The organism is Streptomyces sp. NBRC 110035 (assembly GCF_000829695.1).
GTDB lineage: Bacteria > Actinomycetota > Actinomycetes > Streptomycetales > Streptomycetaceae > Streptomyces.
Map to the genome: position 1 here is coordinate 256,597 of NZ_BBNN01000027.1, position 97,820 is coordinate 354,416.

Here is a 97,820-nt window from a genome sequence, read left to right on the forward strand (position 1 = left end):
CTCGTACACCGCGCCGAGCTGGTTGATGCCGAGCTGGGCGTACGAGATGAAGCCGCCGCGCTCGCCCCGCTTCCCCCGGGTGATCATCAGGCTGTGCAGCACCTGGTACAGCGTGGCGTTGCGCAGCCGGGTGTCGAGGTAGCGCACGGACTCGCCCCTGGCCAGGGCCTCGTCGGAGTCGAAGCGCGGGTCGGGGAGGCTGCCGTTGCCGATCAGCCGGATGGCGTCCCGCTCGAACAGCTTGCTGTGCAGCGGTTCGAAGCGCAGGCCGATGTCCTCGCTGGTCCTGGCGTCTATGCCGTCGACCGTCGTCTCCACGCCGTGGGTGCGGCGCGGGCGGTAGCCGTCCTGGACCTTGCCGAAGAGCAGGTCCAGGGACTCGTAGAGGTAGAAGCCGTTGCGGGCGGTGTCGCTGATGGGCTCGCGGTCGGCGATCAGCTCGGCGAGCCGGCCGAGGCCGTACCCCTGCTGGTACTCGGGGTAGTCGGCCGGCAGGATGCCCAGCTCGGGGCGGGCCTCCGCGTAGAGGAGGAACAGGATCCGGTAGAGGTAGCGCAGCGACTCGCGCGTCAACTGGCGTCCCAAGTCCGTGAGTTCGCCGACGTCCTCGGGGTGCAGGCCCTGATCGCGCAGTCGTTCCAGTACTTCGTTCGCGATGAGTTCGACGCTCTTGCGCAGGCCGTCGCGCAGCTCGCTGGAGACCCCCACCGCGTGCTTCGCGGACTTCCCGACGAGTTCGGAGAGGGGGTTCTCGCCGCCCTCCTCCGGCGTGCGCAGCGAGTCCGCGCCGAACAGCGCGGCCACCGTGTCGAGTTCGCCGCCCGCCCTGGTGTCGTTGCGCTGGAGCGCGATGTCGAGGGAGACGCCGAGGGAGCGTCCCTCGCCCCACACCACCCGGTCCGCGAGGACGATCACCCCGCCGCACAGCAGCAGCACGTACCGGGGAGGTTCCTCGCAGGCGAACAGGAACCTGGCCAGCTTGTCGCCGGTCGCCAGCGAAGGAAGACCGTCGAGGGGCACAGGCTCCAGCAGCCGGCCCCGGCCGTTCTTGTCGAGGGCGGCATCCGGTTCGGCAGCCCAGCCGCAGTCCACTGCGACCAGGCCCTTCTCGGCGTGGGCGACCGGGATCTCACGGGTCTGCCCGGCGCGCACCACGGTGAGCGTGCGCGGCTTGGCGTCGTAGCCGAGGGCACGCAACACCTCGGCGTTGAGCGCCCGTACCCGCTCCCGCCACTCCGAGTCGCCGTAAGTCGCCTTCTCCTCGTCACCCTCCCGGACCACGGGGATGCCGTCCTTGTCCTTGGGGACGGCGAAGAAGGACCGGGCCCGGAAGTAGTCGCGGCGCAGCGCCCGCAACCCCGCGCGGGGGGTGACCGGCAGCTCGTCGGCGCCGGGCGTCGACGCGTCGAGCGCATCGGCCTCCGCGGTGGTGCCTCCGGCGGGCGGCTTCGCCGCCTCCTCGCGGTCCTTCCACGCCTGCAACAGGCCCGACTTGAGGTCCTTCGGGAGTACCTCGGCCAGATAGTGGGCCGAGAAGTAGTCGCCGCGGTTGACCAGGGAGTCGTACGTCATGGCAGTGCTTCTCTCAGAACCGGGACGGGGACGTGGCCGGGGCGGCGAGGAAGACGAGCGGCGGGCCGTCGTCGCCGTCCCTGCGGTCCGGGTCCGGCACGAGCACCGCGAGGACCCGCAGCAGCGGCCGGCCCGTCGTCAGCAGGGAGTCGGCGAGATCGGCGAGGCGCTCCTTCGTGCGCTCCCCGGCGAGGGTGGGCTGCCGCCAGGTGCCGAGCCGCCGCTTGTACTGCTCGATGGGCTCGCGCAGCGGTTCGTCCCAGGCGTCGCGGTGCGTGTTGAGGAACGCCTCGGCCGTGTCCAGGACGTGGGGGAGGGCCTCGCGCAGGGGCGTGGGATCGCGGTAGCGCCGCTTGTTCGCCATCGTGGGACCGACACCGCAGCGGCGCAGCAGCGACACCATGTCGTCGTCGACCAGGCCTTCCCCGCTTGCCTTCCGCCAGGTGACGCCCATCCACTTCACGACCGTGGGCCTGCCCAGCTTGTTCGAGTACACGCCCTGGACGAGATAGACGGGCTCCGCCACGTTCGCCGTGATCATGGGGGCCTCCTGGCGGCCCATCCCGACCAGGACCTTGTCGGTGAGCCACTCGACGACCGGGTGCAGGTCCGTGAGGAGGGAGATCTCCGGCCAGCTCGACGTGGACGACTCCCGGGCGCGCTGGAGGGAGTGTTCGGCGAGGCGGCGGTTGAACGTCACCAGCATGCGCTCGCGCAGCCGCTGCTCGCGCAGGTAGTCGCTCGGGAGCGCCTTGAGGCGGTGGACGAGTTCCGTCGGCGGGCGGAACGAGAGCAGCCCGGACTGCTGGTCGCGGTCCAGTTCCAGCAAGGTACGGGCGTCCGGGTACACCTCGCGCAGCGCGTCGTCCAGGAACTGCGCGGTCGAGTCGAAGAGCCGGGGGAGCACGGGGCTCGCGGCGCCCCGGCCGCCCGGCGACTCCGTACCAGGAGCGGGAGCGGAGCCGTCGACTTCTGTGGGTTCCGCCGGTGGCGCCTCCTCGCCCACCGGGCCGAAGAAGTCCGCGAGGAAGTCGTCCAGCCCCGCGTCCTGATCGTCCGCGCCGGAGCGGCGGGCGTCCAGGGACTCGTCCACCGTCCGGCCGCGCAGCAGGTCCTGGATGAGGGACTTCTCCTCCGCCTCCGCCCGGTACAGACCGGTCACCGCCTCCGCCGTGCCCAGGGAACGGTGGGCCTGGTCCTCACGTTCCAGCAGCCGCTCGGCGACCACCGTGTCGTCCTTGGCGCCCTCGGCCTCACTGGTCAGGATCAGCGCACGGAACTCCGGGGGCCTGGCCTGCCCGTAGCGGTCGATACGGCCGTTGCGCTGCTCGATCCGGATCAGCGACCACGGCACGTCGTAGTGCACCAACTGATGACACTGGCGGTGCAGGTTGACACCCTCGGAGGCCACGTCACCGGTCACCAGGACCCGTACGGGCGTGTCGGCCAGGCCGAACTCCTCGACGCAGGCCATCTGCTGCTCGTCGGAGAGACCGCCGTGCATGATCCGGACGCAGTCACGGGCGGCCCGGCCCTTGAAGCCCAGTGCCGTGGGCAGCACCTCGGCCAGCCACTCCAGGGTCTGCACGCGCTCGGAGAACACCACGACCCGCTCGTCGGAACCGGGCCCGACACCGATCTCCTCGCGGAGCTGACGCACGAGGGCGGCGAACTTCGCCGAATCCGCCTCCGTCAGGTCGGCGGCCAGTTCCGACAGCCGGTAGAGGGCCGCCAGTTCGGCCGCGGTGCCCTGCGGGTCGTCCTTCTTCTCCAGGGTCTTGATCCGCGCGGAGACCGTGGCCCGCAGCGCCGCGTGGGACGACAGGAACGACTTCAGCAGCGTGTACGGGAAGAGGGGCACCGAACTCACCGAGGTGCCGCCGTCACCGGGCAGCCAGACGGCCGCCAGCTCCTCGAAGACCTTCTCCTCGGCGGGGGTGGCCGGGCAGTGCACGGAGTGGGAGGGGCCGCGGTCCGCCCACTGGCCCTTCATCTGATCCCGCACCTCGGGGCTGATCTTCGTCCGGCGGATGAAGAGGTGCTCGATGTCGGCCGCGCGGTAGCTCTCCGGGTCCCGGATCGCCACCGGGTCCAGCAGGCCGATCAGCTCCGCGAACGACTTCGCGTCGCCGTTGTGCGGGGTCGCCGACGCGAGGATCAGGGCGTCGGTGCGGGGGGCGAGGGTGCGCGCGAGCTGGTTGCGCAGGGAGCCGCGGTTGATCAGGTTGTGCGACTCGTCGATGACGACCGCGTCCCAGCGGATCTGCTCCAGATGGTGCCGGTACTGGTCGGTGTTCTTCAGGGTGTCGATGGAGACGATGACCCGCTTGAACGAGGTGAAAGGGTTGCGGCCGGCCGGGATCTCCCGCTGGATCCGCTCGATGCCGACCGAGTCCAGCCGCACCAGCGGGATCGCGAACCGCGTCCACAGCTCGTGCTGGAACTGCTCCAGCACGTGCTGAGGAGTGACGACCAGGATGCGTTCGCCCCGGCCGCGCCGGATCAGCTCGGCCAGCGTCAGACCGATCTCCAGGGTCTTGCCGAGACCCACCACGTCCGCGATCAGCAGCCGCGGGCGGAGGTTGGCGCCGGACAGAGCCAGCTCGGCGGGGCGCCGCTGGTACGGCAGCGGGTCCATCAGGAACGAGTCGGCCAGGGCGAGCCGACGCTCCGACTGGGGGAGCGCGGTGCGTCGCAGGACCGCCTCCAGGAACAGCCGGGAGCGCCGGTAGTTCGGGGAGTCGTCCATGACGAGCGTCGTCTCACGAGGGTCGAGCAGCTCGATGCGGTCCAGGCCGGAGAAGAACACGGCCTCCTGGTCACGGACGAACTCCGACACCCCGACGACCTCGATCCGGGTACCGTCGTCCTCCGTCGGCATCGAGCTCCTGACCAGCCACTCCTCGTCCCGCACGACCACCTGGGCTCCGGCCGGGTACTGATCCTGGCCGGTCGTGACGCCGCTCTGCTCCGCACTTGTCTGGACGGCGGTCACCCGTGGCCTCCTGAGGCGGTTCGGTCGTACATGGTCAGGCCCCCCCATCAGGGCCCGCCCATTATCGCGGGTCGCAGGGGCGTACGGGTCAGAAGGGGGTACTGGCCGCGTATGCCTCACGCAACCGCTGCGCGGTGATCCGGGCCTGGGCGGAATGCCGCAGGGAACGCCGTCGGACGCTGCTGTCATCGCCGCCCGGGGTGCCCCGGCCCGCCGGGCGGAGCGAGGGCCGCGCGCTGTCCCGCTCCGCCGTTCTGTCTGCCGGCGGCTGTCCTGCTGCCGGGGAGGCGGGCGCGCCGTCGGCCGGCGGGGGCGCGGGGGTGTCGCCGCGGGCGAAGAGCAGTCGCGGATCCGTGGGCGGCGGCACCCGGGCCGGCGGCTTCGGCGGCGTGGGCGGGAGCACCTCGGGATCCTGGCGGCTGGGCCGGAACCCGCTCGGCTCCTGCCGGGCCGGCCCAGGCGTTGCCATGCCCGGTTCCTGCCGAGGGGGTGGAGCGTCGACCGGGCCGTCCGACGTATGCGCTCGCGCCCGGGTCGCCGACCCCTCCGTATTCGGGCGGCTCACGGCGAGCAGGTCGTCGAGGACGTGAGCCGGAGCGGCCGTGTAGTTCGTGAGCCTGCGCCGCGCCTGGGCGATCTTGAGCCCGTGCGCCTCGATCAGGGCCCGGCACCGCCGTACGGCATCGTCGAGCGCGGGCCGGTCCTCCGGACGGTGGGCCAGCATCTCCGTCAGCAGCGGCGCGAGCTCCTCCGGTGCCCCCGAGAGGTCCGGCGCGATCGTGGGATCGACGACCTGGTGGAACAGCAGATGGATGGTGTCGGCCCGGTAGGGAGCATGCCCCGAGCAGGCGAACAGCAGCACGGCACCCAGCGCGTACACGTCGACCGCGGGAGTGAGGGGCCTGTCACCGTTCGCCTGCTCGGGCGGCATGCAGGAGGGAGTGCCGACCACCGTGTTGGCCGCGGTCAGGGACACGCTGGACTCCGCGAACACCGCGAGGCCGAAGTCGATCACCTTCGGTCCGTTGGGGCCGAGGAGCACGTTGGCCGGCTTGAGATCGCGGTGCAGCAGCCCCTGCTTGTGCACCGTCGCCAGTGCCTCCGCGAGCGTCGCGCCCAGCGAGGCGGTGAGCAGGGCGTCCAGCGGTCCGTGACCGGCCACGTGCCTGCTGAGGTCCAGCCCTTCGACGTACTCGGTCGCCAGCCACGGCGGGTCCGCCTCCGGGTCGGCGTCCAGGAGGGCGGCGATCCGGGCGCCCCACACCGTCTTGAGGATCTCCACCTCCTGCGCGAACCTCAGCCGGGTCTCGGAGTCCACGACGGACGGCTTGATGACCTTCACGGCGGCCGGTTCCCCACCCGGCGACTCCCCGAGATACACCTGGCCCATGCCGCCCTGCCCGATCCGTCCGAGCAGCTCGTATCCGCCCAGCTCGGCAGGGTCGTCGGGGCTGAGGGGGGCGATGTGCACGAGGGTCCTCACAATCGGGACGGCTGCCGGGGCAGGTGTTCATCGGCACGTTAGACCACTTCGTGCCGTGGAGGTCGGGTCTCTCAGACCGGATACGCCGTATGGATATGGCCGTCGCGGACGACGACTTCGACGTCTCTTGTCTCCCGCCCGCTGCCGTTGATGCCCACGGGCTCGCCGTGTTCGAAGCGGTGCAGGTGGCTGTCCTGTCCGGCCCTGGCACGGGGCCTTCCGCCGTTCGGCAAAGTGATCCACCGGGGACGGTCGGAGGCGTCGTGCTCGCAGGTGGTGACCGTGCCGTCGGGGCGGACCACGGAGATGAGGTTGCCACGCACGTCGTAGCTGAAACGGGACGTGTGGCCGAGCGGATTCGTGCGTGAGAGCAGCCGGTTGTACGGGTCCCACTCGGCGTGGGTGGTGTTGCCGAGCGGGTCGGTCTGGGCGACGACCTGTCGGCGCTCGTTGTACCGGTAGGGGGTGTGTCAATTTAACGGCTGCAGCATAGGCGTGGGCGGTGCCGACGGAGGTGTCGAAGCCGAAAGCGAGTTGGAGGTCATCTCATTTGGCGAGCCTGCGGTAGCAGATGAGGGTGCAGGCGATGCTGGTGAAGGCGAGGAAGTGGCCGGCCTTGCGTTCGTAGCGTCGGTGGAGGCGGCGGCAGCCGCCGAGCCAGGCACATGGTGCGTTCCACGGTCCAGCGGTGGCGGCCCAGCCGTTGCGAGGACTCGACTCCCTTGCGGGCGATGCGGTGGGTGATGCCGCGTTCGCGCAACCATCGCCGCAGGTGGGCGTAGTCGTAGCCCTCTTCGCGCGCGGCATTCCGCCGATCCGGTCCCGCCGAGCCGCGTGCGAAGAGGGCTGCGACTGGGACCGTCTGCGCCGGTGACCGCGTGCCTGTGCCTGTGCCTGTGTCCCCTCCGTCCGGGGGCCGGAGGGCTCCGGGGTGGAACCGGTCGCCGCCGTGTGGTCGGTGAAGCGGTGGCGGTAGGACGTCGGTGTGGTCGCGTAGTGCGCGGTGAAGTTCTGCCGGAAGGTCACGGCGCTGGCGAACCCGCATGCCGCGGAGACGCGGGTTCGCCAGGTGGTCGTCTCCAGGAGTCTGCTGCTGGTCGGCGCCGTCCCGGTCGGTGTACTGGACGACGTTGCCGCCGTCGATGGTGCGATTGACCAGGGCGTTCCCGGCATCGGTGTCCACCGTCGCCGCCTCGGCGGGCGCCGGAGTCACCGCGGCGAACATGCCGGCCCCGGGTCGCCACCACCACGGCGGCGACCCGGGACCGTCAACGATGTCCTCCCGGAGGTGCGGGGGAAGCCGCACCGTAGGCCGTCATCGATTCGCCCTTTCGTTTGTGGCAGGTCCCCTCAGGTGTGGGTCCAGCGTTGGTTGTCGGCGTTCGAGCAGGAGTAGAGCTGGATCAGGGTGCCGTTGGCGGTGCCGGCTCCGACAGCGTCGAGGCAGAGGCCGGACTGGGCGCCGACGATGGATCCGTCGGAGTTGAGGACCCATTTCTGGTTGTCGCCGCCCCAGCAGCTGTAGATCTGGACTTTGGAGCCGTTTCTGGTGCCGGCGGCGTCCAGGCACTTGTTGCCGTAGACCCTGAGCTCGCCGGCGTCGGTGTACGTCCACCGCTGGTTGCTGTTGCTGTGACAGTCCCACAGCTGGAGCTGGGTGCCGTCGGTGGTGCTGGCGCTGGGCACGTCCAGGCAGCGGCCCGAGCCGACGCCCTTGATCTGTCCGTCGTCGGTCGGAGGAGGCGTGGTGGTGCCGCCGTTGAGCGCGTTGAGGACGGCGGTGTAGGCGGGCTTCTTGCTGCCGTCGTTGTTGAACAGCAGCGGCGTGTGCTCCGATCGCCAGGAGTCGCTGTCGCGCACGCCCCAGACGGTGACGCCGAGGCAGCGCTCGACGGCCAGGCAGTCGTTGACCACGTTGGCGTAGGTCGTGGGTGAGGCGCCCTGGATGTCGAGCTCGGTGACGGCCACGTCGACGCCGAGGGCGGCGAAGTTCTGCAGGGTGGTGCGGAAGTTGCTGTTGTAGGGGCTGCCGCTGTTGAAGTGCGACTGGAAGCCGACGCAGTCGATCGGCACACCACGCTGCTTGAAGTCCCGGACCATGGAGTACATGGCCTGGGTCTTGGCCCACGTCCAGTTCTCGACGTTGTAGTCGTTGTAGCAGAGCTTGGCGGACGGGTCGGCGGCGCGCGCGGTGCGGAAGGCGAGCTCGATCCAGTCGTTGCCGCTGCGCTGCAGGTTGGAATCGCGTCGGGCTCCCGAACTGCCGTCGGCGAAGGCCTCGTTCACGACGTCCCACTGAGCGATCTTGCCCTTGTAGTGGGCCATCACGCCGTTGATGTGGCCGACCATCGCCTGGCGCAGACCGTTGCCGCTGAGACTCTGCATCCAGCCGGGCTGCTGGGAGTGCCAGGCCAGCGTGTGGCCGCGCACCTCCTTGCCGTTCTGCACCGCCCAGTTGTAGACGCGGTCGGCGGCGGTGAAGTTGAACTGGCCCCGCTGCGGCTCGGTGGCGTCGATCTTCATCTCGTTCTCGGCCGTCACCGAGTTGAACTCACGGTTCGCGATCGTCGCGTACGTCGAGTCGCCCAGCCTGCCCGAGGCGACGGCGACGCCGAAGTAGCGGCCGCTCTGCGCCGCCGCGGCGCCGAGCGTGCTCTCGGCGGCGTGTGCGGTCGGCGGCGCGACCAGTGCGGTGGCCGTACCGAGGACGCCGACGATCAGCGCCAACAGCAGACCGCGGATCTTCCGGCGGACAATGGGTCTGGGAAGGGCATACGAGCCCATGACTGTGCCTCCAAGGTAGAGATCACGGAAGGACCGAAGCGCAGGGGATTGCGTGGTCCGCTCCATTCGGCAGACGGGCGGACGGACGGGGCGGGCCGGATCCCGGGCAGCACGGGATCACCGGACACCGCGGGCATGGGACGGGGCGATCTTCGACACAGGCACGGGGGGTACTCCATCGCGGCTCAGCCGGGGGACCGCCACGCGGCGTCGTGGACCTCTCCCACTGCGTGAAGAGCCAGGATGCACTGGTGCGGACCCCACCGGAACGAAACGGGTGGCGCAGGTGCTTTGGTGCGCGGATCTGTGGTGCGGTTGTGCGTGGATCTGCCGTGCGGCACGGATCGCCCAAGGCCGATGTGGTTCGAAATATCGATCTGGGGCCGGTTTCCCAGACGGGAATGATCGAGGTATTGATGAGGGGTCGTCAATACTCTCCGCAGAAAAAGTTTCTGATTCTCGTTCGAAACTTTCGGAATCCCGGTGGGTCGGACGGCGAACCCCGACGCCGTCGGTGGATGCGGCAGGGCAGGGGTCGGGGTCGGGGCGGGCGCGCGGACGCTTCTTGCTCGACTTCCCTTCTCCGTGCGAACCGTTGGACCGGCGGGCTGTCTCGCGAACCTCCGGAGTGCTTCCGGGTCCTGGTCCCGAAGGGTGGTGGATCCCGCTGGGTCTGCGCGGCGCGGCCGGTGCCCCGGCAAGGTCACCGCGTCGGCCGTCGGCCAGTGGATCCATGATGCCGCGCCGACTGGGCGGTTTTCGTGGACGCGGGCAAGGCGGCGGTGCGGTGGCGCGGTGTCGAAGGTCTGCTCGCCGGTCCACCGCTTCGGCGCCGGCGTGAACCCTTGGGTGTGCGGGCCGCGCCGGACCGCCTCCGCTCCGGCGTCAAGTGTGGGGCGACTCGGCCATCCGTCGGTGTGGCGTGCGACGTTTCCCGCACAGGGTCCCCCGAATGTTTCGGCTCCAATGGCGACGCATGTGAGAGGTATTGACGTCGTTCATCGGTTCCCTGCCGAGTGAGCTGCTCGATACTCCGGCCGTTGTTCGCTATTACGAACATTCCGGGTCGCTCCGTCGCACGGCAGGGCACCTCCTGGCCGCGACGCCCTGTCGCCTCGCCACCCGGATACCAGTCAGGTGTCATCCCTGCGTGGCGATGACACTCCGACTCCCCGAGGACCTCGACACGAAGCTCACCGAGCGGGCTCGTCGCGAGGGCCGCAGCAAGCAGGAACTCGCCATCGAGGCCATCCGTGACGCCCGGAACCGGGCCGAGCTCGAGGTCGACGACGTCCTGGCCGAGTTCATGGACGGCGATGCGGAGATTCTGGAGTACCCGAAGTGACCGACGTGCGCCACCTCCGGATCGACGAGATCCTGGCCATCGCCCGTGCGGTCGACGGTACCGAGCACAGCGTGCGCGACACGGGTCTCCTGGTGTCTGCGATCGAACGGCCCCGGACGAACGTGGCGGAGGCGGAGGCGGGGGCGGAGGCGGAGGGAGAGGGAGAGGAGAGGCCGCTGGTGTTGGCAGGGGCTTCCTCCCGGCCGCGTGTGCGCATCTCCTCCACCGACGCACGCACGCGACGACACCCCGCAGCCCGGCACCTGGGAACGGTGGGACGTGGGTTCCCCCTTGAAGGACGGGCGGTCGGATCAGGTGGGGGAGAACGGCGCCCAGTGGGTCAGCTCGAAGCCGGAACCCCGGCGGCGCATTTCGAAGGCACCGTGCCCGGGCAGGTGCGCCGGGAACACGAGGGCGTTGTTGTCCGCGGCGTGCGCGAACATGCGTGCACGGCTGGCGCGAGCGCCGTCCTCGTCCTCTTCGAAGCAGCTGTTGCTGTGCGGCTCGTGCACCTGGATCGCGCCGTGCAGGAGGTCGCCGGCGAAGATCGCGCGGTCGCCCCCGGACTCCAGGTGGATGATCGAGGCGCCGGGGGTGTGGCCGGGTGCCAGTTCGAGGCGGAGGTGGGAGTCGATGGTGTACGACTTGTCCCAGGTCTCCACCGGACCGGCCTCGACGACCGGGTCGACGCTGTCCTCGTAGACGTTCTGGTTGCCCCGTCCGAACACCGTGTCGGGGAGGTTCTCGGGCCTCCGGTACTCGACGTCACGCTGCGGCATGCGGTAGGTCGCGCGGGGGAAGGCGGGGACCCGGTCGCGGCCTTCGAGCCGGGTGTCCCGGCCGACGTGGTCGTCGTGCAGGTGGGTGTTGACGACGATGTCGACGTCTTCGGGCCGCACGCCGACAGCGGCGAGATTCGCCAGGTGGCCGGTGTTCGGATAGGACCAGATCGGTTGCAGCGGGCGGTACTTGCCGTTACCCGCGCCGGTGTCGATCAGGATGGTCCTGCCCTCGCTGCGCAGCACCCAGGACTGGGTGGCGGCACGGGTGAGACCGGTGTCCGGCTCCCAGTGGTGGGGCACCAGCATCCCGGTGTGCCGCTGCCACTCCTCGGGCCGGCGCGGAGCGTGGCCGGGGTGTCGGCCACGGGCGCCGGGTTCTCGGTGGCCACGTCGAGGTCCCGGCTGGGGCGGTTCACGAGGCGGTGCGCCCGGACGGCACAGCCGCCGGTGAGGGCCAGGGGGTACGGGAGCCGAGGCGTCCGTCAGGGCGAGGCCGGCGGATGCGGGGGGCCGCGCGCGGCACCGCACCTCGACGTGGGCGGCGGTCGCGGATCTCGCCGCGTCGTACGAGGCGACCCGGGCCAGGCCGTTCGCGCGCAGTCGTTCCCGGTGGGGCTGCCGCAGTCGCGTCCACATCCGTCCGAAAGTTTCGAACGTCGCGCACGTGCTTGCGTTGCGTCTCTTCCCCATTTCATCCCATCCCTTGCGGCTGTTCGCGTGAGAGGTGGCTTGAACAGGGAAGATGTACTCGCTGAGACCTCTTCTGGTGAAGGGAACGTTTCCGAAAGACTGCCGAAAGCGTTGACAGGTTCATTGCGCTTTCCGAAAACTATGGCCACCGAACGACAGGAGACCGTCGTTCCCCTCACGTCATGTGACCGGGGAGGGCGGTCGGTCGGTGCGGCACGACGACGGGCGACCCCCGCCGTGTTCCATGCAAGGCCGCGGGCAGCAGGAGCCGCCCGCCCCCACCAGCCTTCATCGGGAGGACGCATGCAACAGGACGGCACACAGCAGGACCAGATCCAGCAGCACCCCGCTCCCTCCGGCGGCTTGAGCCGACGAGGCTTCCTCGGCGGCGCCGGCACCGTCGCGCTCGCCACCGCGTCCGGACTGCTGCTGCCCGGCACCGCCCACGCCGCCACCACCATCACCACCAACCAGACCGGCTACGACGGCATGTACTACTCGTTCTGGACCGACGGCGGCGGCTCCGTCTCCATGACGCTCAACGGCGGCGGCAACTACAGCACCCGGTGGACCAACTGCGGCAACTTCGTCGCCGGCAAGGGCTGGAACACCGGCGGGCGCAGGACGGTCCGCTACACCGGCTACTTCAACCCGTCGGGCAACGGCTACGGCTGCCTCTACGGCTGGACGTCGAACCCGCTGGTGGAGTACTACATCGTCGACAACTGGGGCAGCTACCGGCCCACCGGCGAGTACAGGGGCACCGTCCACAGCGACGGCGGCACGTACGACATCTACAAGACGACGCGGTACAACGCCCCCTCCGTCGAGGGCACCCGCACCTTCGACCAGTACTGGAGCGTCCGGCGGTCGAAGGTCACCAGCGGCTCCGGCACCATCACCACCGGCAACCACTTCGACGCCTGGGCGCGTGCGGGCATGAACATGGGCCAGTTCAGGTACTACATGATCATGGCCACCGAGGGCTACCAGAGCAGCGGAAGCTCGACCATCACGGTCAGCGGCTGACCTCTGTCCGGCGGACAACCGGCTTCGGGCTCCGGCCTCGCGGCGGATCCCGCAGCCGTGGCGGACTCGCCACCGCGGTGGGAGCGCCCCCGGCCGAAGGCCGGGGGAGGCCGACCGGTTCGACAACCAGCACCTCCGCACAGCGATCGGCGACATCCCACCCCACGGGCACGACGGCGCTGCCCGAACGGCGCCTCTCCGCGCGGGCAGCGCGCCGCCTCGGGGAACCGGGCAGGCGATTCGTCGGTGTGCGGCAGCCTGACGAACCAGTAGGCACGAAGGTCGGCTCCACCGGGCCCACGTCGGTCAGCAGGTCGTGGAGCGTTTGCCGTCGCGGGAGTCGCCGCCGTGCTTGCCTGCCGCATCGTGCTCGTCCTGGCCGGGGTGGCCGGTGATCCCGCCCTCCGGCGCGAGCTCCAGCAGCCCGGGGCAAGCGCCACATCCAGGCCGTCCTGATCCGGGCCCGCCGTCGCGTCAACGTCCACCGGGCCCTCCTGCGAGCCGGACGGCCGTACGAGGCCGTACCTCCCACTGTCCCGGCAGCTTGACAGCCGAGCCGCGTGCGAAGAGGGCTGCGACTGCGACCGTCTGCGCCGGTGACCGCGTGCCTGTGCCTGTGCCTGTGCCTGTGTTCCCTCCGTCCGGGGGCCGGAGGGCTCCGGGGTGGAACCGGTCGCCGCCGTGTGGTCGGTGAAGCGGTGGCGGTAGGACGTCGGTGTGGTCGCGTAGTGCGCGGTGAAGTTCTGCCGGAAGGTCACGGCGCTGGCGAACCCGCATGCCGCGGAGACGCGGGTGATGCTCCAGGTGGTCGTCTCCAGGAGTCTGCGGGCCTCGTCGAGCCTGCGGGTGAGGATCCACTTGGCCGGGCTCATGCCGGTCGTCCCGTGGAAGCGGCGGGAGAAGTTGCGTGTGCTCAAGCTGATCGTCCACCACGCCCAGGAGGGCACCCGGACCGCGGACGCGCTGCGCCTGCTCGGGTCGCTGGCGGCGAGCACCCACCCCGAACCCGGGACGACGCGTCGAGGCGGGCCACGTGAGAGCCCGCCTCCTCGGAACCGCGGCCGGCGGCACATGCGTCGCCGTCCTCGTCGCCGGAGGTCTTGCCGCGTGCTCCGCCGGGCCGGACAGCGGGAGCCTCCCGGGCCCCGACGACGCCGCGCAGCGCGGCCGGCACCAGTCTCCGTCACCCGCGACGGCGACGGCGGCCCCACCGTCCGCATCGGCACCGGGGGGCGGGCCCGGCCGGAGTCACAGACGCCCCGCCGCACCCGTACGTCGGGATGTGGGTGACGGCCGACGGGCACATCCGTCAGGAGCTGCTCGCGAACGGCCGCTACGACGAGGCCCGCGGAGACCGGGAGAGCGCCTACACGGGTTCCCACCAGGTCTCCGGGACCCGGATCGAGTACGTCGACGACACCGGGTTCAGCGCGGACGGGACTTTCGACGGAGACGTACTGCACCACGGGGGCCACCTCTTCTACCGCGAGGGCAGCGAAGCACACCAACAGCACAGGGAACGGCGCTGACGGACGACACCCCGGGGCGGAGGCGGCGCACCTTCGTGACGGCGGGGACCACGGGCGGGCCGACGGAGCCCACCGGCACCGCAACCGCTTCGGCGGGACCTCGTGAGGACGCGGCTGCGTCGCCCTCCGGCCGACCGGCTCGGGAACGTCACAGGCCGTACGAAAGCGGACTGATCCGCCCGTCGGGGATGTCGACTGGCTGAGAGGCCCGTGCCGCGTCCGGATACCGCCTGGGCCGGATCGGTGTCCGTCCCGCCCGGCGCACGACGGTGCCGGTCGGGACGTCGAGCCGGGCCCGACCGGCATGACGACCCCGAAGCGGGGCGACTGCCCGGGGAGCCGGCGCGCGGGCGGGGCCACCGGCGTCGGTCTGCCCTGGTTCGGGCGGTTGCGTCCTGACCCTGAATCCGTGGGGCGCACGGTTTTCCTCCCTCTCCGCCCCGGTGCGCACCCGCTGTGCACGAGGTCCCCCGTCGAGGCGGGCGGGCGCCGGGTGGCGCCGGGCGGCTTCCGCGCCGTCAGCTTCGGCGCGTCCCGTCATCGGAACCAGGCCGCCCTGCCCCCAGGTCCGCCCCACCCACGGTGAGTGCCGCCCGGTGCGGCGGCGAGCGGGGACCGGCCCCGAACGACCTGCTCAGGAGGCGGGGCGGTGATCACGACCCCCCCGTGGACGGTGGGGGCGCGGCACCCGGGAAGCCCGCACCCGGGGGGACGGTGGCCTGGTTGCTTCCCGGCGCGGGGCCGAGGTTGGAGCCATGACCAGCAACGAAAAGCCCCGCGATCCACATGCGTACGTCGGGATGTGGGTGACCGCAGACGGCTTCATCCGCCAGGAACTGCTGCCGAACGGCCGCTACGACGAGGCCCGGGGCAACCGCCGGAGCGCCTGCACCGGCCGCTACACCGTCACCGGCAGCCACCTCGACTACGTCGACGACACCGGCTTCACCGCCACCGGCGACGTCCGTGACGGCGTTCTCCTCCATGAGCACCTCGTGCTCTACCGCGAGGGCGACCCGCGCGCCCGGCAGGGAACCCGACCGTGACCGGGGTCCAGCTGCGGGCGACCTGAGCCGCCACCCCGAGCTCGCGAACGCCCGCCGTCCGGCGGCGGCACAGCCGTCGACCGGCCCGCCGGGGTCGACGTCGGCGAGACCATCGTCCGCCCACCGCCGGCCAAGCCTGAACCGACCACCTGCCCCGCCCTCACCGCCCACGGTGAGGGCGGGGCAGCGCCGTCCCCACCGCGTCCGCACGGTCCGGGGACCGGTGGTTCCTCGTCGCCGGGTACGTCCGGCGGCGCCGACCCGCACGGCAGCCAGGGTCTGGAACCGCTCGTGCGAGGCGTCCTGCCCCCGGCTCCTGCCCCCGGCTCCCGACGCTGACCCCGCTGCGGAAGCCGGCGAGGCCACGCGCGGGCCAGGTCCGTCGGAGCCGGTCCGGGCACACGGAGGACCGCCTACCGCGGCTCGGCCGCGATCTGGACAAGGCTGCCGCGCTGCCCTCGAAGACGGCGGTGGTGACGGGGGCCACCTCCGGGATCTTCGGGGCCCCTCAGTGTGGGCCGCCCGGCCCCCGCGGTCACCCGGCCCCCGCCAGGGTTCATGCCGCGGTGGCACCGAAGGCGAACCAGGGCGCCTGCCGGTGGTGCGCTCCAGGACGCCCGCCGACGCCCGGACGTCGCAGGGGCTGCGGGACGGCTCATGCCGAGCGCCTGTGAGGGCCGCGGCCTCGATCGCCCACGCGCCGCGGCTGGCGCAGGACGGGTGGCGGCGCGGCCGCCAGGAGCCTGGCGCCGGCGACCGCGGCGACGGCGCGGCCACCGGGGCCGTCCGGCCGCGTGTCGCCCCGCCGCCGCCGGCGTGGTGACGAGCCGGGAGAGGACCGGGACCACGGTGTCGGTGGCCTCTGCTGCGCGCGCCGGCTGCATCTGCGACCGCGAGGTGAGGATGGGGCACGCCGCGCCGGGAGTGTTCCTGCCGCAATGGGCGGAGCAGAAGAGTGTAATATTCACCGACTGTCGTGGCGTGCTACCGTCGATTTCAGCTGCAGACTTGGTTCCCGAACCTCAAGCGCCTCGAACGGAATTTTCAGTCGTTGGAAGCGCTTTTTATTTCCGGTCATTCCGGGAGGGGTGTCATTGCGGCGGACCGGCATCCGCGTACCGCGGGTCCGGGCGCGCGTACTGCCCCAAAGGAGATATGGCATGGCGTCTGGCACCGTGAAGTGGCTCAACGCGGCAAGAGGTTTCGGCTTCAAGGCCGCCTTCGGCGTCGCGCCGGGCCGGAAGGGCCCGACGGCCCAGGACATCGCTCCCGCCTGATGCCGACGCGCACCCTGCAGCGAGGGCCCGCGTCTCCCGGGGTGCGGGCGCTCCGCTGCGGGTGTTCCCCGTCCCGGGCTCACGCGTGGGGCCGCCCTCGCCCGCATCCGTACCGGATGTGCCGCACACCAGATTTTTTTCGCGTTCCCTCCGGCTCGTTCTCGTGATCCCCGCACCGCTCTTGCGCGGCGGGAATTCCTTGATGCAGGCCGTATCAAGGAAGGTTCTGAATGAACCCCGCATCCACGGACATCCGCCGCAGGAACAACGTCACCGTCACCGGCCGTGCGGACGGGCCGCTGCTCCTGCTGGCGCACGGGTTCGGCTGTGACCAGAACATGTGGCGCCTGGTGGTCCCCCTGCTCGCCGAGGACTTCCGGTTGGTGCTCTTCGACTACGTGGGCTCCGGACGCTCGGACCCCGCGGCCTGGAGCGAGCAGCGCTACGACTCGTTGGAGGGCTACGCCTCGGACGTCCTGGACGTCTGTGAGGAGCTCGACCTGCGGGACGTGGTCTTCGTGGGGCACTCGGTCAGCGCCATGGTCGGGGTCCTCGCAGCGGCCGAGGCGCCCCAGCGGTTCTCCCGTCTGGTGATGGTGGCCCCGTCACCCCGCTACATCGACGAGGACGGGTACCGGGGCGGGTTCAGCGCGGACGACATCGGTGAGCTGCTGGAGTCGCTGGAGTCGAACTACCTGGGCTGGTCGGCGGCGATGGCCCCGGTGATCATGGGCAACGCGGACCGGCCCGAACTCGGCCAGGAGCTGACCACCTCGTTCTGCGCGACCGACCCGGACATGGCGCGGGTCTTCGCCCGCACGACGTTCCTGTCCGACAGCCGCCAGGAGCTCAAGACGGTCGAGGTGCCGACGCTGGTGCTGGAGTGCAGGCAGGACGCGATCGCCCCCCGCGAGGTCGGTGCCTACGTCCACGACGCGATACCGGGCAGCCGCCTGGTCACGCTGGAGGCGACGGGGCACTGCCCGCAACTGAGCGCACCCCAGGCCACCGCGGCGGCGATCACCGACTTCATGAAGGAGGCCCGCTGATGGGCCGCAGCAGTCACTGTCCCGGTCACCGCCCCGACGCGGAGCAAGCCGTGGAGGCAACCGACGTGGCCTTCACCGTCCTGCTGGAGGACAGCGCGGAGGAACTGTACGAGCAGGCGCCCTGCGGCTACCTGTCCACGCTGATGGACGGCACCATCGCGAAGATCAACATCACTCTTCTGGAGTGGTTGGGCCTCTCGCGGCAGGAAGTGGTGGGCCGGATGCGGTTCAGCGATCTGCTCACCGTGGGCGGCAAGCTCTACCACGAGACGCACTTCGCCCCGCTGTTGCAGATGAACGGCGAGGTCAGCGGCGTCGCCCTGGACATCAGAGCCACGGACGGGCAGCGGATGCCGGTGCTCGTCACCTCGAAGGTGAAGACCAGCGACGACGGCGGGCCGATGCTCGTCCGCACCACGGTCTTCGACGCCCGCGACCGCCGCGCCTACGAGACCGAGCTGCTGCGCGGACGCCGGGAAGCCGAAGAAGCGCGCCGACAGGCCGAGGTCGACCGCGAACGACTCCAGGAAGCCCTCGCCGTCCTGCAGCAGAGCCTGCTGCCCGCCGGACTGCCCACGGTCCCGGGCCTGGAAGCCGGCTCCTATTACCACACCGCCTCTCCGGATCTCCTCGGCGGAGACTTCTACGACCTGTTCTCCCTCGGCGCGGACCGGTGGGCGTTCTTCCTCGGCGACGTGTGCGGCAAGGGCCCCCAGGCCGCCGCGGTCACCTCACTGGTCCGCCACACGCTGCGGGCGGCGGCCCTGCACGACCAGGACCCCGTCACCGTACTGACCACCCTGAACACGGTGCTGCACGAGCGGTACACCAGAGGCGACCCCCGGTACTGCACCGCCGTCTTCGGCACCCTGCACCCGGGCGGCGACCACGTCGGCGTGCACCTGGCCTCCGGCGGTCACCCCTCCGCACTGATCCAGCGCGCCGACGGCACCGCGCACTACCTCCCCACCCCCGACGGCATGCTCATCGGCGCCCTGCCGCAGGCACAGTTCACCTCCGCCCGCACCCGGCTGTCCCCCGGTGACACCCTGCTGCTCTACACCGACGGCCTGACCGAAGCCCGCACCGGGCCCAAGCGTGAGCTCTACGGCGACGACGCCCTGCGCGCCTTCGTCTCCGAACAGCCCGCCAAGGGCCCCCAGGCCCTTGTCACCGCTCTGGTCGGGCTCCTCGCCGGCTTCGACGACGGCCTCGACGACGACACGGCGCTGCTCGCCCTCGGCGTGCCCGCCCCGCTCCCCACCCTCGCGAGTGATGACCTGACATGAGCCCTCTGACGATCACTGCCCGGGACGCGGCCACCGGTCCCGTACTGGAAATCACCGGCGACCTCGACTACACGACGGCACCCGAACTCCGCCAGACCCTGGACCGCCTCGTCCTGGCCGAGGGACAACTGCTGGTCCTGGACCTGGACGGCCTGGAGTTCTGCGACTCCAGCGGCATCACCGCTTTGCTGGTGGCACGCAACCTGGCCACGGAACACAGGGGCGGCATGGCCCTGGCCGCGGTCCCCGCCAACACCGCCCGGATCCTGCGCATCGCCGGCCTGGACCGGGTCTTCACCCTCCACCCCGACACGGCGACAGCCACCGGGCACGGTTCCACAGCCCGCTGATCACCTCGGCCCTCGTCCCGGAGGAACGCCGCGTGTTCGACCTGCCGAACCCGTTCTCGACCCAGGGGCGCGACCGCTTCAGGACGGTCAGCCGGGGACTGCGCTATCAGTGCTCGCCCTTGGAGAGGGGGTAGCGCGCAGGCACGTACCGGCAAGGGCCCCAGTCGGCCGACGACGGGTCGCCGCGCCGTGAGGTGGAGGCATCGCCTCCACCTCCGGTCCCGGCCCTCGGCTCTGCGGATCCATGGAACGCAGCAGTTCGAGCAGCCCCTGCGCCGACAACAGCCGGCCGTCGGTGACCGGCTCCCGGCCTGACGTGTCGGCGTGGTGCGGTGCGGCCTGCCGGCCCGACGCAACGGTGGTGCCCGCAGCGGGGCGCCCTCCACCGGCACGGGCCGCCGGAAGGACCGACGGGACGACCCGCCGCGAAGGGCCGGGAGGAGGCGTCGGCCTCCGTTCCGAAATGCGAAAATCGGCCGGCGGCATCCCTGAGTGCTTCGGGGGTACAAGCTCCCTGCTCGCAGTCCGGTGGTCGGCAGCATCCGGCCAGGTCCGAAGGGCGGCAGGCCGCCTCACGGCTGTCGGCCTCCGGAGTGCCGGGACGGCCGAACCCGGCCGCCCCCTCGTCCTTTGTCTACACAGGTGGAACAGAACATGTCTGGCGTCACGGAAGTACCCGAAGACACGCAACTGGACGACCGCGCGGATCTGGACACGAAAGTCCGCGACACCCGCTCAATGCGGCTGAGACGCAGGCTGGAACGGCTGATCGGTATCGCGGCCACCGAGGGCAACGCGCTGGTCCCGCTCCGCAACGGCGACGAGATCTTCGGTGCGATGCTCGACGCCATCCGGGGTGCCGAGCACACCGTGGACATGATGACCTTCGTCTACTGGCGGGGTGACATCGCGCACCAGTTCGCCGAGGCGCTGGCCGAGCGCGCCCGGGCCGGAGTCCGGGTGCGGCTCATGCTCGACGGCTTCGGCAGCCGGCCCATAGAGAAGGACCAGCTCGACCTCATGGACGAGGCCGGAGTGGACGTGGCCTGGTTCCGCCAGCCGCTCTACCTCTCGCCCTTCAAGCAGAACCACCGCTGCCACCGCAAGGTCCTCGTCGTCGACGAGGCGACCGCCTTCACCGGTGGCGTCGGGATAGCCGAGGAGTGGTGCGGCGACGCGCGCAACGAGAACGAGTGGCGCGACACCCACGTGCAGGTCCGCGGCCCCGCGGTCGACGGTCTCGCCGCCGCCTTCGCCCAGAACTGGGCCGAGTGCCACGACGACCTCTTCGACGACCGCGACCGGTTCGTCGGCACCGAACCCCAGGGCGACGCCGTCGTCCAGGTCGTGCGCGGTTCCGCCTCCTTCGGCTGGCAGGACATGCAGACCCTGATGCGCGTCGTCCTCGAGTCCGCCGAGGAACGCGTCCGTCTCACCACCGCCTACTTCGCCCCCGACGCCTACTTCACCGAGCTGCTCTGCGCCGCCGCCCGGCGCGGGGTGGAGGTCGAGATCCTGCTGCCGGGCCCGCACACCGACAAGCGGGTCTGCCAGCTCGCCGGACAGCGCTACTACGAAGACCTCACCGCCTGCGGCGTGAAGATCTACCAGTACCAGCCGACGATGATGCACGCCAAGGTCGTCACCATCGACCGGATCGCCTCCCTGGTCGGCTCGACCAACTTCAACCGGCGCTCCCTCTCCCACGACGAGGAGGTCATGCTCGCGGTCATGGACCCCGAGTTCACCGCGGCACTGGACGGGCACTTCGACGAGGACCGGGAGAAGAGCGTGCTGATCGAGCGCGGCCGGTGGAAGCGCCGCGACCTCCTCCAGCGGGCCCGGGAAGCGGCTGTGGTGCCGATCCGCCGCTACCTCTGAGCGCACCGGTCCAACCCGACGTCCCGGGCTCCGGCCCGACGGACAAGAGGCCGCCGCCACCCCGGGAACGCCCAGAACGCCGGGACACTCCCGGGAACGCAGGGAACGCAGGGAACGTAGGGAACGCAGGGAACGCAGGGAACGCCGGGACCCTCGGGAACGGTCCGTCGCATCGCGGCACATCCCTGCCCGCGGCATTCCCGCCCGCGCCCGGCTCACCGCGGCCGACGGGGGCGCGTCCGACGGCCACCGAGCCGGTGGTCCGGGGCCCCACGGACGGGGCGTGTGGCTCAGGCGGTTTCCTGGTGCCCGAAGGGCCGGGCGGGTTCGCCGATCGCGTCGCACAGGGCGCCGAGTCCGGTGGCGAGGGCGTGCTGGGCGTCGGGAGTCATGCGGCTCATGGCCTGACGGAGTGCCTCTTCCCGGCGCTGCCTGAGGCCGTGCAGGTGGGCGATGCCCGCGTCGGTGAGGTCCAGCTGCATTTCGCGACGGTCCTGGGGGCGCGGGGTCCGGCGGAGGAATCCGGCGGCCTGGAGGCGGTCGCAGAGGCGGGTGACGGACGGTGCTGCTGCGGAAAGGCGGCGGCCCAGCGTGCTCAGGTTGATGCCCGGCTCGCGTTCGATGGTGAACATCACACGTGTCTGGGCGGCGGAGAGCGGCGCGGTACCGAGCACGCCGCGGCCACGCTCCCAGGCGATCTCCAGGAGCTCCAGGACCTGGCCGACTTCGGGCACGGCGGGGGAGTCGTGCGGGTGGAGGGAGGTGAGGGCCTCGCGCATGTGACACTCCCGAGTGGGCCGTCTGCGCCCGTTCCGGCTGGTCGATGTGGGCAGTCGCACCATGAAGATAGGCGAAGGAAAGAAGGACCGGTACCAGTGGACAGACCCAGCGCGGTCGAACGCTCTCTGCGCGAGGCCGCGCCCCACGAGATCTTCGACGTGATCCGCTCCCTGATCGAGCGCCGTCATCATGCCCGGTCGGTGGAGCTGCTCATGGCCGACTATGCCATGAAAAGGCTGCAGCCCGTCGGGGTGCTGCCGCACACCCGCCCCCCGGTGTCGGTGCACGGGAGTGCCGCGGGGCGTGCCTTCGGCGCCCAGGAACCGCACTGGGTGTACGACGACTCGGCAGCCACGGTGACGGTGCACCTGCCGGTCAGCGTCCGGGGGGACAGGCTGGGGGTCCTGAGCGTCACCTTGCGGACCGGCGAGGACGGGCCGGCCGCGGACGTGGTGGAGGAGCTTCAGGAGTGCGCCGACGCGCTGGCGCACGAGGTGGTCGTCGCAGGACGGGACACCGATCTGTTCCTGCAGGCGCGCCGGGCGGAACGGCTGACGCTGGCCGCCGAGATGCAGTGGCAGTTGCTCCCCGGCGGTTCCTGTGCCCGGCCCGAGTACAGCCTGGGTGCCCAGCTGGAGCCCGCGTACGCCATCTTCGGCGACAGCTTCGACTGGTCGGCCTCGGCCGACCACCTGTACGTGACCGTCAGCAACGGCATGGGCGAGGGGATCGACGCCGCGTTGCTGACCAGCCTTGCGATCAACGCCCTGCGCAATGCCCGCCGGGCCGGCCTGGACCTGAGTGACCAGGCCTATCTGGCCGATCAGGCCGTTCACGGGCAGTACCAGGGAAGCCGCTACCTGTCGACGCTGCTGTTCCGGTTCCACCTCCCGACCGGGGACGTGGAGATCATCGACGCCGGTTCACCGCGCGTGTGGCGGGTGCGCAAGGGGGTGGTCGAGGCGATCGAACTGGAGGCGCAGATGCCCCTGGGCATGTTCGAGGACACCGTCTACGTTCCACAGCACCTCAAGGTCGAACCCGGAGACCGCCTGCTCTTCATCAGTGACGGCGTCTACGACGCGTTGTCACCGAGCGGTGAGAGGTACAGCCTCCGGGCACTGGCCGCGTCGATCACCGGCACGCGGCTGCTGCCCGCCTCGCAGGTGCCCAGAGCGATACTGCAGGAACTGCTCGGGTACCGCGGCTCCCACCCGGCTGCGGACGACTCCCTGGTGATGTGCCTGGACTGGCACGGCCGTCCCGCCCCGGGCCGGGACGGCCAGGACCTGCCCCGGACCACGGGCGTGTGACCTTTCCGTGGAGTTTTCGGGTTCGTGCCGTGAGGGGCGCGGGCGGCGTCCCCGCCTCGGGAGGCGGCGCGCGCGGAGGGTGGGTTGCCATCGAGGACGCGCCTGGGTAATGCTTGCCGCGAGCTAAGTATTTTTCGTCCACCGGGAAGGGTGGTGCGGTTCGCCCCGGGCGGGCCCTTTTCATGGCCTCAACCGAGGGAGTCCCCGTGTCGATACCCGAGCAGCGCTCCGCGTCCGGCTTGTGGACTCTTGCCCCCTACCCCATGATCGTGGCCGACGAGGTCGGCACCGTCGTGGAGACGAACCCCGCGGCCACCCTCCTCCTGGAAGGCGCGGTGCCCGGGGCGAACATGCTGGACGCGGTCCCGGACTGGCTGGCCCGGGCCCACCTGGAAGCGGTCGTGGACGGGCGGCGTCCTGCCCCGGAGCACCCGGAGCACCGGGATGCCGGGGACCCGCCTTCGGTGTCGGGGTGGATCGCGGCCCACAGCTTCGAGGCGCACCCCACCCGGAGCCGGGACGGGAAGGTGGTGTGGTGGCTGGTCGACGACACCGACCTCCGCCTCGCCGAAGAGACGCTCGCCACCGAGCGCGAACGCACCAGGTTCCTTGCGGAGGCGTTCAGCACCCTGCTGGCCTCGTTGAACCCCGACAGATGCATGGCCGCCACCGCGCAGATGGCCACCGAGTTCCTCGCGGACGTGGCGGTCGTCGTCGCCCCGCCGTCCGGCAGCAGGCTGCCCGTCGCGCACGGCGTCGCGGGTCAGGAAGTCACCCGTACCGTGGTCACGGCCGATCCGTCCGGGCTGCCGGGTCTCAGCGAGGCGCTGCAGGGGTTCCCGCCCGTCCCCTCACGCTGGATCGACCCTGCGGCACTGCCCGACTGGGTCGTCCCGCAGGGCTTCGACGGGACGGTCCGGTCGGTCGTCGTGACCCCCCTGCCCGGCCACGGCGTGCCCGCCGGAGCCCTGGTCCTGCTGCGCAGCACGGATCATGCGCAGTTCAGCGAGAACGAGGAGATCTTCGCCCGGCTGTTCGCCGCCCGGGCCGGCGCCGCCCTGTCCGCCTCCCGCCTCTACAGCGAGCAGAGCGCCATCACCCAGACCCTGATGCGTGACCTGCTTCCTCCTCGACTGGAACGGCTCAACGGGGTGGAGATCGCCGGCGGCTACCGGACCGCCGGGGCCAGCGAGCGGGTGGGCGGCGACTTCTACGACGTCCACCCCGGCAGCACCACGGCCGACGCGTCGCTGGTGGTCCTGGGCGACGTGTGCGGCAAGGGCCTGGACGCGGCCGTCCTGACCGGCAAGATCCGCAACACCCTGCAGGCGCTGGTGCCCATGGCCGACGACCACGAGCGGGTGCTGCAGCTTCTCAACGGAGCGCTCCTGACCTCTCACCACACCCGCTTCGCGACCCTGGTGATGGCCTCGGTGCAGCGCGCGGAGAACCAGGTGCGGCTGCGCCTCACCTCGGCCGGCCACCCCGCGCCCCTGGTGGTCCGTACGGACGGCAGCGTCGAGGAGGTTCCCACGCGCGGCTCCCTGATCGGGGCCCTTCCGACGATCGAGGCCCGCTCGGTCGAGACGGTGCTGCAACCCGGCGAGACGTGCCTGCTCTACACCGACGGATTCACCGAGGCCCGCGGTGGGCCGCTCGGCGACGAACTGTTCGGCGAAGAGCGTCTGAAGAAAGCCCTGTCGGAGTGCGCCGGCATGCCGGGGGAGGCCGTCGTCGAGCGGATCCAGATGCTCGCCTCGCAGTGGCTGCGCGACGGCAGCCACGACGACATGGCCGTCGTCGTCATCAGTGCTCCGCACACGACCCGCCTGAGCGCGGTGAACGGCCACACTCGGGGCAGGTGCACCGCATGAACGCGAGAAACGACTCCGGTCCCGACGGCCTCCAGGCCCTTCGGGACCGGTTGTGGACGGCGCTGACCGGCCGCGACGAACACCGTGCCGCAGAGATCGTCCTCACCGCCCTGGAGGACGGTGTGGGCGCGGAGACGGTTCTGCTGGATCTCGTCGCCCCGGTGCAGGCGAAGGTCGGCACCGAGTGGGCGGCCAACCGTCTGAGCGTCGCGCAGGAACATGCCGCCAGCGCCATCACCGAGCGCATCATCGCCGTCCTCGCCCACCACCCCGCCGCCCGCACCGCTCCTGCTCTGGGCCGTGTCACCGTGGCGTGCGTGGACCAGGAATGGCACGTCCTGCCGGCCCGTCTCCTCGCCGAAGTCCTCACCCTGCGTGGCTGGCAGGTCGACTTCCTGGGCGCCCAGGTGCCCACCCCCCACCTCATCGACCACCTCCACCACAACGCCGTGGACGCGGTCGCGCTCTCCTCCTCGATCCCCACCCGGCTGCCCGTCGCCCACGCGGCGATCACCGCCTGCCAGGCCGTCGGAGTCCCCGTCCTCGTCGGCGGAGCGGCCTTCGGCCCCGACGGCCGCTTCGCCCGTCTGCTCGGAGCCGACGCCTGGGCCCCCGACGCACGCGCCGCGGCCCGCCGGCTCGCCGACGGAATCCCCGCGTCCGGCCTCGCCACCGGGCGGCAGCGGATCGATGACCTGCCCCACCTCGCCGACCAGGAATACACGCTCGTCGCCCGCTCGCAGGGGCAGCTCGTCAAGGAGGTCTTCGCACGGATGGACGACCGCTTCCCCGCGGTGGCCGCCTACACCGCTCCCCAGCGGGAGCGCACCGCCGAGGACATCGCGCACATCGTCGAGTTCCTGGCCGTGGCCCTCTACACCGATGACGACGAGCTGTTCACCACGTTCATCACCTGGACGGCCGGCATCCTCAGCGCACGCCGCGTGCCCGCCCGGTCCCTGCAGCCCGCACTGGACATCCTGGCCACCGAACTCAAGGACTTCCCCCGATCCACCCGGCTGCTCGACCGGGCGCGTTCCGCCCTGGACGGCGCGCCCGTACCAGCCGGAGCACACCCCGGAGCTCCCGCATGATCCCCCAGCCCCACCGCCCCTTCACCCTCACCGTGGAAGCCGGGCAGGGCACCGCACACCTCCGTCTCGCCGGCGACCTGGACTACGACACCTGCGACGAACTGGTGGAGCAGGCCGAACAGTGCCTCACCACCCACCCCGACCTGCAGGACCTGCGCCTGGACTGCGCAGAACTCCGGTTCTGCGACTCCATGGGCATCTCCGTCCTTCTGATGATCCACCGCAAGACCAGCGCGCGGAACATACGGCTGAACCTGGACGACCCGCCCCCGTTCCTGGAACGCATCCTGGACACCACCGGAGTCCGGCATCTCTTCTCCCAGGCGCACCCGCCCCAGCAGACCGGGCAGGCCACCCCCGGCCAGAGCACCTCCCCCCGCACCCCGCCGCTCCCCGCCCCACGGCCTCCCGAACCGGGAAGCCCCGAGGACCCCGGACCGGACCCCGGGAAGGTCCTCCTGTAAGGACATCGGAGGGGAAGCCCGCAAGGACATCGGGGGGGGAAGCCCGCAAGGACATCGGGGAAAGCGGGTGGCGCGTCCCGGTCCGTACCCGCCTACAGTCCGCGAGGCATGAATCCCGGGACGCCCCGCACACGGGCGCGTCGGAGTGGTGCGCAGGTGTGGCCGCACCGAGGCGCCGGACGGCGCGGTACGGCTGCCCGCTGCCGCGGAGAAGGCCGCGTCGAAGGTCCGGGAGGCGGTCCGCCCGGGACACGGGATCCCCGGTGCCCGTGGAGCCGGGTCGCCCAGGACGGCGCGCACCTCACACCGCTCGGGACGCACGCCTGTACGAGTCCGCCTGGCCGCTTCCCGCAAGGCCCCGGTGCTGCTGGTCGCCGTGCTGCCCGCACAGCGGCAGCTCCCGGCCACGGCGGCCCGCGCGGACGCCTCCACCGTCCGGATGTTCCCGGCCCGGGTGCTGCCCCGGCTGCGGCACGCCGGGGTGGGCTACATCCCCGTCGCCCACCGCGCCCCGGCCGCCGCGGAGGAGCCGCCGGGGCTACGGGCCGCGGGCGGGGTGCTGGACCTGGCCGCGCGGCACCACTCGCCGCTGGTGGTGGCCTCCAGCCGGGGGCCGGCCGGCCTGGACGCGCACGGCCTGACCGAAGCCTCCGCCGTGCGCGGCGGACCGTTCGTCTACGCCGTCGACCCCGCCGCCCGCTCGGTGACGCCCCTCGCCGGCGCCGTCCTCGGACCGGCCGGCCCGCCACCCACCGCGGTACGCACCGTGTGGGCACTGGCCGACCGGCGCCCGTCGGCGGCGGCCGCCCCGCCGAAGGAGACGTGATGGACGGCCCGACCGCGCCGGCGCGCCGTGGTGGCTGCTCGCACCGGTCGTGCTGCTCGTACTGGTCGACCTGGTCGTCGGCGCCCTGTGCGCCGCCTTCGCGACACGGCCGCGCCGCCGCAGGCCGCCGCCCGGCGACCCGCACGACCAGGGAGGTGGGCGCCCCGGTGGACCGGCGGCCCGTGCCCGGCTCCCCTCCGTGACCCGCCAGGGCACGGCCGCCGCCCTCGACCGCCCTCCCGATCCGTCAGAGGAAGCCGATGCACCATGAATGACCTGTCGTTCACCGTCCCGCTGTGGGTGTGGGCCGCCGTCACCCTCGTGATCGCCGTCATGCTCGCCGTCGACCTCGTCGCCCACCGCGACCACCACGTGATCGGCTTCAGGGAAGCGGCCCTCTGGTCCGGGGTGTGGATCGCCATCGGTCTCGCCTTCGGCCTGGTCCTCCTCGTCTGGCAGGGCAGCGAGGTGTCCACCACCTACTACGCCGGCTACCTGATCGAGAAGGCACTGTCCATCGACAACGTCTTCGTCTTCGCGCTGGTCTTCTCCTTCTTCGCCGTCCCCGACGCCTACCAGCACAAAGTCCTGTTCTGGGGCGTCGTCGGAGCGCTGGTCTTCCGGCTGGTGTTCATCTTCGTCGGCGCCGAACTGCTCCAGCTGTTCTTCTGGACCGCCTACCTCTTCGGTGCGTTCCTGATCTGGACCGGCTACAAGATGGCCGTCTCCAAGAACGAGGAGATCCACCCCGACCGCAACATCATCGTCCGCCTGGTCAAGAAGGTCGTCCCCACCGACCCGAGGTTCCACGGCGGCCGCTTCTTCACGAAGACCAACGGCCGGCGGGTGGCCACCCTGCTGTTCGTGGCGCTGGTCGCGATCGAGGCCACCGACCTGATCTTCGCCGTCGACTCCGTCGCCGCGATCCTCGCGATCACCACCAACACCTTCCTGGTGTGGACCGCCAACGCCTTCGCCGTGCTCGGCCTGCGCAGCCTGTACTTCTGCCTGGCCGGACTGCTGCGCCGCTTCGCCTACCTCCACTACGGCCTCGCGGTCCTGCTCGCCTTCGCCGGCGTCAAGCTCATCCTGTCCGAGACCCCCGTCGGCAAGCTGCCCATCCCCCTCACCCTCGGCGTCATCGTCGCCACCATCACCGTCTCCATCGCCTGGTCCCTCATCGCCACCCGAGGCCAGAACGGAGACACCGACGGAGACTCCGACGGCCACATTCCGGCCGGGACCGACAAGACCGCGAACGCCGGACCCGCATCCGGCGGCCCCGGCCCGCACCGCCCGGAAGCACCGTCATGACCACCCCGAGCCCCGGCCCGCACCTCCCCTTCACCGCACCGACCCGGTGCCCGCCGACACGCTCACCGGGCATCCGGCCGGCAGCGGCGTCCCGGCCCTCGTCACCGGCACCCGCGCCGTCCGCGCCGCCCGCGAGGGGACCGCCCAAGCCGGGCTGCCCGCCGCCCACGCCGGCGCGACCCCGACCGCCGCGGCCGCCTTGCGCTTCGTCGGCTTCAGCCTCCAAGGCCCTGCTCCGCACCGCCCGCGCACGACGACGCCCCGCCCACCAGGCCGACGCCGTCCTCTCCCCCACCGATACCCTCACCGAGGCGCTCACTGCAGCCGGGCGCCGCCGCCGTGCCGTCCGGACCCGCTCAGACCGTGCGGGGAGGCAGTGGACGCAGGGCCGGACCCTGGAGCACTTCGCCGTCGACCCCGAACCGCGAGCCGTGGCAGGGGCACTCCCAGGCGGTCTCCGCCTCGTTGAAGGCGACCAGGCAGCCGAGGTGTGTGCAGCGCGCCGACACGGCGTGGGTGGCTCCGCCCTCGTCGCGGTAGACGGCGCAGCGGCGCCCTCCGACCCGGACGATCGCACCCGAACCGGGGGTGATCTCGGCGACGGAGTCGACGTGGGTGGTTTTCAGACGGTCACCCACGAAGTGCCGGGCGACCTCGGCCTGTTGTTTCAGGAGGGTCGCGCCCTCCCGGACCGTGCTCCACAGACGGCGTGGGTCGTACAGGCCCGCCCACTCGGGTTCCGTGCCGGTGAGCGTGGACGCCAGCAGCTGTCCGGCCATGGCGCCCCCGCTCATGCCCCAGCCGCCGAAGCCGGTCGCCACGTACACGTGGCGTGCGCCCGGATGGAAGGGGCCGACCAGGGGCACGCCGTCGCTCACGTCGTTGTCCTGGGCGGCCCACCGGTAGGCCGTGTCGCCGACTGCGAAGTGCTCGTGCATCCAGGCGTCCAGCCGCAGGAAGCGCTCGTGGCCGTCCCCCGTACCGGGGGTGAAACTCTCGCCCGTGACGATGAGCAGCCGCCGGCCGTCGTCGAGCGGAGCGGTCCGCACGGACCGCTTGCCCATGTCGTCCGTGATGTACATGTGCTTCGGCGCCCCGGAGGCAGGCAGGGGTGCGGCGACGACCAGTTCGCGGTGCGGTGACAGGCGCGCGAAGTGGAGCGCCCGGTCGAAGACCGGGTAGTGCGTGGCGACGACGACGTCCCCGGCCGTGACCGTCGCGCCCCGCTCCGTCGTCAGCCTGCACGGTCTGCCCTCGGACAGGCCGGTCACCCGGGTGCGTTCGTGGATGACACCGCCCCGTGCGGTGATGTCGTCCGCGAGGGCCAGAAGGTACTTGCGGGGGTGGAACTGCGCCTGGTCCGCCACGAGCACGGCTGCGGCCACGGGGAAGGGCAGGTCCGTGTCCGTCACGAGGCGGGCGTCCAGCCCCGCTTCCGCGGCGGCCTCGGCCTCGGCCTCGAACGAGGGACGTTCCCGCGGGGCAGTGGTGAAGGTCAGTGCCGACGACCGCTCGAGGTCGCAGTCGACCCCCAGTTCCGCCGCCACCGAGGCGACCCGTTCCACCGCTGCCTGCTGGGAGCGGGCGTAGTGGCGTGCGCCCTCCCTCCCGCGCGTGCGGCGCAGCCGCCCGTACACGAGCGAGTGAGCCGCGGTGAGCTTCGCCGTCGTGTAGCCGGTCACCCCGGCGGCCACGCGGTCCGCCTCCAGCACGACCACCTTCCGTCCGGCCCGGGTCAGTTCCCAGGCGGTACTCAGGCCTGCCATGCCCGCCCCGATCACGGCGACGTCCGCCGTCGCGTCGGTGTCCAGTGCCGGCCGCCGGACACCGGGCGCCGTGTCCATCCAGTACGACTCGGCCATGCCGGGGAGCTCAGATCGCGTCGTCATGCACCCACGGGTTCCCCCCGGCGGCCGAAAGGAGACGCGGTGAGCGGATCCTTCCCCCGAGCGGCCCTGGACTTCGTAGCCGTCCGGTGGCATCCGCCGCGCCCGCGGCCCGCGCGGTTCATCCGGCGGGAAAGGCCGGAAGGCCGGAAAGGCCGGAAAGGAACGCCGTCCGGCCCGGCGGCGAGGGCGGCGAGGGCGTCCTGGAGGACGTACTGCACGGCCGCGAGCCGGGCGCGATCGTGCAGGCCTCGGTAGGAGGTCAGAGGCGCCGCACCGCCGGCTTCCCCGCGATGGAGCCGGAGGAGGCTCTGCCTCTGCCGGGTGGCACCGGCGTGTCAGGGTTTCGGGAGCTCGGGGCCGTCCCCGCGGCTGCCCTCCCTGCCCCGTCGGTCCAGGACGCCGCGTGCGGGGCCGAGCAGGGCGGCTCGGGTCCGGCCGCGCAGCGCGGCGCGGGCCGCGTTGGCGCCGGGGGCCCCGTGGACGCCGCCGCCGGGGTGAGCGGCGGCCGAGGCGAGGTACAGCCCTTTCACCGGTGTCTCCGGCCGGCCGGTGCCGGGGGTGGGGCGGAACACCAGCTGCTGGTGCATCGCGGTGGTGCCGTTGTTGATCGCCCCGCCGTACAGGTTCGCGTCGAGGGCCTGGAGCGCGGGCGGCGGGAGAAGACGGCGGGACCTGATGCGGGAACGGAACCCCGGTGCCCAGCGCTCCACCTCGCTCTCCACGCGGTCGGCCATGGCTTCCTGTTCCCGCCGGTCCCAGGCTCCGGTCAGACCGTCCTCGCCCGCGTCGCCCTTGATCCGGTGCGGGACATGGGTGTACGCCCACGCCGATTCGGTACCGGCCGGGGAGCGGGTGCCGTCGGCCGTGGTCATCTGCCCGAAGAGGAGGAAGGGACGGCCGGGCACGCGGCCGGTCGCGATCTGCGCGGCGAAGCGGGTGAGGCCGTCGACGCCGTCGGCCAGATGGACCGTGCCCGCCGTCGAGGCCTCCTGCGCGGTCCAGGGCACGGGCCCGCCGAGTGCCCAGTCGATTTTGAAGGTGGCGAAGTCCCACTGGAACCGGACGAGATCGTCCAGCAGCCGGCCGGGCAGGTGCCGGGCGTCGACCGGCCCGCCGTACAACGCGGGCGCGGAGACGTCGGCGAGCACGGCACGGGACGCCGGTACGGACTCGCCCCCCGCCGTGCGGACGCCGACGGCACGGCCGCCCCGCACCACCACCTCGCTCACCCGCTCGCCGCAGCGGACCACGCCGCCGCGCCGCTCCAGCCGCCGGACCAGGGACGTCGTGAGCGCACTGGATCCACCGACCGGGACGGGAAAACCGTAGGCCTGGCCGAGCATGGACTTCAGCCAGCCGAAGCCGCCGCTGCCCGCCGACTCGGGTGCCAGGTCCGCGTGCAGCGCGTTGCCCGCGATCAGCAGCCTGCCCGCCTCGCCGCGGAACTCCTCCCCTCCCAGCCGCCGGGCGGGCAGCAGCAGGGTCCTGGCCAGGCGCAGGCCCCCGGAGGCGCGGAGCCGCACGGCGAGGCGCGCCGCGGACCGCACCGGCGGGAAGGGGGTGAACAGCGCGCCGAGAAGGTCGGGGCCCATCCGGTTCCAGGTCTCGCACAGGGCCAGCCAGGCTGCCCCGTCGCCCGCGCCGAACGCGTCCAGGCCCGCGGCCGTGTCCTCGCTCCGGCGTTCCAGGACCGCGCACCGGCCGTCCGGCAGGGGATGCGCCAGGACGCGGGCGGCATGGCTCCAGCCGAGCCCCTCCTCGTGGAGCCGCAGGTCCGCCAGCACCGGGGAGGCGGCGGCGAGCGGATAGGAGGAGCTGAACACGTCACTGACGTAGTCGGGGTGTACGCCGCGGTCGCTGCGGACGGCGCCGCCGGGCTCCGGCTGCTCCTCCAGGACCTCGACGCTCCATCCGGCGTCGGCGAGGAGATTCGCCGCGACGAGACCGTTGGGCCCGGCTCCGACGACCACCGCGTCCGGCATCGCTGCCTCCTGTTCGTCGCCCGCCGGCGCTTCGCCGAGGAACTGCGGACGCTACGGGCCGCAAGCGGGACGAGCCTGCGGGCCCCCGGCGAACGACTGGGCTGGGACTGGTCCCTGTTCGGTAAGATGGAAAAGGGCGGGACGATCGGCCAGCGGAGTCGCGGAAGTTCATCCTGCGAAGGTTGGAGGACGTCACGTGCGACCGGTAGACCTGACTGCCGTGTCCTGGCGCAGGAGCAGCTACAGCAACCAGGACGGCGGAGCGTGCGTCGAGGTCTGCGACGACTTCGCCGCCGTCGTTCCCGTGCGGGACAGCAAGGTGCCGCACGGCCCGGTGCCGGTGTTCCGGGCCGGTGGACGGGCCTCCTTCGTGTCGGCAGTCGGAGAACGGCGGCCGTGACGGCCCCGGGCAGGGCGGCCGGGAATCTGGCGGAGCTCGCTCGTACCGCGCTGGCCGTCGCGTCCGGGTGCGCGCAGGACGTCCGTGCGATGCGTACCGCGCTCGCCGGCCTGCGCAGCACGACGGGGGCCGTCGTCGCCGACACGTGTCTGCGTGGCGATCTCGGGTTCGTGCTGCTCCTCCACCCGCGCAAGGACGGCTGCTTCGCCGAGGAGCTCTACTTCTCGGCCCGGCCGGGCGACGGGTCCTGGGCGGCGGCGGAGCACCTCTCCGGAGGTGTCACGGGGGTCGACCCGACCGGTGACCGGGACGTCGCCCGCATGCTGAACGGCAGGCCGCTGGCGTCGTTCGGCGAGTCGGAGACTGCGCTGTTCACCGGTCGACCGCAGTCCGACGACGGATACGAGTCGCTGCGCTTCCACGAGGTGCTCGTACACGCGGGAACCGACCACCTCGACGTCGAGGACCTCTCGCCAGGAGCCGACCCCGCGCGTCGCCGACGCACCGGCAAACCGCTCGTGTCCCGGGTCGCGCTGTTCGCCCTCTTCCCCGGCGAACGCCTCACCGTTCGCGCGATGGTGCGGGAAGGGACCGGCTCGCACCCTCTCGGCGAGCCGCTCGGTCTGACCGGTCCCGACGCCGGTCAGACCGGATAGGCGTGGGTCTGGGTCGCCTTGACCGTGGCCCAGACGTCCGCGCCCGGGTGGAGGCCGAGTTCGGCGGCGGCGACCGTGGTGAGGTCGGCGGCCAGGGGGAGGCCGCCGGTGAGGTCCACGCGGATCTGGTCGCCGTGGGTCTCCATCCCGCCCACCTCGCAGTGCCAGAGGTTGCGCGCGCTGGAACCGGTGGGGCGGCTGCTGTGCAGGGTCACGGCACCGGGCGGGAACGCGACGAAGACCCGGCCGGTCAGGTCCTCGGTGGTGGTGACCGTCGGGCCGCCGTCCAGCCGTACGGTGTGGCCCTCGGCCCGGCCGGTGTAGAGGTTCAGGCCGACCAACCGGGCGATGTAGTCGGTGCGCGGGTGACGGGCGATGTCCCGGGGCGTCCCCTCCTGGACGACCCTGCCGTGCTCCACGACCACCAGACGGTCGGCCAGCACCATCGCGTCGAGCGGATCGTGCGTCACCAGGACGGCGACGGCCTCGAACGCGGCGAGACGGCGGCGGAGTCGGGCGCGTACCTCCAGGCGGGTACGGGCGTCCAGGGCGGCGAGGGGCTCGTCGAGGAGGAGCAGCCGGGGGCTGGTGGCCAGGGCGCGGGCGAGGGCCACGCGTTGGGCCTGGCCGCCGGAGAGACGGCGGGGCTTGGACCCGGCGTGGTCCGCCAGGCCCATGCGGTCCAGCAGCACGGCGGCCGTCGCCCGCGCCCGGGCCTTCGTGGCGCCCCGGCAGCGGGGGCCGAAGGCCACGTTGTCCAGGGCGGTGAGGTGGGGGAAGAGCAGGTAGTCCTGGAAGACGACACCCACGGGACGGGAATCGGGCGGAAGACGGTCCAGCTCCCTCCCGTCCAGGCGGAGGTGCCCGGTGGTGAGGGGCGTGAGACCGGCCAGGGCGCGCAGCGCCGTACTCTTGCCGGCACCGTTCGGGCCGAGCAGGGCGACGACCTCACCCGGCGCGGCGGTCAGCGCGATGTCCAGGCGGAAGGTGCCGCGGTCGACGACGAGGCGGGCGTCGAGACCGTCGGGGCCCTTGCCGAGTGCGGAGGCGGCCCCGGCGGGGCCGTCGTGCTCGCGCCTTCCGGTGCCGGTCATGACGTGGTCAGCCAGCGGTCGCGCAGGCCGGCCAGCACCGCGATCGAGACGGCGAGCAGGACCAGGCTGAGGGCGACGGCCGCCTCCGGGGCGCTCTGCAGGGCGAGGTAGACCGCCAGGGGCATGGTCTGGGTCCGGTCGGGGAAGTTGCCGGCGAAGGTGATCGTCGCCCCGAACTCGCCCAGCGCCCGCGCCCAGGCCAGCACCGAGCCCGCCGCGACGCCCGGCGCGATCAGCGGCAGCGTGACCCGGCGGAACGCGGTGAAGCGCGACGCGCCCAGCGTGGCCGCGGCCTCCTCGTACCGGCGGTCGGCGGCCCGCAGCGTGCCCTCGACGCTGATGACCAGGAACGGCATCGCCACGAACGCCTCCGCGACCACCACCCCGGCCGTCGTGAACGGCAGGGTGACGCCGAACCACTGGTCCAGCCACTGCCCGACGATGCCGTTGCGGCCGAGCGCCATGAGCAGGGCGACACCGCCCACCACCGGCGGCAGCACCAGCGGCAGCGTCACCAGCGCCCGCACCAGGCCCCGGCCGGGGAATTCCGTACGGGCCAGCAGCCAGGCCAGCGGTACACCGAGGACCAGGCTCACCGCCGTCGCCGCGGTGGCGCACACCAGGGAGAGCCGCAGCGCCTGCCACACCGCGGGGCTGGTCAGCTGCTCGGGCATGCTCTGCCACGGGGCCCGGACCAGCAGCGCGAGCAGCGGCACGAGCAGGAACGCCAGCGCGAGCAGCGCGGGCAGCAGCAGGGGCAGCGGTACGCCCTGCCCGCCCACCGCCCCCGTGCGCCGCCGCCGCGGACCGGCGCCCTCACGGCGGTCTCCGCGGAGGCCCTCACGGGTGCCGGCCCCCGTGCCGGAGGTGTCCGCCGGGGTCACGACGTCAGGAACCCGGCGTCCGCCAGCACCCGCTGACCCTCCTCGGACCGCACGTACGCGATGAACGCCTCGGCCGCCTCGGCGTTCGGGGCGTCCTCGAGCAGGGCGATCGGGTAGTCGTTGACGGCCTCTGCGGCCTCGGGGAAGTCCACGCCCTCCACCTTGTCACCCGCCGCGCGCACGTCGGTCCTGTACACGAGGGCGGCGTCGGCCTCCTTCAGCCCGACCTTCGTCAACGCGCTCTTGACGTCCTGCTCGTACGACACCGGGGTGAGTCCGAGGCCGCCGGCGTCCAGCGCCGTCTGCGCCGCGGACCCGCACGGCACCTCCCTGTCGCACAGGACGACCTTCAGTTTCGGGTCGGTCAGGTCCTCCAGCGAGGAGACGCCCTCCGGGTTGCCCGGCAGGGTGGCGATCTCCAGCCGGTTGCGGACGAAGGTGGCCGGGGTGCCGGCGGCGTCCCCCGCGTCCGAGACGATCTTCATCGTCCCGGGGCTGGCGGAGGCGAAGACGTCGGCGGGGGCACCGCTGGTGATACCGGCGGCGAGGCTGTCGCTGCCGCCGAAGCTGAACGTGACCCCGGTACCGGGGTTCGCCTTCTCGAAGCGCTCGCCCAGCGTCGTGAAGCTCTCCGTGAGGGACGCGGCGGCGAACACGGTCACCGTGCCCGACAGCTCGCCCGACGCGCGCGCGTCCCCGCGTCCCGGCGAGGAACCGCGGTCGGAGGACGGGGAGCAGGCGGTCGCGGCCCCCGGAACGAGCAGCAGGGCAGCGACGGCACAGGCCACCCGCGTCATCGGCATCCGGCGACCCGAGCGGGACGGACGGCCCGAGCGGGACGGACGGGTCCGGTGTGCGGGGCGGGTCGTCACAGGGCTGCTCCCTCTGCCTGCTGCTTCTCACGATCCGATCGGGCGGTCGTGCATGCGCCGATCATACTGCCGCAGGTGCAAGCTGAAAATTCTCTTTCGTCTTGCATCAGCTGCTCTGTCAGAGCGAAAGGCCCGCATGTGCGTTTGTCCGGACCGTAGTCCGGATGCCTTCGGCCGGGAGGCGGTGGCCCATGGCCCGGCCTCTTGTCGCAGACGTCGCCGGTCCGGTCGCCGGTCTCGTCCTGGCCGAGCCCGCCGCGGCGCCGCGTGAGGGGCGGCCCGGACGGGTTTCCTCCGAACTCCCCCCTCCCCGACGCCGGATGAGTGTGAACAGCATCTGGTGTATGAGATACGAAAGAGCGCACTCATGGCGTCCGGAGCCTTGCCAGGCTGGTCCGGACCGCCCTATTCTCCCGGTGAGAAAGCGCTTTCCCCGGTTGTCGGTTCAGGGCCAGTGGAGCGAAGTCGCCTCGTTCGCCGGTGGCTTCGCGCAGGAGCCGCCACTGGTCCGGCGCGGGAGCACGGTCGCGGTGATCCCGCGGCCGGCGTCGGCCGACATGTCCGCCGGGCCCTCATGGCAGCGGTCGGTCCGGTCGCACCGAAGCCGAGCAAGAGCCGAGCAAGAGCCGAAGAACCGCCTCGGAGAACAGCACCCGCAGCAGGGCGGGGCCGGGGCGCCCGCAGGGCGTGATCACGGTACGGCCGAGTGCGGCCGGAGCCGTCCGGAGAGACGTCCGGCGGATCCGACCGCGCTCTATATGACATGCCCATGACCATGCTCGCGAGGGTGAAGTCGGTCGTCGCGGTCGCCCCGGTCCATCCATGCAGTCCGCCCCCGGCACGTGCAGACGAACAGGGAGAGACACGGATGAAGAGATCAGCAGCAGTGCGCCTCGGCGCGACACTGGCCACGGCGGCCCTCGCGGCCGCGACCGGGCTGGTGGTGTCGACGTCCTCGGCGTCGGCGGCCGTCACCGGCAGCGCCACCGGCTACGCCACGCGGAACGGCGGTACCACCGGCGGCGCCGGCGGGCAGACGGTACGCGCCACCACGGGCACCGCGATCCACGCGGCCCTGTGCAACCGGGCCAGCAGCAGCACCCCGATCATCATCGAGGTGCAGGGGACCATCAACCACGGCAACACCACCAAGGTGTCCGGCGGCAGCTGCAACACGGCCGCCGACAAGATCGAGCTGAAGCAGATCAGCAACGTCTCGATCGTCGGTGTCGGCAGCGGTGCCGTCTTCGACCAGCTGGGCATCCACATCAGGGAGGCCAGCAACATCATCATCCAGAACGTGACCGTCCGGAACGTCAAGAAGTCCGGCTCGCCCACCTCCAACGGCGGTGACGCCATCGGCATGGAGAGCGGTGTCCGCAACGTCTGGGTCGACCACGCCACGCTGGAGGCGTCCGGCGGCGAGTCGGAGGGCTACGACGGCCTCTTCGACATGAAGAACGACACCCAGTACGTGACCCTGTCGTACAGCATCCTGCGCAACTCCGGCCGCGGTGGCCTCATCGGGTCCAGCGAGAGCGACCGCTCCAACGGCTACGTCACGTTCCACCACAACAAGTACGAGAACATCGACTCCCGTACCCCGCTGCTGCGCGGCGGCATCTCGCACATCTACAACAACCACTACGTCGACCTGCACGAGTCCGGCATCAACTCCCGGGCCGGGGCGCGCGCGAAGGTGGACAACAACTACTTCGAGGACTCCAAGGACGTCCTCGGCACCTTCTACACCAGCGAGGCCGGCTACTGGCAGGTCGGCGGCAACATCTTCGACAACGTGACCTGGTCCAGCCGCAGCGGCGACAAGCAGCCCGCCGGTCCGAACCCGACGTCCAACACCTCGGTCACCATCCCCTACTCCCACCGCCTCGACAACGCGAACTGCGTACCGGACGTGGTGAACCGGACGGCCGGCGCCAACAAGGGCAACCGGGTCTCGGACGGCAACTGCACCCCGCAGAACCCGGGCCCGACCGACCCGCCCACCGACCCGACCGACCCGCCCACCGACCCCACTGATCCCCCCACCGGGACCAACCTCAGCCTCGGCGCCGGCGCCGACGGCTCCAGCAAGGCCAGTGGTACGAGCTACGGCAACGTGATCGACGGCAACACGGGCAGTTACTGGTCGCCGAGCGGTTCGACCGGTTCCGTCTCGGTCAAGTGGCCGTCCGCCACCTCGGTGTCGAAGATCAACATCCGGGAGGCGGCGGGCTCCGAGGGGGCCATCCGGAACTGGAGGGTCCTCAACCACGACACCGGAGCCGTCCTGACCTCCGGCAGCGGAGCGGGCGTCATCTCCTTCCCGCAGACCTCACTGCGCAAGGTCACCTTCGAGATCACCAGCTCCGACGGCACTCCGAGGGTCGCCGAGTTCGAGACCTACAACGGCTAGGAACGCCCCGAAGGGCTCACGCGCCCGGCTCCGGTCCCGTCCGGGACCCGGGGCCGGGCGTCGGCCGTACCGCCGGAAAAGGGAGTGTACGTTCGTACGCTCTGCGGATAGGGTCCGGCGTATGACCACTGACGTACTGCGCCGGCCGGGCGCGGCCGAGCGGCAGGCCCGTACGGCCGTCGCCGTGCTCTTCTTCACCAACGGCGCCCTGTTCGCGAACCTTCTGCCGCGCTATCCGCAGATCAAGGCGGATCTCGGGATCGGCAACGCCGCCTACGGGCTGGCCGTCGCCGCGTTCCCGGCGGGGGCCGTCGTGGCCGGGCTGGGGGCGGGGGTCGTCGTCCGCCGGCTGGGCTCGGCGCGTGCCGCGGTGGCGAGCACCCTGCTGACCGCGGCCGGGATCCTCGTCGCCGGACTGGCGCAGTCGGTGACGCTGTTCGCGGTCGCGCTGTTCCTGGCCGGCGCGATGGACGCGTTCACCGACGTCGCGCAGAACGCCCACGGGCTGCGGGTGCAGCGCCGCTACGGGCGCTCCATCATCAACTCCTTCCACGCCGTCTGGTCCATCGGGGCCGTCACCGGCGGAGCCATGGCCGCCGGCGCCCTCGCGCTCGGTCTCCCGCTCGGGACGCACCTGCTGATCTCGGGTCTGGTCTTCGGCGCCGCCGCCTGTCTCGCCCTGCGGTTCTGCCTGCCGGGGCCCGACACCGGGCCGGCCGAGGAGGCGGAGGCGAAGGGAGGGCTCCGGGAGAAGGAACCCGCAGGGGGAGGCCGTCCCGGGCTGACCTCGCGCACGCGGTACGTACTGGCCGCGCTCGTCCTCATCGCCACCGCCGGCACCCTCGTCGAGGACGCGGGCAACTCCTGGGCCGCGCTCTACCTCTCCGACTCGCTGAACGCGTCGGCGGCGCTGGCGGCGTCCGGCTTCATCGCCCTGGTCGGGGCCCAGTTCATCGGCCGGATCCTCGGCGACCGGCTCGTCGACCGGTTCGGCCGGCGCGCCGTCGCCCGCGCCGGAGGCTTCGTCGCCGCGGCCGGCATGGGCCTGGCGCTGGCCGTGCCCACGGTGCCCGGCACCGTCCTCGGCTTCGCCGCGGCCGGGTTCGGCGTGGCGACCCTCGTACCCGCCGCGATGCACGAGGCCGACGAACTGCCCGGCCTCAAGGCCGGATCGGGCCTGACGATCGTCTCCTGGCTGATGCGGCTCGGCTTCCTGCTCTCCCCGCCGGTCGTCGGGCTCGTCGCCGACGAGGCCGGCCTGCGTCTCGGCCTGCTGATGGTGCCCCTCGCGGGCGCGCTCGTGGTCGTCCTCGCCGGGGTGCTGGGGTCCCCGAAGCGCCAACCGGCAGACGGCGAAAGGTAGAAGAGCGCCGCAGCATCGGCCGGGTGTACGGAGTGTACGGTCGTACGCTCCACGGTGTACCGTCACCCCATGGCGACGGACCACTTCGCACAGGACCCCCGTACGAACCTGGAACGGATGCGGGCGGGCGACCCCTGCATCGCCGACGATCCCGAGATCGCCCGCCGGCAGCAGGAGGCCGTACGCCTGGCCGCCCGCTTCCAGGCAGCCTTCGTCGAGGACGCCGTCGCGGCGCAGTCGGTCCTCGCCGAACTGCTCGGCTCCGTCGGCGAGGGGGCACATGTGCGCCCGCCCCTGTACGTCGACTACGGCAGCAACATCACCATCGGGGCCCGCACCTTCGTCAACTACAACCTGACCGCGCTCGACGTCGCGGCCATCGTCATCGGCGAGGACTGCCAGATCGGCCCGGGCGTCCAACTCCTCACCCCCACACACCCCGTGGAACCCGGGCCCCGGCGCGACAAGCTGGAGGCCGCGCAGCCGATCACCATCGGCGACAACGTCTGGATCGGCGGCGGCGCCATCGTCCTGGCCGGGGTGGGAGTCGGGGACAACTCCGTGATCGGCGCCGGTGCGGTCGTCACCAAGGACGTACCGGCGAACGTGGTCGCCGTCGGCAGCCCCGCCCGCCCGGTCCGCGGCATCTGAGGCTCCCGTGGCCACCGGACACACCGACCCGCGGCGCCGCGAACGCATCATCGCCGCCACCCTCGACCTCATCGCCGAGGAAGGGCTCGCGGCGGTCTCGCACCGCAAGATCGCCCGGCGCGCCGGGGTGCCGCTGGGGTCGATGACGTACCACTTCGGCGGGATGGACGAGCTGCTCAGGGAGGCGTTCAGCGAGTTCACCGGCCATGTGGTCGCGATCTTCGACACCCATCTCGCGACACCGTCCGGCCCCGAGGAGGCCCGGGAGGCCGTGGCCGACCTCATCCGCGCCCTGTCCGAGGACAGCACGCGCGACCTCGTGCTCACCCAGGAGCTGTACGCCCTCGCCGCCCGCCGGCCCGCCTACCGGGAACTCACCCACGAGTGGATGCGCCGCAGCCGGGTCCACCTCGAGAAGTACTTCGACCCGGACACCGCCCGCCAGCTCGACGCCCTCATCGAAGGGCTGACCCTCCACCTCGCCCTCTCCAGGGAACCCCACGACCGCCCCCTGACCCTCGAGGCGATCGCCCGCATCACGGCACCCGGCGGCGCACCGCCCCGGGAGCCCTGACCGGGCCACCGCCGGGGGTGTGTCAAGGGAAGTCCGGACGTGAGGACGCCGGGGGACCGGACCGGGATCCTCGGACGGTGGGGGGTGTGAGGGTCGCCGTGAACCGGTAGCGCGAACCCCGGTACACCGCGCGGACCCACTCGACCGGTTTTCCCCGCTCGTCCCGTGAGTGGCGGGACAGCCGCAGCATCGGCATGCCCACGTCCGTATGGAGGAGTCCGGCCTCCCGCGGGGTGGCGGGGGAGGTCTCGATGGTCTCGTCGGCCTCCGCCAGGCGTACGCCGTAGACCTCGGTGAGCGTGGTGTAGAGCGAGGCGCGGCGGGCCAGGTGCCGGCGCAGGCCGGGAAAGCGGCGCGCCGACAGGTGGGTCGCCTCGATCGCCATCGGATCGCCCCCGGCCAGTCGCAGCCGCTCGAGGCGCAGCACCTTCTCGCCGGGCTCCACCTCGAGCAGCGCCGCCAGCTCCTCGCCGGCCGCCGTGCAGTCGATGTCCAGGACCCGGGAGGCGGGGGTGAGCCCCTGGTTGCGCATGTCCTCGGTGTACGAGGTCAGCTGGAGGGTGCGGTAGATCCTGGGGTGGGCGACGAAGGTGCCCTTGCCCTGGATGCGGACCAGCCGGCCCTCGCTCACCAGCTCCTGGAGGGCCTTGCGCACGGTGGTGCGCGAGGTGCGGAACTCGAGGGCGAGGAAGCGCTCGGCCGGCATCGGCGAGCCCGGTGGGCGCGCCTCGGTCATCCCCAGTAAGCGCTGCTTGATGCGGTAGTACTTCGGGACGCGGCCGGTGGGGCCCGGTGCCTGTGTCTCGGCCTGGGCGCTGCTGAGGTCCGTGCTCATGACCTGCCTTCCGGGTGCGGGGTCCGGCGGCGCGGACGGCAGGGGCCGGCCGCGGTGCACGTCGGCGGACGGCCGGGTTCGGCGCCGCACGCTCGGCGGTCCCGTTATAACCGCACGCCTTCTTTTGGTCTAGTCCAACGGTCGGCGCGGCCCTGTTCGCGGGGGGTTCCGAGCTCCGTGAGAGGTGCCGACAGCGGCCTTGGGGATCGGGTGCGCGACCCTTGACAGGGCCATAGGTCTAGGCCAAGCTCCCCTTGCTGGTCTAAACCATTTACGGAAGCCGGGTCCCAGCCCGCCGAGTGCTGCGCCGCTGCGAGGGTCACCGCCGAGGGCGTGGGTGTGGAAGGCATTCCTGAGGAGGGGTGGCGCGTGAAGCGCAAGCTGATAGCCGCGATCGGGGTCGCGGGCATGGTGTTCTCCGCCGCTGCGTGCGGGGGAGGCGACGGCGACGGGAAGAACACCGGGGCGGACGGCTTCGAGGGGCAGACGCTCACCGTGTGGGTGATGGACGGCTCCTCGCCCGGCGCGTGGCAGAAGGACCTCGCCAAGGAGTTCGAGACCAGGACCAAGGCGAAGGTCGCCTTCGAGGTGCAGCAGTGGAACGGCATCCAGCAGAAGCTGACCACCGCCCTGTCCGAGGAGAATCCGCCCGACGTCTTCGAGATCGGCAACACGCAGACCCCGGCGTACGCCAAGACCGGTGGCCTCGCCGACCTCACCGGTCTGAAGTCGGAGATCGGCGCGGACTGGACCGAGTCCCTCAACGAGTCGTCCGTCTTCGACGGCAAGCAGTACGCGGCGCCCTGGTACTTCGCCAACCGCGTGGTCCTCTACAACAAGAAGGTCTGGGCCGACGCGGGCATCGAGGACACGCCCAAGACCCGCGACGAGTTCTACGACGCGCTCAAGACGATCGGTGACAAGACCGACGCGGAGCCGATCTACCTGCCCGGCCAGAACTGGTACCACTTCGTCGGCCTGGTGATCGGTGAGGGCGGCGAACTCGTCAGGAAGGACGGCGACAAACACGTCTCCAACCTCGACGACCCGAAGGTCGCCGCCGCCATGGAGACGTACAAGAAGTTCCAGGCGCTGTCCAAGGCGCCCAAGGACAAGGACGAGGCCACCCCGCAGCAGGGTGAGGTCTTCGCCAAGGGCGACGTCGGCGCGTTCATCGGCATGGGCTGGGAAGCCGGCATCGCCATCGAGGCCAACCCCGAGATCGAGAAGGACATCGGCTACTTCACCATCCCGGGCACCGCGGCCGGGCAGCCCGAGGGTGTCTTCCTCGGCGGCTCCAACCTCGCCGTCGCCGCGGGCAGCGAGAAGCAGGAACTCGCCCAGGAGTTCCTGAAGCTGGCCCTCTCCGACAAGTACGAGGGACAACTGGCCAAGCTCAACGGCGTCATCCCCAACAAGGAGTCGCTGCAGAGCAACCTGAAGGGCAACGCACCCGCCGAGGCCGCCGCGCCGGCCGCCGCCGTCGGCGGCACCACCCCGCTGATCCCGGAGTGGGCCGCGGTCGAGAACGCACCCAACCCGATCAAGACGTACATGACGGCCGTCCTGAACGGCAAGTCCCCGGCCGAGGCCGCGAAGCAGGTCGAGGACGAGTTCAACAAGCGCCTGGCGCAGCAGCAGTAGAAGCGCGGGCGCTCCCACCGGAGCGGGGGCCGGCCGTACGGACGGCCCCCGCCCCCGGCGTTGAACAGGCCGAGAAGAGAGATCGCGAGCATGACCGTGCAGACCGAACGGCCGCCCTCCGGCCCGGCGGACGCCCGCAAGGCGGACCACGGGGGGACCGGCAGGCCCTCACCGAGAGCCGCGTCGCGTGCCGGCGCGCTCGCCCCGTACCTGCTGCTGCTGCCCGCCTGCGCGGCCACCGTGCTGCTGCTCGGCTGGCCGCTGCTGAAGGACGTCCTGCTGTCCTTCCAGAACCTCAACATGGGGCAGCTGATCCAGCACGTCACCGAGTGGAACGGGCTCGACAACTACAAGGAGACCCTCACCAGCGAGGACTTCTGGCGGGTCACCCTCCGCTCGGTCCTCTTCACGGCGGTCAACGTCGTCCTCGTCATGGTCCTGGGCACTCTGGTCGGCCTGCTGCTCGCCCGCCTCGGCAGGAAGATGCGGTTCACCCTGCTGATCGGCCTGGTGCTGGCCTGGGCCATGCCGATCGTGGCCGCCACCACCGTCTACCAGTGGCTGTTCGCCCAGCGCTTCGGCGTCGTCAACTGGGTCCTGGACAAACTCGGCTGGCACTCCATGGCCGACTACAGCTGGACCAGCAGCCAGATGTCGACGTTCTTCGTCGTCACCGTGCTGATCGTGTGGATGTCCATCCCGTTCGTCGCGATCAACCTCTACGCGGCGACCACGACCATCCCGGGCGAGCTCTACGAGGCCGCTTCCCTCGACGGCGCCGGCGCATGGCGGAGCTTCGCCACGGTCACCGTGCCGTTTCTGCGGCCGTTCCTCTACGCGACGACCTTCCTGGAGATCATCTGGGTGTTCAAGGCGTTCGTCCAGGTCTTCCTCTTCAACGGCGGAGGCCCCGACCGGCTCACCGAGATCCTGCCCGTTTACGCCTACGTCGAGGGCATGGGCAACCAGCACTACGGCATGGGCGCGGCGATCGCCGTCCTGACCATCCTGATCCTGCTCGGCCTGACCGCCTACCACCTCAGGATCGTGCTCAAGCAAGAGGAGGACGAGCTGTGAGACGCTCGCTCCTGGCCCGTCTGTGGCCCAATGTCACGGCCGTCGTCCTGTTCATCGGCTTCGTCTTTCCCGTGTACTGGATGTTCGCCACGGCCTTCAAGCCCACCGGCGACATCATCTCGGAGAACCCGGTCTGGTTCCCGACCGACGTCACCTTTCAGCACTTCAGGACCGCGACCGGCGTCGACCACTTCTGGACCTACGTCCGCAACTCGCTGACCGTCACCGTCCTGGCCGTCCTCTTCTCGCTGATCATCGCACTGGCAGGCTCCTTCGCCCTGGCGCGGATGCGGTTCAAGGGGCGGCGCGGCTTCGTCATCGGTTTCATGCTGGCCCAGATGGCGCCGTGGGAAGTCATGATCATCGCGATGTACATGATCGTGCGGGATGCGTCGATGCTGAACAGCCTCGTTCCGCTGACGCTCTTCTACATGATGATGATCCTCCCCTTCACCCTCCTGACGCTGCGCGGCTTCGTCGCCGCCGTGCCGAAGGAGCTGGAGGAGTCCGCGATGGTCGACGGCTGCACCCGCGCCCAGGCGTTCCGCCGGGTCATCCTGCCGCTCCTCGCGCCGGGCCTGATGTCCACATCGCTGTTCGGCTTCATCACCGCGTGGAACGAGTTCGCGCTGGTCCTGGTGCTCAACAAGGACGTCGAAGCACAGACCCTGCCCCTGTGGCTCTCCAGCTTCCAGACCCAGTTCGGCAACGACTGGGGCGCGACCATGGCCGCCTCGTCGCTCTTCGCCGTCCCCATCCTGATCCTCTTCGTCTTCCTGCAACGCAGGGCCGTCAGCGGCCTGACCGCGGGCGCAGTGAAGGGATAACGCCACCCGATGACGACATCCACCACCGGCACCCTCACCCGCGACGCCCTCGCCGTGCTCCAACCGGGCTTCGCCGGCACCACCGCGCCCGACTGGGTGCGCCGCCGGCTGTCCGAAGGGCTCGCCTCCGTCGCCCTCTTCGGACGCAACGTCGCCACCGCCGAGCAGGTCGCCGCCCTCACCGCCCAGTTGCGGGCCGAACGGGACGACCTCCTCGTCGCCATCGACGAGGAGAGCGGCGACGTCACCCGGCTCGAGGTCCGCACCGGATCCTCCTTCCCCGGCAACCACGCCCTCGGCGCCGTCGACGACACCGCTCTCACCCGCGGCGTCGCCCGCGAACTGGGCCGCCGGCTCGCCGAGTGCGGTGTCAACTTCAACTGGGCGCCCTCCGCCGACGTCAACGCCAACCCCGACAACCCGGTCATCGGCGTCCGCTCCTTCGGCAGCGAGACCGACCTGGTCGCCCGGCACACCGCCGCCTGGGTCGAGGGCCTGCAGTCCACCGGCGTCGCCGCCTGCACCAAGCACTTCCCCGGCCACGGCGACACCAGCGTCGACTCCCACCACGCCGTCCCGCACATCGACCTCGACACCACCACGCTCCACGAACGCGAACTCCAGCCGTTCCGGGCCGCGATCGAGGCCGGCACCCGCGCCGTCATGAGCGCCCACATCCGCGTCCCCGTCCTCGACCCGGACCGCCCCGCCACCCTCTCCCGCCGCATCCTCACCGACCTGCTGCGCGGCGAACTCGGCTACCAGGGCCTGATCGTCACCGACGGCATGGAGATGCGCGCCGTCTCCGGCACCTACGGCCTCGAACACGGGGTCGTCCTGGCCATCGCGGCCGGCGCCGACGCGATCTGCGTGGGCGGCGGGCTGTGCGACGAGGGCACGGTGCAGAGCCTGACGGACGCGCTCGTCGCCGCCGTCCGTTCGGGCGAACTCCCCGAGGAGCGGCTCGTCGACGCCGCCGCCCGGGTCCGCGCCCTGGCCGACTGGACCGCCGGGGCGCGGCGCTCCCCGGGCCCCGGGGACGGCCGCGAGCCGGAGATCGGGCTCACGGCGGCCCGCCGCGCGGTGACCGTCACCCGCACCGGGCCCGCCGCACCACCGGTCACCGGACCGGTGTACGTGGCGACCTTCCACCCCGCCGCCAACATCGCCGTCGGCGACGAGACCCCCTGGGGCGTCGGCCCGGAACTGGAGCGGCTGCTCCCGGGCACCGCCACCGGCTCCTTCACCGGCCCCGACGCCGGAGCGCGGGCGCTCGAGGCCGCGGCCGGCCGGCGCGTGGTCGCCGTGGTCCGCGACGAGCACCGGCACGCGTGGATGCGTACGGCCCTGGACACCCTGCTCGCGGCCGGGCCGGACACCGTGGTCGTGGAGATGGGCGTGCCGCAGTCCGCACCGCGTGGCGCGCTGTACGTCGCCACGCACGGGGCGGCGCGCGTGTGCGGGGTCGCGGCCGCCGAGGTGGTCGTCGCGGGCTGACCCGCGGGGAGGCTTCCGTCACGTGATCCCCCACCCGGGGGTTCACACAGTTCCCCGGGTGCTGCCGCGGTTCAGCGGTCGACGGACCACGCAGCACGAGGCGGCGGGGCACCCGTGGTCAGGATGTGCTGGACGACCTGGAGTGCCTTTGCCAGGGGCAGCGTGTCCTCGTCGGGATACTCGTCGTGTTGCCCGTTCGCCAGGACGAAGCCCTTGCCGGAGCCGCTCGCACCCGGATCCACCGCGTGTTCGCCGGGGTCGTCCTCGCCGTCCGGCAGTACGACCATGGCCCGCTCGGTGTTGCTGATGAAGGCCGGCGACCGGCCGGACGAACTGGTCAGCCATGCATCGAGTCGCCCGGCGCTGATCCGTTCCCGCAGCGCCTCGACCGCCGCTGCCGGTGAGGTCGGCCCGGTGCCGTCGCAGAGGGCCCAGGACTCGATCACGCGCTCGACCTTCTCACACCGGAGCGGGGCCTCGGGGCACGGCCCGAGACCTCCGGCATCGTCGCCGCGGGACTCCGTGAGCGGCCGGCCGGTTCACGGACTGACGACGGCCCCGGACGAAGGCCGGCCGGCCCGCAGCGCGCGGACCGGCCGGCCTTCGTCGTCCCCGTGGTGCCGGCGGGTCAGCCCCCGGCCGGCAGCATCAGCCGGGCCAGCAGGTCGTCCAGCGTGACCATGCCGGTCAGCCGGCCCGAGTCGTCCCGCACGACCGCCAGTGTGCCCCGGCGGCGGCGCAGCACGTCGATCGCGTCGGCGACCGTCGTGGTGTCCGTCAGTTCGGGCACCGGGCGGGCCAGCTCGCGGGCGCTCGTGGCCCGGCCCCGGGCGCGGGCGACCAGCACGTCCCGCGCGTGGACGGCGCCGAGGACGGTGCCGCCGTCACGGACGAGCAGCCGGGTCCGGTCGTACGCGGTGGCCACCCGCAGCACCTCGTCGACGCCCGCGTCACCCTGCACCGAGTCGATCTCCTCGGCCGGGATCCGCAGGGCACCGACCGGGGTGTCGGGCTCGGTCAGCGAACGGGTCAGCAGCTGCGAGTCCGTCTTGCTGATCAGGCCGAGCCGCTCCGACTCCACCACCAGGTGGGTGAGCTGCTCACGGTCGTGGACCGACGCCAGCTCGTCGCGCGGGCTCACCCGGCACATCCGTACCAGCGCGTTGCTCACCACGTTCAGCACGTGGATCAGCGGCCGGACGACCTTCACCACCGCCCGGAACGACGGGGCGAGCAGCATCGCGGAACGCTCCGGGTGGGCGATCGCCCACGACTTGGGCGCCATCTCGCCCACCACCATGTGCAGGAACACCACCAGCATCATCGCGACGGCGAACGCCACCCCGTAGCTGACCGCGCTGGGCAGACCCAGGGCGTGCAGCAGCGGGTCCAGCTCGTGCGAGATCGCGGGCTTGGACACCGAGCCCAGGCCCAGCGTGCACACCGTGATGCCCAGCTGGGCACCGGCCAGCATGAGCGACAGCTCGCGCATGCCGGCCAGCGCGGCACCGGCGCCGCGCCGCCCCTCGGACGCCGCCTTCTCCATGCGGTGCCGTTTGGCGGCGACCAGCGCGAACTCGGCCGCCACGAAGAACCCGCTGCCGACCAGCAGCAGCACGGTCACGAAGAGAGCCATCGGGAAACTCATGCGGGCTCCTCCGTCTTCTCCAGGTCGTCCTGCACCGGCGGCGCGATCCGGGTGACCCGCACCCGCTCGGCGACATGCCGGTCCAGGGTGCGTACGTCGATCACCGCGCGGCCGTCCCCGGGCAGCTCGACGGTGACCCGGTCACCCACGGTGGGGAAACGGCCCAGCCGGTCCACCACCAGGCCGGCCACCGTCTCGTAGTCGTCCCCCTCGGGCAGCTGGACGCCGGTGGCCCCGGCCACCTCGTCCAGCCGGCGGCCCGCGTCCACGAGCCAGCCGTCGCCGTCGGCGACCGCCAGTTCGGAGACCTTGTCGGACTCGTCGGCGATGTCACCGACCAGTTCCTCGGCGATGTCCTCGTAGGTGACGATGCCGGCCACACCGCCGTGCTCGTCGAGGACGACCGCGAACTCGTCCTCCTGCTCGCGCATCCGTGCGACCGCGTCCGGCAGCGGAAGCGTGTCCGGCAGCAGCAGGGGTTGCCTGGCCATCCGGCCGGCGGTGAGACCGGCCATCCGGTCGGCGGGCACCGCCATCAGTTCGCGCACGCCCAGTACCCCCGCGACGTCGTCGGGGTGATCGCCGAGCACGGGGTAGTTGGAGTGGCCGTGTGCCGCGATCAGACCGACCGCCTCGCCGGCGCTCGCCTCCCCGCGGACGAAGACGGCGTCCGCGCGCGGCACCATCACCGCGTGCAGGGTCCGCTCGGAGAACTCCAGCGCGTGGTCCAGCAGGGTGGCTCTGTCCTCGGGCAGCGTCCCGTTCTCGTGGGACTCGCCGATCAGATGACCGAGCTCCTCCAGCGTGGCACCGTGGTGCAGCTCCTCGACCGGCTCGATGCCGATGCGGCGCAGCAGGTGGGACGCGGCGTTGTCGAAGATCCGCACCAGCGGTCCGACGACCTTCAGGTACGCCAGGGTCGAGCCGGCCAGCGCCTTCGCCAGCCGTTCGGGCACCGCGATGGCGAGGTTCTTCGGGGCCAGCTCACCGAGCACCATCTGGACGATCGTGGCCAGCACGAACGCGAGCACCACCGAGGTGCCGCTCACGGCCGCGTCCGGCAGTCCGAGGCCGGACAGCGCCGGTCTGAGCAGCGCGGACACCGACGGCTCGGCGATGAAACCGACGACCAGACCGGTCACGGTGATGCCGAGCTGGGCGCCCGACAGCATGAAGGACAGCCGCTCCAGCACCTTCAGCGCGCGGGCGGCCCTGCGGTCCCCGGCCTCGGCCTCACGCGCGAGCGCGAGCCGGTCCACAGAGACGTAGGCGAACTCCTGGGCCACGAAGTAACCGGTGCCGGCGGTGAGCACGAACACGGCGAGCAGGCCCAGGAAGGCCTCTACGGCACTCATCGAACACCACCCCGCCGGGTGCCGGTCTCAACAGGTGCGTGACGGGATGGTCGGGGACTGTGCCCCGGGGGGTCCGTCGATCTGGCGGACACGTGCATGACTCCTCGTGGATGTACCGGGTGGCCGGTGCGCCGGCCGGCCGGACTGGATCTGTCTGCGATCCAACGATTCGGACAGGGGACATGTTCCCGGACCGGGCCGGACCGCACCCCTGCGGGTGCGGTCCGGCCCGCGGCTCGGCGGTGCGGTGCGCCGGTGCGTCTCAGAGGTCGAACTCGTGCGGCGGCAGCCCCAGGGCGAAACACGCCTCCCGGACGACCGCCTGCTCGTTCTGGTCGAAGTCGCCGTCCGCTCCGCCGATCACGATGCCGATCTGGATCACGGCCCGTGCCTCGGCAGGCTTCTTCTTCGCCTTGGCGATCTCCTGCAACACGCTCACCTTGCCGAAGGCGAAGTCCGCGACCAGCCTGTCGAGGTTCTCCTCGAAGCGGCGGCGCAGATCGTCCGCGGGAAAGTTCCGCAGGACGTCGTTGGTGGAGATGAGCTGGGCCACCCGCTGCCGCTCGGAGGGGTCGACGGACCCGTCGGCGGCGGCGACCAGGGCGCACATGGCCATGCTCGCGTCACGGAAGGCGCCGCTCCTGAGATCGTTCTTCTTCGTTTCGAGCTGGGTCTGCATCTGCGACGCGGACTCCTTGATGCGGTCCCACAGGGCCATGCGTACTCCAGGTGTTCGGATCGGGTGCGCGTGTGCACAACCAGTATCTACAGCAGCGTAGAAGTTAGCGGACCCGGCCCCGGGGCAGAAGTGCCGGACTCGGGCGTTCCGAGTTGGCGGAGGGTGTCGCTGTTGGGCCGAACGGGTGACCATGCGTAAGAATTGCCCGATGCAGACAGTCAGCACCACCCAGGACGGAGCATGCCGGTGAACAGCCACGATGTCACCGACGAACAGTGGGAAGGACTCGCCCAGGTCGTTCCGCTGCGGGGCCACGACGCCTGGCCGTCCTCGGTGGGCCACCGTTCCGTCCCCGAGGCCGAGGCCGAGGCGCGACGCCGCCTCGTGGTCCTGAGGGTGAACGTGTTCGCGGACGCCCGCGACGTCGCGGAGACGCTGATGTCCGGGATACCGGTCCTCCTCGACCTCACCAGTGCGGAGGGCGACGTCGCCAAGCGGATACTGGACTTCAGCACCGGTGTCGTCTTCGGCCTGGGCAGCGGCATGCACCGCGTCGACCGCAACGTCTTCCTGCTGACCCCGGCCGACACCGAAGTGACCGGTCTGATGCAGGGGATGGGGATCCCCGGGAACGGTTAGCCGGGCCGGCACGGGGGAGTGAACGGGCGGGACGGGCGTTTCGCCCGATCGTGGGAAGCGCGCACAAGCGGAACGGTTCACCCCGCTCCGGAGCTCTAGCGTCCCGCACATGACCCTGCCTCACCGGTCGCCGCCGGCCCTGTCCTCCCCGTCTCCCGCCTCCCTGTTCTCCCCCCTGCCCGGTGTCCCGTCCCCCGGAGCCTCCTCCGGGGAGGGAGGCGCCCGGGGGCGCCGGTGCCCCGACCGGCCGCACATCACCGAGCTGCTGCTGTCCGCCTTCGCCGGGCACCGCAACACCGGGCTTCCGCTCGGGCCCCTCACCCTGCTGGCCGGGGCCAGCGGCAGCGGCAAGACCAGCGCCCTGCGGGCCTACGAGGCACTCGCCCGGCTCGGTGGCGGGGCCGAGCTCGGCGAGGCGTTCCCCGCACCGGACGCGTGCGTGCCGGAACGGGCCCGCGCCGACGCACAGGGCCGCCGGGGTTTCCGCATCGGCTGCACCGCCGACGGCCCCGAGGGTCCGGTCCGGCTCGAGGTCGCCGTGCAGGCCGAACCCACGCTGCGGATCGCGGGGGAGCGGCTGACGGCGGACGGGACGGTCCTGCTGGAGTCCGCGCTGCGCGACCCCCGGGGCCGCACCGTGCAAGCCGCGTGGCACACTGCCGGGACCGCCCCGGTCACCCGCGGTCCGCTGCCCGACGACCGGCTGGGCACCGCGCTGCTGCCACTGCGCGTCGCAGGCCGGACGCCCGGCGAGCGCAGGGTGCTGGCCGCCGCCGAGCAGATGGTGGTCGCCCTGCGCTCGGTCTTCGCCTGCGACCCCCGGCCCGACGGCATGCGCGACGCCGTGCCGACCGGCACCGGGCGGCTGCTCGGCGACTGTGGCAACGTCGCCGACGTGCTGTGGCGCACCCACACCGAGTGCGCGATCCGGTACGGGCTCCTGGTGTCCGCCGTACGCGCCGGATGCGCCGGGCCGGTCACCGGCCTGCTCGCCGAGCCGTGCGGCGACGGCCTGGTCCGCGCCCTGCTCGACCGGGGCGACGGAACCCGTACCGCGCTCGGACGCCTGGGCGAGGGCGAGCTGCGGTACGTCGCGCTCGCGCTGGTGCTGCTCACGGGGCCCGGCGTGCTGGAGGTCGACGCGTCCGGCGAGGTCCCGGCCGCGCTGCAGACCCTCACCGTGCTCGCCGACGGGCTCGACCGGGGCATGGACCCGCTCCAGCGCGCGGAACTGCTGCGGCTGGCGGCGCGGATGTGCGAGCGGGGGCACATCCGGCTGGTCGGGGCGGTGAGTGACGCGTCCTGGGCCGCGGGAGTGGACGGCGTGACGGTGGTACACCTGAACCGTGACTGACACGCCCGACCCGACGCGCCCCACCGCCCCGGCCGCCCCCGCCGCCCCGCTCGCCCCGCTCGACGTGGCCGGACTCCAGCGCAGACTCGCCGAGTTCGCCGCGGCACGGAACTGGCAGTCCTACCACACCCCGAAGAACCTCGTCACCGCGCTCAGTGTGGAGGCCTCCGAACTGGTGGAGATCTTCCAGTGGCTGACGCCGGAGGAGTCGGCCCGCGTCATGGACGACCCGGACACCGCACACCGCGTCGGCGACGAGGTGGCCGATGTGCTCGCGTACCTCCTCCAGTTGTGCGAGGTGCTCGGCGTCGACCCCCTGGCCGCCCTGAGCGCCAAGATCGACCGCAACGAGCACCGCTTTCCGGTCTGAACGGGGTGCTCCGCGGAGCGCCCCTCCCCGGAGTGGACTTCTCCGTCATCACTCTCCGTATTCAACATGCCGACCGTTTTCGAATTGTTGTCCCCAGATCTCCGCCTTCTGTTCGATGTTCTGTCTCAAACTGTCTCACTCTGGGTAGTGAACAGGGGAGTTGGGCGGACGCGCGGGCAGCGCGTCGGACAGACAGGGGCGGCGCATGGACGCTGTGCGGCTCATAGGGACGAGCAGACGGGCCCTCACCACTGCCGGCGGTATGCCGGAGCTCTCGGCGGAGGTGTGGCAGGCGCAGGCACTCGCGCAGGCGGTAGGCAGCCGCCTCGCGGTCGCCGGCCCGCCCGAACTGCGCGGCGAGGCACTGGGCCTGACCGAGCTGGCGGGACGCGGCTGCGGGGTGCTGGACACCCCGCGGCTCGGTCCGGGCGAGTCGCGCGCCGCCCTGCTCACCGAGCTGGGCGACGCCCGGCAGGCCCTGCTGCACCTGGGCGGACTTCTCGGCGAGGTCGGCATCGCGCTGGTCGGCATGGCCTCCTCGGCGGTCGACGAGTCCTCGTACTGGCAGTGCGTGGAGGCCATCGACGCGGCGGACGAGTCCCGCGACCGCGTGCTGGAGATGCTCCGCAAACTGGCGGACCGGGACCAGGCCCTCGCCGAACAGGAGGCCGGTCGGGGCCGGCTGCCGTGACCGCGCAGGTTCACCGGGTGGGCGGTCGTGGCGGCCGGAGGTGCGGTGACGTCCGTTCGACCGCTGGAGGCGCGGTGGCCGGGCCCGGGCGAAGCGGCGCAGACCCGACCGCCTGCCGTCGGCCTGCTGCCGCCCCCACGGCGTCACCTGCTTGCACGGCGGCTGCTCCCCGGAAGCGGCCCCGCCGGCGGTGCGGCCGTGGTGGACGCGGACGGCACCGAGGTGGCTGCTACGGCCCTCCCGCGACCACCCGCACGCGGCGCAACGGACGTCCCCGCCCGTCCCGCCGTCCCCCGTTCCGGCCGCCGGCCCGGCGAACCTTCCCGGCCGGAGCGCCGGGCGCGACACGGGGGGGCGAAGGGCCGGCCGGACCGTACCGGGTCCGAGCAGGCAGGATGGAGGCATGGATCTCCGTATCTTCACCGAGCCCCAGCAGGGGGCCACCTACGACACCTTGCTCACCGTCGCCAAGGCCACCGAGGAACTCGGCTTCGACGCCTTCTTCCGCTCCGACCACTACCTCAAGATGGGCTCCGGGGACGGCCTGCCCGGCCCCACCGACGCCTGGATCACCCTCGCCGGCCTCGCCCGCGAGACCAAGCGCATCCGGCTCGGCACCCTGATGACCGCCGGCACCTTCCGGCTCCCCGGCGTCCTCGCCATCCAGGTCGCCCAGGTGGACCAGATGTCCGGCGGCCGTGTCGAACTCGGCCTGGGGTCCGGCTGGTTCGAGGAAGAGCACAAGGCGTACGGCATCCCCTTCCCGAAGGAGAAGATGGCCCGCCTGGAGGAACAGCTGGAGATCGTCATCGGCCTGTGGGCGACCGGGACCGGCCAGACCTACGACTTCCACGGCACGTACTACGACCTCACGCGGTCACCGGCGCTCCCCAAGCCGGCCCAGCCCAAGGTCCCGGTGCTCATCGGCGGCCACGGCGCCGTCCGCACGCCCCGGCTGGCCGCGCGGTACGCCGACGAGTTCAACATGCCGTTCGCCTCCGTCGAGGACAGCGAGCGCCAGTTCGGCCGGGTGCGCGCCGCCGCCCAGGAGGCAGGCCGCGACCCCGGCGCCCTCGTGTACTCCAACGCGCTGGTCGCCTGCGTCGGCAAGGACGAGCAGGAGATCGCCCGCCGCGCCGCCGCGATCGGCCGCGAGCCCGACGAACTGCGCGCCAACGGGCTCGCGGGCACCCCCGCCGAGGTCGTCGACAAGATCGGCCGCTACGCCGAGGCCGGCGCCCGGCGCATCTACCTCCAGATCCTCGACCTGTCCGACCTCGACCACCTGGAACTCATCTCCTCCCAGGTCCAGTCCCAGCTGGGCTAGCCTCTCCGGCCGTGCGGGCGGACCGCCCGCACGGTCAGGCCGACCCCGCAGGCCTGCACGCACCCCCGCACTCCCGGCGGGCCCGGGGCCCCGGAGAAGCAGCGGCCCGGGGCCGCCCGGCACATTCGGCAGAGGCTCTTCCCGGCGGCGGCCGACCGCACCGTCGGCATCCCGTCGGCATCCCGTGGGCGCCCCGGGCCCGGCGCTGCGGCCTCACTGCGGCAGCCCCGGACCGCTCCGGGAACCGGGCGGACGGCCGAGACGGAGCACACGATTCCTCCCGCGGGGTTCTGGCGGGGTCTCCTCGAGCGGCGTGGGTGAATCACGGGACGCGCCGATCTAATTACCGCATATATGACTATAAGACATGTGTTATTCAGTCATGCACTCACATACGCGGCGCACCCTGCTCGGTGCCTCGATCGCGGCCGTCGGCTCCGGAGCCCTGGCCGCCTGTTCCGGGTCGGGCTCGCACTCCGGGCCCGGCCCTCACTCCGCGTCCGGTCCGCCCTCCGCAACCGGCACCCCCGCGGCGGCGGGCGGGGCCCCCGGCCACCGCGGCGAGGGTTTCGTTCCCAAGGGGCCCACGGGGTACGTGAACCCGTCCGATCCCGAGGTCGTCGCTGCCGAGAGGGAACGCGGGTCCGGTCCCCTGCGCACGGTCGTGCTGACCGCCTCCGAGACGTCCCTCGACCTGGGCGGGCAGACCGTTGACTCATGGGCGTACGGTGACATGCTGCCCGGCAGGGAGGTCCGGGTCACCGCGGGTGACATCCTCAACCTCAGGCTCGTCAACCACCTGCCCGTGACGACGACGCTGCACTCGCACGGTATCCGTCTGCGCTGCGACATGGACGGAGTACCGGGCCTGACCCAGTCCTCCGTCGAGCCCGGCGCGGACTTCACCTACCGCTTCGCCGTGCCGCACCCGGGTACGTACTGGGTGCATTCGCACTCGGGAATGCAACTCGACCGCGGCCTGTACGCCCCGCTGATCGTCGAGGACCCCAAGGAGCCCTTGTGCTACGACAAGGAGTGGGTCGTCGTCCTGGACGACTGGGTGGACGGCGTGGACGGCTCCACTCCGGACGGCGTGCTCGCGCAGTTGCACCAGGGCAGGAGCATCCCGATGGACATGGGCGAGAGCGCCGCACACGACTCGATGCTCGCCCCCGCCAAGCCCGCCGGCCCCTCCCGCGTCCTGCACAAGGGGCACAGCCGCGTGCTGGACAGCGCGGGCGGTCACGTCGACTACCCGCACTATCTGATCAACGGCCGTCTCCCGAAAGCCGCTTCGGTCTTCCGGGCCTGCCCCGGGGAGCGGATCCGGTTGCGGATCATCAACGCCGGGGGCGACACGGCTTTCCGGGTGGCACTCGGCGGCCACGAGATGACCGTGACGCACACGGACGGCTACCCGGTCGAGCACACGCGCACGGACGCACTGCTGCTGGGCATGGCCGAACGCTACGACGTGCTCGTCACCGCCAAGGACGGGGTGTTCCCGCTGGTCGCGCTCGCCGAAGGCAAGAACGCGAGGGCCCTGGCGGTCCTGCGCACCGGCAGCGGGAGCTTCCCCGGATGCTCCGCGCACCCGAAGGAGCTCGACGGCCGGATCGTGCCGGCCGGCCGGCTGGTGCCGGACGAGTCCGTCGCCCTCTGCGACCGCACCCCGGACCGCGAGCTGAGCTTCAGACTGACCGGCAGCATGAGGCAGTTCGACTGGAGACTCGACGGCCGGACCTACTCCGTCGAACAACGCCACCCCGTCCGGGAGGGAGAACGGGTCCGCCTGACCTTCACCAACGCCACCGACATGTGGCACCCCATGCATCTGCACGGCCACACCTTCGCCCTCACCGGCGCCCGCGCGGCCGGAGCGCGCAAGGACACCGCCCTGGTACTGCCGCACCGCAAACTCGTCGTCGACTTCAACGCCGACAACCCGGGCCTGTGGATGCTGCACTGCCACAACCAGTACCACTCCGAATCCGGCATGATGACCATCCTCGGCTACCGGAAGTGACGACGGCATCGGCTGCCCCGCCGGCTGCGGGGCCCCGGGACCGCGCAGACGCACCTGTGGCGGAACGTCCGCGGTACGGGCCCCGCACAGGCGAGCGGTGGCGTCGGTGATCCGCACCGTCGATCGGAGTCCGTCCCGCACGGTTGTCTCTCCGGTCCACGGACCGGTCGTGGACCGGGAGGGACGCCCCTCCCTGACGCATACGGCCGGGCCCATGGCTCGCCCCGCCAGGCGTGGGCGAGCCCCACGGCCGGGGCTGCGGCCAGGGGACCCGACCGCGGTGGGTGGCCGGCGCCGATCGGCAGGGGAGCTCCACCCCCACCCCCGGCCCCGGACCCGGCTTGTGCGGCCGGACCTCGGGACCGGCCGCGGCCGGAAGCGACGACACACGCCCGCAGCGGCCCCCGGCCCCGGTGCGCCACCGGAGGACCCCGGCGGACCGGGCAGCCGACCGGACCGGATCGAGAACACGTCACGTGGGAGAAGAGATGCCCCTTCCGGACCCCGGGCGGGAGGCCGAAGCCGCGGCGGCCATCGGCTTCGACCTCGACGCATGCCTCCAGGAGCCCATTCACCTGCTCGGCCGGATCCAGTCCCACGGCACTCTGCTGGCGGTGGAGGCCGATACCGGCACCGTGGACACCGCGGCCCTGAACACCGGCGGCCTGCTGGGAATCGCGGCCGAGGAGCTGGTCGGGGGACCCGTCACGCGGGTGCTGTCCCCCCGGGACTGGGCCCAGGCCCTGGAGGTCGGCGCTCAGCACGAGGCGGCAAGCCTGGTTCTCCCCGTCTCCCTCGACGTGGCAGGCGCCCCCAGGACGTTCGACGTGACCGCCCACCGGCAGGGGCCCTTCGTCATCCTGGAGTGCGAGCCCCGCACCGTCGCGTTGTCGCATTTCGCGCCCTACTACCAGGGCGTCCGGCGGGCCCTGACCCGGCTCCGGTCGGCGACGACGGTAGCCGAGTGCTGCCAGGCGGCCACCCACGAGGTCCAGGCGCTGACCGGCTTCGACCGGGTGGTCGCCTACCGCTTCGAGGACGAGGACGGGCCCGGAGAGGTGGTCGCGGAGGTGCTCACCGACGGCCACGAGCCCTGGCTGGGGCTCTGGTTCCCCGCCAGTGACATCCCGCCCCAGGCGAGGCGGCTCTACCGCGACAACTGGATCCGGGTGATCGCCGACGTGGACGACACCAGTGTGGGCCTGCACCCCCCGCGGCGGGCCGGCTCCGACCTGCCGCTGGACCTGTCGAACTCCGTACTGCGCACCGTGTCCGACTTTCATCTGGAGTACCTGCGGAACCTCGGTGTGAAGTCGTCGATGTCGGTGAGTGTCCTTCGCGAGGGCAGGCTCTGGGGGCTGATCGCCTGTCACGGCGACGCCGCCGCCACGATTCCCCCGGAACTGCGGGCGGCGTGCGAGTTCTTCGGCGTCGCCTTCTCGCTGCAACTCGCGGTCGTCGAGGAACGGGAGCAGGCCGAGGCGCTCCGCACCTCCCGTGAGCGCCTCGACCGGATCACCTCCCGGCTCACGTCCGATCCGGAGCACTCGCTCCTGGCAGGCGACGAAGCGCTCAGAACGCTGCTGGACGCCGATGGCGCGGCGCTCTGCCGCGGCGGCCGCAGCACCACCAGCGGGATGAGCGTGGCGCCCGCTCTGCTGGAGACCCTCCGGACACGCGCGGCGGGGTCGTCACCGGGCACCGTCTGGAGCACGGACCGCCTGTCCGAGGAAGCCGACCAGCCCGGCGGCGACATGACGGAGGGCGGTCCGGCGGGGGTCCTGATGGTGACGCTGAGCCGCGCGGGTGACTTCCTCGCCTGGTTCCGCAAGGCCCGCCCCGCCGCCCGCCAGTGGGCCACAGACCCTTCCCGCCCCGTCCTGGTCGGCCCGCGGGGCGAACGGCTCACCCCGCGCGGGTCGGGTGCGGTCTTCCGCGCGGCGGTACACGGACAGAGCCTGCCCTGGACGCCGGCCGACCGCGCCACCGCGCTGGAGCTCTGGCGCACGCTGACCGGTCTCGTCCTGCGCCACGAGGCCGAGCTGGCCTCGCTCAACGAACAGCTGCGCATCACCAACGCCGACCTCGACTCGTTCGCCCACGTGGCGGCCCACGACCTCAAGGAACCCCTGCGAGGCATCTCCAACGCCGTGACCTTCGTCATCGAGGACGCCGCGGCGGACCTCGACGCGACGACCGTCCGACGGCTTCTCACCATGCGGCGACTGGCCGGCCGGATGGACGACCTGCTCGACTCGTTGATGCACTTCGCCCGGCTGGGCCGAGGCGGGCTGCACCTGACCCGTGTCCCACTGGGCCAGGTGCTGGACTCCGCACTCGACGTGGCCGGGGAACGTCTGGCCGAGGCCCACGTGCGGGTCGTCAGAGGAGACCTGCCCGAGGTGTACGCCGATGAGCACCGGCTCCACGAGGTCCTGGTCAACCTCCTGGTGAACGCCGCCAAGTACGCCGCCGATCAAGGAGACCGCACGGTCGAGGTCCTGGTCGACACACTCCGCCCGCCGGCGGGCGGGACCCCCCGGCAGGCCGTCGTGGTCCGCGACAACGGCATCGGTATCCCGGCCGACCAGCAGGGTGAGGTGTTCGAGCTGTTCCACAGACTGCACGGGCCGGACGAGCGCGGCGGAGGCGCCGGCGTGGGGCTCGCCATCGTCAAACGGATCGTCGAACGGCACGGCGGCGAGCTGTGGCTCGAAAGCGAACCCGGCCGCGGGTCCAGCTTCTGCTTCACGCTGGGTCAGGAAGGCGGCGACTGAGCGGAAGGACCCTCGCCCTCGCCCTCGCCCTCGCCCTTCGCCCTTCTCTGCCAGTAGTCCACGGCCCCCTTCAGAACGGTGCGGAAGAGCTCGAAGTTGATCGGCTTGTAGATGTAGCTGTCGGCCCCTGCCGCGTAGGTCGCGTCGACCTCGTCCGGCGCGGTGGACGAGGTGAAGACGACCACGGTCACGTCGTCCAGTTCGGGCATGGAGCGGATCGACCGGAGCACCGCGACCCCACCGAGACCGGGCATGTTCAGATCCAGGAGGACGAGCCCCGGTCGCCGGGCGGCTTCCAGCAACCGCTCGGCGACTCCGGCTCCCCTGTCCGTGAACAGCAGCGTCAGATCCGGATGGGTGCGACCGAGCGCCCGCCGGATCGCCTCGGCGTCCTCCGCCGAGTCCTCGACCACCCAGACGAGATCGTGATCGATCCCCGGATCCCCGGCCGGCCCGCTCACGCGGCCGTCTCCGCCTGTGCGACGAGCACGGCGATGTCGTCCGCACCCGTGGCCCGGAACTCCACGACAGCCGCCGCCAGCCGTTCGGCGAACCCTTGGGCCTCACCGGATCCCTGCCGGGTCACCGCGTCCCGCAGGCAGGATTCGAAGAACGTTCCGTCAGCCGCTCTCGCCTCGGTCACCCCGTCGGTGAACAGCACCAGCGCGCCACCCGGCGCCACGTGCGCCGACCCGGATCCGTACTCGGTCTCCTCCAGCACACCCAGCAGATCGCCGTGGGCGGAGAGCTCCTCCAAGGCGCCGTCCTCGCGCCGCACCAGAGGCGCCGGATGCCCGGCATTCCAATACCGCAGGTGGAATCCCTTTCCGTCCGGCACCAGCACCGCCACGAGCGCTGTCACGAAGCGGGACGTGCCCTCCCTGACCAGGGCCTGGTTCAGCCGTCCCAGCGCGTGCTCGGGCGTGCTGCCGTCCTCGAGCAGGGTGCGCAGGGTGTGGCGGGCCAGACCGGTGAGTCCCGCGGCCTCCGCCCCGCGTCCGCAGACGTCACCGATGAGGAGCGTCACACCGCCCCGCGGCCCCGGGACGGCGTCGTAGAAGTCACCACCCACGTCGAGCGAGACGTCGCCCACTTCGTATGCCGAGCTCAGGACGAGCCCCGGGATCCGCGGCAGTTCTCTCGGCAGCAGATGCCGCTGGAGGAAGACCACGTGCCGGCGCCGCTGTTCGTACAGGGTGCTGGTGTCGATGGCCAACGCGGCCCGGTCGGCGAGATCGGCGAGGAACCGCGAGGGCACCTCGGTGATGTTCGCGCGGTGGTACAGGAAGGTCAGCGTGCCCAGGGCCCGCCCCCGGGCCTTGAGCGGGTTCACACTGAGCGCACGCACGGCCCGCCCCGCCCCGGACGAGGCGGGGCCGAAGGGCCCGCCTTCCAGCTCGTCGCCCTGCAGCACCAGCCCCTGCCCGCGGTCGACGACCTGCTGCAGTACGTCGGTGAGCCAGCGGTCCTCGGCCGCGACCGCACCGAGCCACTGCTGCTCGCCCGCGTCCATGTGCGAGTAGGCCACGGCGGTCAGTCCGTCGGAAGGACGCAGATGCAGGACGCACCCCTCGGCGACAGCGGGAACAGCCGTCCGAGCCACCCGTTGCACGGTCCTCTCCACATCGAGGCTCGAGCCCATCTGCAGCGACGCCTCCGCCAGGAAGGCGTCACTCACCCCGCGCAGCTCGTCCTCGCGCCGCGCCATGATGCGCTGGTCGGAGACCATGGTGACCTCGGCCACCTGCTTCAACCGGGCCCGCAGCGTCACGTCGACCGCGTCCCCGCCCGCGGTGCCGACCATGAACGACGCCCAGCCGCCCTGCCCCAGCGGTACGGCACACTCGGCCACGCTCCGGGCGCCCGCCGCCGCCAGGGCCTGGACGTGGGGCATGGCGCCGTCGAGCCCCGACACCTCGTGGACCGTGACGGTCGGTTGGCCGACCGGAGCCCCGGCCGCGGCAGCTTCACCGAAATTCTGTTCGAATTCAATGAACGACGGCGTCGGCTCCGCCAGGGTGGCACTGCGCAGATAGTGCAGCAGCCCCCCGCTCCAGCGGGTACCCACGACGGCCAGTACACCGGGCGTGCGGAGCAGCATGTCGTAGAGGAAAACCTCCAGCCCTCTCACGTCCTGCGCCGTGTCGGCGGCACGCCAGAGCTCATGCAGCCGGCCGGACCACCATCCGTCGTCCGCCTGAGGGGAAGCTCTGCCCTCGTGCTGCTCCACCGCTGGTCCGCCGTTCCTGTCGCCGCCGTCGACTCGGCCCCCTCACGGGAAACGCTATGCCAGGCGGACGCCGACCGCCTCCAGACAGGGGCCCCGAGGAGCGCCGGTCGCCGGCCCCGCCGGGGCCATCGGCCGACGTGGTGCGCGGACGGTACGGCAGGGAGGCACGGCACATCCCCCGGTGATCTCCGTTCCCGGTGGGGGCGAGGGCCGGAGCTCCCCCCCCCTACGGCGGGACGCCGGTCGATCCGGTGGGCCCGCTGCCGTCGCGAGGTAATCGGGTACCGGTACGGGGCCGACGGGACCCATACTCGGTCACGTGTTCCTGACGATCTCGACCACCGGCGACAAGACCAACCCTGCCACCGACATGGGCTTCCTCCTCCACAAGCACCCCGACAGCCCGTTCTCGGCCCCTCTGTCCTACGGCACCGCGCACGTCCTCTACCCCGAGGCGGACGCCGAGCGGTGCACGGCGGCACTGCTGCTGGAGGTGGACGCGGTGGCACTGGTCCGGCGGGGCAAGGGCAAGGGGCACGGCGGCGCCCCCGACACCGCTCTCGCGCAGTACGTCAACGACCGCCCGTACGCGGCGTCCTCGCTGCTCGCCGTCGCGCTGAGCCGTGTCTTCTCCAGCGCGATGCGCGGCGTGTGCAAGGCCCGCCCGGAGCTGCCCGGACAGCCGCTGCCGCTGCGCGTCGAGGTGCCCGCGCTGCCCGCGCGCGGCGGCCCCGCCCTGGTCGGCCGGCTCTTCGAGCCGCTCGGCTGGACGGTCACGGCCGACCCGGTGGCCCTGGACACCGAGTTCCCGGACTGGGGCGACTCGCGGTACGTACGCCTCGTCCTGGAGTCGGACACCCTCACCCTCGCCCAGGCCCTGCGCCACCTCTACGTCCTGCTCCCCGTCCTCGACGACGCCAAGCACTACTGGGTCTCCTCCGACGAGGTCGACAAGCTGCTGCGCGCCGGCGAGGGCTGGCTGCCCGGCCACCCGGAGCAGCAGCTGATCACCAGCCGCTACCTTGCCCGCCGCTGGTCACTGACCCGCCAGGCGCTGGAACGGCTCGAGCTGGTCCGGCTGGCCGAGACGGACGACAGCGACGTCGAGGAGATGGACAACGCCGTCGCGGCGGACACGGGGGACGAGGAGAAGCCGACCCCGCTCGCCGTGCGGCGCCGGGAGGCGATCGTCGCCGCCCTCGCTGCCTCCGGCGCCACCCGTGTGCTCGACCTCGGCTGCGGGCAGGGGCAGCTGGTGCAGGAGCTGCTGCGCCACCCGGCCTACTCCGAGATCGTCGGCGTCGACGTGTCCATGCGCGCGCTGACCATCGCCTCCCGGCGGCTCGGGCTGGACCGCATGGGGGAGCGCCAGGCGTCCCGGGTGAAGCTTCTCCAGGGCTCGCTGTCGTACACCGACAAGCGGCTCAAGGGGTACGACGCCGCCGTGCTCAGCGAGGTGATCGAACACCTCGACCTGCCGAGGCTGCCCGCCCTGGAGTACGCCGTGTTCGGCGCGGCCCGCCCCCGGACCGTCGTCGTGACCACTCCGAACGTCGAGTACAACGTCCGCTGGGAGAGCCTTCCGGCCGGTCACGCCCGGCACGGCGACCACCGCTTCGAGTGGACCCGCGAGGAGTTCCGCGCCTGGGCCGCGAAGGTCGCCGAACGGCACGGATACGACGTCGGGTTCGTGCCCGTGGGCCCGGACGACCCGGAGGTCGGCCCGCCCACCCAGATGGCCGTGTTCGTGACCGGGGAGACGAAGGACAGGAAGGAGGCGAAGGCGGCATGACCCGCGAGACCACCACCGGAGCCCGGACCAAAGTTCGGCCCGAGACCCACAGCGATGCCCCGCCCGGAGCCCGGCCCGCCGGGAACCGCGGCCGGGTCCTGCCCGTCACCGACCTCTCCCTCGTCGTACTCGTCGGCGCCTCCGGCTCGGGCAAGTCCACCTTCGCCCGGCGCCACTTCAAGCCCACCGAGGTCATCTCCTCCGACTTCTGCCGCGGCCTGGTCGCCGACGACGAGAACGACCAGAGCGCCTCCAGGGACGCCTTCGACGTCCTGCACTACATCGCGGGCAAGCGGCTGGCGGCCGGCCGCCGCACCGTCGTCGACGCCACCAGCGTCCAGCAGGACGCCCGACGTCAACTGATCGATCTGGCACGGCAGTACGACGTCCTGCCGATAGCCGTCGTGCTCGACGTGCCCGAGGAGGTGTGCGCCGAGCGCAACGCGGCCCGCGCCGACCGCGCCGGCATGCCCCGCCGGGTCGTCCAGCGCCACACCCGCGAACTCCGGCGCTCCCTGAGGAGCCTGGAGCGCGAGGGCTTCCGCACGGTGCACGTCCTGCGCGGTGTCGACGAGGTCGAGAACGCCACCGTCGTCACCGAGAAGCGGTACAACGACCTCACCCACCTCACCGGGCCCTTCGACATCATCGGCGACGTCCACGGCTGCGCCGCCGAACTGGATTCCTTGCTCGGCGCGTTGGGCTACACCGACGGCGTCCACCCCGAGGGCCGCACCGCGGTCTTCGTCGGCGACCTCGTCGACCGCGGCCCGGACAGCCCGGGCGTGCTGCGCCGGGTCATGTCCATGGTGAAGTCGGGCAGCGCGCTGTGCGTCCCCGGCAACCACGAGAACAAGTTCGGCCGGTACCTCAGGGGCCGCAAGGTCCAGCACACCCACGGCCTGGCCGAGACCATCGAGCAGATGGACCAGGAGAGCGAGGAATTCCGCGCCGAGGTGAGGGAGTTCGTCGACGGCCTGGTCAGCCACTACGTCCTCGACGGCGGCCGGCTCGTCGTCTGCCACGCCGGCCTGCCGGAGAAGTACCACGGCCGCACCTCCGGCCGGGTCCGCTCACACGCGCTGTACGGCGACACCACCGGCGAGACCGACGAGTTCGGCCTGCCGGTGCGCTACCCGTGGGCCGAGGACTACCGGGGCCGTGCCGCCGTCGTCCACGGCCACACCCCGGTCCCGGAGGCGACCTGGCTCAACAACACCATCTGCCTGGACACCGGCGCCGTCTTCGGCGGCAAGCTCACCGCGCTGCGCTGGCCGGAGCGGGAACTGGTCGACGTACCGGCCGAGCGGGTCTGGTACGAGCCGGTCCGCCCGCTGCGCACCGAGGCCCCCGGCGGACAGGACGGCCGCCCGCTGGACCTCGCCGACGTCCACGGCCGCCGGGCCGTCGAGACCCGGTACGCCGGCCGGGTGGCCGTACGCGAGGAGAACGCGGCCGCGGCCCTGGAGGTCATGAGCCGCTTCGCGATCGACCCGCGTCTGCTGCCGTACCTTCCGCCGACCATGGCCCCCACCGCCACCTCGCACCTGGACGGCTACCTGGAGCACCCGGCCGAGGCCTTCGCCCAGTACAAGGAGGACGGGGTCGGGCGCGTCGTGTGCGAGGAGAAGCACATGGGTTCACGCGCGGTCGCCCTGGTCTGCCGGGACGCGGACGCCGCCGCCCGGCACTTCGGGGTCGAGGGCGGCCCTGCCGGATCGCTCTACACCCGCACCGGCCGCCCGTTCTTCGGCGAGGCGGCGGTCACCGAGGAGATCCTCGGCCGGTTGCGCACGGCGATCACCGACGCCGGGCTGTGGGACACCCTCGAAACCGCATGGCTTTTGCTGGACGCCGAGTTGATGCCGTGGTCGCTGAAGGCGTCCGGGCTGCTGCGCTCGCAGTACGCCGCCGTGGGTGCCGCCGGCGGCGCGGTGTTCCCGGGCGCCCTGGCGGCCCTGGAGAGCGCCGCCGCCCGCGGCGTCGAGGTGCGGGAGCTGCTGGAACGCCAGCGGGAACGGGCCGGCGCGGTCGGCGCGTTCACGCAGGCGTACCGCCGCTACTGCTGGACCACCGACCAGCTGGACGGCGTACGCCTCGCCCCGTTCCAGATCCTCGCCGCCCAGGGGCGCAGCCTCGCCGGGCTGCCGCACGACGAGCAGCTCGCCCTGCTGGACCGCGTGGTCGAGCACGATCCCACGGGTCTGCTGCAGACCACCCGGCGCCTGTACGTCGACCCCGCCGACCCCGAGTCGGTGCGGGCGGGCGTCGACTGGTGGCTGGAGATGACCGGGCGCGGCGGCGAGGGCATGGTCGTCAAGCCGGTCGGGGCCCCGGCCCGCGACCCGAAGGGCCGCCTGGTGCAGCCCGGCATCAAGTGCCGGGGCCGCGAGTACCTGCGGATCGTCTACGGCCCCGAGTACACCCGCCCCGACAACCTGGCCAGGCTGCGCGGCCGTTCCCTCGGCCACAAGCGGTCCCTGGCGATCCGCGAGTACGCCCTCGGCCTGGAGGCCCTGGACCGCCTCGCCGACGGCGGACCCCTGTGGCGGGTCCACGAGGCCGTCTTCGGCGTCCTGGCGCTGGAGTCGGAGCCGGTCGACCCGCGGCTGTAGGCCCTGGCGGACGCGGACGCGGACGCGGACACGGACGCGGACGGCGACCCGGCCGGCCCGGGCGGGGAGATCCGCCCGGGCCGGCGGCTGCCGTCCTGTCCCTCCCGCCGGTCCCGTCCCGTCCGCGGAGGGGTGAACGGCCCCTCCGGTGGTCAGGATGGAGACATGACCTACCACGTCGACTCCGAGGCCGGACGGCTGCGCCGCGTCATCCTGCACCGGCCCGATCTCGAGCTCAAAAGGCTCACCCCCAGCAACAAGGACGCCCTGCTGTTCGACGACGTGCTCTGGGTGCGCCGGGCGCGCGCCGAGCACGACGGGTTCGCCGACGTCCTGCGTGACCGGGGGGTCACCGTCCACCTCTTCGGTGACCTGCTCACCTCCACGCTGGACGTCCCGGCGGCCCGCTCGCTCGTCCTGGACCGTGTCTTCGACGAGAAGGAGTACGGCCCGCTGGCCACCGACCACCTCCGCGCGGCGTTCGAGACCCTGCCCTCGGCCGAGCTGACCGAGGCGCTGGTCGGCGGGATGACCAAGCGGGAGTTCCTGGACGCCCACCCGGAACCGACGTCGGTGCGCTTCCACGCCATGGAACTCGACGACTTCCTCCTCCGCCCGCTGCCCAACCACCTCTTCACCCGCGACACCTCCGCCTGGATCTACGACGGGGTCTCCATCAACGCCATGCGGTGGCCCGCCCGGCAGCGCGAGACCGTGCACTTCGAGGCCATCTACCGGCACCACCCGCTGTTCCGCGACGAGAGCTTCCGCCTCTGGTCCGAGGGGCAGGCCGACTACCCGTCCACCATCGAGGGCGGGGACGTCCTGGTCATCGGCAACGGCGCGGTGCTGATCGGCATGAGCGAGCGGACCACCCCGCAGGCCGTCGAGATGCTGGCGCACAAACTGTTCGCCGCGGGTTCCGCCGAGACCATCGTCGCCCTCGACATGCCGAAGAGGCGCGCCGTGATGCACCTGGACACGGTGATGACGATGGTCGACGGCGACACCTTCACCCAGTACGCGGGCCTCGGCATGCTCCGTTCGTACACCATCGAACCCGGCTCGGGGGACAGGGAACTGAAGGTCACCGACCACCCGCCGGAGCACATGCACCGCGCGATCGCCGCCGCGCTCGGGCTCAGCGAGATCCGGGTGCTGACCGCCACCCAGGACGTCCACGCCGCCGAGCGCGAGCAGTGGGACGACGGCTGCAACGTCCTGGCCGTCGAGCCGGGTGTCGTCGTCGCCTACGAGCGGAACGCCACCACCAACACGCATCTGCGCAAGCAGGGCATCGAGGTGATCGAGATCCCCGGCAGCGAACTGGGCCGGGGCAGGGGCGGGCCGCGCTGCATGAGCTGCCCGGTCGAGCGGGAGGCGGTCCAGGGAGACCCCGGGAGCAGGTCACGCATATAAATGCTGATGTTCGTATAGACTTCCATGCGTCCTGTGTCCGACCTGGCCCGATCCTGCCCCCGTACCTCTGGAGCGCCCCATGGCGACAGTCCCGACCGCCCTCGCCGGCCGCCACTTCCTCAAGGAGGTGGACTTCACCGCGCAGGAGTTCCTCGGCCTGCTCGACCTGGCCGCGGAGCTGAAGGCCGCCAAGCAGGCCGGCACCGAGACCCGGTACCTCCAGGGCAGGAACATCGCGCTGATCTTCGAGAAGCCCTCGACGCGCACCCGCTGCTCCTTCGAGGTGGCCGCCGCCGACCAGGGCGCCTCCACGACGTACATCGACCCGAGCGGCTCGCACATCGGGAAGAAGGAGTCCGCGAAGGACACCGCGCGGGTGCTCGGCCGGATGTTCGACGCGATCGAGTTCCGGGGCGACTCCCAGTCCACCGTCGAGACCCTCGCCGCCTACGCGGGTGTGCCCGTCTACAACGGTCTGACCGACGACTGGCACCCCACCCAGATGCTCGCCGACGTGCTCACCATGACCGAGCACGGCGGCGGGAGGCCGGTCACGGAGATCTCCTTCGCCTACCTCGGCGACGCCCGCTTCAACATGGGCAACTCCTACCTCGTCACCGCGGCCCTGCTGGGCATGGACGTCCGCATCGTCGCCCCGAAGACCTACTGGCCCGCCCAGGAGGTCGTCGACCGGGCGCGTACGCTCGCCGAGTCCAGCGGGGCCCGCATCACGCTCACCGAGGAGATCGCCGAGGGCGTCGCGGGCGCGGACTTCGTCGTCACCGACGTCTGGGTCTCGATGGGGGAGCCCGCGGAGGTCTGGGACGAGCGGATCGCCGCCCTCGCGCCGTACGCGGTGACCATGGACGTGCTGCGGGCCGCCGGCAACCCGGACGTCCGTTTCCTGCACTGCCTGCCGGCCTTCCACGACCTGGGGACGCGGGTCGGCCGTGAGGTGTACGAGAAGCACGGTCTGGAGTCGCTGGAGGTGACCGACGAGGTGTTCGAGTCGGCCCACTCGGTCGTCTTCGACGAGGCGGAGAACCGGATGCACACGATCAAGGCGGTGCTGGTGGCGACCCTGGCCTGAGCCGGTGCGGCGGCCGGGCCGGCCGGTCCGGTTCAGTCGGGCCGGCGCTGGCGCGGCACCGCCGGCAGCCGGAACCACACGGCCTTGCCCGAGGCGGTCGGGCGGTGGCCGCACGACGAGCTCAGGGTGCGGATCAGCAGCAGCCCGCGCCCGTGCTCCTGCCAGGGATCCGGCTCGCGGAGCGGCGGGCGGGTCAGGTCGGCGGGCGCCCGCGGATCGGTGTCGTGCACCTCGACCCGGCAGCCGGTGGGCAGCAACTCCACCACCAGCTCGATCGGCGCGCCCCCGGCGGTGTGCTCCACGGCGTTGGCCACCAGCTCGGCGGTGAGCAGCTCCGCCGTGTCCCGGTCCGCGGCGTGCTCCCGCTCGGCCAGCGCGGTACGGACCAGCGCACGGGCGACGGGCACGGCCGCGGTGGTGTGCGGCAGCGCGACGCGCCAGGATGCGGAGGTCGAGGGTTCGTACACGCTGGATCCGATCATGGAGAGCAGGCGGGTGGTCCTGCTTTCAATCACTCAATGGTACGGCGTGGCCCTCAGGCGGTGTCGTCGGCCCGTGACGGCCGTCATGCCTCCGGAGTGCGCGGACGGCACGGCTCCCCGCCCCCGCCGGACGGGCCCCCGGGCCCGTCGCGTCGATCATGCCCGGCCGGCCTGTCGCGCAATCATGACGGCGGTCACGGATCGGTGACGCGAGGGGCCGGAGAGAGGTTCCGTGAGCCGTGAGCCGTGAGCCGTGAGCCGTGAGCCGTGAGCCGTGAGCCGTGAGTCGCGCGCCGTGTGGCACGTGTCACAGGCCCGCGAAGACCGCCCCGGCGTCCCGCAGACGGGTGTGCAGGCCGTGGAAGACGTGCGCCGAGCGCGTACCCGGCCAGTCCTCGGGGAGCAGCCCGAGGGGGAGCCCGGGGTCCGTGTAGGGGAGATGACGCCAGGAGTCGAGGGCGAGCAGGTAGTCGTGGTACGCCTCCTCGGGCGGGGTGTCCTCGCGCTGCCGCCAGGCGTCCAGTACGTGCGCGTGCCGGTCCAGGAACGCCTCGTGCTCCTTGGCCATCCCGGCCAGGTCCCACCAGCGGGCGACCGCCTCGGCGGTGGGCGTGAACCCGAGGTGCTCACCGCGGAAGAGGTCGACGTAACCGTCCAGCCGCAGCCGCTCCAGGGTGTGCCTGGTCTCCTCGTGCAGCCGGGCCGGCGCTATCCACACGCCCGGAGCGGTGGTGCCGAAACCGAGGCCGGACAGCCGGGAGCGCAGGATGTGACGCTTCTGCCGCTCGGACTCCGGCACGGAGAACACGGCGAGCACCCAGCCCTCGTCCGCGGGACTCGCGGCGGCGTGCACACGCCGGTCGCTGTCGTCCAGTAACCGGCGCGCTTCCGGCGACAGCTCGTATCCCGCCGCGCCCTGTGCGGTGCGGGCCGGCAGGAGCAGCCCGCGCCGCTTGAGCCGGGACACCGAGGAACGCACGGCGGGAGCGTCGACGCCGACCGCGGCCAGCAGCCGGATCAGCTCGGCGACGGGCACGGGGCCCGGCGCGAAGCGGCCGTACGCGCCGTAGAGCGTGACGATGAGAGACCGTGGGGCAGGCTGGTCGGACACGTTGATCATCTTAGGTCGTGCCGATCGGTGCCCTTCCCCGGGGCATCGGCATCACGCCTGGTCATCTCCCTTACCGGACAAGGAGGTTCCGGTAAGGGGGTGGCTCCCGCGCCGGGCGCCGCGCCGTGCCGGGTGTGCGCCGTGCCGCGTCCGGTCGGGCGACCACGGTGAGGTGGTCCGCAGGGACCGGGTGCGGGGCGACCGCGCGGCCGTCGGGCAGCAGTGCGCCCGTGTCGTCGAAGGCGATCGTGCCGTCGCACCTCGGGCTCCGGCCCTGCTCCGGGTGGGCGGCGACCACATGGGGGACCTGTACCCGGGGCCGGTGCATGGCGTCCGGTGGGCACACGGGGCGTACCTCCGCTCAGGTGGATCGATCCGAAGGGGCCGTCCACCCCGGCCATGCCCCCGCCGGGAGCCCCTCGGAACGTCCTGCGGGAAGCGTGGCAGCTCCCGGACGGTCCCGGGACGGTTGCCCGGAGGCCGGTGCCAACTCGCCACCGAAGGGGTGAGGGTCACCCGTCCCGGACCGCTCTCCCGGTACTGCTGAGGGAATCGAGCCCTCGTTCCCCGCCTTCCGGGAGGTCCCCCATGTCCGTCCCCACATCCACATCCACATCCACCGCCACCGCCACCGGGTCCGTGCGTCCCGTGCGTTCCGTCCTCGCCGGTGCGGCGGCCTGCGGGGCGCTGCTGCTCGGGGCCGTCGTGGCCGCGCCCTCGGTCGCGTCCGCCGCACCCGAGCCCCCTGCTGCTCCCGTTGCCTCCGCCGCCCCCGCCGCGTCCCCCGTCTCCGTGACGGTGGACCCCGTGGGCCTGATCGCCCCCGACGGCCGCCGCGTCACGCTCTCCGGCACGTACCGCTGTACGGATGCTTCCGGGCCGGTCCTGGTCGGCTCCTCCGTCCGTCAGGAGCCGGCCGTCACGCGCTACGGCGTCGGCGGCACCCGGGCACAGTGCGACGGCCGGACCCACCGCTGGGAGAACACCGGAAGCGTCCCCTCCGACGCGCTGAAGGCCGGTGCCGCCGACGTCGAGGTCACCCTCGTCGAGCTGCGCCCCGTCGGAGGCCTCCCGCTGCCCCTGTTCCATGCGTCCCTGCGGCAGGACATCACCCTGGACCGCGGCTGAACCACCGGCGCCCGCCCGCCCCGCCGCACCGGAGCTCCCCGGAGCGCAGCCGCCCGGATCAGAGCTGCTCGGCCGGCCAGTCCAGCAGGCGGGCGCCGATGACCGCGGTCTGCAGCATGTAACGGTGGGCGGGGTCGGCCGGGTTGGCGCCGGTGAGCTTGTGGATACGCTCCAGCCGGTAGGTCAGCGCCCGCACGCTCAGCGCGAGCCGCCGGGCCGTCTCCGCCGCCACGCAGCCCGAGTCGAAGTACACGGTGAGCGTCTCGAGGAGCGGCTCGGCGCCGCCCCGGGCCGAGGTGAGCGGGCCGAGAGTGCTGTGCACCAGGTCGGACATGGCCTGGCGGTCGCGGGCGAGGACGGGGTAGACGAGCAGTTCGGCGGCGTGCAGCACCGGATCGTCCAGCCCCAGCCGTTCGGCGATCTCCAGCGTGCTCAGGGCCTCTTCGTACGACTGGACGACCCCGCCGGCCCCGGACTGCGGGCGGCCGACGGCGACCTGGCCGCCGTCGGTGGCGGCGTGCGCCTGCTTGGCGAAGTGCGTGAGCACCTCGTCCTGGTGCCCCGGGGCGACGCACAGCAGCCGGCCGTCCTTGGTGGTGAGCAGGATGCTGCGGTTGCCGAACCGGGAGTTGAGGGCCTGCTCCACCCGCCGCGGGACGGCGTCGCCCTCGTCGTAGGCGACGGGGCCCCGGGCGACGGCGACCGCGTGTTCGTGGGAGAGCCGCAGGCCGAAGCGTTCGGCCCGTTCGGCGAGCCGGCCCAGGTCACTGCGGCCGTAGAGGAGGTCGTCGATGAACTCCCGCCGTGCCGCCTCCTCCTGGCGGACGGCGAGGCGCTGCGCCCGCTCGTAGCCCTCGGCGAACGCGTCCACCGCCTGCTGCACGGCGGAGAGCGCCTCCTCGGCCGAGTCGTCCTGACCGCGCGGCCACACCTCACGCGTGGCGATCAGGTGCGTGCGCACCAGGGCGCGCAGACCGAAGCCCGCCTCCGCGGCCCGTTCCCCCAGGGCCCGACGGGAACTCAGCTCGTCCCGGGAGAGGCGCCGGCCGGTGGCCGCGACCTCCTCCAGGATCTGGGCATAACCTTCCAGGTACTCCCCGGGAATCTCCCGCTCCGCCACAGCTCCCCCACATCCTGACGCGTCCTTGGCGCCGCTTCGGCGGGCCCCTGATCGCGCACCCGGCATGCAGACCCTAGTGAACATTGCCGGAAACCGGCAATGCGTGAGCGGGGTCTGACCGGCCATCATGGTCCGCGGGGAGCACCGCGGACGGTTCCGGTGCCGGACACCGGCAGGTGTCCGGCACCGGAACCACCGGGGGCCGGAACCACCGGGGGCCGGAACCACCGGGGGCCGGAACCACCGGGGGCCGGAACCACCGGGGGCCGGAACCACCGGGGGCCGGTGCCGCCGTCGGTGCGAGCCGTCACAGGGCGCGGCACGCAGAACGCGGGACGCGGGAACCGGGAAAGGGGGTGGCCGGAGATGCACGTGATCGCGGAGGCCGCCACGGGCCTGCCCACGCTTCTGCTCACCGCGGCCCTCGTCGTGGCCGCCTGCTTCTGGCTGCTGGTGGCCGTCGGCGTCACCACTCCGCACGCCTTCGACTCGGACGCGGATCTCGACGCCTGGGGGATGGGCGGAGTGCCGGTCGCCCTCGCGCTGTCCCTGCTGACCCTGTTCGCCTGGCTGCTCGCCACCGGCGTGACCGTGCTGCTCGACGCGCACGTCTCCGACGGGCCCGGCACGGGACTGCTGCGTCTTCCCGCCCTGGCCGGAGCCCTCCTCGCGGCCTGGCGGCTGACCCGCTTCTTCGTACGCCCGCTGCACCGTCCGGTGCCCGACGAACCCGGGCCGTCCCGGTAGTTCCGCGGACCCGGCGGGAACCGGGGCGGCGGGCCCGGCGTGTCCCGTGGCGGAGCCGGCGTACGGCTCCCGCGCGAGCCACCCGTGCCGCACGCCATCACACCACCGCCGCACGGCCGTCACGCCGTCAACCACGTCACCACCGCGCACAGTCCGGGCCGAGAGGCACCGGGGCGGCCCCGCCGCCACCTTCCTCGGCGCCCGGCGCCGACCTGTCACTCCTGTCCGTCACCCAGCTCCGAAGGACGTATCCCATGGATGCTGCCACCGTCGGCATCGCCGTGCTCGTCGGCGTCTGCCTGCTCGCCGCACTCGTCGTGCTGTTCCTCATGTCCAGGCTGTTCCGCAAGGTGGAGCAGGGCAAGGCGCTCATCGTCTCCAAGGTCCGCAAGGTCGACGTGACCTTCACCGGGCAGGTCGTGCTGCCCGTGCTGCACAGGGCCGAGGTCATGGACATCTCGGTGAAGACCATCGAGATCACCCGGGCCGGCAAGGAAGGCCTGATCTGCCAGGACAACATCCGCGCGGACATCCGCATCACCTTCTTCGTCAAGGTCAACAAGACCGTCGACGACGTCATCAAGGTCGCGCAGGCCGTCGGCACCACGCGGGCCAGCGACCGCAACACGCTGCAGGAACTGTTCCACGCGAAGTTCTCCGAGGCGCTGAAGACCGTCGGCAAGCAGATGGACTTCACCGACCTCTACACCAAGCGCGAGGAACTGCGGTACCGGATCATCGAGGTCATCGGAGTCGACCTCAACGGCTACCACCTCGAGGACGCGGCGATCGACTTCCTCGAGCAGACGCCGCTGGCCCAGCTCGACCCGGGCAACGTGCTCGACGCGCAGGGCATCCGCAAGATCACCGAGCTGACGGCCGTGGAACACGTCCGCACCAACGAGGCCCAGCGCGGCGAGGAGAAGGAGATCACCCGGCAGAACGTCGACGCGCGCGAGGCGATCCTCGAGCTGGAGCGCCGGCAGACCGACGCCGAGATCAAGCAGCGCCGGGAGATAGAGACCGTACGGGCCCGCGAGGAGGCCGAGACGGCACGGGTGGTGGAGGAGGAGCGGCTGCGCGCGCAGAGCGCCTTCCTGCGCACCGAGGAGCAGCTCGGCGTGCAGCGCGAGAACCAGGCCCGTGAGGTCGCCGTCGCCGCCAAGAACCGCGAGCGGGTCATCGCCGTGGAGAGCGAGCGCATCGAGAAGGACCGGATGCTCGAGGTCATCGCCCGCGAGCGGGAGACCGAGCTGACCCGGATCGCGGCCGACAAGGAGGTCGAGGGCCAGAAGCGCGACATCGCCGAGGTCGTCCGGGAGCGCGTCGCGGTGGACCGTACGGTCGCCGAGCAGGAGGAGTCGATCAAGAAGCTGCGGGCCGTGGAGGAGGCGGAGCGCCGGCGCCAGGCCGTCATCATCGCCGCCGAGGCCGAGGCGCAGCAGAAGCTGGTCAAGGACATCAAGGCCGCGGAGGCCGCCGAGGTGTCCGCCACGCACCGCGCCGCCGAGGAACTGACCCTGGCCGAGGCCCGGCTGAAGAGCGCCGACCTCGACGCCCAGGCCAAGGTGCGGCTGGCCGAGGGCATCCAGGCCGAGGCCGCGGCCGAGGGACTCGCCCTCGTGCAGGTCCGCGACAAGGAGGCCGACGTCATCGAGAAGGCCGGCCGTGCCGAGGCCGAGGCGGCCGAGGCCCGGATGCGCGCCGAGGCAGAGGGCGCGCGGGCCAGGGCGCTCGCCGACGCGGAGGGCATCAGCGGCAGGCTCAAGGCGGAGGCCGCCGGCCTCACCGAGAAGGCGGCGGCGATGGCCGCGCTGGACGAGGCGTCCCGCGGCCACGAGGAGTACCGGCTGCGCCTCGAGGCGGAGAAGGACGTACGGCTCGCCGGGCTCGAGGTGCAGCGGCAGGTCGCCGAGGCCCAGGCCACGGTGCTCGCGACCGGTCTGGAGAACGCCGACATCAACATCGTCGGCGGGGAGTCCGTCTTCCTCGACCGGCTGGTGTCGTCCATCGCGCTCGGCAAGGGCATCGACGGGTTCGTCCAGCACTCCGAGACCGCCCAGGCCCTCGCCGGCCCGTGGCTGGACGGCTCGGCGAGCTTCACCGACGACGTGAGCCGGATCCTGGGCTCCGTGTCGAGCGCCGACATACAGAACCTGACGGTGTCCGCGCTGCTCGTGAAGCTGATGCAGGCGGGTGGCGACCACACCGGACAGATCAGGCAACTGATCGAGAAAGCCGGGGAACTGGGCCTCGCGGACACCCCGCTGGCCGCACTGAACGGCCACGCCAGGGCCTGACCACCCCGGGTCGGGGAGCCGCCGCACAGGGGACGGCGGCTCCCCGACCGCTCCCGTTCGAAAGGCAAGAGGCAGCCATGACCACCGGCACCCACGAGACATCCGGCACGGGCACCGCCCGGCAGTCCGCCGAGGGCGCGCACCACCCGGCAGGGGCGGGCGCCGGCACCGCCGCCCACGACGCCGTCGACGGCGGCACCTATCAGGTGCTGCGCGACCGCCTCACCGCGCAGGCCGCCGAACTCGCCCGTCGCACCGAGGAGCTGAACCGGCTCCGGATCGAGACCTTCGGCACCGCCGAACTGCGCCTCACCGGCACCGAACGGCTGCGCACCGACCGCACCAGCGTGCCCCGCGACGTCGTCGCCGTGGGCGACGTGCTCCTCTTCGGCCACGGCGCCCGGCCCCGCCCGGAGACGGACACCGCCGTCGGCGACGTCCTCGCCGCGCACGACCGCGACCTGAACCGGCTGCCCGCCGACGCCGTGCCCGGACTCCTCGACGACCCGGACTTCCTGCGGGAGTTCAAGGCCCTGCACCGCTACTACCGCCAGGCCCGCCTGCTGCGGCTGCGCCGCGTCGACGGCAGACTCCTCGCCGTGTTCCAGACCGGCGAGAAGGCCGGCGACATCCGCGTCCTGCGCTGGTCGGTGTCCGAGGACGGCCGGGCGGCCTTCCTCGACGCGCGCGGCGACCGCGACCACGCCCGCACCCCGGACCCGGACATCGCCTGGACCCTCACCACCCGCGAGGACCACGTCGTCGGCCGGCACCCGCACGTCGGCGTCCAGGGCGAGCTCTTCGTCGACACCCTCGGCGGCACCCTCACCGTCAAGACGGAGAACGACACCGACACCCCCGACGGCATCCACACCGCACCGGTCGACGAGCCGCTCCAGTCCCTCGCCGACGCGGAGATCGCCCACGCCCGTGTCGGCGCGCTGATCCTGCTGCGCGTCCTGCCCTACAAGGAGACCGCGTACCGCCACCTCGTCTTCAACACCCTCAGCCGGACCCTCGTCCGCCTCGACGGCATCGGTCAGGGCTGCCGGCGCCTGCCCGAGGACCAGGGCATCGTCTTCCCCGGCGGCTACTGCCTCGCCGCCGGCACCCACAAGACGTACGAACTCGACACCACCGGCATGGCGTTCGAACGCGAGGTGCGCTCGCCCAACGGCGAGGACGTGCTGTACGCCTTCCACGCCCCCGGCCGGGGCCGCGCCCTGCTCCTGTCCTACAACGTGATCCGCAAGGAGGTCGCCGCACCGCTGAGCTGCCACGGCTGGGCGCTCTTCGACGACGGCGCGCTCACCCTGCTGCGGCCCGACGGCGACGAACCCGCCCGCGTCCACCCGCTCCAGCTGTGGCACTCGCCCTACGTCTCCGACACCCACGCCGCGGGCCGGCCCGTCGGCGACGGCCCCCTCGACCGGGTCGGCAACGCCGACCTCGTCCGCGGCGTCTCCGCCTGCCTGTCCCTGGTCCGCTCCGTCACCGGGACCACCCCGACGACCGAGGTGTACGCGGCCCTGGTCGCCGCCTGCGTCCGCACGGCCGACGCCCACCACTGGCTCGGCGACCCCGAACTGGGCGACCTGCGCGGCCCGCTGGAGGACGTGCGCGCCACCGCCGAACAGGTCCTGGCCGAGTTCGAGACCGTACGCGACCTCGGCCGCCGCGCCGCCGCCGCGCTCGACGAGGCGGCCGGCCGCGTCGGCTCCGTGGTCCGCCGGCTGCGCGGCGAGCAGCCCCGCGAGGCCGCCGCCTGGGTCGCCGGCCTCACCGAACTCCGCCACGCCCAGGGCCATCTGCTGACCCTGAAGGAGATGCGGTACGCCGACCACGCCCGCATCGACGAACTCGCCGCCGACGCCGGCCGCGACCTCGACTCCTTCGGCCGGCGCGCGGTCACCCACCTCGCCCACGAGGACGCCTTCGCCGCCCACCACGCCGACGTCGAACGCCTCGTCGCCGACGCCGAGCAGATCGGCACCGCCGCCGAGGCCGTCCCGGTCGCCGCCCGCCTGGACGAACTCGCCGACGGGCTGCGGACGGTGACCGAGGTCGTCGCCGGACTCGACATCGGCGACGCGACCGTCCGCACCGCCGTCCTGGAACGCGTCGCCGAAGCACTCGGCGGCGTCAACCGCGCCCGCGCCACCCTCGACGCCCGCCGCCGCGGCCTGCGCGACCGCGAGGCCCGCGCCGGATTCGCCGCCGAACTCGCCCTGCTCGGCCAGACCGTCACCGGCGCCCTCGCGGCCGCCGCCGACCCCGAGTCCTGCGACGAACAACTGACGCGCGTCCTGGCCCAGCTGGAGACCCTGGAGCCCCGCTTCGCGGAGTTCGACGACGTCCTCGGCGAGCTCGCCGACCAACGCACCGGGATCTACGAGGCGTTCGCCGCCCGCAAACAGAGCCTCACCGACGCCCGCGCCCGCCGCGCCGAACAACTCGCCTCCGCCGCCGGACGCGTCCTGGAGACCATCGCCCGCCGCTGCGCCACCCTCGCCGACACCGACGAGGTCAGCACCTACTTCGCCTCCGACCCCCTGGTCGCCAAGGTCCGCCGCACCGCCGGCGAACTCCGCGACCTCGGCGACCGGGCCCGCGCCGAGGAACTCGACGGGCGGCTCCGCTCCGCCCGGCAGGAAGCCACCCGCGCCCTGCGCGACCGCACCGACCTCTACGCCGACGGCGGCCGCGCCATCCGCCTGGGCAGCCACCGCTTCGCCGTCACCACCCAGCCCCTCGACCTCACCCTCGTCCCGCACGGCGACGGCCTCGCCTTCGCCCTCACCGGCACCGACCACCGCGCACCCGTCACCGACCCCGCCCTCGCCGACGGCCGCCGCTACTGGAACCGGCACCTGCCGTCCGAGTCGCCCGAGGTCTACCGCGCCGAACACCTCGCCGCCCGCCTGCTGCACGAGCACGGCCCCGACGCCCTGCAGGCCACCGACGACCTCGCCGGCCTCGTGCGCCGGGCCGCCGAGGAGGCCTACGACGAGGGATACGAGCGCGGCGTCCACGACCACGACGCGACCGCCCTGATCACCGCCCTCCTGCCCCTGCACGACGGGGCCGGGCTCCTGCGCCACGAGCCCGCCGCCCGCGCCCTCGCCCTGCTCCACTGGACGCACGGCACCACCGCCCCCGAACGCGCCGACCTCACCCGCCGGGCCCGCTCCCTCGCCCGCGTCCGCGACGCCTTCGGCCCGCCCCCGGCCCTCGCCGACCTGCGCGCCGAACTCGCCCGCCGCATCGCCGACCGGGACGACGGCACCGCCGGCACGGGCGGTGCGCCGGCCCGCCCGGAAGCCGCCGCCGCCTACCTCTTCGACGAACTCACCACCGGAACCGACGGGTTCGTCATCAGCGCGCAGACCCGCACCCTGCTCGACAAGTTCCGCCGCACCGTCGCCACCGAGGCCTACGACGCGGACCTGCCGGCCCTCTCCGGCCTCTCCTCCCGCCGTCAGCTCGTCGAGGCCTGGCTGACCGCGTACACCGCCGCCACCGGCGGCCACCTCACCCCCGGCGACCTCGCCGAGGCCGTCGCCGCCGAACTCTGCCCGGATGTGCCCCGACACGAGTCCGACGCGCCGCTCACCGTCACCGTGGACGGCCTGCTCGGCACCCACCCCCGCGTCACCGACCGCCGGCTCACCCTCCGCCTGGACGAGTTCCTCGCCCGCACCGAGGAGTTCAGGGACCGGGACGCCCCGGCGTTCCGTGCCTTCCAGCGCCGCCGCACCGCCCTGGTCGCCGCCGAGCGCACCCGGCTGCGCCTGGACGACCACCGCCCGCGCGTGATGTCGTCGTTCGTCCGGGGCCGCCTCGTCGACGAGGTCTACCTCCCCCTCATCGGGGACAGCCTCGCCAAACAGCTCGGCACCACCGGCGAGTCGGGGCGCACCGGCACCGGCGGCCTGCTCCTGCTCGTCTCCCCGCCCGGCTACGGCAAGACCACCCTCATGGAATACGTCGCCGACCGGCTCGGCCTCGTCCTGGTGAAGATCAGCGGTCCGGCACTCGGCCACTCGGTGACCTCGCTCGACCCGGCCGAGGCGCCGAACGCCACCGCACGCCAGGAGATCGAGAAGATCAACTTCGCGCTGACCGCCGGCAACAACACGCTCCTGTACCTCGACGACATCCAGCACACCTCGCCCGAACTCCTCCAGAAGTTCATCCCGCTCTGCGACGCCACCCGCCGCGTGGAGGGCGTGTGGGACGGCGCGCCGCGCACCTACGACCTGCGGGGCAAGCGCTTCGCCGTCTGCATGGCCGGCAACCCCTACACCGAGTCCGGCGACCTCTTCCGGGTGCCCGACATGCTGGCCAACCGCGCCGACGTGTGGAACCTCGGCGACGTCCTCACCGGCAAGGACGACGCCTTCGCCGCCAGCTTCGTCGAGAACGCCCTCACCGCCAACCCCGTCCTGGCCCCGCTCGCCGGCCGCGACCGCGGCGACCTCGACCTGCTGATCCGCCTCGCCGAGGGCGACCCCACCGCCCACGCCGACCGGCTCACCCACCCGTACGCGCCCACCGAACTGGACCGCGTCCTGGCCGTCCTGCACCACCTGCTCACCGCCCGCCGCACGGTCCTCGCGGTCAACGAGGCCTACATCGCCTCCGCCGCCCAGTCCGACGACGCCCGCAGCGAACCGCCGTTCCGGCTCCAGGGCTCCTACCGCAACATGAACAAGATCGCCCAGCGGATCCAGCCGGTCATGAACGACGCCGAACTCGCCGCGGTCGTCGACGACCACTACGCGGCCGAGGCGCAGACCCTCACCACCGGCGCCGAGGCGAACCTGCTCAAGCTCGCCGAACTGCGCGGCACGCTCACCGCCGCGCAGGCCGCCCGCTGGACCGAGGTCAGGGCCGCCCACGTCCGCACCCACGCCCCGGGCGGACCCGGCGACGACGCCCTCACCCGCGCCGTCGCCGCCCTCGCCCTCCTCGGCGACCGCATCGCCGCCGTCGAATCGGCCATCACCCGGGCCGCCGACCCGCGCCGGCTCATGGCCGGGCCGCCGACCCGGCACACGTCCCCTCCCGCACCGGGACCGTCACCGGAGGAGGGAGACCTGTGACCGGACCGGACCGGACCGGGGCGGGGCGGGGCGGGGCGGGGCGCCCGGGCTCCGGGGACACGGGAACCGATTCCCGCAGGGCGATTTTCGGCCAACGATCGCCAAACGCCCAAGAGGACCCAGGGCAGCACTGTCCCGGTCGATGAATGATCAATAACCTTGTGCGCTACATCAGTTATTGAATCCCAGGGAGCTTCATGTCCACCGCGCAGCAGGTGCCCGACATCCTCTCACCCGAGTTCGCCGCGGACCCCTACCCCGCCTACCGCGTGATGCGCGAGAGCGCACCCCTCATCTGGCACGAGGCCACCCAGAGCTACATCGTCTCGCGCTACGAGGACGTCGAGCGCGTCTTCAAGGACAAGAACAACCAGTTCACCACCGACAACTACGACTGGCAGATCGAGCCGGTGCACGGCAAAACGATCCTTCAGCTCAGCGGGCGGGAACACGCCGTGCGCCGCGCCCTGGTCGCCCCCGCCTTCCGCGGCAGCGACCTCCAGGAGAAGTTCCTCCCCTTCATCGAGCGCAACTCGCGCGAGCTCATCGACGCCTTCCGGCACACCGGCTCCGCCGACCTGGTCACCGACTACGCGACCCGGTTCCCGGTCAACGTGATCGCGGACATGCTCGGCCTCGACAAGGCCGACCACGCACGCTTCCACCGCTGGTACACCTCCGTCATCGCCTTCCTCGGCAACCTTTCCGGCGACCCGGAGGTGGCCGCGGCGGGGGAGCGGACCCGGAGCGAGTTCGCCGAGTACATGCTGCCGATCATCCGGCAGCGCCGCGCCGACCCCGGCGACGACCTGCTGTCCACCCTGTGTGCCGCCGAGGTCGACGGCGTGTCGATGAGCGACGAGGACATCAAGGCGTTCTGCAGCCTGCTGCTCGCCGCCGGCGGCGAGACCACCGACAAGGCCATCGCCGGCATCTTCGCGAACCTGCTGCTGAACCCCGAGCAGCTCGCCGCCGTCCGCGAGGACCGCAGCCTCATCCCCAGCGCGTTCGCCGAGACGCTGCGCTACACCCCGCCCGTCCACATGATCATGCGTCAGTCGGCCACCGAGGTCTCCCTCAGCGGCGGCACCATACCGGCCGGCGCCACCGTCACCTGTCTCATCGGCGCCGCCAACCGGGACGAGAGCCGGTACCGCGACCCCGACCGCTTCGACGTCTTCCGCGAGGACCTCACCACCACGACCGCCTTCTCGGCCGCCGCCGACCACCTCGCCTTCGCCCTCGGCCGGCACTTCTGCGTGGGCGCCCTGCTCGCCAAGGCCGAGGTCGAGATCGGGGTGAACCAGCTCCTCGACGCCATGCCCGACGTACGGCTCGCCGACGGCTTCGACCCCGTCGAGAAGGGGGTGTTCACCCGGGGACCGCAGTCCCTGCCGGTGCGCTTCACTCCGCTCACGGACTGACCCCGAGGACGGCCACGGGCTCCGCCCCCAGGGAGCCTGTCCGTCCGCACCGCCCGCCGGGGCCTGTGGCGGAGGGGGCGTCTGCCGTGCGACGCCCGGCACGCGCTCCCGCCGTACCGCCCGAAAGCCCGGGTACGCCCGGTACGAGGGCTTCCGGGCGGCAGGAGGGCTCCCGGGCGGCACGCCGGGAGCACGCTCCCCGAAGGTCTCGGCTTCGCCCGAGCAGGGGGACCCCATGACGCCGTGCGGCCGCCCCTCGGGCGACGACGTCCCTTCCGCCCCCCCAGGCCCTAATGCACCACCGGCGTGAACTGCACCGGCAGCGCCGACAGCCCTCGCATCCAGATCGACGAACGCCAGGACAGGGCCTTCGCCTCCACCGCGAGCATCAGGTCCGGCAGCCGGTCCAGCAACGTCTCGACGGCCGTGCGCGCCATGACGTCGGCCAGCAACGGGGCCGGGTAGGGGCAGCGGTGCTCACCGTTGCTGAACGACAGATGCGCGGAGTTCTCCGCACCGACGTGCCCGTCGGGCCAGATCTGCGGATCCGTGTTGGCCGCCGCCAGCCCGAGCACCAGGCAGTCGCCCGCCCGGATCCGCCGCCCGCCGAGCTGTGTGTCCCGCACCGCCCACCGGCCGATGAAGTTCTGTGTCGGCGTGGCCAGCCACAGCACCTCGTTGAGCGCGTCGGCCACGCTGAGCCGGCCGCCCGAGACGTTCAGCGCGAACCGTTCGTCGGTGAGCAGCAGCCGCAGCGTGTTGCAGATCCAGTTCGCGGTGGGCTGCTGAGCGGCGGCGATCACCGAGATCAGGTCCTGGACGACCTCCTCGTCGCTCAGCCCCGCCGGGTGCAGCAGCATCCGCGAGGTGACGTCCGGGCCCGGCCGCTCCCGCTTCTCCTTCACCAGCCGCGTGAGGCGTTCGGCCACCCGCCCGTACGCGGCGACCGGGTCGTCGCCCTCGGCCGCGTCCAGCGAAATGCGCAGGTCGTCCACCAGCTGCTGGGTGCCGGTGGCGTCGAGCGGCATCCCGCACATCTGCACGACGGCACGGGCCGGCACGGCGTGCGCGTACTGACTCATCAGTTCCGCGCGCCCGCTCCCCGCGAACTCGGGGATGAGCCGGTCGGCGATCTGCCGGCAGTTGCGGGCCAGCTCGAACTGGTCGACGCCGCCCAGCGCCTCGGTGATCACCCCGGCCCGTCGCCGGTGCTCGTCGCCCTCGGTGAACAGCACCGACGGCTGATATCCGACGAACGGCAGCAGCGGCCAGTCCGGCGGGATGTTCGGCCACTGGTTCCAGCGCCGCGAGTCCCGCGCGAACAGGTCGTCGTGCCGGGTCACATAGGTGACCTCGGCGTAGCCCATCACCAGCCAGGCCGGGATGTCCCCGTCGAGCAGTACGGGAGCGACCGCGCCGTGCTCACGGCGCAGTGCCCGGTACAGCTGTGACGGGCTCTGCTGGTACTCCAGCCCGGCCAGGCGCACCGCGCCCGGGTGGGCGGGGCAGCCCGGCGGGGCCTGCCGAGCGGGGGATCCGGTGTCGGTCACGGTGTCTTCTCCCGGGCCATGGCCAGTGCGTAGAGGTGGTCCACGAGGGTGATCAGTACGTCCTTGCCGGAATGCCGGCTCCGCGCGTCGCAGTCGATCAGCGGCACGTGCTCGGGCAGGGCGAGCGCCTGCCGTATCTCGTCCAGGGAATACCGGTTCTCGTCGTCCTCGAACCGGTTCACGGCGACGACGAACGGCGTTTGGTGGTGCTCGAGCCGGTCGATCGCGTACCAGGAGTCGTCCATCCGCCGGGTGTCGACGAGGACGACCGCGCCCAGCGTGCCGGAGAACAGCCGGTCCCACAGGAACCAGAAACGCTCCTGCCCCGGAGCACCGAACAGATAGAGCACCATGCGCTCGTTGAGGCTGATCCGCCCGAAGTCGAACGCCACGGTCGTGGTGGTCTTCGTCGTCCCCTCGCCCGGCTCGTCGACGCCGATCCCCGCCTGCGTCATGACCTCCTCGGTGGTCAGCGGCCGGATCTCGCTGACCGAGTGGACCAGGGTGGTCTTGCCGACGCCGAAACCGCCCACGATGACGATCTTCAGACCGGTTTCGGCGGCGTCGGCCAGGGGCGTGTGGCGGGAGGGGAGCTCAGATGTTGCGGAGCCCATGGAGAACCTCCTGGAGAAGGGCGGAATCGGGGAGCGAGGCGACGGCCTTCGCCGCGTGCGGATGGCGGGCCGTGATGCGGTTCGTGGCGAGCAGGTCGCCGAGCAGGATCCGCACCACGGTGATCGGCAGGCTCAGCTCCGCGGCGATCTCGACCAGGGCCGTCGGATGACGGCACAGCTCGAGGATCCGGGCGTGCTCCGACTGCATTCCGGGGGTGGGCTCGCATTCACTGACCACGAGGGTGACCAGGTCGAACGCGTCATCGCTGCGGCTGCGTCCATTGGTGACCAGGTAGAGCCGGTCGGGGTCACCGGTGTCCACGGGCCTGCGCATCACGACGTGGCACTTCCCTGGGCGGACGTCCGGGGCTCGGCCCGCAGATGCTCCCCGATCTGCTCGACCAGCTCCGTCATCTGATGGCCCACCACGCTCGGGTCGGCGCTCTCGTCCGCGAGGGCCGCCAGGTGCGCCCCCTCACCGGCCTCCACGATGAACAGCAGGCCGCCGTGGAACTCGGTCATGGAGTGACGCACCCCGCCGGTCCCGTCGCCGAACTCGACGGAGGCGCCCTGGGCGAGCGCCTGGATTCCGGAACAGATCGCCGCCAGTTGGTCGGCCTGGTCGAGCGACAGATGCTCGGACCAGCACAGCTTGAGGCCGTCCCGGGACAGCACCAGCGCGTGCCGGGTGCCGGGCGTGCGCTCCAGGAGACTCTGCAGAAGCCAGGTGAGGCTGTTGTCGGTGGTCTGCATGGTGGGTGTCGGGACGGTGGTGCCGGGCTGACCGGTCACCGCCCGTTTCTCCAATCTCACGAACTCGAGCGGGGGAGGGGGATGGGACGCCGATGCCCCGGGCGCCGTACGGGGGGGGACGAGGGCGTGGGCCTACGAGGACGCGGGCGGCCCGGATTCCGGCTCGCCGGCCTTGTTCCCGGACTGGCGTCCCCGGTGGAAGGCACCGAAGCGGGAGCCCGCGTCGCGTGCCGGACCGTCCGCCGGGACACCGTTCGCGGGGCCGGGGGAGGGCCGGCGCTGCTCGCGCTCGCGCTCCGCCTCGGCCATGGTGCGTCCGGGCCTGCGGACGGGCAGCCCGTTCGGCGTGGCGCTTTGGGAGCTGCCCTGCCCGGGGAGCTCCGGCCGCGCGGCGGGCCGCTCGGCAGTGGGTCGCTCGGCAGTGGGCCGCGGCGGTGCGGTGCGGGGCATCTCCACGGCGGGCGGTGCGGCGGGCGCAGGCGCGGCGGGGGCCGCGGGCGTGACCTCGGCCACGGGCGGGGCGGCGGGCGGGCGGGCTGCGGCCTGTCCGGGGCCCGGGTCCCGCTGCTGGGCGAGCAGCTGCGGGGGCAGCAGGACGACGACGCCGGTGCCGCCGCGCGAGGACGGCCGGAAGTTGACGTCGATGCCGTACTTCGTCGCCAGCCGCCCCACGACGGCGAGACCGAGCCGCGTGCCCTGCAACGAGGCGAGGTCGGGCAGGAGGCCGGCCACCGCCTCCTCGGCGTGGCGCATCGCCGCGTCCGCCATCTTCAGGCCGCTGTCCTCGATCGTGACGACGGTGCCGGCGCTGCGCTCCTCCACGTACACGTGGACCTCGTCGATCGGCGGCGAGAAGTTGGCGGCGTTGTCCATCAGCTCGGCGAGCAGATGCATCACGCCCTCCGCCGCGAACCCGGAGACCGCCGCGGTGCTCGACGAGTGCAGCCGCACCCGCCGGTAGGCGGCGATCCGGCCGACCGCACCGCGCAGGATGCTCTCCATCACGATCGGCTTGTTCCACGCCCGGCTGGACCGGCCGCCCATCAGCAGCGCGAGACGGTCCGTCATGAGGCCCAGCTGTGACGTGCTGTGATCCAGCTTCAGCAGATCACCGAAGACCTCCTCGCCGTGCCGCTCCTGCATCTCCCTCAGGTCGGCGAGCATGCTGACCGCCTTGGCCTGTACGCGGCTCAGGGACTTCGCCGAGGTGGCCTGCGCGGCGGCGGCCCGGCGCTCGCTGCGGGCCAGCTCCCGGACGAACGATTCGGCGGGGGCCCGGAGCATCGGGGCGTGCGACCACTCGAACTCGGCGAGCACGGTGTCCGCCGAACTGCCCTCGTGCAGCTTCGCCACGGCGGCGGGCAGCGCCTTGTGCGTCAGCCGCTCCACTTCGGCGGCGATCTCCTCCAGTTCCTGCCGGGCCTGAAGAAGTTCCGTGCTCAGGGTCCCGGCGTGCTGGACGGACTCCGCGCAGGCGGTGGCGAAGGTGTGCATGATCCGCCGCAGCTGCGGGTCGGACGGCGGGGCCGCGCTCGTGAGGGCGTCGCCCACGTCGGTTCCGTCGCGCAACCGCTTGACGACGGCCGGCATCGTGACGTTCACCAGGTACGCCGACTCGGCGTTGAGCTGCTCCAGCCGGTCTCTCAGCTGGTCCGTCTCGCGCCCCCGTTCCCAGGCCGCCCGCCGGGCCCGGCCGACGAGCAGGGCGCCGACGAGGACCGCGACGGCCACGCAGCACCAGGCGACCGCGGCCGACACGAGCGTCCACGTGGTGGCAGCGGCGGGCGCCGTCGCCACCGCCGTCCCCGCGGCAGCCGCGCTCACCACCAGGGCGATCGCGGGAACGGCCGGCGAGGCCTGTGGCGCCTTCTCCGGCCGGTGCTGACTGGGCGGTGCAGGCACTGACATTCAGCAGTCCCTCGGTACTCGAGTGCGGGAGGAAAAAGAGCCGACGGCACGCGCGCCGACCGCAGGCCGGGACGGATCCGCCAAAAGGACGGCCGTCGTCCGGACGAAAACTGGCCCCATGCTAGTCATCCGGATGTGTGGGGAACCTTGTCTGCGCACGTGGTCCGCCGCCGGAGCCTATTTCGTCGTGAATGTGCTGGTGGGACATGGCCGCGTGGTACGGCTGCAGAGCGGCGACCAGCGCGCCCGGGAGGCTTGGACGCAGGGGTACCGCTTGTCCCTCGCCTCCGCAACACCCTCCGCTTCCCTGCCGGTTCGGCGTGCTCGCGCTGCTGCCCGGTGGCCGATTTTCGGCCAACTGTACGGCACTGAGCTGTTGTTGCGGTTGCACGGGCTCACGGCGCGGGGCCCTCGGGGATCGCCCGTAAGGGGGACGTTCCGGATGATGCGGTCAGGGGGCGGAGCGCTCCGCCGGCAGGTCGAGGCCGCCGCCGGCGGCTCCTCCGGGACACGAGGGGCGGCGCCCCCTCGGCCGGCAGCCCTCACGCACACGGCAGGTGCGCGGCCGCGCCTCCCCACGGAAGCCGCAGTCCGGCCGTCGTGAGGAGGTCCGTGCGGGTGGGGCTCCCGGCCGTCGGGCCGGTGCGCGCTCCGGAGGAGGTGAGTGGCGCCGCGTCGTCGGTCCGGCGCAGGGCGGGGTCCATGTGGTGGGCGGCCATGACGACCGTGGTACCTCGCTCGCACGGCCCGGCGGGGGTGGCGAGCAGCCGTTCCCGGCCGTCGGGGCCGAGGCCCGCGGCCAACTCGTCCGGGATCGGGACACGGGGCCGCATCGCCACCGCGCCCGGCGCCGCCCGGTCGGAGGGCCGGACGAACGTCCACGTGTGACGGCGGCGTGTGACGTCACACGTGTGACGGCGGCGTGGGGCGGCCTCCCGGTGGCCGCTGCTCCCCGAAGCGTCGGCATGAGGGGCCGGGGCCCCGGGCAGAACCTTGCTGCAATTAATATGCAACAACTTATTCCAGTCAGCAGAGGTGTGAGGTTCGATGACGACCCGACGAATACGGCGTACCACCGGCGCGGCGGCCACGGCCGCCGCGCTCGCGCTGGCCGCCGCCTGCTCGGCGCCCACCGGCGGCCCGGACGCCGGCGCGGGCGGCGGGACCGCCGAGTCCGTGGTGATCGGCGTTCCCTCCGAACCCGACACCCTCAGCCCCCTGCTCGGCTACGGCAAGGACGGCAACTCCAAGATCTTCGACGGGCTGCTCGCCCGGGACGCCGACCTGGAACTCGAGCCCGCCCTGGCCAAGGCCCTGCCCGAGATCGGCGACGACGGCCGCACCTACACCTACACCCTGCGCTCCGGCGTGACGTTCAGCGACGGCGAACCCCTCACCGCCGAGGACGTCGTCCACACGTACGAGACGGTGCTCGACGACAAGACCAACAACACCGCCAAGAGCGAACTGGACGCCGTCGAGAAGGTCCGCGCGGACGGCGACGACAAGGTCGTCTTCACCCTCAAGTACCCGTACGCGGCCTTCGCCGCCCGCACCGTCCTGCCCATCGTCCCCGAGCACATCACCGCCGGCCAGGACCCCAACACCGGCGCCTTCAACACCGAGCCGGTCGGCACCGGACCGTACGTCCTCACCGGCTGGAGCAAGGGCGAGAAGCTCACCTTCAAGGCGAACCCGGACTACTGGGGCGGCGCCCCGAAGGTGAAAAAGCTCACCATGGCGGTCATCGCCGACGACGACGTCCGCGCCACCCGCCTGCGCTCCGGCGACCTCGACGGCGCGACCCTCCCGCCCAACCTCGCCGCCACCTTCAAGAACGACGACGGCCTCAGGACCCACCAGGCCACCTCCTACGACTTCCGCGCCGTCACCCTCCCCACCGCGAACGAGGTCACCGGCGACACCGCGATCCGCCGCGCCCTCGACCTCGCCGTGGACCGCGAGGCCATGGTCGACAAGATCCTCGACGGAGCCGGCCGCCCCGCCTACGGCCCGCTGCCCCTGGACGACCCCTGGTACACCAAGGACATCGAACGCCCCCAGGACCTCGACAAGGCCCGCAGCATCCTCGACGAGGCCGGCTGGAGGACCGGCCGGGACGGCGCGGAGGGCATCCGCGCCAAGGACGGCGTCCGGGCCGGCTTCACCCTCTTCTACCCCTCCGGCGACAAGGTCCGCCAGGACCACGCCCTCGCCTACGCCTCCGACGCCAGGAAGGCCGGCATCGACGTCAAGGTCGAGGGCGCCACCTGGGAGGTCATCGAACCCCGGATGGGCAAGGACGCCGTCCTCGCCGGCTTCGGCAGCACCGGCGACCCCGACTTCGGCCTCTACACCCTGCTCCACTCCTCCCTCGCCGGCGACGGCTTCAACAACATGGCCCGCTACGACAACCCCGCCGTCGACGAGGCCCTCGACACCGGCCGCCGCAGCCAGGACCCCGAGGACCGCAAGGCCGCCTACGACGACCTCCAGCGCGAACTCGCCGAGAACCCCGGCTACACCTTCCTCACCCACATCGACCACCTCTACGTCCTCGCCGACCGCTGGGACGGACTCACCACCCAGGTCGAACCGCACGAGCACGGCTTCGCCAGCGGCCCCTGGTGGAACGCCGAGAACTGGCAGCCCAAGAAGTGACCCCACTGCCCTGGGGCCCCATGGCCCGCCTCGTGGCACGGCGGGCCCTGCTCGCCGTGCCCGTCCTGCTCGTCGTCACCTTCGGCGTCTTCGCCATCGCCGCCGCCTCCCCCTTCGACCCCGTCAAGGCCTACGCCGGCACCGCCGCCCTCGGCGCCGACCAGGAGACCCTGGACCGGCTCCGCGAGAACCTCGGCGTGGACCGCCCCTTCGCCGCCCAGTGGTGGCAGTGGCTGACCTCCGCCGTCACCGGCGACCTCGGCCAGTCCAGCGTGCTGCGCCAACCGGTCGCCGAGGCCATCGGCGAGCGGATCGTGTGGTCCACGCTGCTGTGCACCGCCGCGTTCGCCGTCGCCGTCCTGCTCGGCACCCTGCTCGGCGTCCTCGCCGCCCGCCGCCCCGGCTCACCCCTCGACCGCACGGTCACCTCCCTCGCGTACTCCCTGGAGGCCGCGCCGGTCTTCTGGATCGCCCTGCTCGCCGTCTGGCTGTTCGCCCTCCACCTCGGCGTCCTCCCCGCCGGCGGCCTCACCGACACCGGCAGCGAACACGTCACCGCCGGCCAGGTCGCACACCACCTGATCCTCCCCGCCGGCGTCCTCGCCGTCTCCCAGCTCCCCTGGTTCACGCTGTACGTACGCCAGGGCGTCGGCGACGCCCTCGCGGAGGACCCCGTACGCGGCGCCCGCGCCCGCGGCCTCGGCGAACGCACCGTCCTGCTCGGCCACGCCCTGCGCTCGGGACTCCTGCCCGTCCTCACCCTGATCGGCTCCCGCGTACCCGAACTCATCACCGGCGCCCTGCTGGTGGAGACCGTCTTCAGCTGGCCCGGCATCGCCGCCGCCACCGTCGAGGCGGCCACCGCCGTCGACTTCCCGCTCCTGGCCGCGCTGACGACCCTCGCCACCGCCGCCGTCCTCGCCGGAAACCTCCTGGCGGACCTCCTGTACGGACTGACCGACCCGAGAGTGAAGCTCGGTGAGATGTGATGGCGATGACTGAATCCACAGCCGGCACGACGGCCCGCACCGAGGCCGGCACGGAACCCGGCCCGGCAGGGGAACCGGTGTGGCGCTCACGCGGCACCGCACGCCGCTCCACCCACACCCTGCGGCTGCGCGTCTCCGCCACCCTGGTCGGCCTCACGGCCCTCGCGGTCCTGCTCGTCCCCCCGCTGGTCCAGCTCGACCAGCAGGCCGTCGACCTCGCCTCGAAGCTCCTCCCGCCGAGCCGGTCCCACCCCTTCGGCACCGACGACGTGGGCCGCGACCTGCTGCTGCGCTGCGTCTACGGCCTGCGGGTCTCCCTGCTCGTCGGAGTCGTCGCCGCACTCACCGCCACCGTGATCGGCACCGCCGTCGGAGCCACCGCCGGAGCACTCGGCGGCCGGGTCGACCGCCTCGTCATGCGCCTGGTCGACACCATCTCCTCCGTCCCGCACCTGCTGCTCGGCATCTTCATCGTCGCCATGTTCCGGCCCGGCGTCTGGCCGGTGGTGGTGTCGGTCGCCGCCACCCACTGGCTGTCCACCGCCCGCATCGTCCGCGCCGAGGTCCTCTCCCTGCGCTCCCGCCCGTACATCGACGCGGCCGTCTCCGGCGGCGCCTCCCGCCGCCGGGTCGTCCTGCGCCACCTGCTGCCCGGGGTACTGCCGCAGGCGGGACTCGCCGCCGTCCTGATGATCCCGCACGCCATGTGGCACGAGTCGGCACTGTCCTTCCTCGGCCTCGGCCTGCCCACCCACACCGCCAGCCTCGGCACCCTCATCCAGGGCGCCCGCGGCACCCTGCTCGCCGGACAGTGGTGGCCCACCCTCTTCCCCGGCCTCTTCCTGATCATCCCCACCCTCGCCATCGCCGGACTCGCCGGCGTGTGGCGGGAACGGATCAACCCCCGCCGCCGATCGGAGCTCATGCTGTGACCGAGCGACCCCCCGTGCTGTCGGTCCGCGGACTGTCGGTGCGCTTCCTGGTACCCGGCCCGGGCCCCGTCGCCGCCGTCACCGACGCCCACTTCGACGTCGTCCCCGGCGAATGCCTCGCCCTGATCGGCGAGAGCGGCTGCGGCAAGTCCGTCCTCGCCTCCGCCCTCCTCGGCCTGCTCCCCGCCAACGCGCAGACCGCGGGCAGCGCCCTCCTCGGCGACCTCGACCTGCTCGCCGCCGACGAACGCACCCTCGCCCGCACCGTGCGCGGCCGGCGCATCGGCCTCATCCCGCAGAGCCCGGCCGCCCACCTCACCCCCGTCCGCACCATCCGCGCCCAGATGGAAGAGACGGTCGCCGCACTCACCGGCGTACGCGGCCGCGCGGCCCTGCGCGCAGCCGGGGAAAAGGCCGCCGCCCGCGCGGCCTTCCCCGCCGACCACCTCGACCGCCACCCGCACGAACTCTCCGGCGGCCTCGCCCAGCGCGCCGCCACCGCCCTCGCCCTCGTCGGCGACGCACCCCTCCTCCTCGCCGACGAACCCACCACCGGCCTCGACCGCGACCTCGTCGACCACACCGTCGACGAACTCCGCGGCCACGTCGACGCCACCGGCGACCGAGCCCTCCTGATCATCACCCACGACCTCGCCGCCGCCGAACGCATCGCCGACCGCGTCGCCGTCATGTACGCCGGCCGCATCGTCGAACTCACCGACGCGAAAACCTTCTTCGGCACCCCCGGCCCCCGCCACCCCTACAGCCGGGGCCTCCTGAACGCCCTCCCCGACCGCGCCTTCACCCCCATCCCCGGCATGCCCCCCGAACTCGGCGCCCTCCCCGAAGGCTGCGCCTTCGCCCCCCGCTGCGGCCGGGCCACCCCCACCTGCACCACCCTCCCACCCCTGACCACCACGGCCGCCTGCCACCATCCCGTCGTCGAGGCCAGCCCCGCTCCGGAGAACGCCCGTGCTTGAACTGCGCGCCATCACCGCCGGCTACGACCGACGCTCGGCCCCCGTCGTACGCGACGCCTCACTGACCGTCGCCCCCGGCGAGGCCGTCGGCCTGCTCGGCCCCAGCGGCTGCGGCAAGTCGACCCTGGCCCGGGTCGCCGCCCTCCTGCACCGCCCCGACGCGGGCACCCTCCTCCTGGACGGCACCCCGGTACGCCACTGGCGCCACCGCGCCCCGCGCGACCTGCGCACCACCTTCGGCGTGGTCTTCCAACAACCCCGCCTCTCCGCCGACCCCCGCCTGAGCCTCGCCGACCTGATCGCCGAACCCCTGCGCGCCACCGGCCACCGCGACACCGTCCCCGAACGCGTCCCGGACCTGGCCGCCACCGTCGGCCTCACCCCCGACCTCCTCACCCGCCGCCCGCACGAGGTCAGCGACGGCCAGCTCCAACGCGCCTGCCTGGCCCGCGCACTGGTGCTCCGCCCCCGCTGGCTGATCTGCGACGAGATGACCGCGATGCTCGACGCGTCGACGACGGCTGCCCTGGTGGCGGTGGTCGAGGCCTACCGCACCGAAACCGGCGCCGGCCTCCTGGCCGTGGGCCACGACCACGTCCTCCTCGACCACTGGTGCGACCGCACGGTCCACTGGAACACGGTGGTGTCCCCGGAGAAGGCGACGGCGGGCACGCGGTAGGGGGATACGACCGGGTGAATCGGCGTGAAACGACGGTATTCCCCCAACACCGCGTATTACGTTGCGTACTCGGCGCGTCACGAGAGCCTGGGCGGACGCGCCTCCCGCACCGTCCGTGGAGGTGAACGGCCTTGTCGCAGCGCCGCGTCGTCACGAGCCGCAGCCAGGAACCGCGCCAGCGGTTCGCCGAGGAGCTACGACGGCTGCGGGCCCAGAAAGACGTCAGCCTGCGGCAGCTCGGAGAGCGGCTGGGCCGGGACTGGTCGCTCTTCGGGAAGATGGAGAAGGGCGACACCCTGGGCAGCCCCGAGGTCGCCCAGGCCCTCGACCAGTACTACGGGGCCCCGGGGATGCTGCTGGCCCTGTGGGAGCTGGCCGCCGGCGACCACACGCAGTTCCGCGAACAGCACCGGCGGTACATGGCGCTGGAGGCGCAGACGGTCAGCCTGTGGCACTTCGCGGTGAGCGTGGTGCCGGGGCTGCTGCAGACGGAGGGGTACGCACGGGAGGTGCCGGCGGCGGGCGGGATCAAAGGAGCGGAACTGGAGCGGCAGGTGAAGGCCCGGGTCGGGCGCCGGGAGCTGCTGGAAGGCGCGGCCCCCGCCGTTCCGGACGATCCTCGCTGAAGCAGTCCTGCGTACACCGTTGAAGAACGGGGGGGAGTGGCGTGGGCAGCTGGAGTACCTGGGTGAGATGGCCGAGCGGGAAAACGTAACGGTGCAGGTCCTCCCACAGAGGGCCGGCTTGTTCAGCCGGGTCAGGTGATCGTTCTTGTGGTCGGTGCAGCCCGGTGGCGCGGCGCCTGGCGGGGACGGCGGGAGGTGAGTGCCTGCCGTGGTCATCGGCTCTCGTTTTCTTCCGGTGCCCTGTTCCCCGCAGGTGCGAGGTAGTGGTCCGGGTGGGCGTCGAAGGCGGCTGCGCACTGCGCGGAGCAGAAGAAGTAGCTGCCGTTGTCGGTGTCGTGGCGTTCGGTGGCGGTTGACGGGTTCAGGTGCATGCCGCAGACCGGGTCGACCGCTCTGTCCTCGATGCCGGGCTGTGGCTCTTCGCCGACGGCGGGCTCGGGCTGGTGGTGATGCTCGTGTGCTGCGGTCGCGGTGAGGGCCGGGGTTCGGTCGGCTGCGGATTCCACCCGGGGCTCGACCGGCTGTGCCGTGGCGGCCGGCAGCGGGCTGGTGTGCCAGCGGCGCAGGCGGGATGCGTCGGTGACCACGGACAGGGAGGACAGGGCCATCGCGGCGGCGGCGATGATCGGGCTGAGGCGGATGCCCCACAGCGGGTAGAGGGCGCCGGCGGCGAGCGGCACGCCGACGGCGTTGCAGATCAGGGCGAAGAACAGGTTCTGCCGGATGTTGCGCATCGTGGCGTGGGAGAGCCGGATTGCGGTGACGACGCCGGTAAGGGAGCCGGAGAAGAGGGTGATGTCGGCGGCCTCCATGGCGACGTCGGTGCCGGTGCCGGTGCCGATGGCCAGGCCGACGTCGGCGGCGGCCAGGGCGGGGGCGTCGTTGATGCCGTCGCCGACCATGCCCACGGTGCGGCCCTCGGCCTGCAGCCGGCGGATCTCGTCGGCCTTGTGCTCGGGCAGGACCTCGGCCGGGACACGGCGTACGCCGACCTGGGCGGCGATGGCGGCTGCGGTGTGGGCGTTGTCGCCGGTGATGATGACCGTCTGCAGGCCGAGCCGGTGCAGGGCGGCGATGGCCTGGACGGAGTCGTCCTTGATGGTGTCGGCGACGGCGAGAACGCCCGCGGGCCGGCGGTCGACGGCGGCCAGGACCGGAGTCCTGCGCTCGGCGGAGAAGCCGGCGGCGACCTCCGTGAGGGCGCCGGTGTCGATGTCGCCATCGGCGAGCAGCCGGGCGGTGCCGACGAGGACCGTGTGGCCGTCGACGGTGGCCTTCACGCCCTTGCCGGTGACCGAGTCGAAGCCGCTCGCCGCAAGCGGGGTGAGGCCGCGCTCCCGGGCGCCGGCGACGATCGCGCCCGCGAGCGGGTGCTCGCTGTCCGCCTCGGCCGTTGCGACCAGGGCGAGCAGCTCCTCGTCCTGGAAGCCGTCGGCGGTGTGCACGTCGGTGAGGACGGGCTTGCCCGCGGTCACGGTGCCAGTCTTGTCCAGCACGATCGTGTCCAGCTTGTGGGCGGTCTCCAGGGCCTCGGCGGAGCGGATGAGGATGCCGGCCTGGGCCCCCTTGCCCGTGCCGACCATCACCGACAGCGGAGTGGCCAACCCGAGCGCGCACGGGCAGGCGATGATCAGCACCGCCACCGCCACCGCCACCGCCACCGCCACCGCCACCGCCACCGCCGAGACCAGAGCCAGGGTGAGTGCTGGGGCCGGGCCGATGGTGTACCAGAGGGCGAAGGTGGCGACGGCGATGGCGATGACGGCCGGGACGAAGTAGGCGGAGACGGTGTCGGCGAGCCGTTGGATGAGGGCCTTGGACGCCTGGGCCTGCTGCACGAGGCGGATGATCCGGGCCAGCATCGTGTCGGCGCCGACCTTGCTCGCCCGTACCCGCAGGGAGCCGGTGGTGTTGACGGTGGCGCCGATGACCGTGTCCCCGGCGTGCTTGGTGACCGGCATCGGCTCGCCGGTGACCATCGACTCGTCCACCGCCGAGGTCCCGGACAGCACGACCGAGTCGACCGGGACCTTCTCCCCGGGCCGGATCACCACCTCGTCGCCGACCGCGACGTCCCCGACCGGAATCTCGGCCTCGGTGCCGTCGCGGATCACGCGGGCGGTGCGGGCCTGGAGGCCCAGCAGGGAACGGATGGCCTCGCCGGTGCCGGCCTTGGCGCGAGCCTCCAGCAGGCGGCCGAGCAGGATGAGGGTGAGGATCACCCCGACCGCCTCGAAGTACACCTCCCGTACGTCCTCGGGCAGGAGGCCGGGGACGAGGGTGACCAGCAGGCTGTAGCCGTAGGCGGCCGTGGTCCCCAGGGTGATCAGGGAGTTCATGTCGGCGCCGCGGTGCTTCAGGGGCAGCCAGCCGGTGGAGTGGATCGGCCAGCCGGTGTAGAACATCACCGGCGTGATCAGCGCGAGCTGCAGCCAGTGGTCGAGCAGTCAGCCAGGCACCCAGTCGGTGCCGAACAGTTCGTGCGCCATGACGGCGAAGAGCACGGGCAGTGTCAGCAGGGCGCCGGCGACGACCCGGTGGGTCAGATCCGTGATCTCCGCTCGCCGCTCGCCGCTCGGCGGCTTCGGCCGCCTCCGCCTCGGCTCCACTGCCTTCGCCCAGGTGCGGCCCGCGAGCAGGGGAGGCAGCCTCTGTCAATCCCCTGGAAGCGTAGAGGCCTTCCTTATGCGGCCAGGTCCTCCTGATGGTGGCTGGCGCGTGCTTCGCTGATGATCTGTTCGAACTCCACCGGCGGTAGCCCGCCGGCCGCGGAGTGTCTGCGGCGCATGTTGTGGAAGCCGGTGATCCAGGTGGCGATCTTCAGCCGGGCCTCGGTCCGGGTGGCGGACTGGTGCCGGTGGATGTACTCGACCTTGATCAGCGAGTTGAACGACTCCGCGGCGGCGTTGTCCAGCGCCGACCCGACCCGCCCCATGGACTGCACCACGCCCAGCCGGTCACACAGCTCGTTGTACGCCTGACTGGTGTATTCGCTGCCGCGGTCGGAGTGGAAGATCACGCCGTCCACATCGCCGCCGCGCGTGGTGGCGGCCGTCTTCAGCGACGCGGCGACCAGGGCAGCGTCGTGATGCGCACCCATCGCATAGCCGAGCAGTCGGCGCGAGAACAGGCCGATGACCGTGGCCAGGTACAACTTTCCCTCCCCGGTCTCGATTTCGGTCATACCGCCCACCCGTAGGACGTTTGGGGAGACCGCGTCGAAGTGGCGGTGCACCAGGTCAGGGGCCGCTTTGCGCTTGCCCTGCCGGGTC

The 97,820-nt window shown here is 72.2% G+C and carries 77 protein-coding genes and 6 pseudogenes (1 of these 83 running past the window's edge); 49 read left to right on the top strand and 34 right to left on the bottom strand.

What is annotated here, in order from left to right; genetic code table 11:
- The 6 genes and pseudogenes from TU30_RS18080 to TU30_RS18100 form a co-directional block, all read right to left on the bottom strand.
- On the bottom strand, nt 1-1,572 hold the 5' end (the start) of the coding sequence (locus TU30_RS18080) for a restriction endonuclease (RefSeq protein ID WP_042171229.1). Its footprint begins 3,585 nt before the window's first position; 1,572 of the gene's 5,157 nt are visible here — the first part of the coding sequence; the start codon lies at nt 1,570-1,572; its stop codon lies off the left edge, out of view.
- A 13-nt stretch (nt 1,573-1,585) separates the two neighbouring features.
- Entirely contained in the window at nt 1,586-4,567 is a 2,982-nt protein-coding gene (locus TU30_RS18085; protein WP_042171232.1) for a DEAD/DEAH box helicase, read from the bottom strand.
- 88 nt (nt 4,568-4,655) lie between these two features.
- Nucleotides 4,656-6,038, bottom strand: coding sequence for a serine/threonine-protein kinase (locus TU30_RS18090; protein ID WP_042171440.1), 1,383 nt, complete (start codon nt 6,036-6,038; stop codon nt 4,656-4,658).
- Nucleotides 6,039-6,121: 83 nt separating this feature from the next.
- Nucleotides 6,122-6,430 (bottom strand): annotated as a pseudogene (locus TU30_RS37340) (RHS repeat domain-containing protein); the annotation flags it as partial.
- 166 nt (nt 6,431-6,596) lie between these two features.
- Nucleotides 6,597-6,885: pseudogene (locus TU30_RS34220) on the bottom strand (transposase); the annotation flags it as partial.
- A gap of 515 nt (nt 6,886-7,400) precedes the next feature.
- Nucleotides 7,401-8,834 (bottom strand): endo-1,4-beta-xylanase, encoded by a 1,434-nt coding sequence (locus tag TU30_RS18100; protein WP_042171237.1) that lies wholly within the window; start codon nt 8,832-8,834, stop codon nt 7,401-7,403.
- A gap of 1,150 nt (nt 8,835-9,984) precedes the next feature.
- Between TU30_RS18100 and TU30_RS18115 the strand changes: the two genes are divergently transcribed.
- Together TU30_RS18115 and TU30_RS38320 are read left to right on the top strand one after the other, a co-directional pair.
- The gene (locus TU30_RS18115) at nt 9,985-10,179 is read left to right on the top strand and encodes a ribbon-helix-helix protein, CopG family (protein WP_042171244.1); all 195 of its coding nucleotides are present in this window, start codon (nt 9,985-9,987) and stop codon (nt 10,177-10,179) included.
- Nucleotides 10,176-10,316: pseudogene (locus tag TU30_RS38320) on the top strand (toxin); the annotation flags it as partial. The gene TU30_RS18115 and the pseudogene TU30_RS38320, both read left to right, overlap by 4 nt.
- 174 nt (nt 10,317-10,490) lie before the next feature.
- Here the strand turns inward: TU30_RS38320 and TU30_RS18120 are convergent.
- Nucleotides 10,491-11,267: an MBL fold metallo-hydrolase gene (locus tag TU30_RS18120; protein ID WP_078878341.1), complete on the bottom strand. Its 777-nt coding sequence runs from the start codon at nt 11,265-11,267 to the stop codon at nt 10,491-10,493.
- 687 nt (nt 11,268-11,954) lie between these two features.
- On the opposite strand from TU30_RS18120, the gene TU30_RS18125 reads away from it, so the two are divergent.
- Entirely contained in the window at nt 11,955-12,680 is a 726-nt protein-coding gene (locus TU30_RS18125) for a glycoside hydrolase family 11 protein (RefSeq protein ID WP_042171247.1), read from the top strand.
- Here the strand turns inward: TU30_RS18125 and TU30_RS38325 are convergent.
- Nucleotides 12,638-13,900 (bottom strand): helix-turn-helix domain-containing protein, encoded by a 1,263-nt coding sequence (locus TU30_RS38325; RefSeq protein ID WP_370626669.1) that lies wholly within the window; start codon nt 13,898-13,900, stop codon nt 12,638-12,640. The genes TU30_RS18125 and TU30_RS38325 overlap by 43 nt on opposite strands.
- Nucleotides 13,901-13,930: 30 nt before the next feature.
- Between TU30_RS38325 and TU30_RS38040 the strand changes: the two are divergent.
- The 7 genes and pseudogenes from TU30_RS38040 to TU30_RS18155 all read left to right on the top strand — a co-directional run.
- A pseudogene (locus TU30_RS38040) lies at nt 13,931-14,209 on the top strand (Atu4866 domain-containing protein); the annotation flags it as partial.
- 755 nt (nt 14,210-14,964) lie between these two features.
- Nucleotides 14,965-15,255, top strand: a complete 291-nt coding sequence (locus tag TU30_RS18135; protein WP_042171252.1) for an Atu4866 domain-containing protein — start codon at nt 14,965-14,967, stop codon at nt 15,253-15,255.
- 1,160 nt (nt 15,256-16,415) lie between these two features.
- Nucleotides 16,416-16,532, top strand: a complete 117-nt coding sequence (locus TU30_RS38330) for a cold-shock protein (protein WP_370626670.1) — start codon at nt 16,416-16,418, stop codon at nt 16,530-16,532.
- 230 nt (nt 16,533-16,762) lie between these two features.
- Nucleotides 16,763-17,581: an alpha/beta fold hydrolase gene (locus TU30_RS18140; protein WP_042171254.1), complete on the top strand. Its 819-nt coding sequence runs from the start codon at nt 16,763-16,765 to the stop codon at nt 17,579-17,581.
- A complete protein-coding gene (locus tag TU30_RS18145; RefSeq protein WP_042171257.1) occupies nt 17,581-18,870 on the top strand; it encodes a PP2C family protein-serine/threonine phosphatase in 1,290 nt (429 codons plus the stop codon). Before TU30_RS18140 ends, TU30_RS18145 begins: the two co-directional genes overlap by 1 nt.
- Nucleotides 18,867-19,220, top strand: coding sequence for an STAS domain-containing protein (locus tag TU30_RS18150; RefSeq protein ID WP_042171261.1), 354 nt, complete (start codon nt 18,867-18,869; stop codon nt 19,218-19,220). The genes TU30_RS18145 and TU30_RS18150 overlap by 4 nt, the downstream gene beginning before the upstream one ends.
- Before the next feature lie 654 nt (nt 19,221-19,874).
- Complete coding sequence (locus tag TU30_RS18155; RefSeq protein WP_078878345.1) at nt 19,875-21,101, top strand: phosphatidylserine/phosphatidylglycerophosphate/cardiolipin synthase family protein; 1,227 nt, start codon at nt 19,875-19,877, stop codon at nt 21,099-21,101.
- 290 nt (nt 21,102-21,391) lie between these two features.
- Here TU30_RS18155 and TU30_RS18160 read toward each other — a convergent pair whose 3' ends face one another.
- Nucleotides 21,392-21,880, bottom strand: coding sequence for a MarR family transcriptional regulator (locus TU30_RS18160; protein WP_042171263.1), 489 nt, complete (start codon nt 21,878-21,880; stop codon nt 21,392-21,394).
- 96 nt (nt 21,881-21,976) lie between these two features.
- On the opposite strand from TU30_RS18160, the gene TU30_RS18165 reads away from it, so the two are divergent.
- The 6 genes from TU30_RS18165 to TU30_RS18195 all read left to right on the top strand — a co-directional run bounded on the left by TU30_RS18165 (nt 21,977) and on the right by TU30_RS18195 (nt 28,766).
- Nucleotides 21,977-23,194, top strand: coding sequence for a PP2C family protein-serine/threonine phosphatase (locus TU30_RS18165; RefSeq protein ID WP_042171265.1), 1,218 nt, complete (start codon nt 21,977-21,979; stop codon nt 23,192-23,194).
- A gap of 182 nt (nt 23,195-23,376) precedes the next feature.
- Complete coding sequence (locus tag TU30_RS18170; protein ID WP_370626671.1) at nt 23,377-25,068, top strand: SpoIIE family protein phosphatase; 1,692 nt, start codon at nt 23,377-23,379, stop codon at nt 25,066-25,068.
- Nucleotides 25,065-26,162: a B12-binding domain-containing protein gene (locus tag TU30_RS18175; RefSeq protein WP_042171272.1), complete on the top strand. Its 1,098-nt coding sequence runs from the start codon at nt 25,065-25,067 to the stop codon at nt 26,160-26,162. Before TU30_RS18170 ends, TU30_RS18175 begins: the two co-directional genes overlap by 4 nt.
- Nucleotides 26,159-26,626, top strand: coding sequence for an STAS domain-containing protein (locus TU30_RS18180; RefSeq protein ID WP_063837641.1), 468 nt, complete (start codon nt 26,159-26,161; stop codon nt 26,624-26,626). Before TU30_RS18175 ends, TU30_RS18180 begins: the two co-directional genes overlap by 4 nt.
- Before the next feature lie 361 nt (nt 26,627-26,987).
- Nucleotides 26,988-27,452, top strand: a complete 465-nt coding sequence (locus tag TU30_RS37355; protein ID WP_234307898.1) for a universal stress protein — start codon at nt 26,988-26,990, stop codon at nt 27,450-27,452.
- A 267-nt stretch (nt 27,453-27,719) separates the two neighbouring features.
- Nucleotides 27,720-28,766 (top strand): TerC family protein, encoded by a 1,047-nt coding sequence (locus TU30_RS18195; RefSeq protein ID WP_042171278.1) that lies wholly within the window; start codon nt 27,720-27,722, stop codon nt 28,764-28,766.
- Nucleotides 28,767-29,122: 356 nt separating this feature from the next.
- On the opposite strand, the gene TU30_RS18200 is transcribed toward TU30_RS18195, so the two are convergent.
- A complete protein-coding gene (locus TU30_RS18200) occupies nt 29,123-30,655 on the bottom strand; it encodes an FAD-dependent oxidoreductase (protein ID WP_042171281.1) in 1,533 nt (510 codons plus the stop codon).
- Between the two features lie 335 nt (nt 30,656-30,990).
- Nucleotides 30,991-32,637 (bottom strand): NAD(P)/FAD-dependent oxidoreductase, encoded by a 1,647-nt coding sequence (locus tag TU30_RS18205; RefSeq protein ID WP_042171283.1) that lies wholly within the window; start codon nt 32,635-32,637, stop codon nt 30,991-30,993.
- A 9-nt stretch (nt 32,638-32,646) separates the two neighbouring features.
- Here TU30_RS18205 and TU30_RS37360 point away from each other — a divergent pair.
- The 3 genes and pseudogenes from TU30_RS37360 to TU30_RS36540 form a co-directional block, all read left to right on the top strand.
- Nucleotides 32,647-32,787, top strand: a pseudogene (locus TU30_RS37360) (XRE family transcriptional regulator); the annotation flags it as partial.
- 46 nt (nt 32,788-32,833) lie between these two features.
- Nucleotides 32,834-33,037: a DUF397 domain-containing protein gene (locus tag TU30_RS18210; RefSeq protein WP_042171286.1), complete on the top strand. Its 204-nt coding sequence runs from the start codon at nt 32,834-32,836 to the stop codon at nt 33,035-33,037.
- Between the two features lie 89 nt (nt 33,038-33,126).
- Nucleotides 33,127-33,693 (top strand): hypothetical protein, encoded by a 567-nt coding sequence (locus TU30_RS36540; RefSeq protein ID WP_199816870.1) that lies wholly within the window; start codon nt 33,127-33,129, stop codon nt 33,691-33,693.
- On the opposite strand, the gene TU30_RS37365 is transcribed toward TU30_RS36540, so the two are convergent.
- The 3 genes from TU30_RS37365 to modA are packed head-to-tail and all read right to left on the bottom strand — an operon-like array spanning nt 33,681 to nt 36,474.
- A complete protein-coding gene (locus tag TU30_RS37365; protein ID WP_042171288.1) occupies nt 33,681-34,787 on the bottom strand; it encodes an ABC transporter ATP-binding protein in 1,107 nt (368 codons plus the stop codon). The genes TU30_RS36540 and TU30_RS37365 overlap by 13 nt on opposite strands.
- Nucleotides 34,784-35,671 carry a molybdate ABC transporter permease subunit gene (gene modB, locus TU30_RS37370; RefSeq protein WP_042171290.1) on the bottom strand — a complete coding sequence of 296 codons (888 nt, stop codon included), beginning with the start codon at nt 35,669-35,671 and terminating at the stop codon, nt 34,784-34,786. The genes TU30_RS37365 and modB overlap by 4 nt, the downstream gene beginning before the upstream one ends.
- On the bottom strand, nt 35,668-36,474 hold the full coding sequence (gene modA / locus TU30_RS18230; protein WP_234307899.1) for a molybdate ABC transporter substrate-binding protein: 807 nt from the start codon (nt 36,472-36,474) through the stop codon (nt 35,668-35,670). Before modA ends, modB begins: the two co-directional genes overlap by 4 nt.
- Before the next feature lie 937 nt (nt 36,475-37,411).
- Between modA and TU30_RS18235 the strand changes: the two genes are divergently transcribed.
- The 4 genes from TU30_RS18235 to TU30_RS18250 all read left to right on the top strand — a co-directional run bounded on the left by TU30_RS18235 (nt 37,412) and on the right by TU30_RS18250 (nt 41,547).
- On the top strand, nt 37,412-38,959 hold the full coding sequence (locus tag TU30_RS18235; RefSeq protein WP_042171295.1) for a polysaccharide lyase family 1 protein: 1,548 nt from the start codon (nt 37,412-37,414) through the stop codon (nt 38,957-38,959).
- A 121-nt stretch (nt 38,960-39,080) separates the two neighbouring features.
- On the top strand, nt 39,081-40,322 hold the full coding sequence (locus tag TU30_RS18240) for an MFS transporter (protein WP_042171296.1): 1,242 nt from the start codon (nt 39,081-39,083) through the stop codon (nt 40,320-40,322).
- 69 nt (nt 40,323-40,391) lie between these two features.
- Entirely contained in the window at nt 40,392-40,973 is a 582-nt protein-coding gene (locus TU30_RS18245) for a sugar O-acetyltransferase (protein ID WP_042171298.1), read from the top strand.
- A gap of 7 nt (nt 40,974-40,980) precedes the next feature.
- A complete protein-coding gene (locus tag TU30_RS18250; protein ID WP_042171300.1) occupies nt 40,981-41,547 on the top strand; it encodes a TetR/AcrR family transcriptional regulator in 567 nt (188 codons plus the stop codon).
- A gap of 22 nt (nt 41,548-41,569) precedes the next feature.
- Here TU30_RS18250 and TU30_RS18255 read toward each other — a convergent pair whose 3' ends face one another.
- On the bottom strand, nt 41,570-42,382 hold the full coding sequence (locus TU30_RS18255) for a GntR family transcriptional regulator (RefSeq protein WP_042171302.1): 813 nt from the start codon (nt 42,380-42,382) through the stop codon (nt 41,570-41,572).
- Between the two features lie 369 nt (nt 42,383-42,751).
- On the opposite strand from TU30_RS18255, the gene TU30_RS18260 reads away from it, so the two are divergent.
- From TU30_RS18260 to TU30_RS18275, 4 genes are all read left to right on the top strand, one after another.
- Nucleotides 42,752-44,026, top strand: coding sequence for an extracellular solute-binding protein (locus TU30_RS18260; protein ID WP_042171304.1), 1,275 nt, complete (start codon nt 42,752-42,754; stop codon nt 44,024-44,026).
- A gap of 90 nt (nt 44,027-44,116) precedes the next feature.
- A complete protein-coding gene (locus TU30_RS18265) occupies nt 44,117-45,103 on the top strand; it encodes a carbohydrate ABC transporter permease (RefSeq protein WP_042171306.1) in 987 nt (328 codons plus the stop codon).
- Entirely contained in the window at nt 45,100-45,930 is an 831-nt protein-coding gene (locus tag TU30_RS18270; protein ID WP_042171308.1) for a carbohydrate ABC transporter permease, read from the top strand. The genes TU30_RS18265 and TU30_RS18270 overlap by 4 nt, the downstream gene beginning before the upstream one ends.
- Nucleotides 45,931-45,939: 9 nt before the next feature.
- Nucleotides 45,940-47,427 carry a glycoside hydrolase family 3 protein gene (locus TU30_RS18275; protein ID WP_042171310.1) on the top strand — a complete coding sequence of 496 codons (1,488 nt, stop codon included), beginning with the start codon at nt 45,940-45,942 and terminating at the stop codon, nt 47,425-47,427.
- 71 nt (nt 47,428-47,498) lie between these two features.
- Here the strand turns inward: TU30_RS18275 and TU30_RS18280 are convergent, their stop codons facing one another.
- The 4 genes from TU30_RS18280 to TU30_RS18295 form a co-directional block, all read right to left on the bottom strand.
- Entirely contained in the window at nt 47,499-47,873 is a 375-nt protein-coding gene (locus tag TU30_RS18280; RefSeq protein WP_042171312.1) for a hypothetical protein, read from the bottom strand.
- 182 nt (nt 47,874-48,055) lie between these two features.
- The gene (locus tag TU30_RS18285) at nt 48,056-49,075 is read right to left on the bottom strand and encodes a hemolysin family protein (protein ID WP_042171313.1); all 1,020 of its coding nucleotides are present in this window, start codon (nt 49,073-49,075) and stop codon (nt 48,056-48,058) included.
- Nucleotides 49,072-50,430, bottom strand: a complete 1,359-nt coding sequence (locus TU30_RS18290; RefSeq protein ID WP_042171314.1) for a hemolysin family protein — start codon at nt 50,428-50,430, stop codon at nt 49,072-49,074. Before TU30_RS18290 ends, TU30_RS18285 begins: the two co-directional genes overlap by 4 nt.
- 262 nt (nt 50,431-50,692) lie before the next feature.
- Nucleotides 50,693-51,148 carry a tellurite resistance TerB family protein gene (locus tag TU30_RS18295; RefSeq protein WP_042171315.1) on the bottom strand — a complete coding sequence of 152 codons (456 nt, stop codon included), beginning with the start codon at nt 51,146-51,148 and terminating at the stop codon, nt 50,693-50,695.
- A 201-nt stretch (nt 51,149-51,349) separates the two neighbouring features.
- Here TU30_RS18295 and TU30_RS18300 point away from each other — a divergent pair, with 201 nt between their 5' ends.
- From TU30_RS18300 to TU30_RS18330, 7 genes are all read left to right on the top strand, one after another.
- Complete coding sequence (locus tag TU30_RS18300) at nt 51,350-51,748, top strand: cell division protein SepF (protein WP_042171316.1); 399 nt, start codon at nt 51,350-51,352, stop codon at nt 51,746-51,748.
- 109 nt (nt 51,749-51,857) lie between these two features.
- A complete protein-coding gene (locus TU30_RS18305) occupies nt 51,858-53,102 on the top strand; it encodes a hypothetical protein (protein ID WP_042171317.1) in 1,245 nt (414 codons plus the stop codon).
- A 64-nt stretch (nt 53,103-53,166) separates the two neighbouring features.
- On the top strand, nt 53,167-53,472 hold the full coding sequence (locus TU30_RS18310) for a nucleotide pyrophosphohydrolase (protein ID WP_042171452.1): 306 nt from the start codon (nt 53,167-53,169) through the stop codon (nt 53,470-53,472).
- A 205-nt stretch (nt 53,473-53,677) separates the two neighbouring features.
- A complete protein-coding gene (locus tag TU30_RS18315; RefSeq protein WP_042171318.1) occupies nt 53,678-54,163 on the top strand; it encodes a DUF6099 family protein in 486 nt (161 codons plus the stop codon).
- Between the two features lie 403 nt (nt 54,164-54,566).
- Nucleotides 54,567-55,490, top strand: coding sequence for an LLM class F420-dependent oxidoreductase (locus tag TU30_RS18320; RefSeq protein WP_042171319.1), 924 nt, complete (start codon nt 54,567-54,569; stop codon nt 55,488-55,490).
- A 382-nt stretch (nt 55,491-55,872) separates the two neighbouring features.
- Nucleotides 55,873-57,516 (top strand): multicopper oxidase family protein, encoded by a 1,644-nt coding sequence (locus tag TU30_RS18325; protein WP_042171321.1) that lies wholly within the window; start codon nt 55,873-55,875, stop codon nt 57,514-57,516.
- A gap of 488 nt (nt 57,517-58,004) precedes the next feature.
- Entirely contained in the window at nt 58,005-60,293 is a 2,289-nt protein-coding gene (locus TU30_RS18330; RefSeq protein WP_042171323.1) for an ATP-binding protein, read from the top strand.
- Here the strand turns inward: TU30_RS18330 and TU30_RS18335 are convergent.
- Both TU30_RS18335 and TU30_RS18340 read right to left on the bottom strand, forming a co-directional pair.
- Complete coding sequence (locus TU30_RS18335; protein WP_042171325.1) at nt 60,275-60,754, bottom strand: response regulator; 480 nt, start codon at nt 60,752-60,754, stop codon at nt 60,275-60,277. The two genes, TU30_RS18330 and TU30_RS18335, sit on opposite strands and share 19 nt — an antisense overlap.
- Nucleotides 60,751-62,523, bottom strand: coding sequence for a PP2C family protein-serine/threonine phosphatase (locus tag TU30_RS18340; protein ID WP_042171327.1), 1,773 nt, complete (start codon nt 62,521-62,523; stop codon nt 60,751-60,753). Before TU30_RS18340 ends, TU30_RS18335 begins: the two co-directional genes overlap by 4 nt.
- Before the next feature lie 319 nt (nt 62,524-62,842).
- Between TU30_RS18340 and TU30_RS18345 the strand changes: the two genes are divergently transcribed.
- The 4 genes from TU30_RS18345 to argF all read left to right on the top strand — a co-directional run bounded on the left by TU30_RS18345 (nt 62,843) and on the right by argF (nt 69,439).
- Nucleotides 62,843-64,315: a 3' terminal RNA ribose 2'-O-methyltransferase Hen1 gene (locus TU30_RS18345; protein ID WP_042171329.1), complete on the top strand. Its 1,473-nt coding sequence runs from the start codon at nt 62,843-62,845 to the stop codon at nt 64,313-64,315.
- Nucleotides 64,312-66,930: a polynucleotide kinase-phosphatase gene (locus tag TU30_RS18350; RefSeq protein ID WP_078878347.1), complete on the top strand. Its 2,619-nt coding sequence runs from the start codon at nt 64,312-64,314 to the stop codon at nt 66,928-66,930. Before TU30_RS18345 ends, TU30_RS18350 begins: the two co-directional genes overlap by 4 nt.
- Nucleotides 66,931-67,095: 165 nt before the next feature.
- Entirely contained in the window at nt 67,096-68,349 is a 1,254-nt protein-coding gene (locus TU30_RS18355) for an arginine deiminase (protein WP_042171331.1), read from the top strand.
- A 79-nt stretch (nt 68,350-68,428) separates the two neighbouring features.
- A complete protein-coding gene (gene argF / locus TU30_RS18360; RefSeq protein ID WP_042171334.1) occupies nt 68,429-69,439 on the top strand; it encodes an ornithine carbamoyltransferase in 1,011 nt (336 codons plus the stop codon).
- A gap of 32 nt (nt 69,440-69,471) precedes the next feature.
- On the opposite strand, the gene TU30_RS32925 is transcribed toward argF, so the two are convergent.
- From TU30_RS32925 to TU30_RS38335, 3 genes are all read right to left on the bottom strand, one after another.
- Nucleotides 69,472-69,921, bottom strand: coding sequence for an ATP-binding protein (locus TU30_RS32925; protein ID WP_052479848.1), 450 nt, complete (start codon nt 69,919-69,921; stop codon nt 69,472-69,474).
- Nucleotides 69,922-70,228: 307 nt separating this feature from the next.
- The gene (locus tag TU30_RS18370; protein ID WP_042171335.1) at nt 70,229-71,041 is read right to left on the bottom strand and encodes a PaaX family transcriptional regulator C-terminal domain-containing protein; all 813 of its coding nucleotides are present in this window, start codon (nt 71,039-71,041) and stop codon (nt 70,229-70,231) included.
- Between the two features lie 61 nt (nt 71,042-71,102).
- The gene (locus TU30_RS38335) at nt 71,103-71,360 is read right to left on the bottom strand and encodes a DUF5999 family protein (protein WP_042171337.1); all 258 of its coding nucleotides are present in this window, start codon (nt 71,358-71,360) and stop codon (nt 71,103-71,105) included.
- A 260-nt stretch (nt 71,361-71,620) separates the two neighbouring features.
- Between TU30_RS38335 and TU30_RS18380 the strand changes: the two genes are divergently transcribed.
- Complete coding sequence (locus TU30_RS18380; protein WP_078878348.1) at nt 71,621-72,160, top strand: DUF6299 family protein; 540 nt, start codon at nt 71,621-71,623, stop codon at nt 72,158-72,160.
- Between the two features lie 58 nt (nt 72,161-72,218).
- Here TU30_RS18380 and TU30_RS18385 read toward each other — a convergent pair whose 3' ends face one another.
- Entirely contained in the window at nt 72,219-73,280 is a 1,062-nt protein-coding gene (locus TU30_RS18385; RefSeq protein WP_042171455.1) for a CdaR family transcriptional regulator, read from the bottom strand.
- Nucleotides 73,281-73,646: 366 nt separating this feature from the next.
- On the opposite strand from TU30_RS18385, the gene TU30_RS18390 reads away from it, so the two are divergent.
- From TU30_RS18390 to TU30_RS18405, 4 genes are all read left to right on the top strand, one after another.
- Nucleotides 73,647-74,027: a hypothetical protein gene (locus TU30_RS18390; RefSeq protein ID WP_042171339.1), complete on the top strand. Its 381-nt coding sequence runs from the start codon at nt 73,647-73,649 to the stop codon at nt 74,025-74,027.
- A gap of 254 nt (nt 74,028-74,281) precedes the next feature.
- On the top strand, nt 74,282-76,327 hold the full coding sequence (locus TU30_RS18395) for an SPFH domain-containing protein (RefSeq protein ID WP_042171341.1): 2,046 nt from the start codon (nt 74,282-74,284) through the stop codon (nt 76,325-76,327).
- Nucleotides 76,328-76,404: 77 nt separating this feature from the next.
- The gene (locus TU30_RS18400) at nt 76,405-81,432 is read left to right on the top strand and encodes a DNA repair ATPase (RefSeq protein ID WP_042171343.1); all 5,028 of its coding nucleotides are present in this window, start codon (nt 76,405-76,407) and stop codon (nt 81,430-81,432) included.
- A gap of 197 nt (nt 81,433-81,629) precedes the next feature.
- Nucleotides 81,630-82,856 carry a cytochrome P450 gene (locus TU30_RS18405; protein WP_042171345.1) on the top strand — a complete coding sequence of 409 codons (1,227 nt, stop codon included), beginning with the start codon at nt 81,630-81,632 and terminating at the stop codon, nt 82,854-82,856.
- Nucleotides 82,857-83,146: 290 nt separating this feature from the next.
- Here TU30_RS18405 and TU30_RS18410 read toward each other — a convergent pair whose 3' ends face one another.
- The 6 genes from TU30_RS18410 to TU30_RS18435 form a co-directional block, all read right to left on the bottom strand.
- The gene (locus TU30_RS18410; RefSeq protein WP_042171347.1) at nt 83,147-84,406 is read right to left on the bottom strand and encodes a cytochrome P450; all 1,260 of its coding nucleotides are present in this window, start codon (nt 84,404-84,406) and stop codon (nt 83,147-83,149) included.
- The gene (locus tag TU30_RS18415) at nt 84,403-85,020 is read right to left on the bottom strand and encodes an ATP/GTP-binding protein (RefSeq protein WP_042171349.1); all 618 of its coding nucleotides are present in this window, start codon (nt 85,018-85,020) and stop codon (nt 84,403-84,405) included. The genes TU30_RS18410 and TU30_RS18415 overlap by 4 nt, the downstream gene beginning before the upstream one ends.
- A complete protein-coding gene (locus TU30_RS18420; RefSeq protein WP_042171351.1) occupies nt 85,001-85,357 on the bottom strand; it encodes a DUF742 domain-containing protein in 357 nt (118 codons plus the stop codon). The genes TU30_RS18415 and TU30_RS18420 overlap by 20 nt, the downstream gene beginning before the upstream one ends.
- Nucleotides 85,354-85,812 carry a roadblock/LC7 domain-containing protein gene (locus tag TU30_RS18425; RefSeq protein WP_042171354.1) on the bottom strand — a complete coding sequence of 153 codons (459 nt, stop codon included), beginning with the start codon at nt 85,810-85,812 and terminating at the stop codon, nt 85,354-85,356. The genes TU30_RS18420 and TU30_RS18425 overlap by 4 nt, the downstream gene beginning before the upstream one ends.
- Before the next feature lie 93 nt (nt 85,813-85,905).
- Nucleotides 85,906-87,681: an ATP-binding protein gene (locus tag TU30_RS18430; protein ID WP_042171356.1), complete on the bottom strand. Its 1,776-nt coding sequence runs from the start codon at nt 87,679-87,681 to the stop codon at nt 85,906-85,908.
- A 542-nt stretch (nt 87,682-88,223) separates the two neighbouring features.
- Nucleotides 88,224-88,514 (bottom strand): hypothetical protein, encoded by a 291-nt coding sequence (locus tag TU30_RS18435; protein WP_052479849.1) that lies wholly within the window; start codon nt 88,512-88,514, stop codon nt 88,224-88,226.
- Between the two features lie 214 nt (nt 88,515-88,728).
- On the opposite strand from TU30_RS18435, the gene TU30_RS18440 reads away from it, so the two are divergent.
- From TU30_RS18440 to TU30_RS18465, 6 genes and pseudogenes are all read left to right on the top strand, one after another.
- Nucleotides 88,729-90,342, top strand: coding sequence for an ABC transporter substrate-binding protein (locus tag TU30_RS18440; RefSeq protein ID WP_042171358.1), 1,614 nt, complete (start codon nt 88,729-88,731; stop codon nt 90,340-90,342).
- A gap of 20 nt (nt 90,343-90,362) precedes the next feature.
- Nucleotides 90,363-91,331, top strand: a complete 969-nt coding sequence (locus tag TU30_RS18445) for an ABC transporter permease (protein WP_042171360.1) — start codon at nt 90,363-90,365, stop codon at nt 91,329-91,331.
- Complete coding sequence (locus TU30_RS18450; protein ID WP_370626672.1) at nt 91,331-92,263, top strand: ABC transporter permease; 933 nt, start codon at nt 91,331-91,333, stop codon at nt 92,261-92,263. Before TU30_RS18445 ends, TU30_RS18450 begins: the two co-directional genes overlap by 1 nt.
- Nucleotides 92,260-93,243, top strand: coding sequence for an ABC transporter ATP-binding protein (locus tag TU30_RS18455; protein ID WP_042171362.1), 984 nt, complete (start codon nt 92,260-92,262; stop codon nt 93,241-93,243). The genes TU30_RS18450 and TU30_RS18455 overlap by 4 nt, the downstream gene beginning before the upstream one ends.
- The gene (locus TU30_RS18460; RefSeq protein ID WP_042171363.1) at nt 93,236-93,922 is read left to right on the top strand and encodes an ABC transporter ATP-binding protein; all 687 of its coding nucleotides are present in this window, start codon (nt 93,236-93,238) and stop codon (nt 93,920-93,922) included. The genes TU30_RS18455 and TU30_RS18460 overlap by 8 nt, the downstream gene beginning before the upstream one ends.
- 131 nt (nt 93,923-94,053) lie before the next feature.
- A pseudogene (locus tag TU30_RS18465) lies at nt 94,054-94,669 on the top strand (helix-turn-helix domain-containing protein); the annotation flags it as partial.
- A 91-nt stretch (nt 94,670-94,760) separates the two neighbouring features.
- On the opposite strand, the gene TU30_RS18470 reads toward TU30_RS18465, so the two are convergent.
- The 3 genes from TU30_RS18470 to TU30_RS18475 all read right to left on the bottom strand — a co-directional run.
- Nucleotides 94,761-96,953 (bottom strand): heavy metal translocating P-type ATPase, encoded by a 2,193-nt coding sequence (locus TU30_RS18470; RefSeq protein WP_234307905.1) that lies wholly within the window; start codon nt 96,951-96,953, stop codon nt 94,761-94,763.
- Nucleotides 96,954-96,995: 42 nt separating this feature from the next.
- A complete protein-coding gene (locus TU30_RS37380; RefSeq protein WP_234307900.1) occupies nt 96,996-97,157 on the bottom strand; it encodes a hypothetical protein in 162 nt (53 codons plus the stop codon).
- A gap of 74 nt (nt 97,158-97,231) precedes the next feature.
- Nucleotides 97,232-97,820, bottom strand: a 589-nt coding sequence (locus tag TU30_RS18475; protein WP_042171458.1) for an IS3 family transposase, incomplete at its 5' end; no start/stop codon positions are given.

What these genes read in the sequence shown, in the direction of transcription:
- TU30_RS18100 (WP_042171237.1), bottom strand. Translation starts at nt 8,834, where the DNA reads ATGGGCTCGTATGCCCTTCCCAGACCCATTGTCCGCCGGAAGATCCGC.
- TU30_RS18120 (WP_078878341.1), bottom strand. Translation starts at nt 11,267, where the DNA reads ATGCTGGTGCCCCACCACTGGGAGCCGGACACCGGTCTCACCCGTGCC.
- TU30_RS18125 (WP_042171247.1), top strand. Translation starts at nt 11,955, where the DNA reads ATGCAACAGGACGGCACACAGCAGGACCAGATCCAGCAGCACCCCGCT.
- TU30_RS38325 (WP_370626669.1), bottom strand. Translation starts at nt 13,900, where the DNA reads ATGCGGACGGTGGGGCCGCCGTCGCCGTCGCGGGTGACGGAGACTGGT.
- TU30_RS18135 (WP_042171252.1), top strand. Translation starts at nt 14,965, where the DNA reads ATGACCAGCAACGAAAAGCCCCGCGATCCACATGCGTACGTCGGGATG.
- TU30_RS38330 (WP_370626670.1), top strand. Translation starts at nt 16,416, where the DNA reads ATGGCGTCTGGCACCGTGAAGTGGCTCAACGCGGCAAGAGGTTTCGGC.
- TU30_RS18140 (WP_042171254.1), top strand. Translation starts at nt 16,763, where the DNA reads ATGAACCCCGCATCCACGGACATCCGCCGCAGGAACAACGTCACCGTC.
- TU30_RS18145 (WP_042171257.1), top strand. Translation starts at nt 17,581, where the DNA reads ATGGGCCGCAGCAGTCACTGTCCCGGTCACCGCCCCGACGCGGAGCAA.
- TU30_RS18150 (WP_042171261.1), top strand. Translation starts at nt 18,867, where the DNA reads ATGAGCCCTCTGACGATCACTGCCCGGGACGCGGCCACCGGTCCCGTA.
- TU30_RS18155 (WP_078878345.1), top strand. Translation starts at nt 19,875, where the DNA reads ATGTCTGGCGTCACGGAAGTACCCGAAGACACGCAACTGGACGACCGC.
- TU30_RS18160 (WP_042171263.1), bottom strand. Translation starts at nt 21,880, where the DNA reads ATGCGCGAGGCCCTCACCTCCCTCCACCCGCACGACTCCCCCGCCGTG.
- TU30_RS18170 (WP_370626671.1), top strand. Translation starts at nt 23,377, where the DNA reads ATGGCCTCAACCGAGGGAGTCCCCGTGTCGATACCCGAGCAGCGCTCC.
- TU30_RS18175 (WP_042171272.1), top strand. Translation starts at nt 25,065, where the DNA reads ATGAACGCGAGAAACGACTCCGGTCCCGACGGCCTCCAGGCCCTTCGG.
- TU30_RS18180 (WP_063837641.1), top strand. Translation starts at nt 26,159, where the DNA reads ATGATCCCCCAGCCCCACCGCCCCTTCACCCTCACCGTGGAAGCCGGG.
- TU30_RS18195 (WP_042171278.1), top strand. Translation starts at nt 27,720, where the DNA reads ATGAATGACCTGTCGTTCACCGTCCCGCTGTGGGTGTGGGCCGCCGTC.
- TU30_RS18200 (WP_042171281.1), bottom strand. Translation starts at nt 30,655, where the DNA reads ATGACGACGCGATCTGAGCTCCCCGGCATGGCCGAGTCGTACTGGATG.
- TU30_RS18205 (WP_042171283.1), bottom strand. Translation starts at nt 32,637, where the DNA reads ATGCCGGACGCGGTGGTCGTCGGAGCCGGGCCCAACGGTCTCGTCGCG.
- TU30_RS36540 (WP_199816870.1), top strand. Translation starts at nt 33,127, where the DNA reads ATGCGTACCGCGCTCGCCGGCCTGCGCAGCACGACGGGGGCCGTCGTC.
- TU30_RS37365 (WP_042171288.1), bottom strand. Translation starts at nt 34,787, where the DNA reads ATGACCGGCACCGGAAGGCGCGAGCACGACGGCCCCGCCGGGGCCGCC.
- modA (WP_234307899.1), bottom strand. Translation starts at nt 36,474, where the DNA reads ATGCCGATGACGCGGGTGGCCTGTGCCGTCGCTGCCCTGCTGCTCGTT.
- TU30_RS18235 (WP_042171295.1), top strand. Translation starts at nt 37,412, where the DNA reads ATGAAGAGATCAGCAGCAGTGCGCCTCGGCGCGACACTGGCCACGGCG.
- TU30_RS18240 (WP_042171296.1), top strand. Translation starts at nt 39,081, where the DNA reads ATGACCACTGACGTACTGCGCCGGCCGGGCGCGGCCGAGCGGCAGGCC.
- TU30_RS18245 (WP_042171298.1), top strand. Translation starts at nt 40,392, where the DNA reads ATGGCGACGGACCACTTCGCACAGGACCCCCGTACGAACCTGGAACGG.
- TU30_RS18255 (WP_042171302.1), bottom strand. Translation starts at nt 42,382, where the DNA reads ATGAGCACGGACCTCAGCAGCGCCCAGGCCGAGACACAGGCACCGGGC.
- TU30_RS18265 (WP_042171306.1), top strand. Translation starts at nt 44,117, where the DNA reads ATGACCGTGCAGACCGAACGGCCGCCCTCCGGCCCGGCGGACGCCCGC.
- TU30_RS18275 (WP_042171310.1), top strand. Translation starts at nt 45,940, where the DNA reads ATGACGACATCCACCACCGGCACCCTCACCCGCGACGCCCTCGCCGTG.
- TU30_RS18285 (WP_042171313.1), bottom strand. Translation starts at nt 49,075, where the DNA reads ATGAGTTTCCCGATGGCTCTCTTCGTGACCGTGCTGCTGCTGGTCGGC.
- TU30_RS18290 (WP_042171314.1), bottom strand. Translation starts at nt 50,430, where the DNA reads ATGAGTGCCGTAGAGGCCTTCCTGGGCCTGCTCGCCGTGTTCGTGCTC.
- TU30_RS18295 (WP_042171315.1), bottom strand. Translation starts at nt 51,148, where the DNA reads ATGGCCCTGTGGGACCGCATCAAGGAGTCCGCGTCGCAGATGCAGACC.
- TU30_RS18300 (WP_042171316.1), top strand. Translation starts at nt 51,350, where the DNA reads ATGCCGGTGAACAGCCACGATGTCACCGACGAACAGTGGGAAGGACTC.
- TU30_RS18305 (WP_042171317.1), top strand. Translation starts at nt 51,858, where the DNA reads ATGACCCTGCCTCACCGGTCGCCGCCGGCCCTGTCCTCCCCGTCTCCC.
- TU30_RS18315 (WP_042171318.1), top strand. Translation starts at nt 53,678, where the DNA reads ATGGACGCTGTGCGGCTCATAGGGACGAGCAGACGGGCCCTCACCACT.
- TU30_RS18320 (WP_042171319.1), top strand. Translation starts at nt 54,567, where the DNA reads ATGGATCTCCGTATCTTCACCGAGCCCCAGCAGGGGGCCACCTACGAC.
- TU30_RS18325 (WP_042171321.1), top strand. Translation starts at nt 55,873, where the DNA reads ATGCACTCACATACGCGGCGCACCCTGCTCGGTGCCTCGATCGCGGCC.
- TU30_RS18330 (WP_042171323.1), top strand. Translation starts at nt 58,005, where the DNA reads ATGCCCCTTCCGGACCCCGGGCGGGAGGCCGAAGCCGCGGCGGCCATC.
- TU30_RS18350 (WP_078878347.1), top strand. Translation starts at nt 64,312, where the DNA reads ATGACCCGCGAGACCACCACCGGAGCCCGGACCAAAGTTCGGCCCGAG.
- TU30_RS18355 (WP_042171331.1), top strand. Translation starts at nt 67,096, where the DNA reads ATGACCTACCACGTCGACTCCGAGGCCGGACGGCTGCGCCGCGTCATC.
- argF (WP_042171334.1), top strand. Translation starts at nt 68,429, where the DNA reads ATGGCGACAGTCCCGACCGCCCTCGCCGGCCGCCACTTCCTCAAGGAG.
- TU30_RS32925 (WP_052479848.1), bottom strand. Translation starts at nt 69,921, where the DNA reads ATGATCGGATCCAGCGTGTACGAACCCTCGACCTCCGCATCCTGGCGC.
- TU30_RS18370 (WP_042171335.1), bottom strand. Translation starts at nt 71,041, where the DNA reads ATGATCAACGTGTCCGACCAGCCTGCCCCACGGTCTCTCATCGTCACG.
- TU30_RS38335 (WP_042171337.1), bottom strand. Translation starts at nt 71,360, where the DNA reads ATGCACCGGCCCCGGGTACAGGTCCCCCATGTGGTCGCCGCCCACCCG.
- TU30_RS18380 (WP_078878348.1), top strand. Translation starts at nt 71,621, where the DNA reads ATGTCCGTCCCCACATCCACATCCACATCCACCGCCACCGCCACCGGG.
- TU30_RS18390 (WP_042171339.1), top strand. Translation starts at nt 73,647, where the DNA reads ATGCACGTGATCGCGGAGGCCGCCACGGGCCTGCCCACGCTTCTGCTC.
- TU30_RS18395 (WP_042171341.1), top strand. Translation starts at nt 74,282, where the DNA reads ATGGATGCTGCCACCGTCGGCATCGCCGTGCTCGTCGGCGTCTGCCTG.
- TU30_RS18400 (WP_042171343.1), top strand. Translation starts at nt 76,405, where the DNA reads ATGACCACCGGCACCCACGAGACATCCGGCACGGGCACCGCCCGGCAG.
- TU30_RS18405 (WP_042171345.1), top strand. Translation starts at nt 81,630, where the DNA reads ATGTCCACCGCGCAGCAGGTGCCCGACATCCTCTCACCCGAGTTCGCC.
- TU30_RS18415 (WP_042171349.1), bottom strand. Translation starts at nt 85,020, where the DNA reads ATGGGCTCCGCAACATCTGAGCTCCCCTCCCGCCACACGCCCCTGGCC.
- TU30_RS18430 (WP_042171356.1), bottom strand. Translation starts at nt 87,681, where the DNA reads ATGTCAGTGCCTGCACCGCCCAGTCAGCACCGGCCGGAGAAGGCGCCA.
- TU30_RS18435 (WP_052479849.1), bottom strand. Translation starts at nt 88,514, where the DNA reads ATGCGGCCCCGTGTCCCGATCCCGGACGAGTTGGCCGCGGGCCTCGGC.
- TU30_RS18440 (WP_042171358.1), top strand. Translation starts at nt 88,729, where the DNA reads ATGACGACCCGACGAATACGGCGTACCACCGGCGCGGCGGCCACGGCC.
- TU30_RS18445 (WP_042171360.1), top strand. Translation starts at nt 90,363, where the DNA reads ATGGCCCGCCTCGTGGCACGGCGGGCCCTGCTCGCCGTGCCCGTCCTG.
- TU30_RS18450 (WP_370626672.1), top strand. Translation starts at nt 91,331, where the DNA reads ATGGCGATGACTGAATCCACAGCCGGCACGACGGCCCGCACCGAGGCC.
- TU30_RS18470 (WP_234307905.1), bottom strand. Translation starts at nt 96,953, where the DNA reads ATGTTCTACACCGGCTGGCCGATCCACTCCACCGGCTGGCTGCCCCTG.